This is a genomic window from Collinsella sp. AM23-17 (assembly GCF_003470945.1).
GTDB lineage: Bacteria > Actinomycetota > Coriobacteriia > Coriobacteriales > Coriobacteriaceae > Collinsella > Collinsella aerofaciens_O.
In genome coordinates, this window is the sequence record NZ_QRHU01000005.1 from 1 (window position 1) to 115,343 (window position 115,343).

Genomic DNA, 115,343 nt, shown 5'->3' on the forward strand with positions numbered 1-115,343 from the left:
GGGCAGAGGCGGGGCATGCCCCGCCTCTTACACCACATCTCTGTGCGCTACCTACTGTTGCAAAAGAGGTGTCATATTTTTCGGCCTGTTCTGAGCAAAAACGGGCTCAAAATCAATTTATATAACCCCCTTTAAAGGGCGTTTGACGGCTTTCAACCTCTTCGAATCGCTCAAAGGAGGCAATTTGCTCTCGATTTTGCTGCTACTAAATTGGTGACAGTACTCATATTTGCCACTTTTTGCCCACGAGGTGTTCAGAGGAGCTCTCGACATGCATCTAACGCTACAATAACTACCACGTGGCTGGGTTTGCCAGCGAATGAGCGATGCCGCGGGAGGGGACATGGTCGAGTTTACGAAGACGATTAAAGATCCGTTGGGACTGCACGCCCGCCCGGTCGCGCTGCTCTACGATATCATTGCCAAGCATCGTAGCGACGTGTCGGTCAGCATCGGCGACCGCCATACCGATGGCCGTGACGTGATGGGCCTCATGGCACTCTACGGCGAATGTGGCGAGGACATCGTCTTTCGCGTTTCGGGCGTAGACGAGGCCTCGTGCGTCACGTCGATCAGAAACCTATCCCTCTAAGCGCAACAATGTGACAAAGGGACAGTCCCTTTGTCACATCTGTTTCATACGGGAAACTTTTTCGAAAACTGAATAGGAACCCTTTCCAAAAAGTTAACCACGTGCTAGTTTACTATAGCGAACATAGACGTGGTTAACTTTTGCTGCGTCGATGTTGAGGACGAACTGACGTTAGGAGCTCACTCATGTCTTGCGGACCGCAGATGCCGGCAATGCCGCTTTCGATGGTAAAAGCGGGCGAAACCGTGCGTGTGTCTCGTGTAAAGGGCAATGAGGATATGAAGCACCACCTTAAGGACCTCGGATTTGTCGAGGGAAGCGAAATCCACGTAGTGAGCTCGAGTGGCGCCAACATCATCGTCACGGTGCTGGGCGCTCGCTTTGGCATCGATTCCAAGGTTGCCATGCACATCATGACCGTCGGTTAGTTCGCAGCATTTCATAAAAGCTGAAAGGGGGAAAAGAATATGAAGACGTTGGGTGACGTTAAGGTGGGCGAGAGCTCTACCATCGTCAAACTTCACGGCGAGGGCGCGCTGCGCCGTCACCTTATGGACCTGGGCCTCATCAAGGGCACTTCGTTCAAGGTCGTTAAGGTTGCACCGCTCGGAGATCCGGTCGAGATCAACGTGCGCGGCTACGAGCTTTCCATCCGCAAGGAGGAGGCTGCCGTCGTCGAGGTCCAGTAAGGGCCCGCGGCAACTATTTATGCAGATAAAGTTAGGTTTTTCTAACTTAAAATTGCAATGTTGAAGCACATTATCCAGCCCGTGCGGAGAAAGCAGCGCGGGCACACAAGGAAGAAGGATTGAATGGCGGATTCTCAGATCCATGTCGCGCTGGCGGGTAACCCCAACTGCGGCAAGACCACGCTTTTCAACCTGATCACCGGCGCCAACGGCTACGTTGGCAATTGGCCCGGTGTCACGGTTGAGAAAAAGGAAGCCAAGCTCCTGAGTGACAAGAACGTCACGATTACGGACCTCCCCGGCATCTACTCGCTTTCCCCCTACAGCCCCGAGGAGCAGTGCTCGCGCGATTACCTCATGAGCGGCGAGCCCGATGTGGTCGTCCAGGTTGTCGACGCGACCAACCTTGAGCGCAATCTGTACCTGGCACTTCAGGTCATCGAGACCGGCCTGCCCGTGGTCGTGGCCCTCAACATGGCCGACCTCGTGGAGAAGAACGGCGACAAGATCGACACGGACAAGCTTTCCAAGAAGCTTGGCTGCCCGGTCATGATGATCTCGGCCCTTAAAAACAAGGGTATCAAGGAGCTGTTCGAGCAGGTCAAGAAGTCTGCTGCTTCCAAGGGCCAGGTGCCGGAGCACAAGTTCGATTCCTCCATCGAGGACGTTCTGGACCACATCGAGAACAACCTGCCGGCGAGCGTTCCCGCCAACAAGCGTCGCTACTACGCTGTCAAGCTGTTTGAGCGCGACGCGGACGCCTGCAAGCTCATCAACCTCACCAAGGAGAAGGCCGCTCGCGTCGAGCAGCTGGTCGCCCAGTGCGAGCAGGATTGCGACGACGACGCCGAGTCCATCATCACCGGCGAGCGCTATGGCGTGATTGCCCACATTATCGACGAGTGCATGACCAAGGCTCCGGCCAAGATGAGCACCTCCGAGAAGATCGACCGCGTGGTTACCAACCGTATCCTGGGCCTGCCGATCTTTGTGGTCATCATGTTCTGCGTGTACTACATCGCCGTTTCCACCCTGGGCGGCACGGTGACCGACTTCACCAACGACCAGCTCTTCGGCACCGACGGCTGGTACGTGCTCGGTCAGGGTCGCGACGCCTATGACGCAGCTGTTGGGGCTGCGGGCGACAACGCCGACTCGGTCGACCCAGCACAGTACGGCCCCTATGTCCCGGGTATCACCACCGCGGTGCATGACGCTCTCGTGGCGGGCGGTACCGAGGACGGTGGCCTCGTCGATTCGCTGGTCTGCGACGGCATCGTGGCTGGCATCGGCGCCATCATGGGCTTCGTCCCGCAGATGTTCCTGCTCTTTGTGATGCTGTCTTTCTTGGAGGACTGCGGCTACATGGCCCGCGTCGCCTTCATCATGGACCGCGTGTTCCGCCGCTTTGGCCTGTCCGGTAAGTCCTTTATCCCCATGCTCGTGTCCTCGGGCTGCGGCGTCCCCGGCGTCATGGCTACCAAGACCATCGAGAACGAGAAGGACCGCCGCATGACGGTCATGACCACCACGTTCATCCCTTGCGGCGCCAAGCTGCCGATCATCGCCCTGCTTATGGGTTCCATCATTGGCGACTCTTCTACCACCGCTGCGTGGATCAGCCCGCTCTTCTACTTCCTGGGCGTCTTTGCCGTCATTGCCTCGGGCCTTATGCTCAAGAAGACCAAGCTCTTCGCCGGCCGCCCGACGCCGTTTGTTATGGAGCTTCCTGCCTACCACTTCCCGGCGATCCGCTCTTGGGCGCTGCACGTGTGGGAGCGCTGCTTCGCATTTATCAAGAAGGCCGGCACGGTCATCTTTGCGTCCACCGTCGTCGTTTGGTTCCTCTCCAACTTTGGTAGCTACAACGGCGCCTTTGGCTACCTGCCTTCCATGGAGGGCATCCCCGAGGAGTTCATGGATTACTCCGTGCTTGCCATGTTCGGCAACCTGGTCGCTTGGATCTTCGCCCCGCTCGGCTTTAGCACCTGGCAGGCCACCGCACTGACCGTCTCTGGCCTCGTCGCCAAGGAGAACGTTGTCGCCACCGCCGGCTCGCTGCTGTCCGTTGCCGACGCCGGCGAGACCGACCCGAGCCTGTGGACCGCGTTTGCGGCTATGTTCCCGACCATGGGCGCTTGCGTCGCCTTTGGCGCTTTCAACCTGCTGTGCGCTCCGTGCTTTGCCGCTATCGGCACCATCCGTAACCAGATGAACTCCGGTAAGTGGACCGCGATTGCCATCGGCTACGAGTGTGCCTTTGCTTGGGTCATCGGCCTGTTCATCAACCAGTTCTATAACCTGCTTGTGTTGGGCCAGTTTGGTATTTGGACGGTTGTAGCCATTGTGCTGCTGGTTGCGATGCTCTTCCAGATCTTCCGTCCCATGCCTAAGCACGCTTGGACCGACGAGGACGAGACCAACACCGCTTCCGCCGCAGTTTCCGCTTAAGTCCGAATAAGGATTAGCCCCTTTCCACGAGCCCGGGTGTCCCAGCGACACTCGGGCTTTTTGGTGGGGGAGATGTGGCGTTTCCGCAGATAAAACCGACCAAAATAAACCTGTCCCTTTTTGGTAGGTGGAGAATGGGGTAAAGTAAGTGGTGGCTAACTAGAGGAGGCTTGCTATGGCACCTATCGATATTGTTGTACTGGCTGTTATCGGTATTGCGTTTGTCGCCGTGTGCGTACGCATCTACCGCAAGGGAACCTGCGCCGACTGCGCTCAGGGCGGCGTTTGCACGGGACATTGCTCCAACAAAAAGACTTGCGCCGCACTTAAGGGCGTGGACAAAATTGCCGAAGACTTGGGCCGCGGTATCAAGTAAGGTCCGTCATCCAAGCGCCTCGCGAGCATCCGTTCGCGGGGCGCTTTGCACATTTGGGGGAGAGCGCGGCGAGTTGAAGAGTGATTTTGGGGTATCGTTACCTGTACTGTTAATTGGCAACTTATCTATAACGGAGTAACCCCATGAGCGCTCGCGTAACCATGAAGGACATAGCCGCTGAGCTTGGCGTTTCCATCAATACCGTGCACAAGGCCCTGACGGGTAAGGCCGGCGTGAGCGAATCCGTGCGCTCCAAGGTGAATGCTAAGGCCGAGGCCATGGGCTACCATCGCAACACAAGTGCCTCGAGCCTGCGACGCAAGGATGTCAACCTGGTGTTTTGCCTGCCCCGCGCATCGCGCGAGGGGGCGTACTTTTTCCGTTACCTTTGGGAAGGCTGCAACCGCTTTGAGCAGGAGGTCATCGATCAGGGCATTACGGTTGAGCGCGTAGAATTTGGCGTGGGCGGCTACGCCGATGCGCTCGAGCAGATTGATGAGCGTCTGCAGGTAGGCGAGAAGATTGACGGCCTGCTTGCCTATGTTCCGGGCGATGACCGCGCGACCGAGCTTTTGAGGCAGATTGCCGAGGCGGGCGTGGCGATTGAGCTCGTCGACGGCGACCGACCGCACCTCGATCGCCTGGGTGCCAGTCTGGCGGACTATTCCGCGGCGGGCAGCCTTATGGCAGAGCAGGCGGCTAACCTGGTCCACGCTTCTGGGGTTGACGCCCGCGTGCTCCTGTTGGCGGGCGATCCCTATACCGACTCACACTACCTGACCGCCCGCGCCTTTCATAATTACCTGCGCGAACACGATATTCCATGGCAGGTTGAGGACCTTGCCGGCGCCCATGCGCAAGTCAAACAGCTCGAGCGCGAGCTTGAGCAGCGCTTGAGTGCGCCGGATGCTCCCGAGCTCATCTGTAGCGTTTTTGCCGTTGGTTCCGAGGTGGTCGCCGACGCGCTTGTTTCAAGCGGCAAGGCCGGCAAGGTCATGGTAATCGGCAACGACCTGTTCCCCGAGAGCGCCTTGGCCTTGCGCCGTGGCATCTTTACCAATATTGTCTATAAGGACCCGGTGAGCCTGGCCTACCGTGGCGCTAAGACTTTGGGCGAGTATTTGCTGTGGGGTAAAACTCCGGCGGAGCCCGTGCAGAAGGGTGCTGTGGAGATGGTGTTTGCCAGCAACGTCGACCGCTACTGCGAGCTTGCGGGAATTTAGCCGTTTGGTCAGGTACCCCCTCTTGCGACGTGCATTTTTTGGAGTATTCAGCAATGGCGTGTCCCGAAAGAGGTTAGGACGACTGTTTTAAGTGCCCCCGATGGCGTAATTCGCCATCGGGGGCACTTATTTATGCCGATTGGGCGCAATATGAGCATCAGATAGGGCTTCGAAGACGGTGCGCGGTGCGCTCCGATGCTGAATACTCCCAAAAATGCACGGCGGAACATGACCCACCTGGCCAAAGCGCTCAAGTTCGGTATTCGGGGACGCCTGCCAATTCGCAATACATACAAGTCACGGCTCCAGTAACCGTTGAACGGGCAAAATCGACCGTTCACCCCATGGTGGTTAGGTGAACGTTCACCTTTTAAGTCGCAATGAACTAGTATAGTGAACGTTCACATAGAGGATAACGAGCGTATCGTGCGCCCGCTCCGCCAACAAAGGGGTTGTTTGATGAAAAACTTCATGGACGATCAGGATTTCCTGCTGAGCACCAAAACCGGTGAGGAGCTGTTCCACAACTTTGCCGAGGGCATGCCCATCGTTGACTACCACTGCCACATTTCTCCCAAGGAGATCTGGGACGACAAGCGTTTTGAGAACATCACCGAGGTTTGGCTGGGCGGTGACCACTACAAGTGGCGCCTGATGCGTGCCAACGGCGTCGACGAGCGCTTCATTACCGGCGATGCCCCTGCTCGCGAGAAGTTCCAGAAGTGGGCCGAGACCCTGGGCCGTTGCGTGGGCAACCCCGTCTTTGAGTGGAGCCACCTGGAGCTTAAGCGTTACTTTGGCTACGAGGGCGTCCTGAACGGCAAAACCGCTCAGGAGGTCTGGGACCTTGCCAACGCCAAGCTCGCCGAGGCCAGCTTTACCTGCCGCAACCTCATCAAGCAGTCCAACGTCCGCATGATCTGCACTACCGACGACCCCGCCGACAGCTTTGAGTGGCACAAGAAGATTGCCGCCGACGACAGTTTTGACGTTCAGGTCGTTCCCGCCATGCGCCCCGATGCCGCCCTGCGCATCGAGCGTGGCCAGGAGTTCGCCGACTACTGCAAGCATCTCTCCGAGGTTGCTGGCGTTGAGATCAGCGACTTCGAGGGCATGAAGGCCGCCATCTCCAAGCGCTACGAGGTCGCCCACGAGCTGGGCTGCCGCGCTTCCGACCACGCGCTCGACTACGTTATGTACGTTCCGGCTACCGCCGACGAGATCGAGACTATCTTTGCCAAGGGCCTTGCCGCCGAGCCGCTTACCGAGGACGAGGTCCTCAAGTACAAGACGGCCTTTATGCAGTTCGTCGCCGGCGAGTATGTCCGCCTTGGCTGGGCCATGCAGCTGCACTTTGGCTGCAAGCGTGACAACAACCGCGCTATGTTCGCCAAGCTCGGTCCCGACACCGGCTACGACTGCATCTCCAACTACACGCCGTCCGACCAGCTGGCCGATTTCCTCAACTCCATCCAGGAGTCCACGGGTCTGCCCAAGACCATCCTGTACAGCCTGAACCCCATCGACAACACCATGATCGATACCGTGATGGGCTGCTTCCAGGAGGCTCCGACCGCCGGCAAGATCCAGAACGGCTCTGCCTGGTGGTTCAACGACAACGAGGTTGGTATGCGCGAGCAGCTCACGGCTCTGGCCAACGAGGGCGTGCTGGGCAACTTTGTGGGCATGCTTACCGATTCCCGCTCCTTCCTGTCCTACCCGCGTCATGAGTACTTCCGTCGCGTGCTGTGCGGCGTGATCGGCGAGTGGGTCGAGCAGGGCAAGTATCCGGCCGACATGGAGCTGCTGGGAGCCATCGTGCGCGACATTAGCTACAACAACGCGGTCCGCTACTTTGGCTTTGACCTGGATACCGTCGAGGCCTAAACCCGCATCGAATCACACCGAACTCGGGAGCGCCGTTGCCACACGCGGCGCCCCCGTTTTGCCTGCACGCTAACAGCAATCTAAGGAGAGACATCGATGGAGAACATCAGCTACGAGACGCTCGAGAAGATCGGCTACAAGGGCTACCTGCTGCCCAAGGACGCGCCCGAGAAGGTTCTGCAGTTTGGCGAGGGCAATTTCCTGCGCGCCTTCGTCGACCGCTTCTTTGACATGGGCAACGAGGCAACCGGCTGGAACGGCAAGGTTGTCATGGTCCAGCCCATCAGCGGTGCCTTTGGCTTTGCCGACGGCATTAACGCTCAGGATGACCTGTACACCGTGCTGGTGCGCGGCAAGGAGAGCGGCAACACGGTCGACGAGTCCCGTGTGATCAGCGCCTGCAGCCGCTGCCTCAATCCGTATCGCGAGGACGACTACCGCGCCATGATGGAGGTCGCCGTCTCCGACGATTTGGAGATTATCGTCTCCAACACCACCGAGGCCGGTATCGCCTACGATCCGTCCTGCAAGGCCGACGACATGCCGCCCGCGAGCTTCCCCGCCAAGCTTGCCCAGGTGCTCCACACCCGCTGGGCCGCCGGCAAGCCGGGCGTCATCGTGCTCGCCTGTGAGCTCATCGATCACAACGGCGAGGAGCTGCTGCGCATCATGAACCAGTACGTGAGCGACTGGGGCTGGGAGGACGAGTTTGCGCAGTGGATGGCCAACGACTGCACCGTCTGCACCACGCTCGTCGACACTATCGTCCCCGGCCGTATCCGCGACCCTAAGGAGGCCGCTGCCGTGGCCGAGCGCCTGGGCTACGAGGATCCCTTCCTGGCCGTGCGCGAGCCCTTCCAGATGTGGGGTATCCAGGGCGATGAGTCGCTCAAGGAGCGTCTGCCCTTCGTGAAGGCCGGCCTGCCGGGCGTCTTTGTGACCCCCGATGTCACCCCGTACAAGAAGCGCAAGGTCCGCATCCTCAACGGCGCCCACACTGCCTTTGTTCCGGGTTCCTGGGTTGCCGGCTTTGACATCGTGCGCGATTGCATGCACGACGAGACCGTTCGCGGCTTCATGAACACCATGCTCTACGACGAGGTCATCCCGACGCTTGCCGCCGACCTGGACGTCGAGGACTGCAAGGCCTTTGCTGCCGCCGTCGAGAACCGCTTCGACAACCCGTTTATCGACCACGCGCTGCTCTCCATTTGCCTCAACTCAACCGCCAAATGGCGTGCTCGCGACCTGCCCACGCTCAAGGACTATGTTGCCGAGACCGGCAACCTGCCCAAGTGCCTGGCGACGAGCCTCGCTACGCTCATTGCCTTCTATACGCAGGAACTCGTTGCTCGCGAGGGTGACGGCCTGCACCTGCGCCGCGCCGACGGCACCGAGTACACCGCTCAGGACGATGCCTTCGTGCTCGACTTCTACGCCGCCCACGCCGGTGCAGACGATGCCGAGCTGGTGCACGACGTGCTCAGCAACGAGCAGATGTGGGGCGAGGACCTTACGCAGATCGCCGGCCTTGAGGAGTTTGTCGTCAACGCGCTTGCCGTTGTGCGCGCCGAGGGCGCCAAGCAGGCCTTCGCCAACGCCCAGGCCTAAATCCTTCTGTGCGCGCGCCGGGCAACTGGCGGGCGCCCGCTGACTTCTGCTCAACCTGTAGGGTTAGGACCATTTGTAATGAACACTATCCAGATCAATCCGGCCGATAACGTGATCGTCGCGCTGTCGCCGCTTGCCAAGGGCACCGCCGTCGCGGTTCCCGGGGTGGGCGAGGTCGTTGCCGCGGAGGATATTCCGCAGGGCCACAAGATGGCCGTGCGTGCCATTGCGGCGGGGGAAGACGTCGTCAAGTACGGTCTTCCTATCGGTCACGTGACGGGCGACATCCAGCCCGGTCAGTGGCTTCATACGCATAACGTCAAGACCAACCTTTCGGGCGAGGTCGAGTACGCTTACAACCCGACGCATCCGGTCGTTGAGCCGGTTGAGCCCGAGACCTTTATGGGCTTCCGCCGCGCTGACGGCCGCGCCGCCACGCGCAACGAGCTGTGGATCATCCCCACGGTCGGCTGCGTCAACGAGGTCGCACGTGCCATGTGCGAGCAGGCTCAGGATCTGGTCGAGGGCTCGCTGGAGGGCGTTTACTACTTCCCGCATCCCTTTGGCTGCTCACAGACCGGTGCCGACCATGCCCAGACGCGCCGCTTGTTGGTGGCGCTCTCGCGTCACGCAAACGCTGCGGGTGTGCTGTTCCTGTCCCTCGGTTGCGAAAACTGCACGCACCAGCAGGTACTCGACGAGCTCGGTGACTTCGATCGCGAGCGCGTTCGATTCCTCGCCTGCCAGGATGTAGCCGACGAGCAGGTCGAGGGTCACAAGATCCTGTCCGAGCTTGCCGACCTGGCCAAGCAGGCCAAGCGTGAGCCCATTCCTGCCTCCGAGCTGGTCATTGGCCTTAAGTGCGGCGGCTCTGACGGTCTTTCGGGCATTACCGCCAACCCCACGATCGGTCGCGTGAGCGATATGGTTGTCGCCCGCGGCGGCACGTCGGTGCTCACCGAGGTGCCCGAGATGTTTGGCGCGGAGAGCATTCTGCTCGATCGCTGTGAGAGCCAGGACGTCTTTAACGCAGCTGCCGACATGCTCAACGGCTTTAAGGACTACTTTATCAGCCACGGCGAGGTCGTCTATGAGAACCCGAGCCCCGGCAACAAGGACGGCGGCATTACCACGCTCGAGGACAAGAGCTGCGGCTGCGTGCAAAAGGGCGGATCTGCCCCCATCGTCGACGTGCTGCCGTATGCCGGTCAGGCTACCAAGCATGGCCTGAACATGCTGTGCGGTCCGGGCAACGACATGGTATCCACCACGGCCCTGACGGCTGCCGGCTGCCACGTGATCCTGTTCTCGACCGGCCGCGGCACGCCGTTTGGCGCACCGGCGCCTACACTCAAGGTGTTCACCAACCAGCGTCTGTGCGACCACAAGGCCAACTGGATGGACTTTAACGCCGGCGTGGTGGCTACGGGCGAGCGCACGCTCGATGAGGCTGCCGACGACCTGTATCAGATGGTGCTGGACACGGCGAGCGGCAAGCTTACGAGTGCCGAGCGTCGCGGCTGCCACGAGATCAGCATTTGGAAGGATGGCGTCTGCCTGTAGCGGTAAATGGGTTCGCATAGGGCGCTATTGACCATGGCCCCGTCGGGAGTGTTCCCGGCGGGGCCATGTTTGTTCTGTCTGTTCGGGCGTGTCTTCCTGAGGGTACGGGAGCGGCGAAAACAATAAACGTTCACCTAATCGACCTCAAATTTAAACCCACTCAATACCCATGTAATCGTGATTTTTTTCAAGTCAGATATCCGTTTAACGGCAAAAAACGACCGTTCAAGGATAATATACAAGTGAACGTTCACCTATCATAAGCAATCGCGCATAATCTAGCTAAACGTTCACCCTGCGAGTGGACGACATGCAGACAGACGTCGGTATGGACTCCAATGTCTTGTTACAAGACAATCGAGAAAAGAGAGGGAGCTCGATGACTAATAAGATCGGAAAAAAGCGCAAGATCACATTCTGGACGCGCTTGGGCTTTGGTATGGGCGGTATGCTCAACTCCGGCGCCCTGAGCTTTACGCACAGCTACATGGTGCTGTTCCTGTCCACGGAGTGCGGCCTGTCCGCAGGCGAGGCTGCGCTGATCAGCTCGTTCGCCATCTACCTCAACGCCATTCTGTGCCCGCTGATGGGTTTTGTGGCCGATAACTTCTATGCCACTAAGATCGGCCGCATCTTTGGCCGCCGCCGTTTCTGGATCTTGCTGGCTATCCCGATGATGGTCGCCGAGCCGCTCATCTTTGTGGCTACGCCGTTCGGTTTCCCGTACTACTTTGCGCTGTACCTGATCTACAACGTCGCGTACACGTTCTGCACCGCCAACCTGTCGCCGCTGACCATCGAGATGACCGACGACTTCAAGGAGCGTACGTACCTCACCGGCTACAAGCACCTCTTTGGTAACGCCGCCGGCTTCCTGATGGCAGCACTCGTCGGCTTTGGCTTTGGCACCTTCGGCGAGACCAACCCGTTCAGCTACTTCATCATCGCTACGATCAACGCTTCGGTCATGGCAATCTCGCTGCTGTGCGTGTACCTGTCTACGTGGGAGCACACCCCCGAGGAGGTCGCTCAGGAGAAGATCGAGAGCGTCGGCGAGGGTATCAAGAAGTTCTTCATCGACGTTGTCTCCACCTTCCGCAACAAGTCCTTCCGCAAGGTCCTGTATGCGCAGGTCTCCACGAAGCTCGCTGCTGCCTGCTGGTCTGCCTGCCTGTCCTTCTTCATCGTCTACTGCTTGCAGATTCCTAAGTCCTACGAGTCCGTGATGGAGATGCCCGGCAAGGTCGTCGCTATCGTCTGCACTGCCATCTGGGTCGCCCTCATGGCCAAGAAGGGCTTCCACAAGTCTTGGTACCTGGCAAACGTCGGTTGCGCCGCGTGCATCATCGCCTACAACTACTTCGCCTTTGGTCAGATCAACGGCACCTCCACGGTCGCCATCGTCATGATCGCCTACCCCATCATCTTCGCCATCTGGAAGTTCTTCTACGTTGGCTTCCAGTATCTGCCCGATGTTCTGCTCAACTACATCCCCGATGTCGATGAGCTCATCACCCTGCGTCGTCGCGAGGGCATCTACAGCTCCGCACAGCAGCTCTGCCAGCAGATCGCCCAGGCTGTTGCCGTCAACGTATGGGCTATCGTCCTTGCTGCCTCCGGCTTCATTCAGACCGCCGGCAACAGCGACGCCGTGACCCAGCCCGCCACCGTGCCTCTGTACATCTGCGGCTACATGCTCATCGGCTGCGCCGGCTTCTTCCTGCTCGCGGCCGTCCTTGCCCGCGGCATCAAGATCGACAAGGAGCAGTGCGACATCCTTTGCGACGAGATCCACCGTGTCAAGGAGGGTGGCAAGATGGCTGACGTCAAGCCCGAGGTCAAGGCGCTTTGCGAGGAGCTCTCCGGCTTTAAGTACGAGGACTGCTTCGCCCACAACAATGTTGGCTTCCAGGACGGCAGCGTAATTCCCGCCGAGTAGGGCAGGCGCATCGTCCAAACCAAAGGGCCGTGCCACCGGAGACCCACCGGCGGGTGCGGCCCTTTTTTAAAAACGAGTAGTATGAACTTCTGATTACATTTGAGGGAGAGACCCATGGAGACGAACGTTATCTGGCGCAATGCCCGCGCGGCCGTTATCGAGCTTGACGATGGCGGCTACTTTACCTGTGCCGATACGTGGGAGATCTTTGTCAACGATGAGCCCGCCGGTACCACGAATACGGTCGAGACCTATGTCGATGGCCTGACCCCCGGCAAGCGCAACCTGATCCGCTTTGTCTGCGACGAGCGCGAGTTGAGCGTAGGCGTCACCACGCCGGCGGAGCCCTTTACCATCAACGTTCGCGACTGCGGAGCCAAGGGCGATGCCGAGCACGATGACACCACCAACATTCAGGCTGCCATCATGGCCTGCCCCAAGGGCGGGCGCGTGCTGATCCCCGCCGGCAACTACCGCATCAAGTCCCTCTTCCTTAAGAGCAATATCAACATCGAGCTTGCCGAGGGCGCGGTGCTGCTGGCCCGCCACGACCGCGCCGCGCTTGCCTACATTCCGGGTACGGTCGCGGGCGACGAGGGCGCCGGGTATGCCGGCACCGACATGCTGCCCCTGGGCCGCTGGGAGGGCGAGAGCTTCTCGACCTACTGTTCGACCTTTACGGGCCTGAGCGTGCACGACGTGTGCATCTATGGCCGCGGCGCCATCGACGGTCAGACCGATTTTGCCGAGGACAACTGGTGGAATAAGGACTTTAAGAACATCTTCCGTCCCGAGGAGGGCCGCGAGGTCGCCCGCCCGCGCATGATCTTCCTGTCCGAGTGCGAAAACGTGAGTCTTGCCGGCTTTACCGTGCGCAACAGCCCGGCGTGGAATATCCATCCCATTCTGTGCGAGCACGTCGATGCCCTGTGCCTGTCCATCGAGGGTCCCAAGAACTCCCACAACACCGACGGTTTTGATCCCGAGAGCTGCGGTTTTGTCCGCATCCTTGGCTGTCAGTTCTCGGTGGGGGACGACTGCATCGCCATCAAGAGCGGCAAACTGGGCATTGAACCCGAGCTCCGTCCCGCCACGCACGACGTGCTGATCTCGCACTGCTACATGCACGACGGCCACGGCGCCGTGGTGCTGGGATCCGAGGCCGCCGGCGGCATCAAGGACCTCACCGTGAGCAAGTGCCTCTTTGAGCGCACCGACCGCGGCCTGCGCGTCAAGACACGCCGCGGACGCGGCAAGGACGCCGTCAACGAGGGCATCACCTTCGAGCACATTCGCATGGATAAGGTGCTCACGCCCTTCGTGGTCAACTCGTTCTACTTCTGCGACAAGGACGGCAAGACCGACTACGTGCAGTCTCGTGAGGCGCTGCCCGTCGACGACCGTACGCCCGGCTTTGGCGCCACGACGTTTTGCGATATCGAGGCCACCAACTGCCATGCGGCCGCGGCCTATATCACGGGCCTTCCCGAGAGCAAGGTGACGCGCCTGACGTTCCAAGATGTCCATGTGACCTTTGCCGCCGATGCCGAGCCCTTTGTGCCGGCCATGGCCTGCGGCGTGGAGCCCATGGTGCGCCAGGGCATCATCGCGCAGAACGTGAAAGTCCTCGACCTGCAGAACGTGCGCATCGAGGGTCAGGATGGCGACGAGCTGCAGCTGCAAAACGTCGACAAGGTTATCCGCGCGTAGGGTAGTGCTCCTGCACAAGTGAATACGGCATGTTGAGGCGTGCGACGGTTGGGTCTGCCCGGCTGTCGCACGCAATCTATAGGTGCCGGTATTGCATGGTGGGTGTTCTGTGACAGAAAGCGTAAAGACAGATGAGTGGTAAAGAACAGCTCTTTGAGGTATCGCTCGAACGCGAAGGCGCGTATCGCAGCATTTCGGCGGCGCTCGAGGCGGCGGAGCGGTGTGTGCCCGATGCGACCGTGCCGGTGCGCGTGCTGGTGGCGCCGGGTGAGTACCGCGAGCAGGTCGAAATTCGTCGTCCGCATGTGACGCTCGAGGGCGAGACGGCCGACAGCGTGCGTATCGTGGGAGGCCTGGGTGCCAAGATGCCTTCGGAAGATGGTAGCGGCCAGGATGGAAGACTCGGCACCTTCCGTACGTACACGGTGCTGGTCGATGCCGACGACGTGACGCTTGCGGGTCTAACAATCGAAAACAACGCTGGTGATGGGCGCGAGGTCGGCCAGGCGATTGCCCTGTATGCCGATGGTGACCGCCTGGTTGTCGATGCCTGCTGCATTAAGGGACACCAGGACACGCTCTTTTTGGGGCCGCTGCCGCCGCGCGAGGCCAAGCCGGGCGGCTTTATAGGCCCCAAGCAGTTCGCCCCGCGCCGCGTGGGGCGGCAGTATTTTCGACGTTGCCGGATCGAGGGCGATGTCGACTTTATCTTTGGCGGCGCGCGTGCCTACTTTGAGGGGTGTGAGATTCGCTCGCTCAACCGCGATATGGATGTCAACGGGTATGTAACGGCAGCCTCCACGCCTCAGGGCGAGCCGTACGGATTTGTGTTTCATGGCTGTTCGTTTACAGCCGATGAGGGCATTGCCCCCGGATCGGTCTATCTGGGTCGTCCATGGCGCGAGTGGGCCCAGACCGTTTTGCTCGAATGCTGGCTGGGCCCCCATATTTCACTCGAGGGTTGGTGGGATTGGAATAAGCCAGCGGCACATGACGGCACCCTGTATGCCGGTGGTACCCTGTTTGGCCCGGCGGGCGATACTGTCGCTTGGGTGCCGTGGGCGCATTGCCTGACTGGTCAGGATTCCGAACGCTATGCGCGTGACCGAGTGCTTGCCGGCACGGATGGTTGGGATCCCGAGGGCGGCGACGGTGATGCGGTAGAGACGGTCGGGCTATCTGCCAATGGCCGCACCGTGCACATCGAGACGTACTACGAGGACGAGCCTGCGCTGCGCGCCCGACTGAAGCGCGAAGGGCGCTCGGCCGCATTTACGGGCAAGACTCCCACAGACTTTGAGGCATGGAAGGCTGCGACCAGGACTCGTCTGTACGATATTTTGGGTCTTTCGCTTATGGACCGCGCCCCGATTGAGATTCGTGAGCTCAATCGCGTGCGGGTTGCCGGCGGCATCGTGCGTACTCATGCGCTGTTGCAGGTTGAGCACGATGTGTGGATGCCGTTTTACCTGTTGGAGCCGTCCCGCCCCAAGCTTGACGAGCGGGGACTCAAGCGCTGCTATATCTGCCCGCATGGTCACCAGGGGGCGGGTGCTGCAAGCATAGCCGGCGTTGCGGGCGTGCCGGCGGTCGACGATGCCGTGCGTAAGTTCAATTACGACTACGGTCTGCGTTTGGCGCGCATGGGTTACGTGACCGTCTGCCCCGATGCGCGTGGTTGGGGATACCGTCGTGACTGGAAGGGTCAGGGCGACGACGAGAACAGCTACCTGCGCGGTACGTGTCTGAATCAAGCACGTATGGCCGAGCCGCTGGGTCTTACGGTCGCGGGCCTCAACGCCTGGGACAACATGCGCTTGATTGATTACTTGGAGACACGCGGTGACATTGCCATGGACGACCTGGGCTGCTTTGGTTTTTCGGGCGGCGGTTACATGACGTTGTACCTGTCCGCGCTCGACCCACGCGTGCGCAAGGCGTTTGTCTCGGGCTATCTGTACGGCGTTGATGATTCGCTACTGCACCTCAACGGTAATTGCAGCTGCAATTACACGCCTGGACTCTGGCGTCTGCTCGACATGGGCGACATTGCATCGCTTGTCGCGCCACGGCCGCTCTTGGTTCAGAGCTGCGAGAAAGACCATCTCAACGGCGCCCGCGGGCTTGCGAACGTAGACGAGCAGCTCGATATCGTTCGCGACGCCTACGCGCTGCTGGGCAAGGACGAAAACCTTCTGCACGAGGTCTGCCCGGGTGGACACCACCTGGGCGTGGCGCATCTTGCCGAGGATATCGAATGGCTCGATTCGCAAGTTGCGGAATACGCCCACGCATAGTCCTTCGGTATGTTGCAAATGAACGGTATGTACCTGTATGACCGCCGGTGTGCGGGTGAGGAGAAGAATATGGAACCGAAAAACTTGAGCGAATCGACCATCTGCTGCTTTGGCGACTCGACCACCTGGGGCGATAACGGATGCGGTGGGGGAGGCAACGATATCTCCTGGACTTCGCATCTAGGAGCGCTGCTGGGCGGCGCTACGGTCGAGAATTTTGGTATTAAGGGTTCGCGTATTGCCGTCAAGGCCGACCGTACCGATTCGTTTGTCGAGCGTTTGGACGGCATCGATCACGCGGCAGACGTCTGCATCGTCTTTGGCGGCGTTAACGACTTTAGCCGTAACGTGCCGCTAGGCGAGCCGGGCAGCACCGACGTACACGAGTTCTATGGCGCGCTCGATTATCTCATCCGTACCATCACGGCTCGCTCGCCCCGGTTGAGGCTCGTGCTTATGACGCCGTGCAAGACGAGCGGAAAGCACGAGAAGGATATCCCGGCAAGCAACGAGGCCAACCATCTGGGCCTGACGCAAGACGCCTATGTGCAGGCGATGCTGGAGGTTTGCGACCGCTACTCGGTGCCGGTGATCGACCTCTATGCGCAAAGCGGTATCAGCCCGTTTTTGCCGGAGCACCGCGAGCTCTACATGCCGGACGGTCTGCATTACAGCCCTGCCGGCTATGAGCGCCTGGCGCATCGCATCGCTGCGGGCCTCACCGCCGTTTGCCGTTAAAAGTTTGCCGTTCACGGGGATTATAGGGTTAACGTTCACCCTATAATCCCCGTTCGCGTTACACTAGGGGAAACGTTCACCCATCAATAACGTCAGAGGGGACAGCAATGGGTTGCAATCAGATTCTGGACCGTTATATCGAGCAGTTGATCGAGACCTCTACGCCTCAGGCGCCGGCCTGGAATATCGAAAAGCTTCGCGCCGGCAAGGAGAACACCTGGAATTACATTGACGGCTGCATGATCAAGGCACTCATCGAGCTGTACGAGATCACCGGCGAGCAGCGTTACCTGACCTTCGCCGACGACTATATCGACTTCTTTGTCCAGGATGACGGCACCATCAAGCATTACGATCCCCAGGAGTACAACCTCGACAACGTCAACGCGGGCAAAACCCTCTACAAACTCTATGACCTGGTGGGCAAGCCCAAGTACCGTGCCGCCATGGATACCATCTATCGTCAGCTCGAAACCCAGCCGCGTACCAAAGAGGGTGTGTTTTGGCACAAGGCCGTCTACCCCAACCAGATCTGGCTCGACGGCATGTACATGGCGCAGCCGTTCTACATGCAGTACGAGCTGAGCTTCCACAACCGCCGTGCCTGCTCGGATAGCTTCCATATGTTCCAAGTGGTGCACGATTTGATGCGCAACCCCCTCAACGGCCTGTACTATCACGCCTACGACGCGAGCCGCAAGCAGTTCTGGTGCGATCCCGTCACCGGCCTTTCGGCCAACTTCTGGCTGCGCGCCGAGGGCTGGTTCGCCATGGCGCTCATCGATACCTGGGAGCTCATGCCGCCCTCGATGTCGGCCGAGAAGGACGAGATCCGCAAGATGTTCCACGACCTGATCGACGCCATGCTGCCGTATCAGGACGAGAAGACCGGCATGTGGCACCAGGTCATCAACCTGCCCAATATCGCCCCCAACTATCTGGAGGAGTCGGGCAGCGCCATCTTTGCCAACGCCATCATGAAGGGCGTGCGCCTGGGCGTGCTGGGCGAGCGCTACTACCAGTACGGCCGCCGTGCGTTTGACGGCATCTGCGACACGTGCCTGTCCGAGCGCGAAGGACAGCTGGCGCTCGACAACATCTGCCTGGTGGCGGGTCTTGGCAACACCGCGCACCGCGAGGGCACGTTTGGCTACTACATGAGCGAGCCCGTCGTCAAAAACGACGCGAAGGGCGTGGCGCCGCTGGTGCTCGCCTATATCGAGACCATGCATCATGACAAGTTGGCCGGTAAGCGCGATCCGCTCGCCCCTTCGGGCGTGTGCTCCATCGATGACCCGTTTGGCGGCTACACGCCGGGCATCAATGCGTGCAAGGAGGTCTAGGCATGGCGCAGTCAAAAGGCGCACTGAGCGTCGGCGTGCGCCTGCACGACCTGCCCGAGGGTACGGTCGAGGAGCGCATTCGCATGGCGGGCAAACTGGGTTTCTCATGCATTCAGCTGCCGAGCAAAGTACTCTACAAGTCCTTTGGCATTAACCGTTCCGGCCTTACGCACGAACTCGCCGACCATCTGCGCGAGGTGCTCGACACCAACGGCGTGCAGGTGGCGGTGCTCGGCTGCTATAAAAACCTGGCAACGCCCGATCAGAATCAACTGGTGGATACCTATGCCGAGTACGAGGCGTGCCTGAGGTTCGCGCGCTGGCTTGGGGGCTGTCCGGTGGGGACCGAGACGGGGCGCCCTAACGCGCAGAACAAGATGGCCGATGACCGTTTTTCGGCCGCTGCGCTCGATGCGTTTTGCAAAGGACTCGCACGCGTGTGCTCGATGGCCGAAAAAGAGGGCGGCGAGCTTCTGATCGAGCCCGGTTGGAATGAGATCGTCAATACGCCCGAGCGCTGCCGCGAGGTTCTGGAGCGCGTTTCGAGCACCGCACTCGGCGTGATCTACGATCCGGTGTCGCTACTGCATCCCACGATTGTCGGTGAGGCTTCCGAGCAGGTGTCGCGCATGTTGCACTTGTGCGGCAGCAAGATTCGCGTGCTGCATGCCAAGGACTACGAGATCGTAGACAACGAGGACCAGGATGGCTGGTGTGATGGCTCGGGCTCTCGTTTGGTATGCCACGGCGCCTGTACGTGCGGAAACTTTGATTTTGAGGCTATTGCCGCTTGGGCCGCGGCCGCGCGACCGGGCATTATGACCGTTATCGAGAACAGCACACCGTCCACGGTCGAGCGTTCGCGCGACGAGCTGCTGCGCATGGGGCACAGCGTGATGTGCGAGCACGTGATTCTGTAACAAAGCAGGCTGGGCGAAAGAGATTGCCGCAGAGGTCAAAGAGGGGTACCGATGGCTATTCATATTGTTGAGGAAGCGAACCGCTGCCTAGGTTGCAAAAAGGCGTTCTGTCAGCTTAAAGGCTGCCCGGTTCAGACGCCTATCCCGCAGATCATTGATCTGTTCAAGCAGCGCCGGCTTCAGGAGGCGGGTGAGCTGCTGTTCCAGAACAACCCCATGAGCGCGGTCTGTTCCATGATCTGCAACCATTCGGGCCAGTGCGAGGGCGCGTGCATCCAGGGCCGCAAGGGCGCGCCGGTGCATTTCTCGAGCATCGAGAACTATATCTCGACAGCGTATTTGGATCGCAAGGAGTGGAAGCCGGCGCCGTCGTGCGGCAAGCAGGTTGCCGTGGTCGGTTCCGGTCCTGCCGGCATTACCGTGGCCATTAAGATGGCCCAGCTGGGCTGTGCCGTCACGGTGTTTGAGCAGCGCCCCGAGATCGGCGGCGTGCTGGAGTACGGCATCCCCGAGTTTCGCCTGCCCCGTGCTCTCGTGCAAAAGTACCGCCACGTGATGTGCTCGCTTGGCGTACGCGTCCGTCCCTCGACCACCATTGGCGGCGCGCTGCATATCGACGACCTGCTGCGCGACGGCTACGATGCGGTCTTTGTCGGTACCGGTACCTGGCGCGCCCGCAAGCTGGGTATTCCCGGCGAGTCGCGTGGCAACGTACTGTTTGGTATCGATTACCTGGTCGATCCCACGAGCGTGGCGATCGGTCAGAACGTGGCGGTTATCGGCGCCGGCAACGTGGCCATGGATGTTGCCCGCACGGCCCTGCGCTCGGGTGCTCGCAAGGTTACCGTGTATGCCCGATCGCGCCATATCTCGGCCATCGATGACGAGGTGGAGCTGACCGAGCTTGACGGTGCCGAGATCGTGCGCGGCAAGGCGATCTGCGCCATCGACGATAACGGTCCGGTGTTCGAGACGGCTATCTTTGACGAGGACGACAACGTGGTGGGCTACGAGGAAGAGCTCGACCATGTGTCTGCCGACACCGTGGTGATCGCGGCCTCGCAGGTGCCCAAGGACAAGCTGGTGCTTACGACGGGCGGTCTGGAGACCGACCATCGCGGCCTTCTTTCGGTCGATGAGCACGGCATGACCACCGTGCCGGGCGTCTTTGCCGCCGGCGACGTGGTCAACGGCCCGCTCACCGTGGTTCATGCCGTAGCCGGCGCCAAGCTCGCCGTCGAAGGCATGACCAGCTACCTGGGCCTCTAATACATACCAACCATCAGTTGCGGTGGAATACGGACTGTTTTGGCTGTCAGAAGCCTCATCTACTCCGTATTCCACCGCAGCTTTTTTAGGGTCGGGATTGAAGATGAAGAGTGCGAGCGAGTGCGGATACGGCAGTTGCTGATACGATAAGTAAGTTAGCAACTGCCGCCGAGCGGCTCAAACGAAAGGAACCCTGTATGGAGTCCTCCGCCTATCCAATGCTCTTTAGCCCGATCAAGGTCGGTACGACCGAGGTCAAGAACCGCGTCTTTATGCCGCCGGTGTCCACCAACCTGGCCGATCATGGCTATGTGACTGACGACTTGGTCGATCACTACCGTGCCCGCGCCAAGGGCGGTGTGGGCCTGATCATCACCGAGGTCGTGACGGTCGAGCCCACCTATACCTATCTGCCGGGCGACATGTGCTGCTACGATGACACGTTCATCTCTGGCTGGGAAAAGCTCGCCGCGGCCGTCCACGAGTATGGCTGCAAGATCATGCCGCAGCTCTTCCACCCCGCCTACATGGCCTTTAACATTCCGGGCACGCCGCGCCTGATCGCTCCGTCCTTTGTGGGTCCGTCCTATGCCCGCGAGGCGCCGCGCCCTATCACGGTCGGTGAGATCCACGAGCTCACGCATCAGTTTGGTGACGCTGCTGTGCGCATGCAGAAGGCCGGTGTCGACGGCGTCGAGGTCCATGCGGCACACGCCCACGGCATGCTCGGCGGCTTTTTGACCCCGCTCTATAACAAGCGCACCGACGAGTACGGTGGCTCGCTCGACGCCCGCATGCGCTTCCTGCTCGAGGTCATCGCCGAGATTCGCGAGCGCTGTGGCAAGGACTTCATTATCGACGTCCGTATCTCGGGCGACGAGTACACCGATGGCGGCTTGACCCTCAACGACATGATCTACGTCTCGCGCCGCCTGGAGAAGGCCGGCGTCGACATGATCCATGTGTCGGGCGGCACCACCATCAAGCGCGGCTCTGCAATTCCCGCTGCTGGCACGCAGCAGGCCTCGCACGCCGCCTGCTCGCGCGAGATCAAAAAGCATGTGAACATTCCCGTTGCCACGGTCGGCCGCATCAACGAGGCATGGATTGCCGAGGAGCTGATCGAGGACGGCGCCGCCGACATCTGCATGATGGGCCGCGCCAACCTGTGCGATGCCGAGTTCTGCAACAAAGCGGCTGCCGGCAACGCCGACGAGATCCGTCCCTGCATCGGCTGCCTGCGCTGCCTGAACGGCATCATGTTTGGCAAGCGCATCTCCTGCACCGTCAACCCGGACGTGGAGCGCGACGAGGCCGGCTACGAGCCTGCCGCCGAGGCGAAGAACGTGCTCGTCGTGGGCGCCGGTCCCGCGGGCATGGAGGCGGCCTACATTGCCGCCAAGCGCGGCCATAACGTGGTGCTCGTGGACAAGCAGGACGAGCCGGGTGGCGAGATGCGCATCGCGGCAGTTCCGCCGGCAAAGCAGGAGCTCACGCGCGTGATCAAGTATCAGTACCGTCGCCTGGCCGAGGCCGGTGTCACGTGTGTCTTTGGTACCGAGCTTTCGGCCGAGGACATCCAGCGCGATTACGCGGGCTACGAGGTTGTCCTGGCTTATGGCGCCGAGCCCATCGCTCCGGCTTTTATGCAGGGCTTTAAGCAAGTTATGACGGCTGACGACCTGCTGGGCGGCAAGGCTTTCCCGGGCAAGAAGATCGTCATCGTGGGCGGCGGCACCGTCGGCTGCGAGACGGCCGATTACCTGGCCCCGTTGGTCAACGACCTGTCGCCGGCCAATCGCGACGTCACCGTCATCGAGATGACCAAGACGCTTGCCGCTAACGAGGGCGGCGCCGGTCGCGCGGTGCTCATCACGCGCATGCTCTCCAAGGGCGTTCACGTGCTGACCGAGGCCAAGGTGACCGAGATTACCGAGGACGCCATCAGCTACGAGAAGGACGGCGAAGTCCATACCATCGCCGACGCCGATACGCTGGTGCTTGCCATGGGTTACCGTCCCAATACCAAGCTTGCCGACGACCTTGCCGCTGCCGGTGTCTCCACCCACGTGCTGGGCGATGCCCAGAAGTGCGGCAACATCCGCGACGCCATCGGCGACGGCTACAAGGTCGCCTGCGAGCTGTAGGCTCTTGGCAAATAGGGGAGCGGCCGCCTTGCGGTGGCTCAAGCGATAGCCAATCAAATAAGGCGCCGCGACACATAGATTGTCGCGGCGCCTTTTGTCTGGCGGCTTGTTGGGGGGGGGCGGTGCGCCCCGTGGGCCTTACTACAGCCCCAAGAGCTCCTTGACCTTGGCGATGATGGCCTCGTCGGTGGCGTTGGCAAAGAAGTACTCCTGGAAGTGCTCGCCGGCAAGTGCGCCCTTCACCAGGTCCTGATCGATCTCGCCCAGGACGTCGACGAGCGGACGCATGGTCACAGCGCGCACGCCATCGAGGATCTTCTTGTTGCGCTGCTCGGGCTCAACGCGCTCGGCGGGGTAGCCGTTACCCGAACCAAAGCCAAAGAGCTTCTCGAAGGTGTACTCGAGGTTGAGCTCCTGGCCCCAGCCGTTCTTGAGCGCGAAGGGCATGGCGACGGCGTTGCCATCGTTGACCTGGGCAAAGGTGTAGGCATCCAGCGGGTCGGCAACGTGGCCGCACAGCACGCCGGGGAAGGAGTTGCAGGCGAGCATGGCGCCCTCGCCGGTGCCGCAACCGGTCACGACGTAGTCGGCAGCGCCGGAGTTGAGCAGCACGGCGGCAAGAATGCCGTTCTGCACGTAGGTGAGAGGCTTGGAGTCGGCGTCGGCATACATGCCATAGTTAAAGACGGTGTGCCCCATGGGCTCGACAACCTTCTTAAGGGCAGCCTCGATCATGGGGTTCTTGGAGTTCTGAGAATTCTCATTAATCAGAGCGATCTTCATTTGAGTTAACCTTTCAGTTTTTCAGTTTTCTTACTGCGGTTGCTTGCCGATGTAGGCCAGGATGCCGCCATCGACGTACAGAATGTGCCCGTTGACAAAGTTCGAAGCGTCGGAAGCCAGGAACACGGCGGGACCCTTAAGGTCCTCGGGCGTGCCCCAACGGGCTGCCGGCGTCTTGGCAATGATGAACTGGTCAAACGGGTGACGGCTGCCGTCGGGCTGCGTCTCGCGCAGCGGTGCGGTCTGCGGCGTGGCGATATAGCCGGGCCCAATGCCGTTGCACTGGATATTGGCCTCGCCAAACTCGGAGCAGATGTTCTTGGTGAGCATCTTGAGTCCGCCCTTGGCGGCGGCATAGCCAGCGATGGTCTCGCGACCCAGCTCGCTCATCATCGAGCAGATATTGATGATCTTGCCGTGGCCCTTGGCGATCATGCCGGGCAGGCAGGCCTTGGACACGATAAACGGTGCGTTGAGGTCGATATCGATGACGCGGCGGAAGTCCTCGGCGCTCATGTCGAGCATCGGGGTGCGCTGGATCACGCCGGCGTTGTTGGCCAGGATGTCGGGCGTGGTGCCAAAATCGGCCTCGATCTTGGCGATGAGCTCGGCGACGACAGTCTCGTCGGTGACGTCGGCAACATAGCCGTGCGCATCAAAGCCCAGCTCGCGGTAGTGCTTCTCGGCCTCGGCGACCTTGTCGGCGTGACGGGCGTTAAAGGCAATCTTGGCCCCGGCCTCACCGAGCGCCTCGGCAATGGCCATGCCAATACCGTAGGTGGCACCGGTCACGAGCGCGACTTTGCCATCTAGGCGGAAGCTGTCCATTAGATCAGACATAGCAATCCTTCCTAAAGAAACGTTCATCTTTATGAGTCCTACTTCTAATACAAGCTCAGTATAGGAGAAGCAGAGGAATTTACTCGCAGCTTTTCCTAGAATCAGGTGAACGTTCACTTTTAAAAGGCGAACGGTTGTGGCCGATTGTCGCGATGCCCGCCATTCGCTCTGTGCCTGTGCACTCTCCGCAATCATGTTGCGGTTGTAGGGCAGGTGCAAACACATCGCATCGTGTGCCGCGGTGGGCTTGCGCGCTTTGTGCCATGCTTGCCATCTGCGGATCGAAGGGGAGGCGACATGCTCATAACCTGTGCGGGGAGCGCCGCAGGATGCGATAGTATTACGTGGAGAGATATTCGACAAACCGTGGGCTTCATCCGAGGGCTTTATGGAACAACACCAGCATTATCAGAGCCTGCAAGACCAGGCATACAACGCATTGCGCTCCAAGATCATCTATGCCGAGCTCAGGCCCGGCACGCGCCTTTCGGCGATTGGTCTGGAAAAGGAGACGGGAATCGGGCGCACGCCCATTCGCGAGTCCTTTGTGCGCCTGCGTGAGCAGGAGCTGGTGGAAACGCGTCCCAAGAGCGGCACCTACGTCTCTAAGATCAGCATGGAACACGCCGAGAATGCCTGTTTCTTGCGCGAGAAACTCGAAAGAAGCGTACTCATAAAATGCTGTTCGGCCGCTTCGTCCGAGCAAAAGCATCGGCTCGAGCAGATTCTTGCCGAGTCCGAGTCGCTCGACCATAGCGAAACGCGTCGTTTCTTTGACCTGGACAACCTGTTCCATGAGACGTGTTTTGAGATCGCCGGCCGCCATATGTTGTGGGATTGGATGAAGAGCGTCAATACGCACTTTGAGCGATACAACTGGTTGCGTATGGTGTCGCAGGACCTAGATTGGGAGCCAATTCGTCGACAGCATCGCCGGATTCTCGAGGCCATTAAGAGGGGCGATACCGACACGGCGAGCTATCTGGCGGAGACGCACTTGCACCTGATGCCCGAGGAGCAGGGCCCGGTTATCGCCCTGCATCCCGACTATTTTGAGCTGTCCAAAGACTCGGCCATCTAATCGTCTCCCCCATAAGTCGCGATGAAATAGGGGTTGTTGTGCTGCCCAGGTGGTGCAGACGCCCCTCCCAGTTCACTCACGAGCTCGGGGCCTTTTTCGTCCGGATTGTTGACGTATTGCCGAACGAAAATAGTTTGCGTTTGGTAATAAGCGTACGAAAGCGCAGTTTCCATTCTCATTTCGGACGCAAATCAAGACGCAAACCATTTGCGTCGTGGATAAATCAGTACGCAAACGGTTTTCGTCTTATAATACGGTCATGAATGGTACGAAACGAAGAGGTTGGGCGTATGGTTGTTAGAGAGAGCCCTACAGTCGAATACAAGGAAAGCGTTACGCCGACGTTTCTTAAAACGGTTAGCGCTTATGCAAACTACGGGACGGGCAAGATTGAGTTTGGCGTTGATGACGAGGGCGTGGCTGTCGGCCTTGCAGATCCGGTCGCAGAGTGTCTCCGCATTGAGAACATGATTAATGACAGCTTGGATCCCGCTCCCCGTTACACGCTCGACCCCGATGAGAAACACGGGACCGTAATCCTTACGGTTTATGAGGGACAGGACAAACCCTATCGAAGCAAGGGAAAGGCCTACAGGCGAAACGATTCGGCAACGGTGGAGGTCGACCGGTTTGAGTATGGCAGGTTGACGCTCGAAGGCAGCAACGTAACGTTCGACGCGCTCACGTCGACTCGCCAGGGCTTGAGTTTTTGCACGCTCGAGCAAAAGTGTGTTGAACATCTCGGCATTTCCGAGCTAACGCCGGATATTATGCGCACGCTTCGCTTGCTCGGCAAGGACGGCTATACCAACGCTGCGGCGATTTTGGCGGATAAGAATGATTTTCCTGGCATCGACTGCGTCCGTTTTGGTGATACCGAGGATGTGATCTTGGATCGTGAGTCGGCGACAAATGTATCCGCAATTGAACAGGTGGACAGGGCGGTGGCTATGTTTGCACGCTACTACCGTTATGAACGTATCGAAGGGATGGAACGCGTCCAAACCGATCGAATTCCTCTCGAGGCGTTTCGCGAAGCCGTTGCAAACGCTTTGGTGCATCGGACGTGGGACGTTCGAGCGAATGTTCAAATTGCCCTGTACGACGATCGCGTCGTTGTCACTTCGCCCGGATCGCTGCCTGCCGGTTTGACGACGGAACAATACCTGTATGGGCAGATATCCGTGCCCAGAAACCCAATTGTCGCCGAGGTCTTTTTAAAGCTGGATTACATCGAGAAATTTGGCACGGGAATCGCGCGAATCAGGCGTGCGTATCGAGATTCTTTAAGCCGACCGGTATTTGATGTTCGCGGCGGCATGGTGACCGTCACATTGCCCGTTATCGATGCCTTTGAGGGGTCTGAGGAAGAGGCCCAGGTTCTCAAGGCTTTGTCGGTCGGACGAATAATGTCGCGGGGCGAGATTGAGCAGCAGACGGGGTTGAGCCGCGCGCGTGCGTTGACGGCGCTTGAATCACTGATTGGGCGGAACGTGGTTGTAAAGCGGGGAACTGGGCGTTCCACGAAATACGAGCGCGCATAGGCCAAAAGAACCATATTGCAAGACAGGCCCCAAGCCTTTGCCCGCTTGAGGCCTGTTGTATGTTGGCTGGCAGCGGTCGATTTATAGCAAGATATAGCAACGTTAGTGAGATATAGCAACGTATAGCGCTGTTCGCGGGTTCTTACGGTGGTGCTATTATCCGAATGCCGCGCGGATAAAGTGCTGGGCGAAGAGCTTGTTGGCGACGTTGATGACGTGGCCCAAGAACAGCGCCGAGATGGCTGTGGTCACGCCAAAGCCGCCTAGGTTGTGCATGAGCGCGAGCGACAGAATGAGGGACACGGCGACATGTGAGCAGTCGAACACGACTTTTACGTCGCCAAAGCGGCGTTTAAGCTTTTCGGCAATGACCTGCACCAAGCCGTCGGGCGCGTTGGGGACAACGCCCATGTTGACGACGAGACTTACGCCAAATGCGGTGACAGCGAGGGAGAGCAGCATGGTCGCAACCTGTGCGGGGAGTGCCGTGGGATGCAGTTGGTTGACCGCCATGAAGAAATCGGTGAAGCCGCCGATGAGCGTCGAGAAAAAGATTTCGAGAAGAATGCGAAGTTGAAACTCGCGGCGGAGGATAACAACCTGCGCGGCGATGTAAGCAACGTAGGTCGCAATGATCCAAAAACCGAGTGTTTTGCCGGTGAGCATGGACAGAGTTGTGGCGAAGCAGGTGAGCGCTGCCACCCCAAGCCCCGATGCTGTCTGGATGCTCATGCCGAGTGCCAAAATGGCAACGCCGGCAAGATACATGAGCATCCTGATGACTGTGTGGAACCAATCTATATTCTCGCCATTCATTACGATGAGCGGCCGCATGTCGTGACCTTCCTTTCGGAATTTGGGAGATGCAGTAAAGGCTGCGGCGCCGCTTGGAAGAAAAGACCGGAAGCAAGGGTCCATTCCCCCAGACGGCGCCGCAGCTGTTTAGGTGACATGGTTTTTGTCGCAGCGGCCTAGTCGGGCGCGGCTGCCAGCCGCGTAAACAAAGCGGCTCGGGGGCGTGTCGCTTCCGTCACGTTCTATCAGCATACAAGACGGTTTCGGTTCTTGTTCGTGACGGAAACGGCGCGCTTCCGAGCCGTTTTAAAGGGGCGCGGCCTCGGTCGCGCCCCCACGATAGAGAGCGAGTCAAGCGGGGAAGTCAAGCAGAAAATCCACCATTTCACCCCGTCTCAGGCGGCAGGGTTAGCCGCGGACCTTCTTGACGACGTCCATGGCCTTGCGGGCGATCTGCTCGACCTTGGAGAAGTCGCCGTCGGCGAACAGGGTGGGCTTGACCATCCAGGTGCCACCGCAGGCGATGATGGCGGAGGAGCTCAGGTACTCCTCGACGTTGGCAGTGTTCACGCCGCCGGTGGGCATAAAGCGATGGCCGACAAACGGAGCAGCGAGGGCCTTGATGGTGTTGAGGCCGCCATACTGAGCCGCGGGGAAGAATTTGGTGACCTTGAGGCCCAGGTTCTCGGCGGCGGTGACCTCGGAGGGGGTCACGGTGCCGGGCAGCACGGGCAGGTCGATGTCGATGCAGTGTTTCACGACGTCCTCGTTGTAACCCGGGGAGACGATGAACTTGGCACCGGCGGCGCGGGCCTGCTCAACCTGCTCGACGGTCAGGACAGTGCCGGCGCCAACGCACATCTCGGGCTCGGCCTCGGCCATGGCGGCGATGCACTCGGCGGCGCAAGCGGTGCGGAAGGTGACCTCGGCGGACTTCATGCCGGCTGCCATAAGGGCGTGAGCGAGGAGGGCGGCATCCTCGACCTTGTCGAGCACGACGACCGGGACGATGCCCAGGGATTCAAGCGTGGTGTAGAACTGATCGAACATGATGTTCCTTTCGATGTGCGGCGTATGCGGGCGCATGATTGCTAAATGTGCTGGTCAAGAGCCGGTTTTGGATTGGTTATCGGAGGCACTGCTTGGGGTTCAAGCAATTCCAAAACCGGCTGCGCGACCAGTCGTATAGGGAATGCCGGGCAAAACCGGAATGGGACTGGTGGTTTTGCCCGACCGGAAAGATCGGGGAGCGGGCCGCAGGGGTATGGGTATGGAAAGCTGCGGCCCGCGGAATGGAGACGGCTTAGCGCGCAACGCGAGTGCCACCGTCGGCGGCGTTGGCGACGGTGGCGATCTCGTCTGCGGTCACCAAGTTGGAATCGCCCTTGATGGTGAGCTTGAGGATCGAGGCCGCAATGGCGTAGTTGACGGCAGCCTGCGGGTCAAAGTCGTTGATGAGGGCATGGACGAGTCCGGCGTTGAAAGCATCGCCGGCGGCAACGCCCTCGAGCACGTGCACGTCGTGAGCAGGGGAGAACCAGTGCTCGCCGCTCTCGGCGTCAAAGAGCATGCCCATCCAGATGGAGCGCTCGACGCAGGAGATGTTGCGGACGACCGAGGCGACCTTCTTGCAACCGTACTCGGCGCAGATCTGACGGGCCATCTCGACGTAGGTGTCGCGTTCCTCGATGCCGTGGGCAAGTGAACCGGAGACGCAGGTCATGCCGAGACCGGCGGGTGCGTCCTCGTCGTTGGCGATGCAGATGTCGACGAGTGGCAGGAGCTCCTTCATGGTTGCCTGCGACTTCTCGGGCGACCACATCTTGCCGCGATAGTTCACGTCGCACACAGTGGTGATGCCCTTGGCGCGGCAAGCGGTGAGGGCATCCTTGCAGGCAGCGGCCATCTCGTCGGACACGGCGGGAGTCACGCCAGAGAAGTAGAAGACATCGACACCCTTGAGGATTTCGTCCCAATCAAAGACGTCGCGCTTGGCCATGTTGATGGCGGAATACTTGCGGTCGTAGACGCAGCCGTTGCCGCGCTGCGAGGCGCCAACCTCAAACACATAGGAGCCAAGACGGTCGCCCTGACGCACAACGCGCGTGGTGTCAACGTCGTAAACCTTGAGCGAACGCAGGGCGCACTCGCCCAGACGGTTGGCCGGGACAACGGAGACGTAAGCGGCTTTGTCGCCCTGATAGGCCAGGGAAAGCGCGGTGTTGGCCTCGGCGCCGCCGTAGCGGACATCAAACTCGGTCGCCTGCTCAATGCGCAGATGGTCTTTGGGCGAGAGCCTCATCATGATCTCGCCGAAGGTAAGAACCGTTTTACCCATGGTCGCGCAGCTCCTTCTTGCTCGTGCGTACACCTTTGATATGGCGTTGGCACGGAGGTGCCAAGACGGTAGGGTGCATCTTTGCACCTCCGTGCCAACGCTTGCCGAAATCGGTTTACGAAATCGGTTTCGTTTCGAGTTGTAGTATACTCACCTACAGCGTTTTGCAACCGAGATTTTTAAAAAATGCCTAAAATGGCTCAGACCGCCGACAATTGGGAAACGGGGTGCGCTATGGCGCAGATGAGAATCAAGGACATTGCCGCCGAGGCGGGCGTGAGCCCGGCCACGGTCTCGCGCTATCTCAACAACCGCCCCGGACAGATGACCGAGGAAACCCGTGCTCGCATCGCTGAGGTCATTGAGCGCACCGGCTATCGTCCGCGTGCCGCCGCGCGCAATCTGCGCAGCTCGCGCACCAACCTCATCGGCGTGATCCTGGCCGACATCGCCAATCCGTTCTCCAGCGCCATGCTCGAGGGCCTTTCCGCCAGCGCCGCCGCGCGCGGCTGCTCGCTCATGACGGCCATTAGCGGCAACGACCCTGCCAAGGAAGCAGAGTCGCTCACCAGGCTTATCGATGCCGGCGTGGACGGTCTGGTCGTCAATACCTGCGGCGGCAACGACGAGGCGATCGCCGCAGCCGCGGGGCGCCTGCCCGTCGTGCTGCTCGACCGCGACGTTGCCGCTGGTGGCATTGATCTGGTGACCTCCAACAACCGTGAGCTGGTCGCTGGCCTGGTAGACGCCTTGGCCGCTGCGGGCAGCGAACGTCTGTGCCTGCTCACCGAGGCAAGCGACGACAGCCCCGTGCGTCGCGAGCGCGCCGAGGCCTTTGCCGACGAGCTCTCGCGTCGCGGCCTGGCCGGCGAGGTCGTCACCCTGGCCGACGGCGGTGCCACGGGCGTTGGTCGCTTAGACGAGACTATTCGCGACAACGCAGGTAAAAAGCTCGGCCTTATCGCCGTCAACGGCTTGGTCTTCCTACGTCTGACCGAGGCGCTGGCACAGCTGGGACCTTCGTTGCCGGCTGGGCTCAAGATCGCGACATTTGACGATTACCCTTGGAACCATGTGCTCTTTGGCGGCGTGACCACGGCCGCGCAGGACACCCTCGCCATCGCCGAGCGCGTGGTCGAGCGTCTGTCCGAGCGCATCGATGTGGTCACCACCACGGTGGGCGAGGCCGCAAGGCTGGCTCCCAAGCGCATAGAGATCCCCGGCCGCATCGAACACCGCGCTTCGACCTCGCGCTAGCCGCTCGTTCGCAACGGCCTGCTCAAGCACGTTTTTTGAGCGCTTGATACGCTTTAACCCTGCGGAAACATTTTTCTGCGATAGTATCTGCGATATAGACCAGTCGAAACCCGCCCGAAAGAAAGGGGAGCGACATGAACCAGCAGAACATCGATTACGTACTCCGCTCCGTAGAGCAACGTGACATCCGCTTTGTTCGTCTGTGGTTTGTCGACATTCTCGGCCGCCTCAAGAACTTTGCCATTAGCCCCGAGGACCTCGAGGTCGCTTTTGAGGAGGGTATTGGCTTTGACGGCTCCGCCATCGAGGGCTTTGCCACGCCCGAGGAGGCCGACATGCTGGCGTTCCCCGATGCGTCGACCTTCCAGATCCTGCCGTGGCGCCCGAGCCACAACGGCGTCGCCCGCGTGTTCTGCGATGTGTGCACTCCCGATCGCAAGCCGTTTGCCGGCGACCCGCGCGATGCCCTGCGCCGCATGTTCCGCAAGGCTGAGAAGGCTGGCTATCTGCTCAACGTGGGCGCCGAGCTGGAGTACTACTACTTCCCCGACGAGCACACCCCCGAGCCGCTCGACAACGTGGGCTACTTCGATCTTTCGGTGAGCGATGCCGCTCGCGACCTGCGTCGCAACACGGTCCTCACGCTCGAGAAGATGTCCGTGCCCGTGGAGTACACCTTCCACGCCGCCGGCCGCTCGCAGCATGGCATGAGCCTGCGCCACGCCGAGGCCCTGAGCATGTCTGACGCCATCACCACGGCCAAACTCATCATTAAGCAGCAGGCCTACGAGAGCGGTTGCCACGCCTCCTTTATGCCCAAGCCGTTGGCGGGCGAGGACGGCAGTGCCATGTTCCTGTGCCAGTCGCTATTCGACCACGACGGCAACAACGTGTTTTGGGGCGAGGACGACGAGAAGTACCATCTCTCCGACGTCGCCAAGCACTATATGGCTGGCATCCTGGCGCATGCCCGCGAGATCAGCGCCATCACCAACCCCACGGTCAACTCGTACAAGCGCATCACGACGGGCGGCGACTCCGTGCCACAGTACGCCACGTGGGGCCTGCGCAACCGCGCGAGTATGGTCCGCATTCCGGTCTACAAGCCCGGCAAGCAGCTGTCCACGCGCATCGAGCTTCGCAGCCCCGACCCCATGGCCAATCCGTACCTGGTCAACGCCGTCACGCTGGCGGCTGGTCTGGACGGCATCGAGCGCAAGCTGGAGCTCCCGCCCGAGGCAACGGCCGAGACGCTCAAGCTTACCGACCGTCAGATGGTCGAGGCCGGCTACGCGCCGCTGCCGCGTTCGCTCAAAGAGGCGCTCGACGTGTTTGAGGACTCGCGGTTTATGAAGGATGCCCTCGGCGAGCACATCCACAGCTTCTTCCTCAAAAAGAAGCGCGACGAGTGGCATAAGTTTGAGTCTACGATCACCGAGTGGGAGATCAAGCACTACCTGGCGAACTCCTAATCGCGCTGGCTTGTTCCAGTACGATTGAGCTCATTTCTTTGGAGGCCGATATGTCCGAAAAGAGTGCCCTGTTCATGGCGCGCACGACGCGCTTCCACGAGTTTGCCCGCAGCTTGACGACTACCCTGGGTGTCGAGGTGAGCCTGGCAACCCCCGATTCGCCAACTGCGGCGCACGACTTTGACCTGCTGATTCTCGATTCAGATGGCATCCGCAGCGACCGCATCGATCAGATTGCCAAGTGGCTTGACGATCGTGGTGGCGTCCCCATGTTGGTGATCGTTGACGACGAGGCGCTCGGTACCTTGCGCCTGCCCAATCACGCGCATACCGACTTTGTATGCCCCACGGCGACACCCAACGAGCTCAAGGCTCGCGCGCAGCGCCTGATGGGCGAGGAGGAGACCGTCACCGCCGACGATGTACTCAATATCGATAACCTCGAGATTAACCTGGCTACCTACCAGGTGACACTCGATAACGAGCCCATCGACCTGACGCTGATGGAGTACTCGCTGCTGAGCTTTTTGGCGACGCACCCCAACCGCGCCTACAGCCGCGAGGTGCTGCTGCACCGCGTGTGGGGCTTTGAGTACTGCGGCGGCACGCGCACCGTCGACGTGCACATTCGACGCATCCGCTCCAAGGTGGGCCCGCAGATCGCGGCGCACATCACCACCGTTCGCGGCGTGGGCTATCTGTTTAAGGACTAGCAAGTAAATAGAGGAATGTGAGGGTACCGGAGATTTCTCCAGTACCCTTTTCTCGTTTAGGGCGAAAAAGAAGACCTTTCACCGATTTAAAGTGTGTCAGTAAAAACAATATCAAACGTATAGCACTATCTCACGAATATCATTTAGTTACCGTATCTCCCTACTGCACGGATGGAGGAAGAAATGCGTTATTCGAGAAAGGTGATTGTCGGATTCATAGTATTGCTTGCCGCCCTGATGTCTCCAAGGTTGGTTTTTGGAGACGACGACTTGGTTCGTGTCACACCGCAAATAGCTGTGGAGCAAGCGCAAGCTTTCTTTGATGACGTATCGGATGAGCCGGTGACCGCTTGTGACCCAGTAAAAATGGTGAATTCCGATGGGGAATCAATCGGGTATATCGTTCGCGCGAAGTGGGATGACGTTAACTATGGCTACGTCGTATTTGATTCAGAGCGATCTTGGTGGATCAGCGAATACTGCTTGGCTCCGAACGCCCCTATGCCCATTGAGAATACAAGCGATGAAATAGCCCTTCTCGCATCCCAAGATGACATCGTTGCTTTGAAATTTGACGAGCTGTCTTTTGGTATTGCAGATCTGGATAATAACGTTGTTTTAGATGAGAAGGGATGCCGGTCAACAGCGGTGTTTTCTGTGGGAAATAGCCGCAGCGGATCTCCAGGCAGGTTCGAGGATGTTTTCGTATTGCCCAAAGACCTGTATAAACAAGGATATGTCATTGACGCAAGTAAAACTATTTCAGGGATGATAATGCCTACACAATCAGAGGTTATTAAAGAAACGGGGACCTATGCTTGCGATGTGTCTGCGATGTTTGCGGTAAGCAGCCATTATGTAACGCTAAACCGGCTCAAATTGCCAGACTTATATCATGAGCTTTGGCAGTTATCGGGAACATCCGGCAAACCAAATAAGTCATTCGATCAAGCTACGGGCCTTTACTTTACCCAAGGAGAGACTCCATCTCCAAATGCTGCCCCGGCTATTAAGGAGTTCTGTGCTAGGCGCGGGAAAAGGCTTGAGACATCATTTGCCTGGTATCCATCTTGGGATTCTTTCAGGGCAACTGCAGATTCTGGAAATCTCAGTATCTTTTCTGGGACTCTCAGTTCAAGCCATGACGCTCATGCGATGGCTGTTGCGGGATATGTGGCTATGCATAATTCATATTCAAATGATAAGAAATATATGCTTGTTGTCTGGGATGGTTGGTTCAATCAGCTGCGTTTTCTTCCATATGACACAACGATTTATATATCGCATGAAGGGACGTATTGTGGAGAGTGACGGCGAAGATAATAGAAAGCGCATACGTAAAACGCTGGGGCTTCTTTGCGCATTTCTTGGGATATTGGTTGTCGCGGCCTATCAACCGAGCCCCTCGGTCGTCGGTGGAAAAGATGACGAACATATTTCAGTTGAAGTACAGACGCTGTCGGATATTCATAACGGACAATTTGAGGCTCTCGTGTCAAGCGGAGGGCGGAAAGAGATTGATATCCGTAGTTACTTTAATACCGGAACTGCTTCAGGGCTGAAGGCGGGAGAGAAATGGATTCTATTCTTCGCAAGTGATGCCAATTTAGAAGAGGAAACTTTGCATCCCTACTATATGGAAAAAGTTAACTAAATCGGTGAGGAGCGAGAGGAATGATCAACAGAAGACAGCTATTCGTCTTGGCATCAGGAGCTGTTATGTTTGCTGGGGCGAGAGGGGCCAACGCTGCGCAGCTTACGAATGCGCAAAAACGATTGACGCTTGTGACCGACATGATAGTTCGGAATGAGGCTGGGGTTATTGTGTCCTCGGCGCGAAGCAAAGATGTCTTGGGTGCCGGAAATAGAAAAATGGCTGTTGGCAGCATAAACAGGAATAATGACGGTGCAGCGTCCCTGACAAGAGCGGCAACTAAGAATTTGGTGACGGTTCATAGGGAGTCAGATGATTCACTGCCGGTGTTGGCAAAGATTGAGATTGTTGTTGAATATTCTGAAGATGGGCAAAGCATTGCAATTCGGTCAGGAAAATATTCGATAATTCAAACCGATCCGCTTGTGATGTATGCAAACGCTTGGTATGCGCTCATGCAGAAAGATAAATATGTGATGAACTACTTCACAGAAAGCGAAGCATCATATGAAACGGGGTGGGGGCCAACGCCATACGATGCGGAGAAGGATAAGTGGACGTGCGGATCGGGTATGGGCGCGACGATTACAGACTTTATTAACGATTCAACATATAGTTTTGCTATCGACTGCTATATCGAATAGACATGACGGCATAAAACGAATTGGCCTATAAGCATGTCATTACTTAAGCAAAGCTGAAATCTTGGCATCTAGTGCTCGGGACTGCCCAGCTTGGGGTACAACTCAACGTGAACAATGATGGCCCGCCACATGTTTGGCGGGCCTTTGGTTATTTGACGAAAGGATCGCAGCTATGAGCGAGAACGATTCCCAGCGTCCCCAGGATGCGGGCAACGCCGGCGAGACCCAACAGCAGCCGCGCGTGCAGGTGGAGTCGACGCCTGCCGACAGCAACATTCCCTACGTGCAGGCCTACGACACGCAGACCGGAAAGCCGCTGGGCAGCCAGCAGGTTGTAAACAAGCACACAGTGGTCAAGACTAAGACCAAAAAGCTGCCGATCTTTATTACGGCACTCGCCGGCTGTGCCTGCGGCGCCCTGCTGGTCATTGCGCTCATTATGAGTGGCACGCTCAACATTGGCGGCGGAAAGAATGCCGTGACGGCGGGTGCTTCGGGTTCGTCGACGCAAAAGATCACGATCGACTCCGAGGACACCACGCTGGCCGAGGCCGTTTCTGCCAAGGCGTTGCCCTCCGTGGTTTCCATTACCGCCACTTCGAGCGGCAGCCAGAATGGCTCGCTTTCGCAGTCTGCCGACGAGTCGGACAGCTCGGGCAGCGTCGGCTCGGGCGTGGTGCTCGATACCGAGGGCCACATCCTCACCAACAACCACGTGGTCGATGGCTATGACCAGTACGTGGTGACCATGGATGACGGCACCACCTACGAGGCCGAGTTCGTGGGCAACGACGCTTCGAGCGACCTGGCCGTCATCAAGCTCAAGGACGCAGACGCCTCCAAGCTCACGCCGATTGAGATCGGTGATTCCTCCAAGCTCAACGTGGGCGAGTGGGTTATGGCGATCGGCTCGCCGTTCGGAAACGAGCAGTCTGTCTCCACGGGTATCGTCTCGGCGCTCTACCGCTCCACGGCCATGAGCTCTACCAGCGGTAATACCATCTATGCCAACATGATCCAGACCGATGCCGCCATCAACCCGGGCAACTCCGGTGGCGCGCTCGTCAACGACAACGGTGAGCTCGTGGGCATCAACTCGCTCATCGAGAGCTACTCGGGCTCCAGCTCGGGCGTGGGCTTTGCTATTCCCGTTAACTACGCCAAGAACATTGCCGACCAGATTATCGACGGCAAGACGCCGGTGCATCCGTACATGGGCGCCACGCTTTCGAGCGTCAATGCGCTTAACGCCCGCACCAACAAGCTGAGCACCGATAGCGGCGCGTACGTGGCGAGCGTCGTCGAGGACGGTCCTGCCGCCAAGGCCGGCATTCAGGAGGGCGACGTCATCACCAAGCTGGGCGACGATGAGATTTCGAGCGCCGATGGCCTGATCATCGCACTGCGCAGCCACGAGGTGGGCGAGAAGGTCGAGATCACGCTCATGCGCGGCAAGGAAGAGAAGAAGGTCACCGTCGAGCTGGGCTCCGATGAGGAGCTGCAGAACCAGCAGCAGGATGACAGCGCGACCGACACCGGCAACGGTGGTATTACCGATGAACAGCTGCGCCAGTACCTGGAGGAGCTGCTGGGCCAGCAGGGCCAGGGCCAGGGCCAAGGCTACGGCCAGGGTTACTAACGAGCCGTATCGCACATACCGATGCCAGAGGGGCTGTTCCGCCAACGCGGGACAACCCCTCTTTTCGTAGTGATCCATTGGGGATGGAGGAAAACGGATCATTTAGAACTGGCAAGGGCATGGTTTGATCGCGCGATCCACCCCAGTCTGGCGGCTGCCGATTCGGTGCGGTTCGAAAGGGTTATTCGGCGCCATGGTGACCGGTGGTACTCTAGTATCCGTTTGAAATCGAGCGAAGGAGTGCCGCTATGGAGCAATCGAGCCTGTTTGGTGACGGCGTGGACATCGATACCGAAACGCCCGCGGGCGCGGATGCCGCTGCACCGGCCGACGCCCATGCCCAGGCCGCCGCGCGCGCGGCCGAGCTGCGCCACGAGCTCGATTACCACGCGTACCGCTACTACATGCTCGATGCGCCCGAGATCACGGACGCCGCCTTCGACAAAATGCTCGTTGAGCTGCAGGAAATCGAGGCGACCTATCCCGATTTGGTGACGCCCGACAGCTATACCCAGCGCGTGGGCGGATACGTGAGCGAGCAGTTTACGCCGGTCACGCACATGGCCCGCATGTATTCCATGGACGATGCCATGGACCTGGACGAACTTGACGCGTGGCTCCAGCGCACCGAGGATGCGCTCGGCGCCGGTAGCGTCACCTATACCTGCGAGCTCAAGATCGACGGCTTGGGCGTCGCGCTTACCTACCAAAACGGCACCTTCGTACGCGCCGCCACGCGCGGCGATGGCACCACGGGCGAGGACGTGTCGCTCAACGTCCGTACCATCAAGGACGTGCCCATGCACCTGTCCGAGCCGGCGCTCGCCCACATGGGCGCCGATCGCGAGCGTACCATCGAAGTGCGTGGTGAGGTCTACATGCCCAAGGGCAGCTTTGTCCGTCTAAACGAAGAGGCCGATGCCGAGGGCCGCGACCCCTTTGCCAACCCGCGCAACGCTGCTGCAGGATCCCTGCGCCAAAAGGACCCCAAGGTCACGGCGCGCCGCGACCTGGCCACCTTTATCTATGCCATCGCCGATACCGATCCGCTGCACGTCCACAGCCAGCGCGAGTTTCTCGACTGGCTGCGTAGCGCCGGCTTCAGCGTCAACCCCAACGTGGCTCGTTGCGCCACGCCGTCCGAGGTCCACGAGTTCTGTGCCCAGGCGCTCGAGCACCGCGGCGACCTGGATTACGACATCGACGGCGTGGTCGTAAAGGTCGACAGCTTCCAGCAGCAGCTCGACCTGGGCTTTACCGCTCGTGCACCGCGCTGGGCCATCGCCTTTAAGTTCCCGCCCGAGGAAAAGCAGACCGTCCTGCGCGAAATTCGCATCCAGGTGGGCCGCACCGGTGTGCTCACGCCGGTCGCCGAGTTCGACCCGGTGACGGTCGCCGGCTCCACCATCGCGCGCGCCACGCTGCACAACATCGATGAGATCCGCCGCAAAAACGTGCGCGAGGGCGACACCATCATCGTGCACAAGGCGGGCGACGTGATCCCCGAGGTCGTGGGTCCCGTGCTCGACAAGCGTCCGGCCGACAGCGTTGACTGGCAGATGCCCGAGGTCTGTCCCGTGTGCGGTAGCCCCGTGGTTCACGAGGATGGCGAGGTGGCCTACCGCTGCGTGTCCATCGACTGCCCCGCACAGCTCAAGGAGCGCCTGCTCCACTGGGTGAGCCGCGGCTGCATGGACGTGGACGGCCTGGGCGATGAGATTGTCGACAAGATGATCGCCGCCGGCCTGATTCATGATGTCGCGGACTTCTACCAGCTCACGGTCGACGACATCGCCGGCCTGGACACGGGCCGCACCTATGCTAGCTCCAACAGCAAAAAGGGTGTCAAGAAGGGCGACCCCATCCCGGTGGGCCTCAAGACGGCCGAGAAAATCATCGCCGAGCTCAACAAGTCCAAGAGCCAGCCGCTCGGTCGCGTGCTGTTTGCCCTGGGCATCCGCCACGTGGGCAAGAGCGTGGGCGAGGTCATCGCCGAGCGATTCCTGTCGATCGACAAGCTCATCTTGGCGAGCGAAGAGGATATCGCCGAGTGCGAGGGCATCGGTCCCAAGATTGCGGCGAGCGTCAAGCAGTTCCTGGCCGTGCCCGAGAACCTCGCCGTGCTGGAACGTCTGCGCCAAGCGGGCCTTTCGCTCGAGGTCGACTTGGGCGCCGCTCATGCGCAAGCCGCGGCCGAAGCTGGCGTGGCGGGCGAGCTCGCCGACGCACAGCCGCTTGCGGGTCTGACCTTCGTGCTCACCGGCACGCTCGTCAACCGCACGCGCGACGAGGCAGGCGCGGCGCTCAAGGTGCTCGGCGCCAAGGTTTCGGGCAGCGTGTCGAAGAAGACGAGCTATCTGGTCGCCGGCCCCAAAGCGGGCTCCAAGCTCACCAAAGCCGAGCAGCTGGGCGTGCCTGTATTGGATGAGGACGCACTCGAGCAGATTTTGGCTACTGGCGAGGTGCCTGAGGCGTAAGGCATCGATAGCCAAATTGAAGAACCGCCCGGAAGCACGATGCCTTCCGGGCGGTTCTTACTTTGCTGGGGCAACCGGCACCGTGATCTGCGTTACGTAGGTTGCCGGGTCGTCGCTGATGATGTCGTCGATCAAGGCGATCTCGCGCGAGGGGCCGGCGGGCGTCAGGTTGTGTTCGCGCATATAGCTGAGCAGCCGCTCGTAGCGCGGGGCTGCTTGTCCGTGCGTGCCGCGGAAGCTTATGGTTAGGCAGCGCGCGGCGGGCCGCACCTCGACGTCGCCCAAGTAATCATCGGTGTCATCGAGCAGCAGGAAGACCTCGTCGTAGCCATCAAAGTCGCCGGCGGCAAGGCGTTCGGGCGCGATCCCGACGCCCAAGTTGCCCAGAAAGACAAAGGTCTCGTGCTGACCCTTCTGCAGCTGACGAATCTGCCATTCCAGCGCATATGCGTCGGTAGGGTTGACGCGTTCGCTCAGCACGGCGCAGTGAAGCTCGGGCGCATCGATTGTGCAAATGGTATCGAGCTCGGTGTTTAGGGCATCGTGCAGCAGGGCAAGTCGGTTATCGATCTTGCGCGACACGCGCTCCAGCTCGCTGCGCTTGCGCTCGATGAGCTCCTGCTGCTGAGCCAGCTGCCGCTGCATGAGGTTCACATCGCGCGTTGTCACAAACTCGCGGATTTGTGCGAGCGGCAAGTTGAGAACACGCAGGTGGCTGATGGTGTTGAGGGTGGAGAGCTGCCGCGATCCGTAGTAGCGGTACCCACTCGTCGGATCGACATATGCCGGTTCCAATAGCCCCATCTGTTCGTAATGGCGCAGTGTGCCCACGCTCAAATTGAGCAAGCGCGCCACCTCGCCAATGCGGAGCAGGCCCTCGGTGTGTTCGCTTGGCATGTCGGTCACAGGACCGCTCCTTTCGGTAAAACAGGGGAGAGGCGCTAGGCCTGCGTTGCCCCGCTACGCCATCAGCTTGTCAAAAGTTCCGCGGCGGTTGAGCACGGTAAATGCAATCACGCAGATGGCCGCCGACAGAATCGACCCGCACGGCGAGGCGATACCCATGGGGAACAGCGTGTCGGAATAGGCGTTCGACAGCAGCCATGCGCCGGGTACGCGAATGAGCGCCACGGCCAGCACGTTGTGCGCAAAGCCGATGTAGCTCTTGCCGTATGCAGCGAAAAAGCCGCTAAAGCAAATGTGGATGCCGGCAAAAATCGCGTCGAAAATATAGCTGCGCATATAGCCGGTGCCGGCGGCGACCACCGCGGGGTCCTTGGCAAAAAAGCCGATAAACGCCGGCGCCACCAGCCACATCAGCACCGTGATCAGGCAGCCGTACACCACCGAGATGGTCATGGCATCCTTGAGCACCTGGCGCGCGCGGTCGCCCTTGCCTGCGCCGGCGTTTTGCGCCGTGAGCGCGCTGACGGTAGCGCCCATGGAACTCGGCACGATAAACAAAAAGCTGATCATCTTTTCGACCAAGCCTACGGCGGCGGCATCAACCAGGCCGCGGTGGTTGGCGATGACGGTGATGAACATAAACGCCACCTGGATGCAGCCGTCCTGCACGGCTACGGGCACGCCGATCTTAAGGATGCTGCCGAGCACCTCGGGCTGGGGGCGTAGGTCGCTGCGCTTGAGGTGAATGTGCGTACGGCGGCTCTTGAGCCACACGAGCGCGAGAGCCACGCTCGCCGTCTGCGCGATGACTGTGCCGAGTGCCGCGCCTACGGGGTCGAGCCCCATGTGGCCGATAAACAGAAAGTCGAGCGCGATGTTGATGATGCATGCCACGCCAATCACGTACATGGGCGAGCGCGAATCGCCTAGGCCGCGAAAGATGGCCGAGAGGATGTTGTACGCGGCGATAAAGGGAATGCCCATAAAGCAGATACGCAGGTAGGCGGCGGTTCCTTCGACCGCCTCGGCCGGCGTGCCAATGAGTGCCACAATCTGCGGACACAGTGCGAGCAGGACAGCGGCCAGCACCACCGAGACACCCATAAAGAGCGTGATGGTGTTGCCGATGGCGGTCTCGGCGCGGTCAAACCGACGCGAACCCACGGCGTGGCCGACGATAACCGTCGTTCCCATGGCCAGGCCCACGAGCGTCACGGTAATGATATAGAGCGTCTGCGCGCCGTTGCCCACGGCGGTGATGCCGGCGGCGCCGCTAAACTGCCCCATCATGTACAGGTCGGCCATGCCGTAGAGCATCTGCAAAAAGTACGAGAGCATATATGGCAGGGCAAAGACCGCGATGGTCTTAAGGACATTGCCGCGTGTGAGGTCGTGTTCCATGGGCGGGGCTTTCTGGCTTGGTCTGTTTACGTACCAGTGTAGTGAAAACCCTACAACGATTATAGAGTCAAGGTTTATGTTGGCAGTGGGGCGAAAAAGTCACGCTCGCGTTCATTTCTAATTGAATACAGGGGCGCGTCCTGCGAGCTTGGTGCCTGCACTAGCCTTGCAGAAATCGATTTCGGAACACTTGACACCGCCGCACGGCGCGCCATAATACGTGGGTTTGCGAACAACGTTTGATGGGGGATGAACCTGCGTGCGCAATCTCAAGATTCTGTTTTCCTATCTGGGGGCATACCGCCGCGATGCCATGCTCGGCGTGCTCTTTGTGACGGCCGAGACGGCGCTCGAGCTGTTTATCCCGGTCATCATGGCAAATATCATCGATGTAGGCGTGCCCGCGGGCGACATCGACTACATGCTGTTGCAGGGCACGTATATGTTGGTATGTGCCGCATTTTCGCTGGTACTTGGCTTGGGCTATGCGCGCACGTCTGCTCGCGTCGCCTCGGGGCTGGGCGCTAACCTGCGCGAGGCCGAGTATCGCAAGATCCAGACGCTCGCCTTTGGCAATCTGGACAACTACGACGCCAGCTCGCTCGTCACTCGCATGACCACCGACATCACCGTGATTCAAAACGCCATCGGCAACGGCTTTCGCCCCATGGTGCGCGGCCCCGTGACGCTCATCGTCGGCTTGGTCTATGCGCTGGTGCTGTCGCGCCCGCTCGCTACGGTATTCGCGATTATTCTGCCAGTGCTGGCGATTGTACTGGGCGTTATCACCTATCGCGTCAGCCCGCTCTACCGCCAGCTGCAGACCTCGATGGACCATCTCAACGGTGTGGTGCAGGAGGACCTCACCGCCGTGCGCGCCGTCAAGGCGTACGTGCGTGCCGAGCACGAGGAGGCCAAGTTCGATGCCGTCAATACCGAGCTTGCGCATACGGCGACGAAGACCTTTGGCAACGCCGTGCTCAACCTGCCGGTGTTTCAGCTGTCGATGTACGTGGCTGCGCTCTCGATTCTATGGATTGGCGGCCGCATGATCATCGAAGGTCGCTTGGGCGTGGGCTCGCTCACGGGCTTTATGAGCTATGTGCTGCTGATCATGAACTCGCTCATGATGATTTCCAACGTGTTTTTGCTGCTCACGCGCGCACTTGCCAGCGTGGAACGCATCTCGCGGGTGCTCGACGAGCGTTCACTTATCCAGGCGCCCGACGCTGCCGCTGCCGTGCGCGAGGTGGCCGACGGAAGCATCGAGTTTCGCGACGTGTCGTTTAAGTACCGCGCGGATGCTGCCGAGGATGTGCTCGAGCATATTGACCTTTGCATTGAGGCGGGCTCCACGGTGGGCGTGCTCGGCGGCACGGGCTCGGGCAAGAGTTCGCTTGTGCAGCTGATCGCGCGCCTGTACGACGCCACCGAAGGCGCCGTACTCGTGGGCGGGCGCGATGTGCGCGATTACGACCTGGTTGCCCTGCGCGACGCCGTGGGTATCGTGCTGCAAAAGAACGTGTTGTTTACGGGTACCGTGCGCGAGAACCTGCAGTGGGGCAATCCGCAGGCGTCGGACGATGAGCTCCTCGCGGCCTGCCGGGCGGCATGCGTGGACGAGTTTCTGGATCGCATCGGCGGCCTTGACGGCTATCTGGGCCAGGGCGGTGCCGGTGTCTCGGGCGGGCAGAAGCAGCGCCTGTGCATCGCGCGTACGTTGCTCAAGCATCCGCGTGTGCTCATCTTTGACGATTCGACCAGCGCGGTCGATATGGCGACCGACGCCAAGATCCGCGAGCATATCGCTCAGATTCCCAACACGACGGTGATTGTCATTGCACAGCGCATTGCGAGCGTCATGGATGCCGACCGCATTATTGTGCTGGACGACGGCCGTGTCCACGGTGTGGGCACGCACGAGGAGCTGCTGGCGGGCGACGCCATTTATCAGGAGATCTATGCCTCGCAGATGGAGTTTGCGGGGGATGTGGACGTCGCAGACGGCGCAAATGCCCCGTCTTCGTCTGGCCCCAACGAATCAATTCAAGCCACGGAAGGGGGTGAGCGCCATGCCTAAGACATCCGCTCAGGCCCGTCCCACCAATCTGACGCAGACGCTTCGCCGCTTGCTCTCCTACATGGGTCACGCCAAGTTCTCGCTGCTCGCAGTTGGCGTGCTTGCCTCTGTGGCCGCCATCGCAAGCCTTGCCGGCACCTACATGGTACGTCCCATCGTCAACGGTTTGGCAACGGGCGGCGAGGAACTGCTCGCTAGGCAGGTTATCTTTACCGCTGCCATCTACGCCGCGGGCGTGCTCTCGGCTCTGGGCTACTCGCAGATTATGGTGCGCGCGGCCCAGCGCGTGGTGTCCGATATCCGCCGCGACCTGTTTGCCCACATTCAGACGCTGCCGCTGAGCTACTTCGACAGCACGCGCTCGGGTGACATCATGAGCTTCTTTACCAACGACGTCGACACCGTCTCCGAGGCGCTCAACAACAGCTTTGCCAACGTGATTCAGGCGATCATCCAGGTGGTCGGCACCACGGCCATGCTCATCATCCTCAACTGGCAGCTCACGATTATCACGCTCGTGTGCGATGCGGCCATTGTGCTGTATGCGCGCTACTCGGGCACGCGCTCTAAGCGTTTCTTTGCCGCCCAGCAGGCATCGCTTGGCGACCTGGACGGATATACCGAAGAGATGGTCTCGGGTCAAAAGGTCATCAAGGTCTTTAATCACGAGCAAGCCAACGTGGCTGGTTTTGACGCGCGCAACCAAGAGCTGCGCCGCACCGGTGGTGCCGCGCAGGCCTACGCCAACTCGATGGTGCCCATGACCGTGGTGATCGGCTATGCCAACTACGCCATCGTCGCCGTGGCGGGCGGCATGCTCTGCATCAAGGGGCTCGCCGACGTGGGCGCGCTTGCAAGTTACCTGGTCTTTGTACGCCAGGCCGCCATGCCCATCAACCAGTTTACGCAGCTGGGCAACTTTTTGCTCAACGCGCTGGCCGGTGCCGAGCGCCTGTTTGCCGCCATGGATCTTGAGCCCGAGGTGGACGAGGGCTGCGTGGAGCTGGTGCAGACGGGCGGCGCCGCGTGGGCATGGAAGATTCCCGAGAGCCAGGGCGTGGGCGCGTACGGGCACCTGCATGATGTGGCTGCCGTTGATGAGTCGGGCCGTGCGGTGGCTGCCGACGGCACCGAGCTCACGTGCGGCTTGGTCCCACTTGCCGGCGACGTGCGCTTCCATGCCGTGGACTTTTCCTACGTGCCAGGCACCCGTGTGCTCACGGATCTCAACCTGTTTGCCAAGCCGGGGCAAAAGATCGCGTTTGTGGGCTCCACAGGCGCCGGTAAGACGACCATCACCAACCTCATCAACCGCTTCTACGAGGTCGATGACGGCGAGATCACGTACGACGGCATTGACGTCAAGCACATTGCCAAGGCCAGCCTGCGCGGGTCGCTCGGCATTGTGCTGCAGGACACGCACCTGTTTAGCGGCACCATCGCACAGAACATCCGCTTTGGCAAGCTCGACGCGACCGACGAGGAAGTGCGCGCCGCTGCCGAGGCTGCCTGCGCGGATTCGTTTATCCGCCGCCTGCCTAGAGGCTACGACACACCGGTCACGGCCGACGGCGCCAACCTGTCGCAGGGCCAGCGCCAGCTGCTCGCCATCGCGCGCGTGGCCGTTGCCGACCCGCCGGTGCTCATCTTGGACGAGGCCACGAGCTCTATCGACACGCGCACCGAAAAGCTCATCGAGCGCGGCATGGACCGCATCATGCGCGGACGCACCACGTTTATGATCGCGCACCGCCTGTCCACCGTCCGCGACGCCGACGCCATCATGGTCCTCGAACACGGTCGCATCATCGAGCGCGGCACGCACGAAGAGCTGCTCGCTCAGCACGGCGAGTACTGGCAGCTGGCGCATGGCTTAAAAGAGTTGGATTAACCCGTTCGAGCACGATGCTTTGACCCCTCCATGCTCCTCACCTCGCCTCAAACCATCACAACATTCGACGTTTTTTGCCAAAATTGGGAAAAGCATCGAATGTTGTGATGGTCTGTGTGTTGAGGATGGGCTTGGGAAGTCCGTTTTGCTCGAAGCGACCTGTCCTGTCGTACGGGTGTCGGCATGATTCTCCCGTGGGGTATTATGTTTTCCGAAGAATAAAACGCCGCGTGAGGGGAGGGCTGCGTGGACGGGCACGTGCAACATGACGGCTTTGGCCGCGACATCAACTACCTGCGCATTGCCGTTACCGACAAGTGCAATTTTCGCTGCATCTATTGCATGCCGGCCGATGGCGTGGCGCCCCGCGCGCACGACGAGCTGCTCAGCGCCGAGGAAATCGCCCGCTTTGTGCGCTTGGTGGCGGGGGAGGGCATTCGCCGCGTACGCCTGACGGGCGGCGAGCCGCTGGTCAGCCGCCGTATTATTCCGCTCATTCGCGACATCCGCGCGATTCCGCAGATCGAGGACATCTCGCTTACCACCAACGGCGCCCTGCTGCTCAAGCTGGCACCGCAGCTCAAAGATGCCGGGCTTAACCGCGTCAACATCTCGCTCGACACGCTCGACCCTACGCTGTTTGGAAAGATCACGCGCCTGGGTCGACTCGAGCAGACCATGGCTGGCATCGACGCGGCGCTGGCTTGGGGCTTTGAGCCCGTTAAGGTCAACTGCGTTGTGGTGCGCCGGCTCAACCAGGATGTGGCGGCCCTCGCGCGGCTCACGCTCGACCGCCCCATCCACCTGCGCTTTATCGAATACATGCCCATCGGCGACGAACACACGAGCTCGCATTGTGCTGTGGACCCGCATGCGCCCGCGCTCAATCCCGAGCTGTGGGACGCGAGCGACACCGTGCCGAGCGACGAGCTGCGGGCACGCATCAATGCCGGGGCCGCCGCGGCGGGACTGGGCGAGCTCGAGCCGCTCGACATCAACGACGCTCCTGCCGGCGCGGGCCCTGCGCGCTATTGGCGCTTTCCAGGCGCGGCGGGAACGGTCGGCTTCATCAGCGCCATGTCCAATCATTTTTGCGCGAATTGCAACCGTCTGCGCCTGACGGCCGACGGTAACGTGCGTCCGTGCCTGTTCAGCGATGCCGAGTATTCGGTGCGTGAGGCGCTGCGCCGTGGTGATGATATGCAGGTACTTTCGATTTGGCGCGATGCCGTCGCCCACAAACCGCAGGAACACGCGATAATTGAGGGCACACAACGATTTATGTCCCAAATCGGAGGATGATCATATGGCCAAGAGCAGGTACGCCGATGCCACCAAGGCCGCTCGCAGGGCCGCGATGTCTGCCCACAAAGTCACGGCTGCGGCGAATGCTGGCAACGCCGACGCGTCCGTGCAGCCGACTGCCAGTGCTGCCACCGAGCCCGCCCGTGACGCCCGTCGTGACGAGCTGACGCATGTGGACGCCAAGGGCGAGGTACGCATGGTCGATGTGTCCGACAAGGCCGAGACCCATCGCATCGCCATCGCCGAGGGCACCATCCTCATGCATCCCGAGACGCAGGCCATGGTGCTGCAGGACCGCGCCAAAAAGGGCGACGTGCTTGCCTGCGCGCGCGTGGCGGGCATTATGGCCATCAAACGCACGAGCGACATCATTCCCATGTGCCATCCGCTGCTCATTACCAAGAGTAAATGCGACATTGCGCCCATCGCTCCGGCGGGGACGCCTGTCGAGGACGTGCCCGAGGGCTGGGTGCCGGCGCGCACGGACGGGCAGGTTGGCTTTCACGTGCTGGTCACGGCGGGCGTGACGGGCAAGACGGGTATTGAGATGGAGGCTCTGACTGGAGCGAGTGCCGCGTGCCTAACGATCTATGACATGTGCAAGGCGGTCGATCGCGGCATGGAGATCGTCGACGTGCGCCTGCTGCACAAGGAGGGCGGCCGCTCGGGTGTGTGGGATCGCGCAGAGCGTCAGGCCGCTGCTGTTGAGGCTGTGGGGGCCGCGGGCGACGCACCCGCGAGCGCACCCGTCGCCGTCGCACCCGCAGCTCCCACTCCAGCCGTCCCTGCGATCGCGTTTATCGGCTACCAAAACTCGGGCAAGACCACGCTCGTCGAGAAGGTTATCGCCGAGCTCACCCGCCGCGGCCTGCGCGTGGGCTCGCTCAAGCATCATGGGCATCACGGCTTTGATATCGATGTGCCCGCTAAGGACACCTGGCGCCATCACCAGGCCGGATCCAAGCACGTGGGCCTCATCTGCGCCACGCGCTGGGCGGAGTACGCCGACACACGCGAGGAGGACGAGATGCCCGCGCGCGAGCTGCTGTCGCGCTACAACGATGTCGACGTGGTGATCATTGAGGGCTACAAGACCGAGGGTTTCGACAACATCGTGGTCGCGCGCTCCGGTGTCGACCGTCTGCGTGGCAAGAGCTCGCTCGACCTGGTCGACGGTCACACGCTGGCCCTTGCCTGCAACGAAGCCCTGGCGCGTCAGGCCTTCGACGCCGGCTTCGCGACCCGAACCATCAACATCAATGACGCCCGAGCCATCTGCGATCTCATCCAAGACCACCTTTAAGGCTTGACGCTGCGCCGGCCCCAAGCACCCCATCTCGCCCCTCAAGCCGTCGCTCGCGTACCAAAGTACGCGTCGCTCCTCTTTCGGGGCGACCTGGGGCACTTGGAACCGGCTCGCTGCGCTGCCATAACATGCCAAAAAGGGACAGGCATCTTTGTGGTGGTTTTTGCAAAAAAGCTTTGACTTAAAGTTAGCTCAAGGTGTCATAATCGCTGACAAACGATTGCGATCACGGAGGCCTCATGTCAAAACTGTACTTTATGCGTCACGGTCAAACGCTCTTTAACTTGCTTCGTCGCAAGCAGGGCTGGTGTGACTCGCCGCTCACCGAGCTGGGAATCGAGCAGGCTAAAACTGTCGGTGCGACCCTGCGAGGGCGTGGCCTTACGTTTGACCATGCGTACAGTTCGACGTCCGAGCGTGCGTGCGACACGCTTGAGCTTGCGTTCCCCGGTCAGCCTTACGAGCGCGTCAAGGGCCTTAAGGAGTGGAACTTTGGCAAATTTGAGGGCGCGAGCGAGGATTTGAATCCGCGCCTGCCGTACGGCGATTTTTACAAGCAGTATGACGGCGAGGGCGAAGTCGAGTTTCGCGAGCGTATGATGGCGACCATCACCGAGTTCATGCAGCGCCCTGGACATGAGAGCGTGTTGTGCGTGAGCCATGGCGCCGCAGCGGCTCAGGTCATGCGCGGCGTGGGCGTGGAGCCGCTCAAGATGAAGCACCGCATTGGCAACTGCTGTGTGCTCGAACTCGACTTTGATGCTACTACCGGCACATTTGCTCTTGCAGATTTGTACAACCCCTACGGCACCCCGCGCGAGTAACATCGGGGCATCAGCCAAAACCACCACAAAGGGGCCAGGCACCTTTGTGGTGGTTTTGCCGTTTACAGGCGATTTCCTACCGTTCAGCGGACTTTCGCACCAATGGGGCTTACGCTGCATGCAAGTTTCATCCTACAATCGCCCACGTGCTCACAAGTTTGTTACTCCTCGGGAGGCATCACTTGCGCATAATAGAAGACGAGGAATATCGCCCCGTCGTCTAGCGCCGATGTCCGAGGAGTTTTTTCATGCTCATTTTAAAGAAGATCAACAATAACGTTGCTCTCGCCGCCAGCGATGACGGCCGAGAGGTTGTTGTCTTTGGCAAGGGCATCGGTTTTCACGAGATGCCCTACGAGCTTGTCGATGAGTCGCTCATCCAGCGCAAATTCTATAACGTTCCCGAGAGCCTGCAGGATATGGTCGGCACACTTCCCGACGACGTTCTGCTCGCGGCAAGCGACATTGCCTGCTTCGCATCCCAGCAGCTTGGTTGCAAGCTGTCCGGTGGCCTGCCCTTTATCCTGGCAGATCACCTGCAGTTTGCCGTTCAGCGCGACGACGACCAGATCAGCGCTCCCAACCCGCTCGAGCATGAGGTGGCTTTCATCTACCCGCGTGAGCTCGAAATCGGTCAGGCCGCGCTCGCCATCGTGCAAAAGCACACCGGCGCCAAGCTGGGTCAGAACGAGGCCACGAGCATCGCGCTCCACATCGTTAACGCCGAGGTCGACGGCATGGGCCGCGCCAAGGACATGGACTTCATCATGAAGAGCACCCGCGTGCTTGACGAGGTAACCCATTCCGTGGAAAAGCAGCTCGGCTGCTCGCTCGACACGGCGTCGTACTGCTACATTCGCTTTCTTGCGCACCTGCGCTTTTTGGTTCGCCGCCTTGTTAAGGGCAGCTGCACGCAGACCGAGAACTCCTCACTGTTTATGCAGGCCGCCCGCGATTTTCCCGAGGCCTACCAGTGTGCGTACGCCATCAACCGCGTGTTCGAGAAAGAGTTCAAGCAGAGCTGCTCGGACGAGGAGCTCTTGTATCTGATGATGCATATCAACCGTCTGCGATCGGCTTCGCAGACCGAGTGAGTAAAGCCGCCAGCCCGGCGGCAATCGCAACAATTCTTTTTGGTTTCTAACTGCGGGCAAGGTACCGGCTCGCGGTAGGGGATATTTTTGTCGAAATTTGGAAAAGAGAGGACAGATCATGGCAGGTAAATACGACGATCTTGCTGCCCAGATCGTAGAGCTGGTTGGCGGCAAGTCCAACGTCAAATGCGTCGCACACTGCATTACCCGTGTTCGTTTTAAGCTCAAGGACGAGTCGAAGGCCAATGACGAGGCAATCTCCGAGCTGCCCAACGTCATCAAGGTCATGCACGCCAACGGCCAGTACCAGGTTGTTGTGGGCAACATCGTCGAGGACGTCTACGACGCCGTTCTCAAGGCCGGCGGTTTTAGCGACGGCGGCGCCGTCGACGCCGATGACGACGATGCCGCTCCCAAGGGCGTTACCGATGTGATCATCGACCTCATCTCGGGCATCTTCGCCCCCATGCTCGGCACCTTCGCCGCTGCCGGTATCATGAAGGGCCTGCTGGCGCTCGCTACCTTCCTGGTCCCGAGCTTTGCCAACGACGGCGCCTACACGCTGCTCTACACCGTCGCTGACGGCATGTTCTACTTCCTGCCCGTGGTGCTTGGCTTTACCGCGGCCAAGAAGTTCAAGATGAGCGAGTTCAACGGCATGGCCATCGCCTTTGCCCTGGTGTATCCCACCATGGTTGCCCTGACCTCGGGCGAGGTTGTCGGCTCCGTCGAGCTCGGCTTTGCTGGCACCTTCTCTTGGTACACCACGTTCCTGGGCCTGCCGCTCATCATGCCTGCCTCGGGTTACACCAGCTCCGTTATCCCCATCCTGCTCATGGTCTGGTTTGGCTCCACCCTCGAGCACTGGGTTAAGAAGTGGATGCCCGCTTCTATGAAGATGTTCTTCACCCCGCTGATCGTCGTCACCGTTACCGTCACCCTTGGCTATCTGGTCATTGGCCCCATCGCCACGCTCATCACCAACCTGCTTGGTGAGTTCTTCGCGCTGCTGTTTGGCCTGCCCATGATCGGCTCCCTCCTGGGCTGCACCCTCGTCGGTGCCTTCTGGATGTGCCTGGTCATCTTTGGCTTCCACTGGTCGCTCGTGCCCATCGCGCTGGTCAACCTGTCCACTCTGGGCCACGACTACATCCTGGGCTCCGTTATCGCCCACTCCTTCTCGCTGGGCGCCGTGCTCTTCGCCATGTATCTCAAGAACAAGGACGAGAAGTTCCGCGGTATCGCGCTGCCGGCCATGATCTCCGCCTTCTTCTTTGGTGTCACCGAGCCCGCTATCTACGGTGTCGCCCTGCCCGATAAGAAGGCCTTCATCAACGCCAGCATCGGTTCTGCTGTGGGCGGCCTCATCATTGGTCTCTCCGGCGCCGTGGTGTACATGTCCGGTGGTCTGGGCGTCTTCAACTGGCTGTCCTTCATCGACCCCTCCGGTGTTAACGGCATCAGCCACATGATCTGGGCTATCGTTGCCTCTTTCGTGGGTGCCGCCGTGGGCTTTGCGATCGAGTTTGCCACCTACAAGCCCGAGGCTGCCAAGTAGCCCAAACGACAAAGACTCGGTACCAAGCCGGCGGGGGGGAGCGCCCCGCCGGTTTTTTTCAAAGGGGCTAGATGCCATGCGCTCGTCCGAGCGACTGCCCAAAATCAAAACCATGCCGGATTACGGGGCTGAAACGGTGAGTGCTGACCATACCCCGTTTTTCCGTAAACTGACAAGCCTCCTACCTGCGGTTTTGTCCTTGCCGTTTCTGGCATGCTCAAGGGGCACTGGTTCTGCCCCGTAAACCGGCATGGTTTTGAACCTGCCAATAAGGGACAGGTTTATTTTGGTCGGTTTTATCTGGGCAAACGTCGTCTCCGTCAGCTCCGTCCGCATATCTTAAGCCGGCATAGTTTCGATGGGTCGGTCCGTGCGCGTCCCGCAACATGCCTCGCCACGAAACCGGCCTATCTACTACGTTTAAGTGGTAGGGGCCAACCACACGGTGGTTTTTCGAAAACCGCCAAGCCGTCTACCTGCGGTTTTATTTTTGACAATTGCGGCGTGGTCGGGGGTTCACGACTAAACGTAGTAGATGGGCCGGTTTCGTGGCGGCCGACTCAACGCGAACTCCGATCGGGACGCAAATTACCTCGTGGACGCCGCTTCGGCGTCCACGCAACATCCCAACACGTACGAAAGGAGCCAACATGGCTTTTCCCGATGGATTTCTGTGGGGCGGTGCCACTGCCGCCAATCAGTGCGAAGGCGGATACAACGAGGACGGCAAGGGCCTCGGCGTTCCCGACATCATGACCGGCGGCACGGTCTCCGAGCCGCGCCACATTACCGACGGCATTCTGCCCCAGTACCACTATCCCAGCCACGAGGCCGTGGACATGTACCATCACTATCTCGACGACATCAAGCTTTTTGGCGAGATGGGCTTTAAGTGCTACCGCATGTCCATCAACTGGAGCCGTATCTTCCCCAACGGCGACGAGGCCGAGCCCAACCAGGCCGGCATCGAGTTCTACCGCCGTGTGTTCCAGGCCTGTCAGGAGCAGGGCATCGAGCCCATGGTCACCCTTAGCCACTATGAGCTGCCTTATGGTCTGTCCAAAAACTACGGAGGCTGGAAGAACCCCAAGCTCATCGATTTCTACCTCAACTACGCCCGCACCGTCATGACCGAGTACAAGGGCCTGGTGCGCTACTGGCTCACCTTTAACGAAATCAATTGCCTGCTCATGGGCGGCTTTGGCGGCGTGATGGGCGGCGGCATGGTGCCCGAGGCAACCGACACGCCCATGGCCTTTGGCGACTGCGACTGGGACGACCCGCAGGCGCGCTTCGATGCCCTGCACCATCAGTTCCTGGCGAGCGCCAAGTGCGTCACCATGGGCCATCAGATCGATCCCCAGAACAAGATCGGCTGCATGATCGCCGGCAACGCCTGCTACCCGCACACGTGCAATCCGGCAGACGTTCTGGCCGCACAAAAGCAGCAGCGCGAGATGAACTTCTACTGCGGCGACGTGCAGGTGCGCGGTGCGTATCCCTCGTGGGCGCCCAGCGTGTGGCGCCGCGAAGGCGTGCACGTGGAGGTTTCGCCCGAGGACGCCGCCACGCTGGCCGCCGGCAAGGTCGACTTCTACAGCTTTAGCTACTACATGAGCGCCACGGCCACGGCTGACCCGGTGCTGCTGGAGCAGGGCAACATCTTTGGTGGCGCCGGCAACGAGTACCTCAAGAAGAGCGATTGGGGTTGGGCGATCGACCCCGAGGGCCTGCGTTACTACCTGGAGGAGGTCTACGACCGCTACCAGGTGCCGCTGATGATCGTCGAGAACGGCCTGGGCGCGGTGGACGAGGTCGAGGCGGACGGTGCGATTCACGACGGCTACCGCATCGATTACCTGCGCGAGCATATCAAGCAGATGGAGATTGCCATCGAGGACGGCGTGGACCTGATGGGCTACACCATGTGGGGCTGCATCGATTTGGTGAGCGCCTCGACCGGCGAGATGAAGAAGCGCTACGGCTTCATCTACGTCGACAAGGACAACGACGGCAACGGCACGCTCGCCCGCAGCCGCAAGGACAGCTTCTTCTGGTACAAGAAGGTCATCGCCACCAACGGCGCCGACCTGGCCTAGCCAAGTCTCAACCAGCGTAAACGTCGCAACCACCACAAAGGGGCCAGGCACCTTTGTGGTGGTTTTTGCTTTGGTAGATGTGTGGGACATGCCTTACAATCTACCAAGTAGTTCATGACGGGCGAAAAACGGAGAGAAGGGTCCTGATGTGTCCTTAATGTTTCATGCGGATAGATTGATTTGACAGACGGTGGCGAATGCCCACCGCCCGTATTCGTATGAAACAAGGAGTCTCCATGCTCGCATCTCTTTTCTCAAAGCCTCAATCATCGCTGTCCGTGCAGGCTAAACGCCTGGTGGCAATGCGCTTCCTCATCTACACCGGGTTTCAGACCAGTTATTTTATCGGCGTCATCGGAACGCTTACCTATGCGGACGATGCCTCGGTCGTCGCGACGTCGCTGGCCGTCCTGTTCATGAACGTTTTCGTGATCCTGGGTTCCTTTGCGGGTGGCGCTGCGCTCGACGCATGGGGTCCGCGCCGCCATTTCTTGCTGAGCATCGTCGGAGCTCTCGCAACTGGCACGGCAATCATCGCCTTTGGTAGCGCGACCGGCGTCGTCCTACTCGGCGCGGTGTTCCTGGGTTTTGTGATGGGATTTGCCCAGCCCATCGCCACGTCCTATCCGGCCTACCTCACCGACGATCCTGTCGAGCTCAAAGACATCAACTCCGCCATCGCCATGTTTTCAAACGTGAGTATCATCGTTGGCCCCACGCTGGGCGGCTTTGTCGCGGCGGCTGCATCGTCGCGCGCGGTGTTCGTGCTCATGATGCTCTTTACCGTGCTGGCGTTCGTTGTCGGTTGGGGTTTTAGGCCGCAGACCAGCCATGTCGCCGGGCATGCGGATGCCGATTCGGCAGAGGAAGGGGAGCGTGCGGGACAAAGCTCCAACCCCAGCACGTCCGCCCGCGCCACCTTCGCAGCCAGCATCAAGACAGTCTTCACCAACAGCGTCCTCGCCCTGCTGTTCTGCATCATTTTTCTTTCGAACTTTGGCTACGGAGCCTTCGATCCGCTGGAGTCGTTCTTCTACCGCGATGTCCTGCACGTCGGCGTTGAGTGGATGGGCTGGCTCTCGTCTGCCTGCGGTGTCGGCGCGGTGCTGGGTGCCGTGCTCGCGCTCCGCTTGCCGCCGCACCTGGTCAACCTTAAAACGCTGCTCGTGGCACTTATGTCCGTGGGCCTGGGAAGCCTGCTCTATGTGGGGACGCCGTACGTGGGTGTGGCCCTCGTCGGTCAGGTCGCCCTGGGCATAGCTTGGGGCATCGTCAACCCGCTCCACAACACGATCGTGCAAACGACGGCGCCGCTCGAGCAGCTCGGTCGCGTGAACTCGGTCATGGGCTTTGGCAATATGTTCGCCGGCGTGGCCCCGCTGGCGATTGCCCCGTGGCTGGCGGCGACATTTGGCGTACAACGGACACTCGTGGGGGCAGGCATGGTCGTGACGGCGGTTCCCGCGGCGCTGCTGCTGTTTGGACGCCGGCATCTGGATCGTGCCGTAAAGCGGTAAGAAACAGGTAAGAAACCATCACAACATTCGATGAAAATTGCGATTTTGCCGAAAAACGTCGAATGTTGTGATGGTTTGGCCCGCAAACGTCGCAACCACCACAAAGGGGCCAGGCACCTTTGTGGCGGTATTTTCTTTGACAGACCGCGCCCGAGCCTTGGTATACGATGTACGCCGTTCACGAATACACCCCACACCGCCGCGCCACCCAGAAAGGCCCCCATGGACACCACCTTTAGCCGCATCAAAGCCGTGTTCTGTGATATCGACGGCACGCTGCTCACGAGCCAGCACACGGTGTCCCCGCGCACCGTGGCGGCGATCCGCGCCCTGCGCGAGCGCGGTGTGCTCTTTGGCCTGTGCACCGGGCGCGACGCCCACGCGACCGAGGCCATGTACGAGCTCTGGGGCATCGAAGGCCTGGTGGACGTGCTCGTGGGCTGCGGTGGTGCCGAGGTCATCGACCGCGCGCACGACATCAACGAGCTGAGCTATCCGCTGCCGGGCGAGACCATCGCACGCATCTGCAAGCACATGGCGGGCCTGCCGGCAACGCCCGTCTGCCCCCGAGACGGCGTGTTCTACGTGCCCGAGAGCAACGCGTGCGTCGAGCACCTGTCGCGCGTCGACGGCGTGCCCTACCAGGTGGTCGATTTTGCCGAGTTTTTGCGCGAGCCGCAGCCCAAGGTGATGTTTACCATGGCGCCCGAGGTAATGCCGCGGGTGATTGAGCGAGCATTGACGTTTGCCGATGATACTGTTAAGGCGGCCGCCCTGCAAACCACGCAGCGCCTCTACGAGTTCATGGACCCGCGCGTATCCAAGACGCGCGGCCTTGTGCGCGTGGCGGAGCTCAACGGCATGGAGCTCCAGAACATCTGCGTGTTTGGCGATGCCGATAACGATACCTGCATGGTGGCCGACGCCGGCGTGGGCGTGGCTATGGCAAACGGCAGCGACGCCACCCGTGCCGCCGCGGACTTTGTAACCGCGAGCAACGACGAGGACGGCATCGCGGCCTTTATCGAGGAACACCTGCTGTAGCACCGGGGAAGAACCACCACAAAGGGGCCAGGCACCTTTGTGGTGGTTGCCTGATTGCGATTAGACGTTCAGGCGATTTGGATGAATAGACGACTATAGTCTGCGCTCACATTCAAATTATATTGTCTAAACATTACACCCCTAAGGACCGTTGGCTTAGAGATATTTCACCCGTCTGGTAGGTTATTCTCACAGGTGAAAGGCATACAGTTCATGGGCGATTTTCGACCGTTCACAGACTGTTTGTATTTGAGTAATTTGTTGTGCAAATAATTCTCAGGCGAATAAAAAGTAATTAACAGCTAAATTACCTGCAATTTAGCTACAATTAAAGCTAATAAAAGCTAGCAAATCTGAACAAATGTCAAGCGAATTGAGAATTCGTTACAAAACTGCTGACATTCTTAACACAGACATTTAAACAACAGCTACAATATGCATTGCTTAGCGCGCGCAAGTATCGGTTGCGCGCCCAAGTTTGATAGTGAAAGAGCAAGATCGCGGTCTCTTGGGGAGGAGGCATCGATGACAGCAAATTCAGACAAATCTAAGCAGCATAATAAAGCGACACATCGTGTATTAGCAGGTGTTTTGTGCGGAGCTTCCGTTTTGAGCCTGGTGCTGTCGCTCGTTATGCCTCCGATCTCGCAGGCCATTGCCAATGACGCCCAGACGGTTTCTGCCGAGGAAACTGTGATGGGGGGGGGTTCCTCAAGTGAGTCTACTGGTGTAGGCAACGCTACTAACGGGGATGTCGAAAACCAGAATAGTGATGATGCCGAGAATGGCGAGACCGATCCTTCAAATGGCCTTGAGCAGAATCAGGTTGAGGATCAGCCTGAGGACGAGCTACTGGGTGAAGACGGCAAGTCGTCGGATGACAATGCTGCAATGGCGGTCGCGGAAGGCGAGCAGGCCGAAGCGGCATCCGGTGAGATAGATAGCGCGGAAAAGCTGAAAACTGAGCTGGAGAAGGCGAGCGACGCTGCCAACTTTAAGCTTACGAAAGATATTGTTACCAGCGAGACAATTCAGCTCAATAAAAGCGGCAGTATTATCACGTTGGATCTAAATGGCTGCAAGATTAAGCATGAGAGTCCCAATCAGCCTCTCTTCAATATCACCGCTGGAGCAACGTTGACCGTCAAGGACAGCCAGCAAGCTGCCCCGACAGAGACCATGGTTAATGGAGTAAAAAACGGCAATCTCGCTTCAATGGAATACGACGGTTCCAGCATCCCGACCAAGCTTACCTACTACGTAACCGAATCGGTCGCAAAGGGAACCGGTACAACCGAGACCCTTAAAGCGCATAAGGCTGATATCAAGGGCGCCATCGTGGCGTGCCGTAACGCCGACACTACTGGTTTAAAGCTCGTCAACCTTTATAATGGCGGCAACTTCAATCTTGAAAGTGGCGTACTCACACAAAAGAAGGATGACCGTATCGGCAACCTCATCTATGCCGAGAACGGCTCTACCGTCAACATGAGCGGCGGCTATGTGTGCGGCGCTTCTGGCTCGGGTACTGGCGCGGGCATTATGGTATCCAACGCGAACGGTGGCGCCTCGACTCTTAAGCTGACTGGTGGCGTAATCGCTGGCAATTATGCCCCCAATGGCGGCGGCGTGTACGCTAACGGATCCACAGTTAATATGACCGGCGGCACGATTTCCGGTAACGGTACGTCCAAAGATCGATCGGGATACGGCGCTGGTGTTTGTGCTGTTAGTTCAACTGTAGTCATTTCAGGTGGTTACATCACCAACAACAACTATCAGTTCTACAGCGACAATGAAGGCTCCACGAAGCATATTGGTAACGGATGTCACGGCGGCGGTGGTATTGCTGCCTTCAATAGCGGCAGTCTCACAATTAACGGTGGCTTCATCACCGGTAACTATTCTGCCGAGGCCGGTGGCGGTATTTATGCTGGCGCTTGGAATCAGGCTCTCTCCTTGTTTTCGTTCTCTGGTGGAAGCATCGCCAGCAATGTGGCGCAAAACTCTGAGGGCGGCGGCATCCGTATCGCTGCGCCTACAGTTGGCGAATTTAATGTGATCGGCAAGAAAGCCTACATAACTAACAATACGACTAATACCCCCAATGACTGGGGCGGCGGCGGCGTGTTTGTCCAGGGAGGCAACAGTGCCGAAGGCGTTAATTCGGCGTGTCTCAAGATATCCAACGCCCTGATTACCAAAAACTCGGCCAAGGGCTATGGTGGTGGCTTCGCGGCCTGCCCGAGCGGCAAGACGGCGATTACAGATGCCAATGGTATTGCGATTTTCGGAAACACCGATGCAAACGGTGAGAATCTATCAGGCGGCACCAATGGTAAGAATGAAGACCAGCCTTCAAGTGTTGATGGCGGTGAGATTACTGATGACTTCAAGAGGCGTGGCCATGAGGACCTCTTCCTTATCCGCAAGTCGGATAACGCTGACTATATCGCAGCCGTAACGGGCCAGATGCTCGGCGGTGGTGCTGCAAATTGGTCGGGCACGATTGACGGTCAGCTTGCGACCATCGGTAAGTATGACGGAGCCCAAGCCAAGTACATGATTGGCCTAAAGTCCAAACCGTCCGCTGAAGATCAAAATGCTGCTATAGGGCTGGCTACGTTATATATCACAGGCAACAGCTCCAATATCCACGGTGGCGGAATCATGACCAACGGAGACGTTGTCGCCGGTTCCACTCGAGAGGTCAAGGTTTACCCCAAGATGAAGCTCAACGGCACCAAGGTGCTTGAGGGCGGCAAGCTTAAAGGAAATGATTTCGATTTCCAGCTTCTCAGGCAGAACAAGATTATTAACGAACTAGGCGAGATCTCATATACGATTCCGAGCTTTGACTCCAATGGTGATCTTCAGCTCAATCGCTGCTCGGTGGTCGATACGGTGAAAAACGATGAGAACGGAAATCTCACCTTTGATCTGGGTGAAGTTTATGCCGATGACGATCTTGTTTACTACTTGGTAGAGGTTCCGGGCACGGACAAGGACAAGGGCGTGACTTACGACAAAACGATCTACAAAATTGATCCTGAGGTTGTGAAGGATGAGGGCAAGTCGCACAATGTGCTTGACATTAAATACACGTATTACAAAGTCAAGAGCGTTTCGGTAACAAAGGTAAAAAATGACGGCGCTGGCGCAAGAACGCCAGAAACAGAACCAGCAGCCGTCACAGAAGCTGAAGGCGAAAACGCTGTTATCGCTGCGCTTACTAGTGGTGCAACTTTCACCAACAAGTACACTCCGTACACCTCCAGCGGTTCTTGGACTCCCAAGGCGACTAAGGTCGTTGAGGGTGGCGAGATGAAGGAGTTTACGCTTCAGCTTGCGACCGATGGCAGTTTTCAGCACATTATTCGTGAGGCCAATACTACTGGCGATAACAAGAAGCAGACGCTTTCGTTCTTAGATGACTCTGATAAGGGGATTGAGTACTCGCTCTCTGATATCACGAAGGAGCCTGACTCCACGGGCCGTGGCGCTTCCAAGACCTTCACGTACTATGTGCGCGAGAAAGACAACAGTTCGCTGTTCTCGCACTACAAGTTCGATAATTCGGTCTACAAGTTCACAGTTGTTGCAACGGACAATACCAGTGGGACCATCAGCTGTAAGGTGACCTACAGGAGGGGGACCGTTGACCCCGGCGGTACGTGGGTAAACGCCGATACTGCGGACCACGAACTCACCGACAGTTCCAACCCCACCTTCACCAACACCTACTCTACCTCTTTGCCCCTTTCCGGTATGTCGGGCGTTACGCTGACCTACCTTGCCGGCGCGGCGATGCTTTGCGTCGCTGCAGCCTGGATGCACGTTCGTCGCAAGGCGAGCGCGAAGGGAGGTGAGCGTCGTGAATAAGAAAGTTTGCTCCTTCCCGATCTTGTTTGCGCTGCTCGCCCTCTTGATCGGCACCTGCGCGGTTGTGTTCCCCGCATCCGCGCAGGCCGCGCCGAGCGCGACCGGATCCATCACGGTGACAGGCACCGTGGCGCGCAGCTACGACGCCTACCAGATCTTTGACGCCAACGTCGTCGATGACGACAACGACGCCAAGATCGCCACCGACCTTGTCTGGGCAAGCGATGCCGTGCGCGACGCCGCGCTGCCTGTGTTGCACAGCGCCGGCATGCCCAATTCCCAGACCACCGCACAGGAAACTGCCGAGTGGCTAAACACCGATTCCCGCCTTACGAGCGCGCTGAGCGCACAGCTCGCTCGTTCCCTCCAGAGCTCTGGCGCCGTGTCCGTGGCCCTTAACGCGGGCACGACGGCCGAGCTGCCCTGTGGCTACTGGCTCATCGTCGCCAAAGACGACGCCATCTCCCAAAACGAGGCCGGCACCGCGCCGATCATGGCCCTGGTCGGCGGCAGCGCCGTCATCGTCAAGCCCAAGGCCGCCACTCCCAAGGTGGCCAAGCACGTGCTGGAGGACAGCACCGCCGCCTGGCAGAAGGCCGCCGACGCCACAGTCGCCGACGACCTGTACTGGCGCCTCTCGGCCACGGTCCCGGCGGGTCTTACCGCTTACGACGCCTATACGGTGCAGTTCGTCGACACCATGAGCGCGGGGCTCGACCCCTCCAAGGTGGCCGCGAGCATGCGCGTGTACGCGGCGGTGGGCGCGAACGGCGGCTTCGACGCCGTTTCGGCCGGCAAGGGCGGCCGCGCCGGCACTAAGGCCGCGAAGGGCTGGACCGACATCACGGCCCAGTGCGCCACCAAGGTGGCCGCGGACGGGATCTTCACCGTGCGCACCGGCGACCTGATTGCCGCGCTCGGCGGGGCCGACGCCTTTACCGCGGGCGCCCGCGTGGTCGCCGTGTACAATGCGCCGCTCAACAGCGCGTGCAACCACGGCATCGCGAAGGGCAACCCCAACGAGGTCTACCTGCGCTACCCGCGCTCTCCTCTTGCCGACCAGTCCGGCGACGCCGGCTTCACCCGCACGCCGAGCGACGACGCGTGCGCCTACACCTGGGATCTCGCGCTCACCAAGCGCGGCAGCGACGGCGACAAGCCGCTGTCCGGGGCGGTCCTGAGCATCGCCGACGACCGCGGTCGCACGCTGGCGGCCGACGGCACGTGGGATGCGCAAGGCAAGGCCACCGTCACCACGGGCGAGGACGGCCGCGTGACCGTCTCGGGCGTGGACTCGGGCAAGCTGGAGGTCCGCGAGCTCAAGGCGCCCAAGGGCTACACCGCCTTTGAGGGCATGCGCGGCGTGACGGTCAAGGCCGAGGGCCTGGACGTCGACCAGGTGGCGGCCGCCAAGCCCAAGCTCACCGTCACGGCCGAGTCGCCCCTGCGCGCCGACAGCGCGGACGGGTCGACGGGCAGCCTGGAGGCGTCGATCATCAACACGCCCGCCAACGTTTCCCCTCGAGGCTTTATGCCCTCGACGGGAGATATGGCAATGTTCGCCGCGGCCGCCGTGGCGGTCGCCGGAGCCGCGCTCATCGTGGTCGCGCTCCTGGTCAAGCGGGGAGGTGGCAGCCATAAAAAGTAGCTGGCAGCCCCACCGAGAGCGGGGCGAGACACAACGAAGCAGATGCACAGACACAGACAGACGATGACCGATCGAATGAGAATCAAACGGAAAACGGAGGAAAAGAAGATGAGCATGAGCAAGAACATCGCACGCCTGGCAGTAACCGCCGGCCTCACCGCAGCGCTGAGCTTCGGCGGCGTCATGGCCCCGGTCACGATGGCGTTTGCTGCGGAGGGCTCGACTGTGACGTTCAACGATCCTGATTATGGAGCGTCCACGACCTATAAGGGCATTCAAATCTTTACGGCTACGGTTACGACGACCGCCGAGGGCACGACTGTGAGCAACATCGCGTGGGCCAGCGACGACGTCCAAACTGCTGTCGTAAACGCCATCAAGACAAAGGATGAATCCTACACTAGCAATAACGCGCAGGATGCCGCTGATTGGCTGAACAAACACAACGCAGGCACCGAGAAGACCGATGCAAGTACTAGAATCAGCAGCGGCCACGTTCTGAACAAGATTGCTGCCAATCTGAAGGACAGCGATGGCTGGGAGACGACGGCTGCGGGTAGCGCGTCCCTTTCTGGTCTTACCGCTGGTTACTGGCTTTTCCTGACCAATAGCGTTGCGGAAGGTTCGAATACCAAATCGAAGGACGTTTTTACCTCGCCTGTATATGCGGTCGTTGATGGCACGAATGATAAAGTGGTGACTCCCAAGAAGAGCGTCCCTGCCGTCGATAAGAAAATCGTGAGCGCCAAGGGCGATAAAGAGCTCGATGCGAGCGACTCCCATGTTGGGCAGGACGTAACGTTCAACCTCTACGGTACTATCGCTGACAACTATGACACGTACGATACGTATTACTATCGGTTCTCCGATCAAATTTCCAAGGGCCTGACGCTGCAGGATGGTGCTCAGGTGTATTTGTATGCAAGCAAGGATGCTGCGCAGAAAGATCTTAAGCACGAGAATCCGATATTGAACATCACGGGCTCGTTTACGTCGGATAGCGGTGATGCGGATGCGAACGGCAACAAGACGACGACTTGGACCTGCAGCAATCTTAAGAGTGTGGCGGGTGTTACCTCGGAATCCTGCATTGTCGTCTCCTATAAGGCACAGATCAACAGCGAGGCCGCCATTGGAGGCAACGCAGGCAACACCAACACCGCTACGCTTACGTACTCAAACAACCCTACGATCAACGACACCGGCACGACGGTGCCCGATGAGGTCAAGACCTACACCTATGGTCTCAAGCTTAATAAGGTTGACCTTGGCACCGAGGAGGCGCTTAAGGATTCGAATATTAAATTTACTATCAGGGTGAAGTCGGCGGCAGATTCCAACTTGGAGGGGAAATACGTTCAGTCCGATGGAACCCTCGTAGACGCTGAGTGCAAGTTTTCCGTCACCAACGGTGCTATTACTATCAAGGGCCTTGGTGCGGGAACCTATACGGTTGAGGAGACGGACGCTCCCGCTAATTACGATAAAGTGCAGCCCTTCGATTTCACGATTACGCCAAACAGGGACAGCGAGGCTTCAGGCGAAAGCCCGGTTGGAGCCAAGTATGAGATTAGTACCAGTCAGAAAGACCAGGTCATCATCGGCACGCCGAACGATACGAAGGACGACAACAAGCTCGAAGCCAAGACTGGCACAGCTACAAACGAAGACGGCACCTTCAACATCACCGTTGGCGATACCAAGCATGTCGGCCTCCCGCTGACCGGCCTTAACGGTGTGACCTTCACTTGGATTGCTGGTGGCGCGGTGCTGTGCATCGGTGTGGCGCACCTCATCCGCAGCCGTAAGCAGGCTGAGGAGTCCGAGCAGGAGTAGCGCTCACCCACCCATCCCTTTGGCAGGCGAGAAGTGATGGCCATGAGACTTGCGGACACTTTTCTCGTCTATCTACGTTCTTGCTTCGCCATCCTCTTTTCGGGGCAGACTCCGCGCTGGAGTTTGCCCCGTTTTTTGGATACAGCAGCCAGGCTCCAGCGTTCGATGAGGAGGCTGTTTTTCGTGGGACACCGTAGCCCGGCCTCCATTGCTCGAAAACCACTTACTCGATTTGAAGAGGAAAACTCAGACAAAGATCGAACACATAGCTATCGAACAGATGTTTGCTAATATTGCGTTTACCAGCTGTAAATGCGAGCATGCGCGCTAAAATGGCTTTGCGACGCATCCCGTGCGCGGGCGGCCGACGACTCGATCGGAGGTCCCCAAATGCTGAAATTCCTTAACGCGCTCGCCGCCCTCGCGACGGTGGGCACGTTCGTCATCGCGTTTCTTGACTCGTATGAGGTTCGGTTTAAGGTCCGTAGGCGCACGCGCGGTGCGGACGGTGGACGGCATTTGCGCCGAAAGCGCAAATAAGAATGCCCGGGGGTCGGATCCCGGGCATTTAACTAAAGCTGAAAACTAGGCCGCCCGCGCTCTCGTACACTTACGCGGGATGCGTCGTTTTCTATTGACATTGTATCCCGAATCGCCCCGCCGATTCAGGACATTTTGAAAACTCAAATGCTGGCTTATCCTCGACTGGACGGTGCGGTCTAGCTGTGTTGTCCGGCGCGGAAGCTCGCTAATCGGCTATTATTTGTTTAGACAACTTGAGTTGTAGAGGAGTGACCGGCGATGGTGCAGGGCGCCAAACATATGAAGGGCAATAACGCCGCGGACAACGGCGGCTCAAGCCCTCAGCCCAAACCTCAACCAAAGCCCAAGCGCCGTCGCAAGCGGCTGCCGCGCTGGGCCGATCGGCTCATCACCATCGTCATCATTTTTATTGGCGTGGGCCTTATGACCTGGCCGTGGATCTTGGACCGGCTCGAGGCCTCGGGCGTGTTCAACCAGATCAGCACCGTGTCCAGCACCGTGGACGCGCTGTCTGCCGAGGAGCGCGAGCGCATCCTGCTCCAGGCGCGCTCCTATAACGAGCAACTTGCCGGCGAGGCCACCGAGCTTCCCGCCGACCAGATCGAGCCCTACGCTCAGCAGCTCATCTTTGACCGCGACCCCATGATGAGCTGGGTCGAAATCCCCTCCATCGACGTGAGCATGCCCATCTACCACGGCACGAGCGAAGAAGTCCTTATGGCGGGCGTCGGCCACCTGGAGGGCACGAGCCTGCCGGTGGGCGGCACCTCGACGCATTGCGTGCTCACCGCGCACTCGGGCATGCGCAACCTGAGCATGTTCGACGACATTCACTCGCTGGAACCCGGCGACCTGGTGCTGCTGCACACCATGAACAAGACGCTCGCCTACAAGATGGTGGACTCCGAGGTGGTGCTGCCCGAGGAGATGGAGTCGCTGACCATCGAGCCCGGCGCCGACAAGGTGACGCTCGTCACCTGCACGCCCTACGGCGTGAACGACCATCGCCTGCTGGTGCATTGCGTGCGCACCAAGTACAACAAGAAGGACGTCGACAAGCAAAAGTCGCTGGCCGGCCGTCACTGGGGCAAGCGCGAGTTTGCCGTGCTCATCGTGGTCGTGGCCATTGTGCTGTTGCTGCTGGACATCGTGATCCACGCGGTCCGCAAGCGCCGCAAGGCCAAGGCCTCGGCATAGGACATTCTTCAGAACCACCACAATGGGGACAGGCACCTTTGTGGTGGTCGGGACTTCCAAACCATCACAACATTCGATGAAAATTGCGATTTTGACGAAAAGCGTCGAATGTTGTGATGGTTTTCGTTGTGGACGGCGCGGTTTTCGTTATGGGCGAGACGGTTTTCGCTACGGACAGTGCGGTTTCGCTGCAGAATCGCCAGCCCGCCGCCTGCCAGCCCGCCGCCCTCGTTACGTTTTCGCTGCATTTGGGTAAAGCACCTGCTCCAAGCGGCGTTGCCTTGTATACTAGAACGGTTTATCTGTTATGCGGAAGGGAGCGCCTATGGCACTCAGCGAGAAAGACGTGCGCGGCATCGCCGAGTACGCAAAGATCGCACTGACCGATGACGAGCTCACCCAGATGACGTCCTACATGAACGACGCCGTCCAGATGCTCGAGCCCGTCCTGCAATATGACTTACCCGACGTGGAGCCCACGTTCCATCCCATCGGAAGCCTGTCCAACGTGATGGGCGACGACCTGCGCGAGCCCGAGCGCGACCTGCCGCTCGACGTCGCGCTCGAAAACGCCGGCAGCGCGCGTGAGCGCTACTTCCGCGTGCCGTCCATTTTGGGAGAGGGGGAGAGCGAATAATGGCGCTAAGCTTCGATTCCCTTACCGCCGCCCAGATCGCCGCGGGCGTTGCCGCCGGCGACTTTACCGCTACCGAGGTGGCCCAGGCCTCCCTTGCCGCCATCGAGGCGCGCGAGGGCGGGGTCCAGGCATTCCTGCAGGTGGCGCCCGAGCTTGCGCTCGAGGCCGCCGCGCGTGTGGATGCCGACCGTGCCGCCGGAAAGCCGCTGCCCCCGCTCGCGGGCGTGCCGCTGGCCATTAAGGACAACATGAACCTCGTGGGCACGCGCACCACCTGCGCTTCCCGCATGCTCGAGGACTACCAGAGCGTCTACACCGCCACCTGTGTCCAGCGCATGCTCGACGCCGGCTGCCTGCCCATGGGCAAGGCCAACATGGATGAGTTTGCCTTTGGCAGCTCCACCGAGAGCTCGGCGTTCCACCGCACCAACAACCCCTGGGATACCGAACGCGTGCCCGGCGGCTCCTCGGGCGGCTCCGCTGCCGCCGTCGCCGCGGGCGAGGTCGCGCTCTCGCTGGGCTCGGACACCGGCGGCTCCATTCGCCAGCCGGCGTCGCTGTGCGGCGTGGTGGGCTTTAAGCCCACGTATGGCGCCGTGAGCCGTTACGGCGTGGTTGCCTTTGGCTCGTCGCTCGACCAGGTGGGGCCCTTTGGCCGCACGGTCGAGGATGTCGCGCTGGCCATGAACGCGCTTACCGGCGCGGGCCACGATCCGTACGACTGCACGAGCCAGGATTGCGCCGTCGACTTTACCGAGCATCTCAACGACAGCATCGAGGGCAAGCGCGTGGGCATCATCCCCGCGTTTATGGAGGCCGAGGGTATGACGCCCGAGGTCAAGGCCGCTGTTCAGCGCGCCGCCCAGGAGCTGCAGAACCAGGGCGCCGAGCTGGTCGAGGTCGACCTGCCGCACCTGGATGCCGCCATCGCCGCCTACTACGTCATCGGCCCGGCCGAGGCGTTCTCCAACCTGGCCCGCTTCGACGGCATTCGCTACGGCTACCAGGAGGAGGGCTGCGCCAACCTGTCCGACCAGAGCTCGCTGTCGCGTGCCCACGGCTTTGGTGCCGAGGCCAAGCGCCGTCAGATGCTCGGCGCCTACCTCCTCTCCTCGGGCGTGTACGACAAGTACTACTATGCCGCGCAAAAGGCCCGCACGCTCATCACGCAGGACTACGACGCCGCGTATGCCAAGGTGGACACCATCCTCATGCCCGCCTCGCCGCGCACGGCCTTTAAGTTTGGCGAGATCAGCGACCCCACGCAGATGTACCTCTCCGACCTGTACACCATTTCGCTCAACATCTGCGGCAACGGCGGTATCTCGGTGCCGCTGGGCCTGGGCGAGGACACTCAGCTGCCCGTTTCTGCCCAGCTGGTGGGACCTGCCTTTAAGGATCGTCAGCTGCTCACGTTTGCCCGCGCCCTGGAGCGCGGCTTTGCCGATGCCGCCACGGGTGCGCCCGCGCTTTCCGTCGCGCCCGATTTTGCCGGGAAGGGAGGCGAGCTGTAATGAAGGAGCTTTCCGAGGTCCTGCAGGATTGGGAGGCCGTGATCGGCCTGGAGATCCATACCGAGCTTACCGCACTCGATACCAAGATGTTCTGCAACTGCAAGCTCAGCCACGATGACGAGCCCAACGCCAACGTGTGCCCGGTGTGCCTGGGCCTGCCCGGCGCCCTGCCGGTGCCCAATAAGCGCGCCATCGAGAGCATCGTCAAGGCCGGTCTCGCCACCAACTGCGAGATCCAGCGCCACTCGATGTTTTACCGCAAGCACTACTTCTATCCCGATATGGCCAAGAACTTCCAGACTACGCAGGGTCCGGTCGCCTTTGCCATGTACGGCCACCTGGACCTGGACGTGACCGGTCGCGGTGCCGCCGAGCGCCCCGACTGCGCGTTTGGTGAGGCCGAGGCTCAGAGCCTGGCGAGCGCCTCGGCCAACGCCGAGGGCCTGTCCACGTCTATGACGTCGACCATGCGCGAGGGCAACCAGCGCGCCGGTCACCTGGCCAGCTACGATGCCTCCAACCTGCAGATGCCCGAGCGCCGCGAGGACGGTTCCTACACGGTGCCCATCCGCATCCTGCGCATCCACATGGAGGAGGACGCCGCCAAGATGGTCCACGTGGGCGGTGCCGAGGGCCGCATTACCGCTGCGGCCGAGTCGCTCGTCGACTACAACCGCTGCGGCACGCCTTTGATTGAGCTCGTGACTGAGCCCGATCTGCGCACGCCCGAGGAGGCTCGCCTGTTTATGGAGAAGCTCCGTCGCATCTTTGTGACGCTGGGCATTTCGGACTGCTCCATGGAGAAGGGTTCCATGCGCTGCGACGGCAACGTGTCGCTGCGCCGCCGCGGCGAGACCAAGCTGGGCACCAAGACCGAGCTCAAGAACCTCAACTCGTTTAAGAGCCTGCACGACGGCCTTGCCTACGAGATTTGCCGTCAGGCCGAGGTGCTCGAGGAGGGCGGAATCATCTATCAGGAGACCCGCCACTGGGAGCCCAGCCGTAAGCGCACCGTGGTCATGCGTGTGAAGGAGACGGCCGACGACTATCGCCTGTTCCCCGATCCCGATCTGGCGCCGTTCGATCTGGACGACGAGTTCATCGACCGCTGCCGTGGCGAGATTCCCGAGCTGCCCGATGCCAAGCGCGCCCGTTTTGAGACCGACTTTGGTATTAAGGCGGCCGATGCCGAGCAGATCGCGGGCGACCCCGAGTTTGCCGAGTTCTTTGAGGCTGCCGCTGCCGGTATGGCTGGCAAGGAGGCCCAGACGGTCGCAAACCTGCTGGTCAACGAGATGATCGCCTACCTTAAGAGCGCAGGCGTGTCGCTCGCCGAGTCCGGCATCGCGCCGGCTCAGGTAGCAGCGCTGGCCAAGCTGCTGGTGACCGATGCCATCAGCTCCAACCAGGCGCACGAGGTCTTTGAGGCCATGGCCCAGACCGGTGACGACCCCAACAAGATCGTCGACGAGCGTGGTATGCGTCAGGTGAGCGATGCCGGTGCGTTGCAGCCGATCGTGGACGAGGTGCTGGCTAACTGTGCCGATCAGGCGCAGCAGTATCGTGACGGCAACCAGAAGGTTATCGGCTTTTTGGTGGGCCAGTGCATGAAGGCGAGCCGCGGCAAGGGCAACCCGAAGCTCTTCAACGAGTTGCTGAGAACGTCGCTCTCGTAAACGGGAACCGAGGGGCCGGGCGCAGGGCCTTGCTTCTCAATTTCGGACAGTCCTGACTCACGACGGAGGCGCCACTGGCGCCTCCTGTTCGTGCGGAACTCATTGAGAGGCAAGGCCCTGCGCCCGGCCCCTCGGTTCCGTGACGACTCGGCCGTTCGGGTCAGGCGGGGCTGAATGGAATAGAGTGAATGAGGGTGCCGTTGGCGCCTTCATTCTTTATATATGTTGGGAGCGCCAAGCGGTGGGGGTGGTGCCGCTGTGTTGCTTGAAGGCTTGGGTGAAGGCGGCCTGCTGAGGGTAGCCTAGACGCTCTGCCACCTGCGCTATCGTGAGCGCGCTATCGGCCAAAAGGTCCTGTGCTCGCTCCATACGGCGTCTGCGAATGTAGGCGCCCAGGGACTCGCCAGTTTGGGCCTTAAAGGTGGCGCATAGTTTGGAGCGGCTTGTGTAGAGCCTCTCGGCCACCTCGTTGATACCCACGCGTCTGCCTTTGTCGAGCTCGCACTCAATCATCGCCGTTGCTTCTTCGGCAATGGTCACGCTGGCGCGTGTGTCTGCCGCCTGCTGCGCCTGCTTGTGGGCCGCGCGCGAACAGGCGAGCTCCGCGACCATGGTCTCCACGATGCCTTGCATATAGACGTGTCCGCCTACGGTGCGGGCGCGGTCCTCGTTAATCCGGTGCAGTGTGTGGCAGATGGCGGACGTCGCTTCCTCGTGCCATGGCTCGGCAAACGCCTCAAAGACCCCTGCGAACTCGGTGGGATAGCGGTGCTCCAGTTCGTCAAAATATCCAGGCAAAAAGAGCACCGAGCGCGAGTGATAGAGCCGCCCTGCAAATAGCGGGCTTAACTCCTCGCCACAGTTATCTTGGGTAAAACTGCACACGGCATTGTTTGGCCACGGTCCATGCAGGGGTTTAAGGTTCGCAGGCGTTATGCCGGCTTCGGGCATGCACATGAGCGTGGGCGCGCTGACCTCGCTCACGCACGCGTACGGTTCGGGTGTGTATTCGGCCAGGTACATATCGTGCATCGGGGTAATGAAATGCTCCATAACGATGCAGGCGGGGGAGAGAGGCATGATCCATGCGCGTCCGTGCGCCCGATCGTTTGCCACCTCGCCGGTAAAGACGGCGCCCTTGCCGGTAAGCTCCAGGCCAAACTGCTCAAACTGCGGTGCGTAGAGCTCGGTTATGTCGGTCGCTGCCCGCCGTATTTGCAAAAGCGTCCCTTTCCTTTGCAGAAACGTCCACGCCTGGCTCGATTGTGAGCCATGGCTAACACATCAATGATAAGTTCATTACGGTTAACTCTCAAGCCGTTAGAAGGGAATCTCATGGCAAAGGGGTCAAAAAGGGAAGGCGGCGGTATCGGCGAGCTGCTTGCATATGCCGGCGACCGCAAATTCCTAACGTATTTGGGCATGGCTCTCTCGGCGCTCTCGCAGCTGCTGAGCTTTGGCCCGTACGTGTGCATTTGGCTTGTCGCGCGCGATCTGATCGCCGTGGCACCTAACTGGAGCGAAGCCTGCGACATCGCGACGTATGGCTGGTGGGCCGTGGGGTTTGCGCTGGCAAGCATCGTGGTCTATTTCGTGGGGCTCATGTGCACGCACCTGTCTGCGTTTCGCTGCGCGTCCAATATCCGCAAGACTACGAGCGAGCACCTGCTTAAGCTGCCGCTTGGCTACTTTGACACACACGCCACCGGTGAGCTGCGCCGTATCGTAGACGGATGCGCCGCCTCCACCGAGACCCTGCTCGCGCACATGCTACCCGATATCGCCGGCGCCACCGCCATGGTCGCAGGTCTGCTCGTGCTGCTTTTCGCCCTCGATTGGCGCTTGGGCGCGGCATGCCTTATCTCGGTCGCCGTTTCGCTTGGCGCCATGGCCACCATGATGAGCGGCAAGGGCGCCGAGTTCATGAAGGCCTACATGGGCGCGCTGGTCAAGATGAACAAGACCGGTACCGAATACGTACGCGGCATTCCCGTGGTCAAGGTGTTTCAGCAGACGGTCTATTCCTTTAAGGCGTTCCACGACGCGATCGCCGAATACGCCGACATGGCACAAAGCTATGCGGGCACGTTTTGCCGAGGTCCGCAGGTACTCAACCTTACCGCGCTCAATGGTCTTGTGACATTCCTGTTGCCCGTGGCGTTGCTGTTGGCGCCGGGCGAGAAGGACTTCGCGCATTTTATGGCCAACTTCACGTTTTACGCGATATTTTCGGCCGTGGTACCGACGGCCATGACCAAGCTCATGTTTGTGGGCGAGGCCTCTCAGATGAGTGCCGATTCGCTGGCTCGAATTCGAAGCGTCATGGATTCCAAGCGGCTCTCCGTGCCCGCGCAACCCAAGCACCCTGCCGGCGGCGACGTGCGATTTGAGGACGTGAGCTTTACGTACGAGGGTGCCGAAGCACCTGCCGTTAGCCATGTGAGCTTTAACGTTTCCGCGGGTAGCACCCTCGCCCTGGTGGGTCCCTCGGGCGGCGGTAAGTCAACCTGCGCCAGCCTGATCCCGCGTTTTTGGGATGTTTCTTCGGGTCGAGTGCTCGTAGGCGGTGTGGACGTTCGCGACATGGACCCGCACGAGCTTATGGACCAGGTTGCCTTCGTGTTCCAGACCAACCAGCTGTTCCGGCAAACACTTGCCGATAACGTGCGTGCCTCCAAGCCCACGGCCACTGACGACGAAGTGCGTGCGGCCCTCTCCGCAGCTCAGTGCGACGACATTGTGGCCAAGCTCCCGCAGGGTATTAACACCATGCTCGGTGCTGGAGGGGCATATCTTTCGGGCGGCGAGGTGCAGCGCGTAGCACTCGCCCGCGCGATCCTTAAAGACGCGCCTATCGTGGTGCTCGATGAGGCCACGGCGTTTGCCGACCCCGAGAACGAGGCGCTCATCCAGCGCGCCTTTAGCAAGCTGGCGGCGGGTCGCACGGTCATTATGATTGCGCACCGACTCTCGACTGTAGTGGGGGCCGACAAGATCGTGGTGCTCAATCAAGGTAGCGTGCAGGAGGCCGGCACCCATGCCGAGTTGCTGTCCCAAGAGGGTCTGTATGCCAAGATGTGGGCCGAATACGAACAGGCCGCGAGCTGGAAGATCACTGCCGCCGCAGATGCCGCCGTCACGAAGGGAGGCGAGGCCTAAATGATCGCCTCATTCCAAAAGAAGTATTTCCTATCCGATAAAGGCGTCGCCGGCGTAAAACGCGGCATTTTCTGGACCGCGCTCACCAATCTCATTACCATGGCCGGCATGGGCTTATTGTCCCTGGTCATGGCCGGTTTTGTCGAACATCTCGCCACCGGTGCCGACCTGCCGGATGCCCTGCCGATTGTGGGCGGCCTCCTGGTCTTTTTCGTGTTGCTCTTTGCCTCTAACTGGCAGCAGTATTACTACACCTACTGCATCTTTTACGAGGAGTGCGGCAAGCAGCGTATGGAGATTGCCGAGCGCTTGCGCAAGCTGCCGCTGTCGTTTTTTGGCCGTCGTGATCTGGCCGATTTAACCGAGACCATCATGGGCGACGTCCAGGCCATGGAGCACGCCTACAGCCACGTGCTGGGAGAGCTTTGGGGTGCCATCATCGCAAGCGCCATTGTGTTCGTGGCGTCGCTGTTCTTTTGCTGGCAGCTGGCGATCGCGGCGTTTTGGAGCGTGCCCGTGGCCTTTGCCATGCTGTATCTGACACGCGGCCCCATGACCCCGGTGTTCGACCATGTGCGCGCCGAGAAGGTCAAGGTTACCGAGGCGATCCAGGAGACGCTCGACTGCGTGTGCGAGATCCGCGCCACCAACCAGGAGGCTCATTATCTTGAGGGGCTCAACGCCGTGATCGATGCCGAGGAGCGCGAGACCACCAAAGGCGAGCTCGCCAATGGGCTTTTGGTCAACTCCGCCTTTGCCATCCTGCGCCTGGGGATTGCCACCACGTTGGTCACGGGCGCTGCGATGGTCGCCTCCGGCCAGGTCGACTTTTTGGTGATGTTTGCCTTCCTGCTTATGGTGAGCCGCATCTATGCGCCTTTTGACCAGGCGTTAATGTTAATGTCTGAGCTGTTTGCTGCCGAGTCGTCTGCCAAGCGCATACGTTCCATCATGGAGGAGCCCGTGGCGCGGGGCAGCGAGCAGTTTGAGCCCGTGGGCCATGACGTGGTGTTCGATCACGTGGCATTTGGCTATGGTGCGGGCGAGGACGGCCGCGCCGGCGAGAAAGTTCTTACCGACGTGAGCTTTACCGCCAAGGAAGGCGAGGTCACGGCACTGGTCGGTCCTTCGGGCTCCGGTAAGTCCACGGTGAGCCGCCTGGCCGCGCGCTTTTGGGACGCCACCGAAGGCACGGTCACCGTGGGCGGCGTGGACGTTGCGAGCGTGGACCCCGAGGTGCTGCTGCGCGACTACGCCATTGTGTTCCAAGACGTGCTGCTCTTTGACGACACGGTGATGGGAAACATCCGTCTTGGTCGTCGCGATGCCACCGATGAGGAAGTGCTTGCTGCCGCGCGTGCCGCCAACTGCGACGAGTTTGTAAGCCGCATGCCGCAGGGCTACGACACCATGATCGGCGAGAACGGCTCCAAGCTGTCCGGTGGCGAGCGTCAGCGCATCTCCATCGCCCGCGCGCTGCTCAAAGACGCGCCGATCGTGTTGCTGGATGAGGCGACGGCGAGCTTGGACGTAGAGAACGAGACCGTGGTGCAGCAGGCGCTCTCCCGCCTGCTCGCGGGCAAGACGGTTATCGTGATCGCCCACCGTATGCGTACGGTGGAAAATGCCGACAAAATCGTTGTACTCAAGGATGGTGTGGTTGCCGAGCAGGGCGCTCCGGCGCAACTCAAAGCGGCAGGCGGAGAATTCGCCCGCATGGTTGCGCTGCAAAAGGAAGCAGCTACCTGGCAGTTGTAAGAAGGGACAAAGGGACAGTCCCTTTGTCACATTGACAATCGGTTGCTCCGCATCGTTAATTTTCAAAAGGTTAGCCATGGCTGACCTAGATAGTTAGATAAAATTGAGATATTTCAAAAGTGTGCTCGAGCAAACTTGTTTACTCGGGTGCTGAGGCACCGTGCCGCGTCCGATGCGGCAAAAGGGAGAAGCAACATGAAGAAGTCGACGTTCAATACCCTGCTTGTCGGTGGCGGTTTTCTGCTTGGCACGGCCGGCATCAAGCTGCTTACCAGCGCTCCGGTCAAGAATGCCTGCGTGCAGGGTATTGCGTGCGGTATGCGCATCAAGAACGGCTACCAGGACATGGTCGAGCAGGCCAAGGCTAATGTCGACGACATGGTTGCCGAGGCTGCTTACATCACCCAGAGCGAGGCCGCTGCTGACGAGGCAGCCGAGTAACGCTCCCAGGCACAAACTATGAGATTCTCGATTATTAGCGAGATCCCCGGCAGGACCCGTCTTCAATTGGCGGGTCCTGTGCCAGAGAGCGATCTCGATGCACTTCTTAAGCTCAGCGGCGATATCGACGGCGTGCACAAGGTGCGCGTATATGGCCGTATCGGCCAGATGGCACTCGAATATGACGAGCGGTGTCGTGCGGGCGTGCTCGACGCCTTGGGCGCACTCGATGCCCAGGCCATTTCCGACGCAAAGACGGGTTACGTGATGCAGCTTGAGCCACGCAAGCACAAGCTCGTCATGGATCTTGCCACACTTATCGGCGCCCACTACGCGCGCCGCTGGTTCTTGCCGACGCCTCTGCGTGCGGTGTTTGTCGTGGTCGGTTACATGGCCTTTTTGCGTGCCGCCCTCCACGAGCTCGCGCAGCCGCGCCTGACCGTTCCCGTGCTCGACGCTTCGGCCATCGGCATTTCGTTCGTCAAACGTGATGTCGACACCGCTGGCCAGACGATGTTCCTGCTCAACGTGGGCGAGCTGCTCGAGGACTACACGCGCGCCATGAGCGAAAACGAGCTCATCAACTCGCTGCTCGATGTGCCCGACAAGGCGCAAAAGGTCGTCGGCGACACCGAGGTAAGCGTTGCCGCGACCGAGCTTGAGCCCGGCGATCTGGTCGTCGTGCGCACTGGCATGTCCATTTGCATCGACGGTGTTGTCGAGCAGGGGAGTGCTATGGTCAACCAGGCGACCCTGACCGGCGAGCCGCTGGCCGTCGAGCGCAGCGCAGGGGACGACGTGTTCGCCGGCACCGTCGTGGAAGACGGCAGCATCTTGGTTCGCGTGCGCGCCAACACGGCTCAGACCAAGCTTCGCTCGATCGTCTCGCTCGTGCAGACGGCCGACTCGCTCAAGTCCGAGGGCCAGTCGCACATGGAAGACCTCGCTAACAAGATCGTCCCGTGGAACTTCCTGCTCGCGGGCCTGGTCGCGCTTACCACCCGCAGCCTCATCAAGACCTCAGCGGCGCTGATGGTCGACTACTCGTGCGCACTCAAGCTCACGGGTTCCGTCGCCGTCATGACCGCTATGAGCGATGCTGCCAAGATGGGCGTCATGGTCAAGGGCGCAAAATACTTTGAGTCGTTTGCCAAGGCCGACACCATTGTGTTTGATAAGACTGGCACGCTCACCGAGGCGCAGCCGCGCCTGGCTTGCGTGCTGACGACCGACGGCTGGAGCGAGGACGAGGTCCTGCGCCTTTCTGCCTGCCTGGAGGAGCATTTCCCGCATCCGGTGGCGCGTGCCGTGGTCAACGCCGCCCGCGAGCGCGGGCTCGAGCACCGCGAGCGCCATGCTGCGGTCGAGTACATCGTGGCGCATGGTATTGCTTCGTCCATCGAAGGGCGTCGCGCGATTATCGGCTCGGCACACTTTGTGTTTGAGGACGAGAGCGCGCAGCTCGATTCCGACATTAAGGAGCGCATTGAGTCCCAGATGCAGGGCCTGTCGCCGCTGTATCTGGCGGTCGATGGAAAGGTCGTCGGCGTGCTCGGCATCGAGGATCCGCTCAAGGCCGGGGTCCGTGAGGCCATCGCCGACCTGCACGCGTTGGGCGTTAAGCATGTCGTTATGCTCACGGGCGACTCGGAGCGCACGGCCGAGCGCATTGCTCGCGAGGCGGGGGTCGACGAGTTTAAGGCCGAGCTGCTGCCCGAGGACAAGTACGCGTATGTGGAGCGCATTAAGGGCGAGGGGCGCCACGTTGCCATGGTGGGCGACGGTGTCAACGATTCGCCGGCGCTCGGTTTGGCCGACGTGGGCTTGGCGATGGGTGGCGGAAGCGACATCGCCAAGGAGGTTGCCGACATCATCCTGACCGATACGGATCTTGCCGCGATCGTGCGCCTGCGCCGCATGAGTCAGGGCCTCGTTGATCGTCTGACGAGCTCCTACTCTAAGGTGATGCTCACCAACTCAGCGCTCCTGGCGCTGGGCATTACCGGCGCGATTACCCCGCAAGCGTCGTCGCTGCTGCACAACGGCTCGACGATTGCCTACAGCCTGGGCAACGCAAAGGCGTACCTGCGTTAGCAGACGTGTTCGCCCACGTTATCTGGCCTGCCCAGACGGCATCGGTGTCGTCTGGGCGCAGGCCTTTTGCGTTTGACCATGTGCTAGCTTCTCTATATAGTGTGGCTAGCAGAGCTAGCAATTGAAGGGAGCGGGATCGACGTGGGTGCTGTTAGCGGCATGGCGCAGGTGAATGTTCGCGTAGATCGCCAGGTCAAGAATCGTGCCGAGGAGGTACTGCGGCTTTCGGGCGGGTCACTGCCCGAGCTCATCAAAAAGGTGGTGGCCAAGGTCGCGCAGGGTGGCGGGCAGTGCGAGGAAGTGCTTGCGGCCGTCGACGACCGGCAGCAGACCGTCGCGCACGATACTCCGTTCGCCGCGTCGTGGGCAGCGGCAGACCGGCTTTATGCAGATTTGGGCATCGTTGCGCCGCCCGCATCCGACGATCGCGGTTGGGACGCAATCTATTCCGAAGCCATGGATGAGCATTATCGCCAAAAGGGGATGATCCTGTGAGCGAGGTTCCCCTCAAAATAATGGTGGATGCCAACGTATGGGTTGATTCGTTTTGCGCCGACCATGCCGAGTCGCTTGCCGCACGTGCGTTTATTGGACAGGCGACGGAGACGGGGGCATTGCTGTTCTTTCCGGTGCATATCGCCAAGGACGTGCTGTACGTTGTCCAACACGAGCTGAAGCGTAGCGTTCTTGCCAGCGGGGGAGCGCTCGACGAGGCTTCTGCCCGCGCGATTGGCGATGCGGCGCTGGCGTTTGTTCGGAATATGACCGAAAACGCCACAGCCGTGGGTGCAGATGCGTCGGACCTTTGGCTGGCCGACAAATACTTAGCGCTCCATCGCGATTACGAGGACAACTTGGTACTCGCCGCATGCAAACGCGCGCAGGTCGATTACTTGGTGACCAACGATCGCAAGCTGCTCGAACATGCCGATCTTGCAGCAAAGACCCCGCGCCAAATGATGCCGATTCTTGCTTTGGCCAAACGCGGCAGCGCGGTTATCGGTTGACGCGAACTGTTTGCGGGCCCCTTGGACGACGATGCGCCAAGGGGCCCGCGTCTGCTATTTACAAAAGCTCGGCCTTAATGGCGGGACTTTCTGCGAGCTGCTCGGCTGCCTTTTCGTCGGAATCGTTTAGTGCTGCCAGGCTGCGGTAGACCCACTCGTTGACCTGGGTGTTCTTGACGCCTGCGGTCTGCATCAGGGCGTCTACCTCGCGGATTGCTGCGAGCAGATCGGCTTTGGGACCCGCGAGCTCGACCTCGATGCCGTGGTAGGCGGTCACGCCGCGGTTCTCGCTCACGTGGTCGATAAAGCCCTCGACGGTCTCAAGCTGCTGGGCGAGAGCCGCATCATCGTCAGCGTCCAGCGCGACGAGTGCGTTCGATACCGTGAGGGCGGGATGTCCGCAGGGGACAAAGCCTTCGATGACGTCCATAGCTTCGGTAATGGTCGAGCCCAGGCCTGCGAGGGCATTGACGAGTTGCTGTTTGGTATCCATAACGGTCCTTTCGACGGGTCAATTGTGCTTGGCGAAAATATACGTGACGCGTTCGGTAGCAAAAGTGCGAAGTGCGGCGCACATTGGGGTCTTCACAGCTCGTGCATAGAGCACTTGTCTGCCTTTAGAACGTGGTAAGATAGCTATCCACGAGCGGGGTTCACCTCGCGTGTTCCTTGAAAAGTCGACGGTTATCGGGTGTTTGCAGGCCCGATACCATCCAGACTTTCCCAACATTCGGGGGCGACTGGTTTCGACACGATAGCTCTGAGAGAGGAAGCAAGCCGAGGTCTCCTCGCCTCGTTAAACAGGGGTACCGTCAAATTGAATTGACAACAACTCTTCTTTTGAGCCTATGGCTCTCGCTGCTTAGTTTATAGCGGCGCGTCAACCCGGTGATTTCCCCGACACCGGCGCGACGTCATGTTAGGGGAATGCTCCCGCACACGTAATCGGTATGGCGCGGGCTAAGACCGAACCGGTTGGGATGCCGCGAGCGTGTCGCTGCGCGCAAAGCGTCCGAGACTAAACCAGCGACTGAGCTTGGAGATGCCAATCAGGGGGCTTTCGTGGACCGGAGTTCGATTCTCCGCGCCTCCACCAATAGTTACAAGCAGGTAGAGAAGTGTTTCTACCTGCTTTTTTATTACATATAGATACCGCGGAGGATCGAACTCTGCGCAGGGCGCGAGCGTTAAGCAAACGCGAAGCGTTTGTAGCGAGCGGGCGAGGACGCCGGCAGGCGGCCGAAGCCGGTGCGTATTTGCGAAGCAAATACGCGGATTCTCCGCGCAAAGCCTCAGCCCTATGCAGATGCGATGCCGATCGGACTGCAGCCTGCCATGCCCCGCATCAACGTCGCCCCAGGCGGAAAATCCATCCCAGAATTCCGGTTCAGACTGGGATGCGGTTTCCGGATGACGTTTCAAGCGGAAACTGCATCCCGGAATCGACGCTCGGAATGGGATTCATTTTCCGGAAGACGCCTCAAGCGGAAACTGCATCCCGGAATCCGCGCTCAGAACGGGACGCGCTTTCCCAACGGCGGTCCAAACGGAAAGTTCATCCCGGAATCCCGCCTCAAACTGGGACGCACTTTCCGCTTCACCTGCCGCCTCGAAAAACCTGCGCGCCCTCCATTCCAAAACTGGGTAGAAGAAAGCCAAAACGCAATCGCAGGAGGTCAATATGACTGCAGAAGATAAGGCAAAGAACGCCGGCAAGGTCGCGCTCGTCTTGGAGGGTGGCAGTTTTCGTGGGCAGTTTACCGCCGGCGTGCTCGACGTTCTCATGGAGGCCGGTGTCGAAATTCCGGCGGTATATGGCGTATCGGCCGGTGCGCTCAACGGCGTCAACTACAAGTCACACCAGATCGGTCGCGTCAATCGCATCAACCTGACCTTCTGCAATGACAACCGCTACATGGGTGCCGCATCCTTCGCATCCACGGGCTCCATCGTGGGTTACGACTTTATCTTCAACGATATCCAGGACCGCCTGGATCCCTTTGACAACGAGGCGTTCGACGCGAGCCCCATCGAGATGTACGCCGTCGCGACGGACATGCTGTTTGGAACCGCTGCCTACCTGCCGGTCAAAAGCGCCGTGCTCGACCTCGATGCTGTGCGCGCCTCCACCTCGCTGCCGCTGGTGACGCCGCCGGTCGAGATCGACGGGCACAAATACGTCGACGGCGGCGTGGCCGATTCGGTTCCTATCGAGCATGTGCTCGAGGAGGCGGGCTTCGACCGTGCGGTCGTCATCGTCACCCAGGACCGCTCGTACGAGAAAAAGCCCTACGAGTTTATGCCTGCCGCGCGCGCCCGCTATGCCGACTACCCCTACCTGCTCGAGGCTATCGAGACGCGCCACGACCGCTATAACCTCCAGCGCATGCACCTGTGGAAGTATGAGCGCGAGGGCCGCGCGCTGGTCATCGCTCCGCAAAAGCCGGTCGAGGTCGGCCATGTCGAGCACGATCCGGCAAAGCTTTTGGACCTGTATATCCAGGGCCGTCAGGAGGCAAAGCGCCTGCTCGCGGAAATCCAAGAGTTCGTTGAGCGCTAGCGACGGCGAACCCTCAAAAAATGACAACAGCTAAAGAGTTGGAAAAATCACGGCTCGTGGATGACATATGCAGAAACTCTGGTCGGAGCCAAAATACCTGTTGACTCGTACGGCGAGCGGGGTAATATGGACGGGTTACTTGCAGAGCCCCGTGAATCTCTGTAACAACACGTACTGTACATGGAGGAGTCTAAGTGATTTCGAAATCGACTCACTACGCCAAGCAGGGCGAGGTCCAGCGCAACTGGGTTCTCGTCGACGCCGATGGTGCTGTCCTGGGCCGTCTTGCCACCCAGATCGCAATGATCCTGCGCGGTAAGAACAAGCCCCAGTTCACGCCCAACAGCGACTGCGGCGACTTCGTTGTCGTCATCAACGCCGATAAGGTCCAGCTTACCGGTAACAAGGCCGACACGAAGACCTATTATCGCCACAGCGGCTACAACGGCGGCCTCAAGGCTGAGAGCTTCCGCCAGGCTATGGAGAAGCACCCGGAGAAGGTCATCGAGCGCGCCGTTCGCGGTATGCTGCCCAAGACCACCCTCGGCCGTGCCCAGATGACCAAGCTTAAGGTCTACGCTGGTGCCGAGCATCCGCATGTTGCCCAGAACCCCACGAAGATTGAGCTGGAGGCTTAAAGATGGCTGAGAACACCGTTGTCTACCAGGGTACCGGCCGTCGTAAGAACGCCGTCGCCCGCGTCCGTCTCGTCCCCGGCACCGGCAAGGTGACCATCAACAAGCGTGACGCCGAGCAGTATTTCGGCCGTCATCAGCTCGTTGAGAACGCCCTTGCTCCCTTCAAGGTGACCGACACCGCCGGTCAGTTCGACGTTATCGCTCTGTGCGATGGCGGCGGCATCTCCGGTCAGTCCGGCGCTCTGCGCCTGGGCATCGCTCGCGCTCTTCTGAACGCTGGCGACTACCGTGCTGACCTCAAGAAGGCCGGTTTCCTTACGCGCGATGCTCGCGTGGTTGAGCGCAAGAAGTACGGCCTCAAGAAGGCCCGCCGCGCTCCCCAGTTCTCCAAGCGCTAAGGTTTTATCTCCTTACGAGATACAATGTACAAGCGGGGCCTGCCGATTCCTCGGCGGGTCCCGCTTTTCTTTTTCGACTAGGGTGGGCGGTTGCATATCGCCTGCTAGGGAAGGAGCGATCCTATGCCCCAGAACATCTTCGGTACCGACGGCGTCCGTGGCGTCGCCAATGCCGACCTCTCGTGCGACCTCGCGTTTCGCCTGGGCCGCGCGGCGACCAAGTTCCTTGGTCCGGATATCTGCGTCGGCCGCGACACGCGTCTTTCGGGCACCATGCTCGAGAGCGCTCTGACCGCCGGCATTATGGCCGAGGGCGGCCGTCCGCACTGCTGCGGCGTTATCCCTACGCCGGCCGTGGCGCTGCTCACCGTCCAAAATGAGCTCGACGGTGGCATCGTCATCTCCGCTTCGCACAATCCGCCGGAGTTCAACGGCATCAAGTTCTTTAGCCGCAAGGGCATGAAGCTTCCCGATGCTGTCGAGGAAGAGATCAGCGCCTGGGTCATGTCCGAGGAGGCCATGGCTGCCGACACGCTGCCGACCGGCGCCGGTGTGGGTCACATCATCAAGATGAAAGACGCCCGCAAGGCCTATGTCGATCATGCCATCAGCACGCTCGACGGCCTTAAGCTCGATGGCCTGGTTGTTGCCGTCGACTGCGGCCACGGTGCTTCCTGCCAGACCACGCCCGCTGCGCTGCAGCGCCTGGGCGCCACGGTCCATGCCATCAACACCGATTACTGCGGCACCGACATTAACGTTGAGTGCGGCTCCACTCACCTTGAGCCCCTGCGCGAGCTCGTGCTGCGCACCCACGCCGATATCGGCTTGGCCCACGACGGCGACGCCGATCGCGTGCTGTTCGTGGACAGCGAGGGCAATGAGATCGACGGTGACTACATCCTGGCTATCTGCGGTTCCGACCTGGCCGCTCGCGGCAAGCTCGCCAACTCCGAGATCGTCTCGACCGTCATGTGCAACCTGGGCTTCTCCATCGCTATGAAGGAGCAGGGCTTCGAAATGGTTCAGACCGCCGTGGGCGATCGCTACGTTCTGGAGCGTATGCTCGCGGATGGCGCCGTCATCGGCGGCGAACAGTCCGGCCACATCATCTTCCTGGAGCACAACACCACCGGTGACGGCCTGGTGACGGCTCTTCAGCTGCTGGCCGTGCTCAAGCGCACCGGTCGTACCCTCACCGATCTTGCCGGCATCATGAAGAAGTACCCGCAGGTACTCGTCAACGTGCATTCCGACAACAAGGCTGGTCTGGACGATTGCCAGCCCATCTGGGATGCTGTCGCTGCTGCCGAGAAGGAACTTGACGGCCGCGGTCGCATTCTGGTGCGTCCGAGCGGTACCGAGCCGCTGGTCCGCGTTATGGCCGAGGCCGAGACGCACGAGCTGACCCAGCGCGTTGTTGACGACATCGTCGAGGTTGTCAAGCGCGAACTTCCCTAATGGTCAAAAACGAGTGCCAAGTGGTAAACTGTTAAGGCTATTTTGGTCGATTGGTATGTCCGAGGGGGAGCATGTTCACTAAAGTCCTAAGGTCTTTTGGTATGCGTGGTCGAGTCCTTACGCTGGATGCTCCCATCTCGGGCGACGTCATTCCGCTTTCCGAGGTAAACGACCAGACATTTACCACCGGCCTTTTGGGCCAGGGCGTGGCGATTCAGCCTACCGGCACGCGTGTGATTGCACCGGCTGATGCCAAGGTCGAGGCCATTTTTCCCACGGGACACGCTGTTGCGCTTAACACGGTCGATGGCTTGGACGTGCTCATCCACGTTGGTTTGGACACTGTTCAGCTTGAGGGCAAGCACTTTACCGTACATGCGCAAGTGGGCGACATCGTCCATAAGGGCGATGTGCTCATTGAGTTCGATCGCGAGGCAATTGCTGCCGAGGGCTACGATGTGACGGTTCCCATCTTGGTGTGCAACTCTGTTGAGTTCTCGAGCATCAAGGGCTCCGTTGGCGTGCATGTCGAAGAGATGGACCAGCTCATCGTTGCTCGCGAGCGCTAGCAAGTGCACGTGGCCATTAGCCTACAATTCAAACACGTTTACGGAGGGCGCCCTTGAAAGAGGACGCCTTCCGTGGCAAGATGGGATTTGTCCGAAGCTAAAAGGCTTCGGGTCACCGTGGACGGGCAGGGGCCTCGACGCGGCTAGACACGAGACACATACATTACGCGACCTCGCCCTGGTGGCCGCACACGTTGGTTGCGGCCGACGCGGGCCGCGGGCAAGTGCTTGTAAGGGGAGCCTTGCCTCTCTTGTACGAGAAAGGACGCGTAATGAAGATCATTAAAGCTAAAGACTACGAGGATATGAGCCGCAAGGCCGCCAATATCATCTCGGCGCAGGTTATCCTCAAGCCCGACTGTGTGCTGGGCCTTGCCACCGGCTCCACCCCGATCGGTGCCTACAAGCAGCTCGCTGCTTGGTACGAGAAGGGCGACGTCGACTTTGCCGAGGTCAGCACATACAACCTGGACGAGTATCGCGGCCTTTCGCACGACGATCCCCAGAGCTATCACTACTTTATGCGTGAGAACTTCTTCGATCACATCAACATCGACCTGAACAACACGCATGTGCCCGACGGTTCCAACCCCGACGCCGCCGCTGCCTGCTCTGAGTACGACAAGATCGTCGCCGCCGCCGGTTACCCGGATCTGCAGCTGCTCGGCATTGGCAACAACGGCCACATCGGCTTCAACGAGCCCGATGACCACTTCTCCAAGGGTACGCACTGCGTCGACCTCACCGAGAGCACCATTCAGGCCAACAGCCGCCTGTTCGACAGCATCGACGACGTTCCCCGTCAGGCCTACACCATGGGCACCCAGACCATCATGTATGCCCGCATGATCCTGGTCGTCGCCAACGGCGAGGCCAAGGCTCAGGCCGTGCATGACATGTGCTACGGTCCGGTTACGCCTGCGTGCCCGGCTTCGATCCTGCAGCTGCACACCAACTGCGTTGTCGTTGCCGACGAGGCCGCCCTTTCGCTCTGCGAGTAGCGCGAATCCTGCACCTCGACATAGCCTTGCCTAAGGCCTCCGCTTTGCGGGGGCCTTTTTGCTATCCCTTTCCGCCCGCTTGACCAAAATCTTGCCGCAAGCTTGACGAATGCCGGATGTCAAACAGCTTGATTCATTCCATACCAGATTCTATGCAAAAATGCCACTAAAAGGTCGTAGACGGTAGCGGGTGCTAGGCGAGTTGAATGACATGGCTGAACCTTGTTCATTTGCGTTACACTGCCGCTTGGATGGGACAAGCTGACAAGCTCATTTACCTGCTTAAAGACCGATTAGTCGGGGGATTAATAACAATCGGCCCTCGCTGTACAAAAACTTGCCGCTTGCGTACCAAAAGACAACCTCAAACACAAGGTCGCTCTATTCATAGCGCGGCTTGTATGGTCTTGCGGTTACAGTGTCCATACGGTCGAGTTGAGGAGCGGGCATGGTAAACGATTTGAGCAGTATAGACGACCTCGAGCTGATGCCGCTGGGCGGAGGCTATATGGTGCGACGCGAACGCTTGATGAATGAGCTTCTCGCCAAGGGCCGAAAGGCCGGCATCGTGGTTCTCTATGCGCCCGACGGGTTTGGGAAGACCTCGGTGCTGCTGCAGTACACCCATGAGGTTAAATGCGACCCGACGCGAGGCCCTGTGCGGATTATCGAGGCCGATCGCGCCACTGGGCGCGAGGTGTTTATGCAGCTCGAGGTGGTTACCGAAGAACTCAAAGACAAACCGCACTCCCTTATCGCGATTGATAATGTGCCAAACCTCGATCAGCACGATACCGAAGACCTCATCGACAGGATTCGCGGCCTGCGCGCTATGGGGGTAGGGGTCTTTATCTCCTGCCGTCCTTCAAATCGTCAACTGATTCATGGGCTGGGCGATTCGGTTAAGATCAATGCGCAGATGCTCAAGGTGCATGCCTATGAGTATTCGGCGTGGGCATCGGCGTTTTCGATCAGCACATCGCTCGACTTTTATCAGCTCACGCAGGGCGTGCCCGAGCTCGTTTCGGCATTGCAGACGGGTCTGTATAGCCAAGGCGACGTAGCCGGTCTGCTCGAAAACGAGATTGTCAACGTATATGGCGCGGCACTTGTCGATCTGGCTTCGCTCGACAATAATGCGCTGTTTTGCGTGGCATGTCTCATGATTTTGATGGGCGAGGGCAATATCGCAGAACTCGAGGCTTGCGGGGTGAGGCTGTCGATGGTCGACCAGTCCTACTTTGTACGCGACTACCCGATCTTTGGCTTGGACCCCGCCGAGCGGAGTTTTACGTGTCTGGGCACGGAGGATAACGGACGCTTGCGCTTGCGTAAGTTGGTGGCCGAGGTTCGCCCCGAACTTGTTCCGAGGGCGGCCCGGATTTTGCTTAAGGCGGGTAGATGCGATGCGGCGATGGGCCTGGCGGACGCCTTTTTGGACCGTGATGCGGTCCTTGAACTTGCTGGGCAGTATGGGGTCGATCTGGCTCTGACGGGGCACGGGGCCGATATCTGCCGAGCAGCGCTGGGCACGATCGATGCCGAGGATCCGGCTCCAGAGCCAACGCCTGCCGAGGCGCTTGGCGTATATCTGGCAGCGGTCAGCGTGTCCAATACAAAGCTCGCTCGCTATATGGCATCGGTCATCGAGCGCGGGGGCGAACGGGCGGCCTGCGAAATAGACCCTGTTTCATGGAGGGTGGCCCAGACACTGACGGCTGTTTGCTATGGGGACAACGGGCTTGGGCTTCCTACGAACCTGGCCGTGCCAGAAATCGAGACATCCCATACCGCACTCGATATGTTGTCCGCACATATCGAGGTCAAGCGCTGCCTGACCGAGCGGGGAGATGACGGCGGCGTTCTACAGCAGCTCAAAACGAGCAAGGCCTACGACTGTGAGCTCGACATCGCGGGGATTGTTATACGGGCCGATAGCATGCTGGTGGAGCTTTTTGACGGGTCGTTTGCGGGAACCGACGAGCGCGACGACGAGATGACGGTGGTGCGGGAGGCGCTCGACGTACGTGGGCTTAAGGCGATGGCTATCTGGGTGCGCATGGTGTTGGCGGCACGGCGGCTCCTTTCCGGCCTGCCGGTAACCGACGACGCGGCATTCAACGAGCTCGATCGTTTTGCCGTGCGCATGCGCGACAACCAGATTCAGCTGTTTGGCCTGTTGCTAGAAGGCTGGCAGTCGCTGGCAGAGGGACGGCCGGTTAATGCAAAGTTTCGTGCGGTCCAAGTGCTCAAACTTGCCGAGGAGTCGATTGCGTACATGCGCGATAACGCATTGCTGCTGGAGCGCGCGGCGTATCTGCGTAACACCTCGATGGTTTCGGTGCGCGAGGAAGCGGAGTTGCTCGATATAAGCCAGACGCAGGTTGGTGGAGCGGAGGCCTGGATGGTGGCGCTGCATTTGGCCTGTGCGGGCCGAGACAGCGATCTTGCGGCCTGGATGTCCATGAATCGTGCGGGGATTCTGGAGCCATCGTATCGGCTCTTTGCGCGCCTTGCCATGCATTGTCTGGGCGAGCCGGCGACCAGGATTCGCAAGAAGCTTCCCGTGCGCGAGTTATCGCGGTATTCGCTGCGCGACGATCTGGAAGGGGAGGGCGAGCGCCTGTTCCAGGCCGGCGAGGTTGAAGCCGTTGATACCATCGACCATATCGAGATTCGCATGTTTGGTGCGTTTCGCGCCGAGCGCGATGGGTTTCCCATCACGGACAAAATGTGGCGGCGCAAGAAGGCGGCGACACTTGCCGAGCGGCTTGCGCTGGGCATGGATGCGCTCGTCGATCGTGAGACGCTGGCCATGGAGCTGTGGCCCCATGCCGAGTTCAATAGCGCCCGCAACAACCTGTACTCGACTATATCGCGCTTGCGGTCGGCTTTGGGACCGACGCCGGATGGCAAGTCGTGTGTGCTCATCCAAAATGAATGCATCGGACTCAACGGCGACTACGTCAAGACCGATGTACGGCTGTTTGACCAGATAAGCCGCGAGGTTTTGGGAAATCGCACGGGTGCGCGCGGGCCCCATTTAGTTGAACTGTGCCTTAAGATTGAGCAGCTTTATGCCGGACCGCTGTATGTTCCCAATGGCTGTAACCCCACCTACTTTTTGCGTATGCGACGCATTATGCAGTCAAAGTACATCGATTGCATGATTAAGGGAGCAAATGCCGCTCTAGAAGAAAACGATCTGCAGTCGGCGATTTGGCTGGCGGAGTCGGGGCTTCGGCAGGAAACAGCGCGTGAGGATATGGTGCGCTGCGCCATGCGCGTCTACAGTGCGGCGGGGCGGCGGCGCGATATCGTCGAGCTGTACAGCGGGCATATGCACCATCTAAGGGAGCAGGTCAATGGCGTGCCCGAGCCCGAGACGCGGCGTCTGTACGAGCGCTTGGTAGAGGGCAGGCTTAACCGCGTGCTCGTCGAGCGATAAAAAATGAGCGCCCGAATTGCTCGGACGCTCGCAAGCTTGATGTATGTTGGCTCGCCGGATCGTCGGCTCTTAGACGAGCTTAATCTTCTCGATGTCCTTGCGCGAGGACTCGCGATACAGCGAGAACTTGCGGCCGATGACCTGGACGACCTCGGCGTGGCAGCGATCGGCGAGATCTTCGGCGGCCTCGCGGGCAGAAAGGCTGGAACCATCGAGTACGGAGCACTTAACGAGCTCGTGCTTCTCCAGGTAGGCGACCGTCTGCTCGACGGTGCCCTCGTTGATGTCGGACTTGCCGATGATGATGGCGGGGTTGAGGTGATGGGCCATGCTGCGAAGCTGCTTGACCTGGGCTCCTGTCAGTGCCATGGGTTCTCGCTTTCTATGTTATGGGGCGCCCCGCGATGGGGCCTTAATCTACGTGAGCTGTCCCACGATAGCGCAGGAACGGCGCGGTGTGGGGCGTGTTTGCCCAGTTCAAAAAGAATGCGGATGCCGAGCGGGAGAACGGCGCGGGTTACAGGCGGACGTGTACGACGGCCGAAAGCGGTCTATGGACGGCTCGAAGAGACCGGCTCCCATGCAATAAACGCCCAACGGACCTTGCGGATATGGTCGAGCATATAGCGTCCCTGCGGCACTCCTTTGGACCCCGGCTCGCCAGCACGGGGATTCTCAATCATATGCTGAGCGACGTAGTCGCGCAGACGGTCGATCTTATCCTCGTTACCGTGCTCGAGCATGCGGGAGAAGTCCGCCACGCCCGCCTCAAGGCTATCGAAAGTATCGCGACGGGGCGATTCGAAGTATGTAACCTGCGGCAGCGCCCCCATCTGAATGAGGATATTAAAGGCATACACAAAGCCATTACTGCAGGTAACCGAGGCACCGATGGCGTTCATCAGGTGCAGGTCATAGCGCGGGCTGGAGTTGGCGACCATCGTGACAGCACAACGCCGACGAGCCGTTCGATCAAGCTTGGCAAGCGCGCCTTTTAGGTTGGTCGTGGTGACAGAACGACTGGCAAAGGCAACATCTACCGCTTTCGCGACCGGTCCAACCAAATCCCAGTCATCATCCCAAGCAAGTTCAAGCGGTGTAATGCGATCCTCGAGTCCATAGTACTCAATGCCAGCATCAAGCGTGCCCAACATAGCAGGGGAAAAGTCAGCAGCAATCACAGGATGCCCAGCCTGAGCAAGCGGAATGGCAATCGACCCAGCCCCACACCCCATATCAAGCACCGACTCGCCAGGCTTTAACGCCAACAGCTTTATAAAATCCCAGGCATACGGAGCAGTCTCAAGCGGCCGAAAATGCCGAGCCCGCTTATCCCACTCAAAAGAATCATCAGCCCGCCGCCGACCAGCCTGCAGGCGCATCCATTCGCCATTCCAATCAGCAGAAAGAAGCTCAGAGCGAATCAAATCATCAGCCACGGGCCATCCCCCTCACAACAAAAAAGCGACTCCTCCCAAAAGAAGAGCCGCAACCAGCATATATCAGAAAGAACCGATCCAACGCCAAACCGCCGTATCAACCATGTGGTGCAGGAGCGAAGCAACTGCAACATGGGACAGAACTCAGCCAAGGTTGAGATGTGCGGGAACCCCGGGAAGGGCAAATATATAAGGTCGATCGCGAGTTCCGCACGAGCCGGAGAGCACTTAATGTGCTCTCCGTGCGAGTCAGGACTGTCCGAGCAGGCGACCTTATATATTTGCCCTTCCCGGGGTTCCTCGCCTCGTATCCCTGGGCTAGTTCTTGAGCGAGTTCAGCGGTGCCGGGAAGCGTCCACCACGGTGGGCAAGCACGGTGCCGGCGTTGGGGTTCACCGGCATGATGGGCGCACGGCCGAACAGGCCGCCGTACTCGACGCAGTCGCCCACGCCCTTGCCGATGGCGGGAATCACGCGGACGGCCGTGGTCTTGTTGTTGATGACGCCGATAGCCATCTCGTCGGCGATGATGCCGGCGATGGTCTCGACCGGGGTGTCGCCGGGGATGGCGATCATGTCCAGGCCAACGGAGCACACGCAGGTCATGGCCTCGAGCTTCTCGAGCGAAAGTGCACCGGCCTCGACGGCGGCGATCATGCCGGCGTCCTCGGATACGGGGATAAAGGCGCCGGAGAGACCGCCCACGCTGGAGCTGGCCATGACGCCGCCCTTCTTGACGGCATCGTTGAGCATGGCGAGCGCGCAGGTCGTGCCCGGGCCACCACAGGTGCCCACGCCGATGATCTCGAGGATGCGTGCGACGGAGTCGCCGATGGCAGGCGTGGGAGCCAGCGACAGGTCGACAATGCCCTTCTCGACACCCAGGCGATGGGCGGCCTCGCGGCTCATGAGCTCACCGGCACGGGTGATCTTAAAGGCGGTCTGCTTAATCTTCTCGGCGACTTCCATCATCGATGCGGAATCGGGCAGCGTCTCCAGGGCTGCGGCCATAACGCCGGGGCCCGAGACGCCTACGTTGATGACGGCGTCGGCCTCGCCACCGCCGTGGACGGCGCCCGCCATAAACGGGGAGTCCTCGACCATGTTGGCAAAGCAGACAAACTTGGAAGCGCCGACGGAATCCTGGTCGGCCGTGAGTTTAGCGGCATCGATGATGGTCTGGGCGGCCATAAGCACGGCGTCCATGTTGATGCCGGCGCGCAGGCTAGCGACGTTGACACTGGAGCAGACTCGGCTCGTGGTAGCGAGCGCCTGGGGGATGGACTGGATGACGCGGCGATCGGCGTCGCCGATGCCCTTCTGGACGAGTGCGGAGAAGCCACCCAGGTAATCGATGCCGAGCGTCTCTGCCGCGCGGTCGAGGGCATGCGCGATGGGGGTGAGGTCCTCATCCTTGCAGCACGCGGCGATCTGCGCCACCGGGGTGACGGAGACGCGCTTGTTGACGATGGGGATACCGTACTCGCGCTCGAGGTTCTCGGCGGTCTCGACCAGATGCTCAGCCGTGTGCGTCACGTGGTCGTAGATCTTCGTGCACATGCGGTCGAGGTTCTCGTCACCGCAACCCATGAGCGAAACACCCATGGTGATGGTCCTGATGTCGAGGTTCTGCTCCTCAACCATGCCGCGGGTTTCCGCGATTTCTGCGGGCGTGATCGCCATCCTTGCGCTCCTATCTGCCAAAACGAGCATAGTCTTTTCTATTCTAACGTGCCGCACGTGCCAAGTGGCGAGTGCGGCACGTTTTGGTGCTTGGTTGTTTCCGTTGTGTTACTGCCCAAAGACCTCTTCGGCGATACGAGCGCTCTCGGCGGCGTCCTTGGCGTAGTAGTCCGCGCCGATCTGCTTGGCGTATTCGGGGGTGAGTACGGCGCCGCCTACGATGATCTTGACGCCCGGCACCTCGGCATGAAGCAGCTTGATGGTCTCTTCCATGGCCACGACGGTGGTAGTCATAAGCGCCGAGAGGCCGACGAGCTTGATGTCACGCTCCCGTACGGTCTTGAGCACCTCTTGCGGATCGACGTCGCGGCCAAGGTCAAAGACGGTGTAGCCGTAGTTATCGAGCAGCATCTTGACGATGTTCTTACCGATGTCGTGGATATCGCCCTTGACGGTGGCCACGCAGATCTTGCCCTTGTCGGCAATCTCGTCGGCGGGCATCAGGCGCTTGATGGTGTCAAAACCCATGCGTGCCGCCTCTGCCGATGCCATAAGCTGCGGCAAGAAGAACTTTCCCTGGTCAAAGAGGACGCCGACCTCGTCGAGGGCGGGGATAAAGTGGTTATTGATGAGGTCCATGGCGTCGTGGTCGGCCAGCAGGCGCTCGGTCTCGGCCGCGATCTCGCCCTTGCGGCCCGAGACGACCATGCGACGGATGGGGTCGTCGTTGCCGTCGGTGCCGGAGGCGCCGGCAGCGGGCGCGGCGTCGCTCGAGGCGGCCTGGGCGGCTGCCGGGTTTGCGGCGATCTTATAGGGATCGGTCCAGCCGGCGTAGCGCTCGATGTATCCGGTCGAGCCCTCGTCCTCAACGCTCAGCACGCGATAGCTGTAGACGGTGTCCATAAAGCGCTTGGAACCCGGGTTCATGATGGGGGCGTCCAGGCCCGCGCCGAAGGCGGCGGCCAAAAAGACCGAGCCCAGCAGCGGGCGGGCGGGCAAGCCAAAGCTGATATTCGACACGCCAAGCGCGCATTTGACGCCCAGATGCTCCTTGCACAGGGACATGGCGCGCAGGATCTGTTCGGCTTGGCGTTGATTGGTCGAGGCGGTCATGACCAGGCAGTCGATGAGGATGCGGTCCGGGCCGATGCCGTAGCGGGCGGCCTCGGCCACGATGCGCTCGGCGATGGCGAAGCGAGCCTCGGCGGTATCGGGGATGCCGCCTTCGTCGAGCGTGAGGCCGACGACGTTGGTTCCATAGTGGGCGACCAGCGGAAAGATCTCATCCATGATCTGCTGCTTGCCGTTGACCGAGTTGATGATGGGCTTGCCGGCGTAGCGGCGTACGGCGGCCTCGACAGCGGCGGGATCGGTGGAGTCGATCTGCAGCGGCAGGAGCGTGGAGCCCTGGAGCTGCTCGGTGGCCTGCTGGATAATCTTGACCTCGTCGATCTCGGGCAGGCCCACGTTAACGTCCAGGATATCGGCGCCCTGTTCTTGCTGGCTGATGCCCTGACTTACGACGTAGTCCAGATCGCCGTCGCGCAGGGCCTGCTGCAGGCGCTTTTTGCCGGTGGGATTGATGCGCTCGCCGATGACGGCGATCTTGTGGCCGTCGCAGGGAAGGTCCACGACCGTCTGGGCGCTTGTGACCGACATGCTGGGCTTGCGGTGGCGCGGGCTGGGCGTGTGGTTGACGATGAGGGTGCGAAGTGCCGCCATGTGCGTCGGCGTGGTGCCGCAGCAGCCGCCCACGACGCTCACGCCGTCCTCAATCATGCCGGCGACGGCCTCGGCGTATTCGGGTGCCTGGATATCAAAGACGGTATTGCCGTCATCGTCCACGCGGGGCAGTCCCGCATTGGCCTGCACCATAACGGGCTTGTCCGTAACGGTGAGCATACGCGCGGCGAGTTCTCGGAGCTCGGCCGGGCCCTGGCTGCAGTTGATGCCCAGGACATCGGCGCCGATGGCATCGAGCGTGATGGCGGCAACCTCGGGACTCGTGCCCAGGAAGGTGCGACCGTCTTCCTCAAAGGTCATGGTGGCAAAGACGGGCAGGTCGGAGTTCTCGCGGCAGGCGAGGACGGCCGCCTTGATCTCGGCAAGGTCGGTCATGGTCTCTATAATAAAGAGGTCCACACCCGCGGCGACGCCGGCGCGCACTTCCTCGGCAAAGAGGTCATAGGCCTCGTCGAAGCTGAGGGTACCCAAGGGGCGAAGCAGCGCGCCGATGGGGCCGATATCGCCGGCGACGTAGTGGGCGCCGGCCGCGCGGGCGCAGGTGACTGCCGCGGCAAAGACGTCTGCCACGGTGGCGGCGCCGTCGAGCTTGTGGGCGTTGGCGCCAAAGGTGTTGGCGGTGATCACGTCACAGCCAGCCTCGACGTACTGACGCTGAATATCGGTGATGACCTGGGGCTCCTCAAAGTTGAGCAGTTCGGGCAGGGCGCCGGCCTTCATGCCGGCCGCCTGCAGCATGGTGCCCATGCCGCCGTCGAACAGCAGGTGTCCCGTGCCCTCGATGGCGGCGCGCAGGCGGTCATCCTTAATGCGAAGGTCGTCGATCGTGCGCGTCTTGTATGCATCGCCGCTGCGGCGGGCAGCATCAACGGGTGCCGCCAGCGCGGCACCGTCCAGATCATGAGTGATAAGCGGAGTAAACATCGGGGGCTCCTAATGGCTGGAATAGCAGGTGGTGTGGGCGGCGCGGAAGCGGCAGTGCTCGCGCATGCGGCAGATATTGCAGGTGGGGCGGCTCTGGGCGTCGTGGACTTCGCCGTCAAACAGGCCGATCACCGCGGTCACGCTCTTGGTGGGCATGAGCAGGCTGGTGGGGGTGACGGTAAGTCCAATGAGGCGCGTGGCGTTGAGTGCAGCCACGATCGAGCGCTGGGCCGAGAGCGGACAGTCGCCATAGCCGGGACTGAAGCGCCAGTTACCGGCGAGTCCGTGTGCAGCGGCCGCAGCCTTGACTTGCTGGTCCATCTGCTCGACGGCGGCCTCCACGTAGGCGGAGCATGCGGCGTCGAGCACGGCTCCCTCTAGGGGCTGCTGAGCTCCCGTGGTGCGCAGACGGCGTTCGGCGTCCATGCCGAGGGTGCATGCCATGAGTGCGGCAAAGCGGGCGTCTTTGAGGTGGCGATAGATATCGCGACCGCGCAGTTCAACGTTGGTGCCGACTAAGCGAATGCAGGGCTCGCCCTGTTCATCGACGCCCGTGGCATCGATGGCAAATATGCGGCGCACGCCACGGGGCTCAATGTCCAGCTCCAGACGCTCAACGACAAGCTCAATACGCTGCGCTAGCTCGGGCTCAATCTGCTGGCCGCCGTAGCCCAGATACCGCAGCATCTCGGCACGGTCGACACGAGGATGGTGGGCAGCGTCGATACGGTAAAGCGCCGGCGACGCAAGGTCGGCCGGCACTTTAACAACGGTTGTATCGATGTGCGGTTTTTCCATTACCCCAGACGCTCCATAATGGTCGCGGCGATTGCAGGACGGTTCATAGTGTACAGGTGCAGACCGTCGGCGCCGTGCTCCTTGAGGTCGCAAAGCTGGCGGGCGGCATAATCTACACCGGCTGCCTGCAGGCTCTCGGGGTCGTTCTCGTATTTGGCGAGGATCTTGATGACGGGGGAGGGCAGCGACGCGCCGCACATAAAGACCATGCGGCTGATCTGCGACTTGCCCATAAACGGCATGATGCCCGCGGTAATAGGCACGGTGATGCCGGCCTTGTCGGCAAGCTCGCGGAAGCGATAGAAGCACTCGTTATCAAAGAAGAGCTGCGTCACAAAGAAGCTCGCGCCGGCGTCTTGCTTTTGCTTGAGGTGCTCGACCGAGAGGTTGAGATCCTCGCAGGCAATGTGGCCCTCGGGGTAGGCTGCGGCGCCCACGCAAAAGCCGGCGTCGACGAGCTCGGGGATGAGGTCACGGGCGTAGGCGTAGTCGGAGGCGGGCTTGTCGTCCTCGGTCGCGCCAGCGGGCAGGTCGCCGCGCAGGGCCAGGATGTTTTCAACGCCGGCCGAGCGATACTCGTCAATCTTGGCGGCGATATCGGCATGTGTGCGGCCAACGCAGGTGAGGTGCGCTACCGAGGGCGTATCGAATTCGCTCGTAATCATATGTGCGATGGGGGCGGTGGTGGCACCGTTACCCGAGCCGCCAGCGGAACAAGTGACCGAGACAAAGCTCGGTGAAAGCTTGCACAGGTTGCCTGCCACCTCGCGAGCCGTATCGAGGGTAAGCTCACCCTTGGGCGGGAACATCTCAAACGAAACGGACGTGGTGCCCTGGGATGCTGCCTGCTTAAAAACCTCGTCGACGCGCATATCGTGCTCCTTTAGATGCCTGGGTGCGATGTGTTGTAAGGATTCTACAGCACCGCTGTGCCACGGTGGAGTTTTACTCGCGATTTAGGGATACCAATCAAAGATGCCTTGCTATCGGCATTGCCTATAGCAGAGCGGTCAATGTAGGAAAGGGCTATATTGAATGGTATCTGATGCGAAATACCAGTTAAGAAAGCCCTGTCCCAAATTGACTGCCCTTAAATCATGGGGAGAGGTCTGCAATTTATACAGTTGATTGGCCATTAAGGGCGGCAGTGCCGCTGTGATGCGGTAACCTCATTGATTGGTTTCGCGACAGCAACATAACGGTAATGTCGCGGAAACACGGCGAGTCTAAGCTATGACTCGTTCGTTAGTAATCAACACCGCATCTCACGCGGTGCCGATACGAAGGGAGTTCCGTATGGCCGATCTTACTGACCGCTTCGGGACCATGGTGTTCTCTGAGGAAGTCATGAAGGACTACCTCCCCAAGGACATTTGGAAGCGCCTTGCTGCAACCCTCGAGGACGGTGAGCCGCTCGACCTGGATGTGGCCAACGCCGTTGCCCACGCCATGAAGGTCTGGGCCATCTCCAAGGGCGCCACGCACTACGCGCACTGGTTCCAGCCGCTTTCGGGCATTACTTCCGAGAAGCACGACAGCTTCCTCGAGCCCAACCACGACGGCACCGCCATTACCAAGTTTACGGGCAAGAACCTCATCCAGGGCGAGCCCGATGCCTCCAGCTTCCCCAACGGCGGTCTGCGTGCCACCTTCGAGGCCCGTGGCTACACCGCCTGGGATCCCACCAGCCCTGCTTTTATCAAGGACGACGTCCTGTGCATCCCCACGGCTTTCTGCTCCTACACGGGCGAGGCCCTGGACAAGAAGACCCCGCTGCTGCGCTCCATGACCGCGCTCTCGCGTGAGTCCAAGCGTGTACTGGCACTCTTTGGCAAGACCCCCAAGAAGGTCGTTCCTTCCGTGGGTGACGAGCAGGAGTACTTCCTGATCAAGAAGGATGCCTACCGCAAGCGCAAGGACCTGGTCATCACCGGCCGCACGCTCTTTGGCGCCGCTCCCTGCAAGGGCCAGGAGCTCGAGGAGCACTACTTTGGCGCAATCCGCCCCACCGTCTCGTCCTATATGAAGGACCTGGACAACGAGCTGTGGGCGCTCGGCATCCCCGCCAAGACTAAGCACAACGAGGTTGCCCCCTGCCAGCATGAGCTCGCCCCCGTCTATGGCGAGGTCAACGAGGCCATCGACCAGAACCTGGTCATGATGGAGAAGATGAAGCTCATCGCCTCCCGCCACGATCTGGTCTGCCTGCTGCATGAGAAGCCGTTCGAGGGCATCAACGGTTCGGGCAAGCACAACAACTGGTCGCTCGGCACCGAGTCCGAGAACCTGCTCGATCCGGGCGACACCCCGCTCGACAACCTGCAGTTCATCGTCTTCCTCACCGCGGTGATCGAGGCCGTCGACAACTATCAGGAGCTCCTGCGCGCTTCCGTCGCTTCGGCCGGCAATGACCACCGTCTGGGCGCCAACGAGGCTCCTCCGGCGATTATGTCCATCTTCCTGGGTGACCAGCTTACCGAGGTCGTCGAGAAGATCATCGACGGCAAGGCTTCCGTCCACGCCACGCGCGGCGTGCTCGACCTGGGCGCCGACACCCTGCCCAAGCTGATGCAGGACAACACCGACCGCAACCGCACCTCCCCGTTCGCTTTCACCGGCAACAAGTTTGAGTTCCGTGCCTGCGGCTCCGAGCAGAACGTCTCCGACTCCAACCTGGTGCTCGATGCTGCCGTGGCCAAGTCGCTCAAGTCCTTTGCCGATGCACTTGAGGGCACGCCCGAGGACAAATTCCAGGACGCTGCGCTCGAGTACTGCAAGAAGGTCCTGACCGATCACCAGCGCATCCTGTTCTCCGGCGACGGCTACTCCGACGAGTGGCCCGTCGAGGCCGAGAAGCGCGGCCTTGCCAACAACAAGACCACGGCCGACGCACTGCCTGCCTTTGTTTCCGATAAGGCCATCGCGCTCTTTGAGGAGACGGGCGTTCTGACCCGCGCCGAGGCCCAGTGCCGCTACGACTGCAAGCTCGAGAAGTACAACAAGCTCATGAACATCGAGGCTACCACGATGATTCGCGAGGCACGTCGTACCTATCGCCCGGTCATCACCGCCTATGCCACCAAGGTCGCTAAGGGCCTGGAGACAATCCGCGCCGCCGGTGCCGACGCTGCCATGCAGTGCGAGCAGAACACGCTCAACAAGCTCTGCAACGGCATCACCGCCATCAACGATTCCATCAAGGCTCTCGACGCCGTGCACCAGAAGGCCGAGACCCTCGATGGCCAGGAGCAGGCCAACGTGTACGCGCACGAGGTTGTTCCCGCTATGGATACGCTGCGCGCCGCCGTGGATGCCATGGAGGAGATCGTGGCAGCCGACTACTGGCCGGTCCCGACTTACGACGACATCCTGTTCTATGTGTAGAACGTAACTGACATATCGTCACGGTATTGAGCCGGGGTCCGCATCGCGCGGGCCCCGGTTTTTGTTTGCGAAGGACGCTTTGAAGCCCGTTTTACCGCCGATTTGCCGGGATCCGCACCCTGTCGGGTTCGAATCCCGGCGTATGGGTAGCAAAAAGCCCGCTACCGAATTGGTAACGGGCTTCTCAGATTCTGTGGTGCCCCCAGCGGGATTCGAACCCGCGATATCCACCTTGAAAGGGTGGCGTCCTTGGCCGCTAGACGATGGGGACAGCGGGAAAGAGTATAGCAGACTTTTTTGCCGGCGCGTATATCGTTGGCAAACTGGAAAACCACCACAAAGGTACCTGTCCCCTTTGTGGTGGTTGGGGCGTTAGGGGAGGAGCTTCATGGCGGCGTCGTGGGCGGCGTGCTCGTAGGTGTCGTCGAGGGGTTTGAGCGGCAGCAGGGCGGCGGCCTGTGTGTCGCCACGGCGCTCGAGGGCGTGCGCGATGAGCCAGTCGGCGAGTTCGGGGTTCTTGGGCAGCGCCGGGCCATGCAGGTACGTGCCGATGACACCCTTGTAGATGAGACCCTCAAAGCCATCGTCGCCGTTGTTGCCGGTGCCCGTGACGACGGACGTTCCGAGCGGCGTGGCATCGGCGTCCAAAAGCGTGCGGCCACCGTGGTTCTCGAATCCCACAAAGGGCTCGGGTGCCAGGTCGGTCTTGACGGCGACGTTGCCGATCAGGCGGTCGGAGCCGCGTACGGTCTCGGCGGCAATGACGCCCAGGCCCTCGATGCGATTTTCGCCCATATAGTACGAACGGCCGAGCAGCTGATAGCTGCCGCAGATGGCGAGCAGCGAACCGCCGTCCTCAACATAGGCTGCGACCTTGTCTTTTTGGGCGAGCAGCTCGTGTGCCACGGCTAGCTGGTCGCGATCGGATCCGCCGCCCATCATGACGATATCGGCATCATGCAGATCGAGCACCTCGCCCATGCGGACCTCATCCACGCGAACGGGGATGCCGCGCCAGGCGCAGCGGCGCTCGAGGGCGATGACGTTGCCGCCGTCGCCATAGAGGTTGAGGGCATCGGGATACAGGTAGACGATGCGCAGCGGGCGCGAGAGCTCGACTGGCGCGATACCGACAGGAAGAGCGCTGCCGTCGGCACGGACTGCGGCGCGGGCGGCAACCGTGGCTGCATCGGCACCCTTCAGCCCGTCGAGTTCTTTGACCAGCGGCGGGAAGGCCGTGTAGTTGGCGACGGCGTAGAAGGTGTCATCGGCGGCCTCGTCTGCCATGGCGCCAATTGCCTGCGCGACGTCCGAGATAATGGCGGCGTCGATGCCGGCGTACTTGAGGCGTACCTGCATGTCGTGCGCACGCGTGCCTCCGGCAAAGGCGACAAGATCCGGCGTGTCGGCGATGCGCTCGAAGTCGACATCGTAGATCCACGAGACATCGTGGCCGTCGGCATCGTTATCGTTTAGGAAGAAGGCGCAGAGCCTGCCACCTGCCGTTTTAATGGACTGGATCTGGCGATCGAAGCCCACGGGATTCTTGGCCAGGTTGGCCTCGACGGTGCGGCCGGCAATATCCCAGCGGCCCATGCGTCCGCCGGCGGGCACGTAGGCATTAAGCGTGGGCTGCAGGTGCGCCGCGTCCACGCCCAGCTCGTGCGCCGCAAAGAAGGCGGCGGCGACGTTATAGACCATGTACAGGCCGTTGTAGCGCGTGGCGATGTGCACGGCGGGCGCGTTGGCCTCGGGTCCAAAGGCCAGGTCAAAGCCGTAGCCGTCGCAGCCGAGCTCAACGCCCGTCACGCGGCGGAGCAGCGCGGGGCGACCCCAGCCGCACGAAGGGCAATGATAGGCGCCCAGCTGTCCGTACTGCACATAGTCGTATTCCAGCGGGGCGTTGCACTGCGAGCAAAAACGCGAGTCGCTAATGCGGTCGGACTCGGTGCCCGTGGCGCCGTCGATGCCAAAGGCGATGCTCGTGTTGGGGACGCGCGCGGCGATCGAGGCGCACAGCGGATCGTCGGCGTTGTAGATGAGCGTTGTCGTCGGAGAGAGCTCCAACGCATGGGCGATGACGTCTTGGGTATGGTCGATCTCGCCGTAGCGGTCTAGCTGGTCGCGGAACAGGTTGAGCAGCACAAAGTACGTCGGTTTGAGCTTGGGCAGAACGCGTACGGTGTAGAGCTCGTCGCACTCAAAAACGCCCACGCGCTTGCCGCTGCTGGTGTGCTTAAGGCTGCCGCGGGCCTCGAGCAGAGCACCCACCACACCAGGCTCCATATTGTTGCCGGCACGGTTGCACACCACGGTAGCGCCGCTGGCAGCAACGGCGTCAGCGATGAGGTTGGAGGTGGTGGTCTTGCCATTAGTACCGGTAATCACCACGCTGCGGTCGACCAGGCTCGCGAGGTCGCTTAGCAGCTCGGGGTCGATCTTCATGGCGATGCGGCCGGGAAGCACGCCACCCTGGCGTTTGAGGACAGAGCGCAGTCCCCAGCGGGCGATATCGCTCGAGGTGCAGGCGAGAGATGAGCGGAGGTTCATGAAGCCGTTCCTAACATAGATGACATGGTCGGGGCGATCGCGTCGCTAAAAGCCGTAGCGGCGCGCAAATTCCTGGGCGAGCTGCGATACATCTTCGCAGGCGTTGGCCCAGGGGGCAAAGTCGGGGGTGTCCGAGATAATGCCGTCGGCTTCCCAAACTGCCTGATGCGAAAGGTCCCAGGGGTCGTGCGGTTCGGGCCGGCAGGGAAGGTACGGTGTCTGATACATGGGGTTCAGCAAAAAGAACGCGCCGCCCTCGCAACGGTTAGCGAACTCACGCAGCGCACGCACCGCCGGGCGCATCTTGTTTGTTTTGAACAGCAAGATCGTGCGGGCGAGCAGGTACCAAGGAGAGTTTTCGAGTGCGTCTGCCCCCATCTGTTCCTCGAGCTGATGCGCCAGGGCAAAAAAGCCGTCCTGGTCTTCCAAGCGGGCGAGGGCAAGCAATACGGTGCCGGCGGCCCGGGTGGGATAGCCCTCCGCCTTAAGGACACGGCGAGCATAGTTGGCGGCGGCGCGGTAACGAGCGCTCGCCATGCACAGCTGCGAGATGGCCTCGAGTGTGTGAAGCCACCCGATAAGGGCCGGCTCGCTCACGGTAAGGTCCGCTGCGGTGACACCGTCGGCCAAAACATTATTGGCCCAATAGTGCGGGGCCTCCATATCAAACCCGGGCACGCTCTGTTGCAGGTAGTCGGCCGTGCTCGTCTCGAGCTTCATCAGGTCGCCCAGGCAGGCGTCGACGGGCGTGTCCGCCAAAATGATGGCGAGCAGCTGGGCATCGACGGCCAGCGCATCGACGCGGACGATCTTGAGCAGCTCATCACGCATGTCGTCGAACAGGCGGTTGCGCGTCTGCTCAAACTCCTCGTCGCTGCCCATGTCCTCGATGCGATGGAGCTCGTCGAGCAGGTGGCGATGAACGCCGGCATAGGACAGCAGTGCCTGGGCATGCTCGGCCTGCGCATACTTTTGAGGATTCGCGCTAATGTCGTTATGGACAAGCTCGCGTGCTGCATCGGTGAGCTCGGGGTGCGACGCCAGATAGGTGCGCTCCAGGTAGGCGGGGATGTAGACGCTCGGATCCATTAGAGGTCCCCTCCCTTAAATGGAAGCCCCTGCTCGGCCGCGCGCAGGATGCGCTCGTCGATCTGGGAGCGCACGATGTCGTTGGTGGCGATCCAGGCGGCAAAGCTGGCGTTGTCGGGGGCGCCCAGGCCCTCCTGCAGTACCGGCGTCGCCTCGGACAGCGCAAGGACAAGCTCGTCGGTGGAGCCTGCACCCACGTTGACGCGGGCATAGACGCCATCGGGAAACTCGGTTTGGAAGTAGAGCGCCTCGGCTGCGTGCGGGCACGAGCGCGCAAGGATGCGCAGGTAGTGTTCGGCGCCCTCGTAATCCAGCTCGCGCCAGGCAGCGCTCATCAGCGCGATGAGCGTCCACGGGTCCAAGTCGCGTTCTGCATCCTTGGGACGACGGCGCAGCGGCGTGTTGGCGAGATAGGGGACGGAGTGGGCAGAGCGAAAGCGCCTGAGCTCCTCAGCGGGGTATTCGAGCTTTGCCATGGCGAGCATTGCGGTGTGGCGGACGCCGGCAGGATCGTTGGGGGCAAAGTCGAGGCTGCGGTTTGCGGCTTCGAGCGACATGCGGTAGCGGCCGCTAATGAGCGCGCGCGATGCCAAGGCGGCAAGCCAGCGCAGGTAGGGACGGCGGGTCAGGTCGCCTGCGGCCTCGCGCTCGTAGGGGTCCTGCGCCGAGGCAATCTTGAGCGCCAGATCGTGCTCCACCTCGTCGCACTTGGACACCAGATATTGCACGTATTCCTCGTTGGAGTCAGCGGTGAGGGCGCACAACATGCGCTGCGCATCCCAGTTGGCCGGATCGAGTGCGGCGGCCTCGCGAAGCATGTTCTCGGCAGCGGCCTCTTCCTGCTCGGCTTGGGCATCGTCGGGGATAAAGGGAATGCGGTAGTCGACGGCCTCGACCACCTTGGCAATCAGATGCCCGGCGCGGTCGCGGTCGTGCACGATGAGCGGCGCGGGGTTGCGGGTGAATTGCTCCATCAGACGCTCGACGGCGGGGCCGTCGGTGAGCGGGATATTGTCGCGGCGCAAGGCCTCAAGAACGAGGCGATGGCAATCCTCTTGAATGGGATCGAATGCCATGGGGCCTCCTTTGCTGCGGTTAGGGTTCAAATGTCTCTATATAAGGTTCTAGTTTACCCGCATGTGGCACACCGGGGGTGCCGCACTTGGACATGCACCTTTGCACCACGAAGACGGATGTCGCACAAATGTCGGCGCCTTGGACGACTGAGTGGTATCACGGTGCCGCAAACGGTCGATTTTTGGCGGCGAACGGGGCGCATTTTGGAGGGGCACCGTCCTGCCCGGGATATGTGGTCAACCTTGATAAAACGTTTGCCCAGCTTGGGAGTATGAATGCCCCACAAGGGTCTTCAGGGATAGAAAAAACGTTTCATCATTGTTGGCTTTAGGTGAATAACTGACCAACCAGAACGGTAAAATAGTGTTTGTCTGAGCGTTGAGACGTTTAGACATCGTGCGTTGTCATCGCCGGCAACGCGCAAAACGGTCCTAACGGAGCCAATCGGGTGCTCCGTTATATACACAAGTCTAAGAGGGGCTTGTTTAGGAGGCACAGTATGGGACGTTTTACCAATCCTCGCGATCTGTACTTTGGTGAGGGCGCTCGCCACGAGGTGAAGAACCTCAAGGGCAAGAAGGCCATCATCGTTTCTGGCGGCAGCTCTATGCGCCGCGGCGGGTTCCTGCAGGACGTCGAGGCCGACCTCAAAGAGGCCGGCATGGAGGTCAAGCTGTTCGAGGGCGTCGAGTCCGACCCGTCCATCGAGACGGTCATGAAGGGCGCCGAGGCCATGCGCGAGTTCGAGCCCGACTGGATTATCGCCATCGGCGGCGGCTCGCCCATCGATGCCGCTAAGGCCATGTGGGTCTTCTACGAGTATCCCGAGGAGTCCTTCGACAACATCATCCAGCCGTTCAGCTTCCCCGAGCTGCGTCAGAAGGCTCATTTCTGCGCCATCTCCTCTACCTCCGGCACCGCTACCGAGGTCACCGCGTTCTCCGTTATTACCGACTACGCCAAGGGCATCAAGTACCCGCTGGCCGACTTCAACATCACCCCTGATGTCGCCATCGTCGACCCCGAGCTCACCTACACCATGCCCGCCAAGCTGTGCGCTCACACCGGCATGGATGCTCTGACCCACTGCATGGAGGCCTACGTTTCCACCTGCGCCTCTATGTTCACCGACGCCAACGCCCTGCACGGCATCCGCGAGATCGTCGAGTGGCTGCCCAAGTCCTATGCTGGCGACCATGAGGCCCGTCAGCACATGCACGAGGCTCAGTGCATCGCCGGTATCGCCTTCTCCTCGGGCCTGCTCGGCATCGTTCACTCCATGGCTCACAAGACCGGTGCTGCCTTCGAGAACGGCCACATCATCCACGGTGCCGCTAACGCCATGTACCTGGGCAAGGTTATCCAGTGGAACTCCAAGGACCCGCGTGCTGCTGAGCGTTACGCTTACGTGGCCAAGGAGATCCTGCACCTTCCCGGCGAGACCAACGAGGAGCTCATCGCTGCGCTCGTCCAGAAGATTCGCGACCTCAATGACCAGCTCAACATTCCGCAGTCCATCAAGGATTACGCGAATGGTGGCGTGAAGGTCGACGCCGAGAACCCGCAGATGGTTTCCGAGGAGGAGTTCCTCGCCAAGCTCCCCGAGATCGCCGCGAACGCCGAGCAGGACGCCTGCACGCCCGAGAACCCGCGTGAGACCAAGGCTGCCGACTTCGAGAAGATTCTCAAGGCCTGCTACTACGACACCGACATCGATTTCTAATCGACTCTTGTTATCGTAACGAGGGGCTCCGCACGTATCTGTACGGAGCCCCTTTCTTTTTTCTTTTAGAGAATGGGATAGTTATGGCTGCAATTTTCAATAGCCCCAGCAAGTACATCCAGGGTCCGGACGAGCTCGCCAAGCTCGGCTCCTATGTCGAGCCGCTCGGCGCTAAGGCCCTCGTCATCGTGACGCCTTCGGGCAAGAAGCGCGTCGGTGCCAAGATCGAGGGCGGTTTTGCCGAGGCTAAGGCCGAGCTGCTGTTTGAGGACTTTAACGGCGAGTGCTCCAAGGGCGAGGTCGATCGCCTGGTTGCGCTCGCTCGCGACAACGGTTGCGACATCATCGTCGGCGTCGGTGGCGGCAAGATCCTCGACACCGCGAAGGCCGTCGCCTATTACCTGGAGTCCCCGGTTATCATTTGCCCCACCATTGCTTCGACCGATGCCCCGTGTTCGGCACTTTCGGTGCTCTACACCGACGATGGCCAGTTCGATAAATATCTCTTCCTTAAGGCAAACCCCAACATTGTCCTGATGGATACGACGGTTATCGCGGCGAGCCCGGTGCGCCTGACGGTTTCCGGTATGGGCGATGCGCTCGCAACCTACTTTGAGGCCCAGGCGACGCATGATGCCGACGGTGGCACCTGCGCTGGCGGCAAGGGCGGCATGGCCGGTCTGGCGCTCGCCAAGCTCTGCTACGAGACGCTTATGGCCGATGGCGTCAAGGCCAAGGTCGCGCTGGAGAAGGGTGCGCTCACGCCTGCCGTCGAGCATATCATCGAGGCCAATACGCTGCTTTCGGGCATTGGCTTTGAGAGCTCGGGCCTTGCTGCTGCTCATGCCATCCACAATGGCCTGACGATGCTGCCCGAGTGCCACGGCATGTATCACGGCGAGAAGGTCGCCTTTGGCACCATCGTTCAGCTGGTACTCGAGGATGCTCCGACTGAGAAACTCGAGGAAGTCTTGGGCTTCTGCATTGAGCTGGGCCTGCCGGTCACGATGAAGGAACTTGGCGTTGCCGAGCTTACGCGCGAACAGGCCATGATTGTTGCCGAGGCCGCCTGCGCGCCCGATGACACCATGTGCAATATGCCGTTTGAGGTGACGCCCGAGATGGTCGCAAACGCCATCCTGGGTGCCGACGCGCTGGGACACTACTATCTCATGGATGAGTAAATCAAGCTAAGGAAGGGGCAAAGCCAGCAGACGGCTTTGCCCCTTTTTGCTATGGTGCAAACTAACCTGACCCCATCGCACCAAGTTGGTGCAAAGGGGTCAGGTTACTTTGCACCAATCGTTGTTTGATGAAGGGCGGATTCTCGTATGGCGCTTCCTATGGTTTACGGCGGTCCCGGCCGGTATGTTCAGGGGCCGGGCGAACTTTCGCGTCAGGGCAGGTATTTGTCATGGTTGGGCTGCGCTGCCTATGTCTTGTTTGACCAGGGCGCCGAGGATCGGCTGTGCAGGCAGATCGTCGATGGATTTCTGGATGAAGATCTAAGCGAGCCGTTCTTTAAGATTTACAACGGTCCGTGTACGGAAGATGCCGTTGTCGAAATGGCCAAGGAAGCCCAGGCCGAGTATTGCGACATGGTGGTGGGCATTGGCGGCGGCAAGATGCTCGATATCGCAAAGGCCGTTGCGTTTTATGCTGAGCTGCCGTTGTGCGTATGCCCCACGGCGACTTCGATGGACGGTCCGTGCAGTGCGATTTCGGTGCTGTATCACGAGGATGGGTCGTTCGACCGCTACCTGATGCTCGAGAAGAATCCAGATCTGGTCGTGGTCGATACCAACGTGGTCGCGGCGGCCCCACTGCGTATGACGGTCGCTGGCATGGGCGATGCGCTGGCAACGTACTTCGAGGCGCGTTCGTGCGCCGCGGCGCACGGCGCCAACGAGCACGGTGGCACGCCGGGGCACTTGGCCCTGGTTGCGGCTCGTGCCTGCTATGACACACTCATGGAGTGCGGCGTCGCTGCCAAGCGCGATCTCAAAAAGGGCCGTATATCGCCGGCGGTTGAGCGCCTGATCGAGTGCAATATTCTGCTCTCGGGTGTTGGCTTTGAGAGCGGTGGCCTAGCGCTTGCCCATGCCATCGCCAACGGCCTGACGATTCTGCCCGAGTGCAAGGCCATGCATGGTGAGGCCGTGGCATTTGGCCTGGTGGTGCAGCTGCGCCTGGAGCGTGCGCCCGAGCTTGATCAGGTGCTCGAGTTTTGCCGGCGCGTCGGTCTGCCGACGACGCTCGAGGAGCTGGGCCTTGGCGAGATTTCCGATGCCGATCTGCTGAGCGTTGCGGACGCAACTTTTAAGAACGAGCGTAACATGGCCAACGAGCAGGCCAAGGTGACCAAACAAAAGCTCGTGCAGCTCATGCGCGAGGCATAGTTTGGCGCTTGATTGGCCTTGTGCAATCGAGGCGGCGATAGGCCATGGGCTATTTGCCGCAAAGATGCTCCGCGTGTAATTTGCCCGAGGCGTGGGCCGATAGCGTATCATTATCTCTTGCTTGTTTGCACTGCTCAGGGAGGGGCCGCGCATGGCGCAGGAACACGATCTGTTTGATGACATTATCGAGATCAGCAAGGGTTTCGACTTTCTTAAAAACCCGCTTGGCGGTGTGACCGATGCGCTCGATCCGTCGGCGCCGCAGTGGAATCCTGCTGACTACAAGGAGCGTCCGCGCGGCAACACCATTCCGTGCTTGACCTGCAAAAACGAAAAGAGTGGCTGCACCGCGTGCATGGACGTGTGCCCGGTCAACGCCATCGAGGTCGAGGAAGATGCCATCGAGATCCTCGATTCCTGTCGCAAGTGTGGCCTGTGCGCCGCTGCCTGTCCGACTGAGGCGATCATCTCGCCGCGCCTGGCGCCCAAAAACCTGTATGACGACATTGTCTCGGCAGCTACGAGCCACGAGACCGCCTACGTTACCTGCACGCGTGCCCTTAAGCGCATGCCGCGCGAGAACGAGGTCGTCGTAGCCTGCGTGGGCGATATTACAGCCGAGACCTGGTTCTCGGTACTGGCCGACTATCCCAACGTGAGTGTGTATCTGCCGCTGGGCGTGTGCGATAAATGCCGCAACACCGGTGGCGAGGACATGCTGGGCGAGGCGATTGCGAAGGCCGAGGAATGGGCTGGTACGGGTATGGGCCTGGAGGTCGACCCCAAGAGCCTCAAATGCCATAAGCGCCGCGAGTACGAGCGCAAGGAATACATGGAAAAGATCGCCCGTACCACGGGCCTTACCGTGACAAAGCTCAACCCGGCGACGGCGGCACTGGCTTCGGTGACGCAGAAGCTCAAAGCCCATCGCCATCAGATTACCCAGCTGGAGCGCACACTCAACACCATGTGCGGTACCACGACGACCAAGCGTCGCCGCTCGCTCACCCATGGGCGCCAGCTGGTACTCTCGACGCTGCAAAACCACCCCGAGCTTGCCCAGAACATGCAGGTGAGCACGCCGGAGTGCGATTTTGACAAGTGCACGTCGTGCGGCGAGTGCGTCAATGTATGCCCCACGTTCGCCTGCGATTTGGTGGGAAGCGGCCGCTTTGCGTTGGAGTCCACGTATTGTTTGGGTTGCGGAGCCTGCGTCAAGGTTTGTCCCGAACATGCGCTCAAGCTGGTCGAACACGATGCGTCCAACTTGGTTGTCGTCGACCCCGAAGCCGAGGAAAAGGCCGCCCAGAAGGCGAAGGCTCACGAAGAAGCTGAGAAGGTCAAGGCCGAGGCAAAGGAAAAGCTCAACAAGGTGCTCGACCAGGTGGAAAAGCTCGCAGACTAGTCGGCGACCCCAATCTCTGCTTCATTTGCGCCGCCGTGGCGCCCGGGTTCGCCTGGATGCTGCGGCGGCGCTATACTTATGCAGTTTGAAGTACCTGTATCAAAAGGAGCTGTCGTGTCCCTTTCCATCGGTATCGTGGGCCTGCCCAACGTGGGCAAGTCGACGCTGTTCACCGCGCTTACCAAAAAGACCGGCCTTGCCGCCAACTACCCGTTTGCCACGATCGACCCCAACGTGGGTATCGTCGATGTGCCCGATAGCCGCCTGCAAAAGCTCGCCGACATCGTCAACCCGGGTCGCATTGTGCCGGCTACGGTCGAGTTCGTCGACATCGCAGGTCTGGTGAAGGGCGCTAACGAGGGCGAGGGTCTGGGCAACCAGTTCTTGGCAAACATCCGCGAGACCGACGCCATCTGCGAGGTCGTGCGCTACTTTAAGGACCCCAACGTCATGCGTGAGGTGGGCCGCACCGGCGAGTTCGTCGATCCCGCCGGCGATGCCGACACCATCATGACCGAGCTCATCCTGGCCGACATGGGCACGCTCGAGAAGCAGCTGCCCAAGCTCGAGAAGGAGGCCAAGCGCGACAAGGAGCTCATGCCCAAGTTTGAGGTCGCCAAGCGTCTGCTTGCCTGGCTCAACGAGGGCAAGCGCGCCGCATCCATGGAGATGACTGACGAGGAGCGCGCCGCCGCCAAGGGCCTGTTCCTGCTCACCATGAAGCCCATCCTGTATGTGGCCAACGTGGACGAGGATATGCTCAACGAGGACCTGGCGCCCATCGATGGCGTCAAGCCGCTGCCGATCTGCGCCAAGATTGAGGCCGAGCTTTCCGAGCTCGATCCCGAGGACGCTGCCGACTACCTGGAGAGCCTGGGCCTGGAGCAGCCCGGCCTGGACGTGCTCGCGCAGGCCGCCTACAAGCTGCTTGGCCTGCAGTCGTTCTTTACGGCTGGTGAGATGGAGGTCAAGGCCTGGACGGTTCGTCAGGGCGCAACCGCTCCGCAGGCCGCCGGCGTCATCCACACCGACTTTGAGCGCGGCTTTATTAAGGCCGAGGTCATTGGCTACGACGATTACATCGAGCTCGGTGGCGAGCAGGGCGCCAAGGCCGCCGGTAAGCTGCGTATCGAGGGCAAAGAGTATGTCATGGCCGATGGCGACGTCGTGCACTTCCGCTTTAACGTGTAAGGACGACGCATATGTTTAAATATGGCAAAAAAGCTGGCTACATGGGTATTGCGTTGCTCGTACTTGCGGTGATTCCGCTGGTGGTCGCAGCGTGTGTTATCCCCAACATTGGTCCCGAGGTGGCAACGAAGTTTAACGCGGCCGGTGAGGTGACGCGCTGGGGCAAGAGCTACGAGCTGCTGGCACTGCCGGTGCTCAACCTGCTGCTGAGCGTGGCGACGTACTTTACGGCAGGACGCCAGGCTAAAAACAATGATGACTCCGCCGCCATGGCGCGCATCGTGTGCGAGCGCTACCTGCGAAACGGCTGCATCACGGGCGTGTTCCTCAACGTAATCAACGTCTACTTTATGTATTCGGCGATAACCGGCACGGGCTTTGGCTTTGGTTTCTAGCTAGTCCTTTTAGGCAACGAGCCTGCACGCATATTCAATGGCTGCTGCGAGGCCGCCGCTCGATCGTGGTTTAAAGACCATGTCGGCGGCGGCCTCGTTTTCGTATCCGGCGCCGCGAAGGGCGAGCGCGATACCGGCTTCTAAAAGGAGCGGCAGGCCGCGTTGGCTGGTTGCGATTACGGCAGCCTGATTGAGCGAGCAGCTGTGCGCTTGGCATTGGATGGCAAGTTCGCCTTGCGCCGGGCAAGGGACCAGAACGGCGGCGACGCGACTTGATAGTAATGCAAATGCTGTGCGCTCATCGGGCGAAAGGCATTCGGCTTCAACGACGACGAGCTTGGGCGGTGCGCTGTTTGTGCGAAGCGTGGCTCGGTACATGCGGACCGAAGAACCCGACATAGAAAACTCCTGTGTATTCGGCAAAACGTAAACTATAGTTTACGTTTTTGTTCAGCTCCATTTCAAACTCGGCTGCATGGACGAACGTGCGAAACAGATTCTTGGCAGGCGGGTCGAAGAGACACGCAGGGACCTTGGTATCTCCAAGGTTGATTTTTGTGTGGCGACAGGAATCAGCCGACCCTACCTCGACCGAATCGAAGATGGGACGGCAAATTTCACGCTCAAGGTTCTATTTAAGATCGCGCCCGCACTCGGCATGACGGTGTCAGAGCTTCTCGAGGGGATCGAATAGGGGATACCCGTCGACAACTGAATTACGCCATCGGGATGCGGTCGTGGTTGACTTGGCTGTAGAACAGGCGCTGGATCTCGGCGGCATCGCGTGACTGGCCGAGTGCCCACATGGTTTTGGCCACGAGTGTCTCGGTGGTCATATCATCGCCGCGCAAAATACCCGGATGGTCGGCGTAAGCACGGCCGACCTCATAAACACCCAGATCGAGGCCCTCTTCGGGGACCTGTGTGGTCATAACGACGGTGCGGCCCGAATCGACCCAGCGGAAAATTGCCTCTTGGAACGATTCGCCCGATTCACCAAACTCGGGGATACCGCCAATGCCAAAGGTCTCCAGAATCACGGCGTCGTAGCTATCGGCAAGGGCGTCGAGGATGCCCGGGTTTACGCCGGGCGTAAGCTTGAGTACAAATACGCGCGGGTCGATGCTGTCGTAGAAGCGCACCGGGTTTTCGCCCTGATGCGTGCCGTGAAGCCCGTTGCGCACGATGCGGTCGTTGCGGATATAGGCGATGGGCGGATAGTTGACGCTAATGAACGCGTTAAAGCTCATAGTGCGCTGTTTGCGGGCGCGCGTGCCGGCAATGGCGACGCCGCCAAACACGATCGAGACGTCGTGCGAATGCTCGTCGAGCGCATAGAGCAGGCTCTGGTACAGGTTGAGCTTGGCATCGGTAAAGGGATTGCCCATGGGCTTTTGCGAGCCGGTGAGTACGATGGGCTTGGGGCTGTCCTGAATCAGATAGGAAAGCGCCGCCGCTGTGTAGCTCATGGTGTCCGTGCCGTGCAGGATCACAAAGCCGTCGTGGTCGGCATAGCCTTCGACGATGACGTCGCGGATACGCATCCAGTCACTGGGGCGCATATTGGTGCTGTCGATGTTCATGGGCTGCACCACGTCGAGCTCGCAGAGGCCCGAGATCTCGGGGACGCTCTGGGCGAGCTCCTCACCGGTCAGGGCGGGGGAGAGGCCGTTGCCGTCCTCGGTCGATGCGATGGTGCCGCCCGTGGCGATGAGAAGGATGCGCTTCATGCTGGTATTCCTATCGTATTTGCCGCCGCAAAGGCGGAGTCGTTCGGCAGTATTGTGGCACAGGGCGTCCAATGTTCAAACGTATTACATCATCTGTAACGTTTGGTAACACTTCAATCGCCGTCAAATAGGGCCCCGGTCGTGCGTTTGCCGTGCGCTGATGGCTGCGAGGGACGAGAAACCCCATATAACGTGTACACTATGAAAGTTATTTTCGTTCATTCACGCGGGTGGGCACCGGCTCCCCGCCAACAAGAGGGGGAAACCATGGATCAAAAGGCTTCCGCAAAGGTCCTCGTACTCGACTTTGGTGCGCAGTACGGTCAGCTCATTGCCCGTCGCGTCCGCGACCTCAACGTGTATTCCGAGATCGTTCCCTGCGACATCTCGGCCGATGAGATTCGCGAGATGAACGCCTCCGCGCTCATCCTTTCTGGCGGCCCGGCCTCCGTGTACGCCGAGGACGCTCCGTCCATCGATCCCGCCATCTTCGACCTTGGCCTTCCCGTCCTTGGCTTTTGCTACGGCCATCAGATCACGGCCGTGACGCTCGGCGGCAAGGTCGGCCATTCCGAGGTGGGCGAGTACGGCCGCGCCACCATCACGCGCACGGCCGGCGCCAAGCTCTTTAACTCCACGCCTATGGAGCAGACCGTGTGGATGAGCCATCGCGACGCCGTTTCCGAGGTGCCCGAGGGCTTTACCGTTACCGCCAGCACCGACGTGTGCCCGGTTGCCGCCATGGAGTGCGTCGAGCGCAAGATTTTCACCACGCAGTTCCACCCCGAGGTCAAGCACTCCGAGTACGGTCAGCAGCTGCTGAGCAACTTCCTGTTTGAGATCTGCGGCCTGGAGCCCAACTGGAGCATGGACAACCTGGTCGAGACCATGACGGCAGACTTCCGCGAGAAGGTCGGCGACGACCGCGTGATCCTGGCCCTGTCCGGCGGCGTCGACTCCTCTGTCGTGGCCGCTCTGGGCGCTCGCGCCGTAGGCAAGCAGATGACCTGTGTGTTCATCAACCACGGCCTGCTGCGTAAGAGCGAGCCCGAGCAGGTGGAGGAGGTCTTCACCAAGCAGTTCGATGTCGACTTTATCCACGTCCACGCCGAGGACCGTTATGCCGAGCTTCTGGCCGGCGTGACCGAGCCCGAGGAGAAGCGCCGCATCATCGGCACGCAGTTCTGGAAAGAGTTCTTCGCCGTGGCGCAGCAGCTCGAGACCGATGGCAAGCCGGTCAAGTACCTGGCTCAGGGCACCATCTACCCCGACATCATCGAGTCTGGCGCTCGCAAGACGGGCGGCAAGACGGCCACCATCAAGAGTCATCACAACCTGATCCCGTTCCCCGAGGGTGTGCACTTCGACCTTATTGAGCCGCTCGATCACTTCTTTAAGGACGAGGTCCGCGCGCTTGGTTTGGCACTTGGCCTGCCGGGTCATATCGTGTTCCGCCAGCCTTTCCCGGGCCCGGGTCTGGCCATCCGCATCATCGGCGCGGTCGACAAGGAGAAGCTCGAGATCCTCAAGAATGCCGACGCCATCGTGCGCGAGGAGCTCGATGCCTACAACCAGCGCCTGTTTGAGCAGACCGGCGAGCGCAACTCCGAGCACAGCTGCTGGCAGTATTTTGCGGTCCTGCCCGACATCAAGTCCGTTGGCGTTATGGGCGACGAGCGCACCTATCAGCGCCCGATCATCTTGCGCGCCGTGGAGTCCAGCGACGCCATGACCGCCGACTGGGCCAAGCTGCCCTACGACGTTCTGGCCCGCATCTCCGGCCGCATCGTTGCCGAGGTCCCTGGCGCCAACCGCGTATGCTACGACATTACGTCCAAGCCGCCCGCGACCATCGAGTGGGAATAGGCCGATAGGGTTCTGACCTGCACTTTTGAGTGCCGCACTGTGCTGCTGAGTTTCGTTTCGTATGAGAGTCACGGCAAAGCCACCAGCGACATTGGTGAGTAAATCCGATTATCGAGCCTCCGTTCCCATGTTGGGACGGAGGCTTTTACTTTGCCGTTTTACTCCCTTTCACCTGCGATTTCGCTATTTACTCCCCGTGTTTCAAGACGACAAGGCACGGGGCGGTATTCGGAGGAATGGGAGTAAGGATTCATCCCAAGTGAGTGGACGCGCGGTTTTTGTCCCCGAGGGCGAAACGAGGCCGTTTCGGGGTCCGCGAAACTCAAATCAAACTCAACAGGCTTTTTGGCGGTCTCTGCACAGCGTTTTCCCAGGTCGTTAATAGGGAGTAAAGAATCTCGCCGTCCCAATGAGGGGAGTATCCAGGGGAAATGCCGCCGTATGCCGTCATATTCTATTTTTGATACTGATAAACTGGAATTTTCAAATTAATCTTTGCAAATAACCTTTGAATCTTCACCATCAAATACAATTCCCTGACGGTTGTTAATTGGGCATAGATTCAAATCCGAAAACTCAGTCATTATTTTCTCGGTAGCTTTCTTAAATGGTGCTGTAAGATAATGCGGAAGAACATGGAAATCAATCAAATCAAGCCCTGCATCATCTTCTTGTGAGTAGTCCTCTGGCTTTTCATCCATTTGCTCGATATATTGGATGCTTGGGGCGCATATAATTGCGCCTGCCGACTCGCCGATCATCAATTTTCCATTTGCCAATTCCTTTTTCAGTAGCCCATCAGTTCCCGTTTTACGGAGCTGGTCCATAAGAAAGAAAGAATTTCCGCCGGTAAAATATATAACATCTGCTTCTTCAAAAACAGACTGTATCGTTGAATAAGCCTCCGTTGAAATATCAATTTCAGTTACGATTGCTCCCAACTTTTTGAATAATTTTCGAGCCGAGCCGACATAGCCGGTGTAGCCTTCACGCAGTGAAGCTGTTGGAATAAATGCGACTTTCTTATTTTCAATTTCTTCCTTTATCAGACTTCCCACACTTGAAAAGTGCGAACATAATAATAGTTTCATCAATATTCTCCTTTATAAATTCCATTTGTCGCTCAAAGGGTCTGCAAATTTAATCCCGTTGTACTGTTCTGGGTGATATTCCTTTGCATATGCGGCAGGAATTAAAACCTTTTCTTCGGTCAGTATTTCCGCTATGGCTCGTGGACTTTTCCCTCATTGGCAAGCAGAAAGATACGCTTTACCACCTCAGAAGCCACAGGATCAACCACAAGCGTTTGTTTGTCGGTCGGTAATCGGTTACATCTCTGGTGCCCGCATTGTAGCACGCGCGGATTTACGATGTTGATCGCCGGCGCCTAGACGGAGATGAAGGCGGTTCGATCTAGGTCAAGCCGGTCGCTCAATCATGAAACGGCCGATGGCCGCGTTCAT

87 protein-coding genes, 1 tRNA gene and 1 other RNA gene are annotated in these 115,343 nt (G+C 60.0%); 67 read left to right on the forward strand and 22 right to left on the reverse strand.

The window, feature by feature from the left end; translation table 11 throughout:
* Positions 1–343 precede the first annotated feature (343 nt).
* The 17 genes from DW645_RS02780 to DW645_RS02860 all read left to right on the forward strand — a co-directional run bounded on the left by DW645_RS02780 (position 344) and on the right by DW645_RS02860 (position 22,755).
* A complete protein-coding gene (locus tag DW645_RS02780; RefSeq protein ID WP_035136856.1) occupies positions 344–592 on the forward strand; it encodes an HPr family phosphocarrier protein in 249 nt (82 codons plus the stop codon).
* A gap of 185 nt (positions 593–777) precedes the next feature.
* Positions 778–1,020, forward strand: coding sequence for a FeoA family protein (locus DW645_RS02785; RefSeq protein ID WP_040358815.1), 243 nt, complete (start codon positions 778–780; stop codon positions 1,018–1,020).
* Positions 1,021–1,059: 39 nt separating this feature from the next.
* Positions 1,060–1,281 carry a FeoA family protein gene (locus tag DW645_RS02790; RefSeq protein WP_006234774.1) on the forward strand — a complete coding sequence of 74 codons (222 nt, stop codon included), beginning with the start codon at positions 1,060–1,062 and terminating at the stop codon, positions 1,279–1,281.
* A gap of 123 nt (positions 1,282–1,404) precedes the next feature.
* Positions 1,405–3,732, forward strand: a complete 2,328-nt coding sequence (locus tag DW645_RS02795; RefSeq protein ID WP_118226178.1) for a ferrous iron transporter B — start codon at positions 1,405–1,407, stop codon at positions 3,730–3,732.
* Between the two features lie 175 nt (positions 3,733–3,907).
* Complete coding sequence (locus DW645_RS02800; RefSeq protein WP_035136858.1) at positions 3,908–4,108, forward strand: hypothetical protein; 201 nt, start codon at positions 3,908–3,910, stop codon at positions 4,106–4,108.
* Between the two features lie 143 nt (positions 4,109–4,251).
* Positions 4,252–5,331, forward strand: a complete 1,080-nt coding sequence (locus DW645_RS02805; protein ID WP_118226180.1) for a substrate-binding domain-containing protein — start codon at positions 4,252–4,254, stop codon at positions 5,329–5,331.
* A gap of 459 nt (positions 5,332–5,790) precedes the next feature.
* Positions 5,791–7,218, forward strand: a complete 1,428-nt coding sequence (gene uxaC, locus DW645_RS02810; protein WP_118226182.1) for a glucuronate isomerase — start codon at positions 5,791–5,793, stop codon at positions 7,216–7,218.
* A 96-nt stretch (positions 7,219–7,314) separates the two neighbouring features.
* Positions 7,315–8,829: a tagaturonate reductase gene (locus DW645_RS02815; RefSeq protein WP_117803648.1), complete on the forward strand. Its 1,515-nt coding sequence runs from the start codon at positions 7,315–7,317 to the stop codon at positions 8,827–8,829.
* Between the two features lie 78 nt (positions 8,830–8,907).
* Positions 8,908–10,392 (forward strand): UxaA family hydrolase, encoded by a 1,485-nt coding sequence (locus tag DW645_RS02820; protein WP_117563663.1) that lies wholly within the window; start codon positions 8,908–8,910, stop codon positions 10,390–10,392.
* Positions 10,393–10,771: 379 nt separating this feature from the next.
* Positions 10,772–12,331, forward strand: a complete 1,560-nt coding sequence (locus DW645_RS02825) for an MFS transporter (RefSeq protein WP_158568660.1) — start codon at positions 10,772–10,774, stop codon at positions 12,329–12,331.
* 114 nt (positions 12,332–12,445) lie between these two features.
* Entirely contained in the window at positions 12,446–14,041 is a 1,596-nt protein-coding gene (locus tag DW645_RS02830; protein WP_118226186.1) for a glycoside hydrolase family 28 protein, read from the forward strand.
* 131 nt (positions 14,042–14,172) lie between these two features.
* Positions 14,173–16,338 (forward strand): pectinesterase family protein, encoded by a 2,166-nt coding sequence (locus tag DW645_RS02835; protein ID WP_118226188.1) that lies wholly within the window; start codon positions 14,173–14,175, stop codon positions 16,336–16,338.
* A gap of 69 nt (positions 16,339–16,407) precedes the next feature.
* Positions 16,408–17,076 (forward strand): SGNH/GDSL hydrolase family protein, encoded by a 669-nt coding sequence (locus DW645_RS02840; RefSeq protein WP_233540699.1) that lies wholly within the window; start codon positions 16,408–16,410, stop codon positions 17,074–17,076.
* A 107-nt stretch (positions 17,077–17,183) separates the two neighbouring features.
* Complete coding sequence (locus DW645_RS02845) at positions 17,184–18,419, forward strand: glycoside hydrolase family 105 protein (RefSeq protein WP_118226192.1); 1,236 nt, start codon at positions 17,184–17,186, stop codon at positions 18,417–18,419.
* A gap of 2 nt (positions 18,420–18,421) precedes the next feature.
* Positions 18,422–19,339, forward strand: coding sequence for a sugar phosphate isomerase/epimerase (locus DW645_RS02850; protein WP_118226194.1), 918 nt, complete (start codon positions 18,422–18,424; stop codon positions 19,337–19,339).
* 51 nt (positions 19,340–19,390) lie between these two features.
* On the forward strand, positions 19,391–20,608 hold the full coding sequence (locus tag DW645_RS02855) for an FAD-dependent oxidoreductase (RefSeq protein ID WP_118226196.1): 1,218 nt from the start codon (positions 19,391–19,393) through the stop codon (positions 20,606–20,608).
* Between the two features lie 197 nt (positions 20,609–20,805).
* Complete coding sequence (locus DW645_RS02860) at positions 20,806–22,755, forward strand: NAD(P)/FAD-dependent oxidoreductase (RefSeq protein ID WP_118226198.1); 1,950 nt, start codon at positions 20,806–20,808, stop codon at positions 22,753–22,755.
* Between the two features lie 141 nt (positions 22,756–22,896).
* On the opposite strand, the gene DW645_RS02865 is transcribed toward DW645_RS02860, so the two are convergent.
* Complete coding sequence (locus DW645_RS02865) at positions 22,897–23,538, reverse strand: RpiB/LacA/LacB family sugar-phosphate isomerase (RefSeq protein WP_117563655.1); 642 nt, start codon at positions 23,536–23,538, stop codon at positions 22,897–22,899.
* Between the two features lie 30 nt (positions 23,539–23,568).
* The gene (locus DW645_RS02870; protein WP_118226200.1) at positions 23,569–24,378 is read right to left on the reverse strand and encodes a gluconate 5-dehydrogenase; all 810 of its coding nucleotides are present in this window, start codon (positions 24,376–24,378) and stop codon (positions 23,569–23,571) included.
* Between the two features lie 388 nt (positions 24,379–24,766).
* On the opposite strand from DW645_RS02870, the gene DW645_RS02875 reads away from it, so the two are divergent.
* Both DW645_RS02875 and DW645_RS02880 read left to right on the forward strand, forming a co-directional pair.
* Complete coding sequence (locus tag DW645_RS02875) at positions 24,767–25,459, forward strand: GntR family transcriptional regulator (RefSeq protein ID WP_118226202.1); 693 nt, start codon at positions 24,767–24,769, stop codon at positions 25,457–25,459.
* 290 nt (positions 25,460–25,749) lie between these two features.
* Positions 25,750–27,003 carry an ATP-binding protein gene (locus DW645_RS02880; RefSeq protein ID WP_158568662.1) on the forward strand — a complete coding sequence of 418 codons (1,254 nt, stop codon included), beginning with the start codon at positions 25,750–25,752 and terminating at the stop codon, positions 27,001–27,003.
* Between the two features lie 156 nt (positions 27,004–27,159).
* Here DW645_RS02880 and DW645_RS02885 read toward each other — a convergent pair whose 3' ends face one another.
* From DW645_RS02885 to DW645_RS02895, 3 genes are all read right to left on the reverse strand, one after another.
* Entirely contained in the window at positions 27,160–27,837 is a 678-nt protein-coding gene (locus tag DW645_RS02885; RefSeq protein WP_118226206.1) for a YitT family protein, read from the reverse strand.
* Positions 27,838–28,206: 369 nt separating this feature from the next.
* Positions 28,207–28,848 carry a bifunctional 4-hydroxy-2-oxoglutarate aldolase/2-dehydro-3-deoxy-phosphogluconate aldolase gene (gene eda, locus DW645_RS02890; RefSeq protein ID WP_118226208.1) on the reverse strand — a complete coding sequence of 214 codons (642 nt, stop codon included), beginning with the start codon at positions 28,846–28,848 and terminating at the stop codon, positions 28,207–28,209.
* Positions 28,849–29,101: 253 nt separating this feature from the next.
* Positions 29,102–30,136 carry a sugar kinase gene (locus tag DW645_RS02895; protein ID WP_118226210.1) on the reverse strand — a complete coding sequence of 345 codons (1,035 nt, stop codon included), beginning with the start codon at positions 30,134–30,136 and terminating at the stop codon, positions 29,102–29,104.
* 234 nt (positions 30,137–30,370) lie between these two features.
* Between DW645_RS02895 and DW645_RS02900 the strand changes: the two genes are divergently transcribed.
* The 8 genes from DW645_RS02900 (at position 30,371) to ligA (ending at position 39,992) form a co-directional block, all read left to right on the forward strand.
* On the forward strand, positions 30,371–31,393 hold the full coding sequence (locus DW645_RS02900) for a LacI family DNA-binding transcriptional regulator (protein WP_158568663.1): 1,023 nt from the start codon (positions 30,371–30,373) through the stop codon (positions 31,391–31,393).
* A 134-nt stretch (positions 31,394–31,527) separates the two neighbouring features.
* A complete protein-coding gene (locus DW645_RS02905) occupies positions 31,528–32,865 on the forward strand; it encodes a glutamine synthetase family protein (protein WP_118226214.1) in 1,338 nt (445 codons plus the stop codon).
* Positions 32,866–32,915: 50 nt separating this feature from the next.
* Positions 32,916–33,578 (forward strand): response regulator transcription factor, encoded by a 663-nt coding sequence (locus DW645_RS02910; protein ID WP_118226216.1) that lies wholly within the window; start codon positions 32,916–32,918, stop codon positions 33,576–33,578.
* A 183-nt stretch (positions 33,579–33,761) separates the two neighbouring features.
* Positions 33,762–34,889, forward strand: coding sequence for a hypothetical protein (locus DW645_RS02915; protein WP_118226217.1), 1,128 nt, complete (start codon positions 33,762–33,764; stop codon positions 34,887–34,889).
* Entirely contained in the window at positions 34,879–35,232 is a 354-nt protein-coding gene (locus DW645_RS02920) for a hypothetical protein (protein ID WP_118226219.1), read from the forward strand. The genes DW645_RS02915 and DW645_RS02920 overlap by 11 nt, the downstream gene beginning before the upstream one ends.
* 20 nt (positions 35,233–35,252) lie before the next feature.
* Entirely contained in the window at positions 35,253–35,876 is a 624-nt protein-coding gene (locus DW645_RS02925; RefSeq protein ID WP_089573198.1) for a hypothetical protein, read from the forward strand.
* A 172-nt stretch (positions 35,877–36,048) separates the two neighbouring features.
* A complete protein-coding gene (locus DW645_RS02930) occupies positions 36,049–37,515 on the forward strand; it encodes a S1C family serine protease (protein WP_118226221.1) in 1,467 nt (488 codons plus the stop codon).
* 248 nt (positions 37,516–37,763) lie between these two features.
* The gene (gene ligA, locus DW645_RS02935) at positions 37,764–39,992 is read left to right on the forward strand and encodes an NAD-dependent DNA ligase LigA (protein ID WP_118226223.1); all 2,229 of its coding nucleotides are present in this window, start codon (positions 37,764–37,766) and stop codon (positions 39,990–39,992) included.
* 57 nt (positions 39,993–40,049) lie between these two features.
* Here ligA and DW645_RS02940 read toward each other — a convergent pair whose 3' ends face one another.
* Both DW645_RS02940 and DW645_RS02945 read right to left on the reverse strand, forming a co-directional pair.
* A complete protein-coding gene (locus tag DW645_RS02940; protein ID WP_118226261.1) occupies positions 40,050–40,889 on the reverse strand; it encodes a MerR family transcriptional regulator in 840 nt (279 codons plus the stop codon).
* Between the two features lie 63 nt (positions 40,890–40,952).
* Positions 40,953–42,299 carry an MATE family efflux transporter gene (locus DW645_RS02945; RefSeq protein ID WP_118226225.1) on the reverse strand — a complete coding sequence of 449 codons (1,347 nt, stop codon included), beginning with the start codon at positions 42,297–42,299 and terminating at the stop codon, positions 40,953–40,955.
* Positions 42,300–42,558: 259 nt separating this feature from the next.
* Between DW645_RS02945 and DW645_RS02950 the strand changes: the two genes are divergently transcribed.
* The 17 genes from DW645_RS02950 to gatB all read left to right on the forward strand — a co-directional run bounded on the left by DW645_RS02950 (position 42,559) and on the right by gatB (position 69,950).
* Positions 42,559–44,379 carry an ABC transporter ATP-binding protein gene (locus DW645_RS02950; RefSeq protein ID WP_118226227.1) on the forward strand — a complete coding sequence of 607 codons (1,821 nt, stop codon included), beginning with the start codon at positions 42,559–42,561 and terminating at the stop codon, positions 44,377–44,379.
* Positions 44,372–46,270 (forward strand): ABC transporter ATP-binding protein, encoded by a 1,899-nt coding sequence (locus DW645_RS02955; RefSeq protein WP_118226229.1) that lies wholly within the window; start codon positions 44,372–44,374, stop codon positions 46,268–46,270. The genes DW645_RS02950 and DW645_RS02955 overlap by 8 nt, the downstream gene beginning before the upstream one ends.
* Positions 46,271–46,516: 246 nt before the next feature.
* A complete protein-coding gene (moaA, locus tag DW645_RS02960; RefSeq protein ID WP_233540700.1) occupies positions 46,517–47,572 on the forward strand; it encodes a GTP 3',8-cyclase MoaA in 1,056 nt (351 codons plus the stop codon).
* Positions 47,573–47,576: 4 nt separating this feature from the next.
* Positions 47,577–48,878 (forward strand): molybdopterin-guanine dinucleotide biosynthesis protein B, encoded by a 1,302-nt coding sequence (gene mobB / locus DW645_RS10190; RefSeq protein WP_118226231.1) that lies wholly within the window; start codon positions 47,577–47,579, stop codon positions 48,876–48,878.
* A gap of 242 nt (positions 48,879–49,120) precedes the next feature.
* Positions 49,121–49,705, forward strand: coding sequence for a histidine phosphatase family protein (locus DW645_RS02970; protein WP_117563640.1), 585 nt, complete (start codon positions 49,121–49,123; stop codon positions 49,703–49,705).
* A 248-nt stretch (positions 49,706–49,953) separates the two neighbouring features.
* The gene (locus DW645_RS02975; protein ID WP_117765392.1) at positions 49,954–50,799 is read left to right on the forward strand and encodes a PRD domain-containing protein; all 846 of its coding nucleotides are present in this window, start codon (positions 49,954–49,956) and stop codon (positions 50,797–50,799) included.
* Between the two features lie 118 nt (positions 50,800–50,917).
* Positions 50,918–52,357 (forward strand): PTS transporter subunit EIIC, encoded by a 1,440-nt coding sequence (locus tag DW645_RS02980; RefSeq protein ID WP_117628953.1) that lies wholly within the window; start codon positions 50,918–50,920, stop codon positions 52,355–52,357.
* Between the two features lie 650 nt (positions 52,358–53,007).
* On the forward strand, positions 53,008–54,456 hold the full coding sequence (locus DW645_RS02985; protein ID WP_117563637.1) for a glycoside hydrolase family 1 protein: 1,449 nt from the start codon (positions 53,008–53,010) through the stop codon (positions 54,454–54,456).
* A 236-nt stretch (positions 54,457–54,692) separates the two neighbouring features.
* Positions 54,693–55,973, forward strand: coding sequence for an MFS transporter (locus tag DW645_RS02990; protein WP_158551566.1), 1,281 nt, complete (start codon positions 54,693–54,695; stop codon positions 55,971–55,973).
* A gap of 222 nt (positions 55,974–56,195) precedes the next feature.
* A complete protein-coding gene (locus DW645_RS02995; RefSeq protein WP_118226232.1) occupies positions 56,196–57,017 on the forward strand; it encodes an HAD family hydrolase in 822 nt (273 codons plus the stop codon).
* A 525-nt stretch (positions 57,018–57,542) separates the two neighbouring features.
* Positions 57,543–60,899, forward strand: coding sequence for a Spy0128 family protein (locus DW645_RS03000; protein WP_158568665.1), 3,357 nt, complete (start codon positions 57,543–57,545; stop codon positions 60,897–60,899).
* Positions 60,892–62,547, forward strand: a complete 1,656-nt coding sequence (locus tag DW645_RS03005; protein WP_118226235.1) for a SpaA isopeptide-forming pilin-related protein — start codon at positions 60,892–60,894, stop codon at positions 62,545–62,547. The genes DW645_RS03000 and DW645_RS03005 overlap by 8 nt, the downstream gene beginning before the upstream one ends.
* Before the next feature lie 114 nt (positions 62,548–62,661).
* On the forward strand, positions 62,662–64,383 hold the full coding sequence (locus DW645_RS03010) for an isopeptide-forming domain-containing fimbrial protein (RefSeq protein ID WP_158568667.1): 1,722 nt from the start codon (positions 62,662–62,664) through the stop codon (positions 64,381–64,383).
* An 822-nt stretch (positions 64,384–65,205) separates the two neighbouring features.
* Entirely contained in the window at positions 65,206–66,123 is a 918-nt protein-coding gene (locus DW645_RS03015; protein WP_158568669.1) for a class C sortase, read from the forward strand.
* A gap of 325 nt (positions 66,124–66,448) precedes the next feature.
* A complete protein-coding gene (gatC, locus tag DW645_RS03020) occupies positions 66,449–66,760 on the forward strand; it encodes an Asp-tRNA(Asn)/Glu-tRNA(Gln) amidotransferase subunit GatC (protein WP_117716772.1) in 312 nt (103 codons plus the stop codon).
* Positions 66,760–68,274: an Asp-tRNA(Asn)/Glu-tRNA(Gln) amidotransferase subunit GatA gene (gene gatA / locus DW645_RS03025; protein WP_118226240.1), complete on the forward strand. Its 1,515-nt coding sequence runs from the start codon at positions 66,760–66,762 to the stop codon at positions 68,272–68,274. The genes gatC and gatA overlap by 1 nt, the downstream gene beginning before the upstream one ends.
* A complete protein-coding gene (gene gatB / locus DW645_RS03030; protein WP_089573180.1) occupies positions 68,274–69,950 on the forward strand; it encodes an Asp-tRNA(Asn)/Glu-tRNA(Gln) amidotransferase subunit GatB in 1,677 nt (558 codons plus the stop codon). The genes gatA and gatB overlap by 1 nt, the downstream gene beginning before the upstream one ends.
* Before the next feature lie 216 nt (positions 69,951–70,166).
* Here gatB and DW645_RS03035 read toward each other — a convergent pair whose 3' ends face one another.
* Positions 70,167–71,171 carry a helix-turn-helix transcriptional regulator gene (locus DW645_RS03035; RefSeq protein ID WP_118226242.1) on the reverse strand — a complete coding sequence of 335 codons (1,005 nt, stop codon included), beginning with the start codon at positions 71,169–71,171 and terminating at the stop codon, positions 70,167–70,169.
* 114 nt (positions 71,172–71,285) lie between these two features.
* Here DW645_RS03035 and DW645_RS03040 point away from each other — a divergent pair, with 114 nt between their 5' ends.
* The 6 genes from DW645_RS03040 (at position 71,286) to DW645_RS03065 (ending at position 78,409) form a co-directional block, all read left to right on the forward strand.
* On the forward strand, positions 71,286–73,109 hold the full coding sequence (locus DW645_RS03040; RefSeq protein ID WP_199576421.1) for an ABC transporter ATP-binding protein: 1,824 nt from the start codon (positions 71,286–71,288) through the stop codon (positions 73,107–73,109).
* Entirely contained in the window at positions 73,110–74,867 is a 1,758-nt protein-coding gene (locus DW645_RS03045) for an ABC transporter ATP-binding protein (RefSeq protein WP_118226244.1), read from the forward strand.
* A gap of 195 nt (positions 74,868–75,062) precedes the next feature.
* Complete coding sequence (locus tag DW645_RS03050) at positions 75,063–75,308, forward strand: DUF6110 family protein (RefSeq protein ID WP_055250999.1); 246 nt, start codon at positions 75,063–75,065, stop codon at positions 75,306–75,308.
* A 78-nt stretch (positions 75,309–75,386) separates the two neighbouring features.
* Positions 75,387–77,402 carry a heavy metal translocating P-type ATPase gene (locus DW645_RS03055; RefSeq protein ID WP_233540701.1) on the forward strand — a complete coding sequence of 672 codons (2,016 nt, stop codon included), beginning with the start codon at positions 75,387–75,389 and terminating at the stop codon, positions 77,400–77,402.
* Between the two features lie 141 nt (positions 77,403–77,543).
* On the forward strand, positions 77,544–77,897 hold the full coding sequence (locus DW645_RS03060; protein ID WP_147349589.1) for a hypothetical protein: 354 nt from the start codon (positions 77,544–77,546) through the stop codon (positions 77,895–77,897).
* Entirely contained in the window at positions 77,894–78,409 is a 516-nt protein-coding gene (locus DW645_RS03065; protein ID WP_147349588.1) for a PIN domain-containing protein, read from the forward strand. Before DW645_RS03060 ends, DW645_RS03065 begins: the two co-directional genes overlap by 4 nt.
* 58 nt (positions 78,410–78,467) lie before the next feature.
* Here the strand turns inward: DW645_RS03065 and DW645_RS03070 are convergent, their stop codons facing one another.
* Positions 78,468–78,902: a hypothetical protein gene (locus DW645_RS03070; RefSeq protein ID WP_118226247.1), complete on the reverse strand. Its 435-nt coding sequence runs from the start codon at positions 78,900–78,902 to the stop codon at positions 78,468–78,470.
* Between the two features lie 239 nt (positions 78,903–79,141).
* On the opposite strand from DW645_RS03070, the gene ssrA reads away from it, so the two are divergent.
* The 8 genes from ssrA (at position 79,142) to DW645_RS03110 (ending at position 88,484) form a co-directional block, all read left to right on the forward strand.
* Positions 79,142–79,505: a transfer-messenger RNA gene (gene ssrA, locus DW645_RS03075) on the forward strand.
* Positions 79,506–80,090: 585 nt separating this feature from the next.
* Positions 80,091–80,969, forward strand: coding sequence for a patatin family protein (locus DW645_RS03080; RefSeq protein WP_055251009.1), 879 nt, complete (start codon positions 80,091–80,093; stop codon positions 80,967–80,969).
* Between the two features lie 194 nt (positions 80,970–81,163).
* Positions 81,164–81,607, forward strand: a complete 444-nt coding sequence (gene rplM, locus DW645_RS03085; RefSeq protein ID WP_118226249.1) for a 50S ribosomal protein L13 — start codon at positions 81,164–81,166, stop codon at positions 81,605–81,607.
* A 2-nt stretch (positions 81,608–81,609) separates the two neighbouring features.
* Positions 81,610–82,005: a 30S ribosomal protein S9 gene (rpsI, locus tag DW645_RS03090; RefSeq protein ID WP_022094634.1), complete on the forward strand. Its 396-nt coding sequence runs from the start codon at positions 81,610–81,612 to the stop codon at positions 82,003–82,005.
* Between the two features lie 123 nt (positions 82,006–82,128).
* Positions 82,129–83,466, forward strand: a complete 1,338-nt coding sequence (gene glmM, locus DW645_RS03095) for a phosphoglucosamine mutase (protein ID WP_089573173.1) — start codon at positions 82,129–82,131, stop codon at positions 83,464–83,466.
* Between the two features lie 71 nt (positions 83,467–83,537).
* Positions 83,538–84,035, forward strand: coding sequence for a PTS glucose transporter subunit IIA (locus tag DW645_RS03100; protein ID WP_118226251.1), 498 nt, complete (start codon positions 83,538–83,540; stop codon positions 84,033–84,035).
* 272 nt (positions 84,036–84,307) lie between these two features.
* Positions 84,308–85,036 (forward strand): glucosamine-6-phosphate deaminase, encoded by a 729-nt coding sequence (nagB, locus tag DW645_RS03105; protein WP_055251013.1) that lies wholly within the window; start codon positions 84,308–84,310, stop codon positions 85,034–85,036.
* A gap of 448 nt (positions 85,037–85,484) precedes the next feature.
* The gene (locus tag DW645_RS03110; RefSeq protein ID WP_118226253.1) at positions 85,485–88,484 is read left to right on the forward strand and encodes a BTAD domain-containing putative transcriptional regulator; all 3,000 of its coding nucleotides are present in this window, start codon (positions 85,485–85,487) and stop codon (positions 88,482–88,484) included.
* A gap of 69 nt (positions 88,485–88,553) precedes the next feature.
* On the opposite strand, the gene DW645_RS03115 is transcribed toward DW645_RS03110, so the two are convergent.
* The 6 genes from DW645_RS03115 to DW645_RS03140 form a co-directional block, all read right to left on the reverse strand.
* Positions 88,554–88,853, reverse strand: a complete 300-nt coding sequence (locus DW645_RS03115) for a YhbY family RNA-binding protein (RefSeq protein ID WP_117786383.1) — start codon at positions 88,851–88,853, stop codon at positions 88,554–88,556.
* A 182-nt stretch (positions 88,854–89,035) separates the two neighbouring features.
* Positions 89,036–89,923: a methyltransferase domain-containing protein gene (locus DW645_RS03120; protein WP_233540702.1), complete on the reverse strand. Its 888-nt coding sequence runs from the start codon at positions 89,921–89,923 to the stop codon at positions 89,036–89,038.
* A 318-nt stretch (positions 89,924–90,241) separates the two neighbouring features.
* On the reverse strand, positions 90,242–91,606 hold the full coding sequence (locus DW645_RS03125) for a PFL family protein (RefSeq protein ID WP_035136908.1): 1,365 nt from the start codon (positions 91,604–91,606) through the stop codon (positions 90,242–90,244).
* A gap of 108 nt (positions 91,607–91,714) precedes the next feature.
* Positions 91,715–94,273: a homocysteine S-methyltransferase family protein gene (locus DW645_RS03130; protein ID WP_199575546.1), complete on the reverse strand. Its 2,559-nt coding sequence runs from the start codon at positions 94,271–94,273 to the stop codon at positions 91,715–91,717.
* Positions 94,274–94,282: 9 nt separating this feature from the next.
* Positions 94,283–95,071, reverse strand: coding sequence for a hypothetical protein (locus DW645_RS03135; protein ID WP_117786382.1), 789 nt, complete (start codon positions 95,069–95,071; stop codon positions 94,283–94,285).
* A complete protein-coding gene (locus tag DW645_RS03140; protein ID WP_117786381.1) occupies positions 95,071–95,943 on the reverse strand; it encodes a methylenetetrahydrofolate reductase in 873 nt (290 codons plus the stop codon). Before DW645_RS03140 ends, DW645_RS03135 begins: the two co-directional genes overlap by 1 nt.
* A 424-nt stretch (positions 95,944–96,367) precedes the next feature.
* On the opposite strand from DW645_RS03140, the gene DW645_RS03145 reads away from it, so the two are divergent.
* Positions 96,368–98,455: a glutamine synthetase III gene (locus tag DW645_RS03145; protein ID WP_117786380.1), complete on the forward strand. Its 2,088-nt coding sequence runs from the start codon at positions 96,368–96,370 to the stop codon at positions 98,453–98,455.
* Positions 98,456–98,649: 194 nt separating this feature from the next.
* Here DW645_RS03145 and DW645_RS03150 read toward each other — a convergent pair.
* The 4 genes from DW645_RS03150 to DW645_RS03165 form a co-directional block, all read right to left on the reverse strand.
* Positions 98,650–98,726, reverse strand: a tRNA-Glu gene (locus DW645_RS03150).
* 101 nt (positions 98,727–98,827) lie between these two features.
* Entirely contained in the window at positions 98,828–101,005 is a 2,178-nt protein-coding gene (locus DW645_RS10085) for a MurT ligase domain-containing protein (RefSeq protein WP_233540622.1), read from the reverse strand.
* Between the two features lie 45 nt (positions 101,006–101,050).
* Positions 101,051–102,094, reverse strand: a complete 1,044-nt coding sequence (locus DW645_RS03160; protein ID WP_117786457.1) for a hypothetical protein — start codon at positions 102,092–102,094, stop codon at positions 101,051–101,053.
* Positions 102,094–103,170, reverse strand: coding sequence for a hypothetical protein (locus tag DW645_RS03165; protein ID WP_117786456.1), 1,077 nt, complete (start codon positions 103,168–103,170; stop codon positions 102,094–102,096). The genes DW645_RS03160 and DW645_RS03165 overlap by 1 nt, the downstream gene beginning before the upstream one ends.
* A gap of 500 nt (positions 103,171–103,670) precedes the next feature.
* On the opposite strand from DW645_RS03165, the gene DW645_RS03170 reads away from it, so the two are divergent.
* From DW645_RS03170 to DW645_RS03195, 6 genes are all read left to right on the forward strand, one after another.
* The gene (locus DW645_RS03170; RefSeq protein WP_117786455.1) at positions 103,671–104,894 is read left to right on the forward strand and encodes an iron-containing alcohol dehydrogenase; all 1,224 of its coding nucleotides are present in this window, start codon (positions 103,671–103,673) and stop codon (positions 104,892–104,894) included.
* Between the two features lie 83 nt (positions 104,895–104,977).
* A complete protein-coding gene (locus DW645_RS03175; RefSeq protein ID WP_117563611.1) occupies positions 104,978–106,078 on the forward strand; it encodes a glycerol dehydrogenase in 1,101 nt (366 codons plus the stop codon).
* A gap of 147 nt (positions 106,079–106,225) precedes the next feature.
* Complete coding sequence (locus tag DW645_RS03180) at positions 106,226–107,293, forward strand: glycerol dehydrogenase (RefSeq protein ID WP_117786454.1); 1,068 nt, start codon at positions 106,226–106,228, stop codon at positions 107,291–107,293.
* Between the two features lie 151 nt (positions 107,294–107,444).
* Positions 107,445–108,698, forward strand: coding sequence for a 4Fe-4S binding protein (locus tag DW645_RS03185; protein WP_117786453.1), 1,254 nt, complete (start codon positions 107,445–107,447; stop codon positions 108,696–108,698).
* A 114-nt stretch (positions 108,699–108,812) separates the two neighbouring features.
* Positions 108,813–109,889, forward strand: a complete 1,077-nt coding sequence (gene ychF / locus DW645_RS03190) for a redox-regulated ATPase YchF (protein WP_089572784.1) — start codon at positions 108,813–108,815, stop codon at positions 109,887–109,889.
* Between the two features lie 11 nt (positions 109,890–109,900).
* The gene (locus DW645_RS03195) at positions 109,901–110,284 is read left to right on the forward strand and encodes a DUF1648 domain-containing protein (RefSeq protein WP_089572786.1); all 384 of its coding nucleotides are present in this window, start codon (positions 109,901–109,903) and stop codon (positions 110,282–110,284) included.
* Positions 110,285–110,293: 9 nt separating this feature from the next.
* On the opposite strand, the gene DW645_RS03200 is transcribed toward DW645_RS03195, so the two are convergent.
* Positions 110,294–110,683, reverse strand: a complete 390-nt coding sequence (locus DW645_RS03200; RefSeq protein WP_117736152.1) for a hypothetical protein — start codon at positions 110,681–110,683, stop codon at positions 110,294–110,296.
* A gap of 76 nt (positions 110,684–110,759) precedes the next feature.
* On the opposite strand from DW645_RS03200, the gene DW645_RS10225 reads away from it, so the two are divergent.
* On the forward strand, positions 110,760–110,978 hold the full coding sequence (locus DW645_RS10225; protein ID WP_035136926.1) for a helix-turn-helix domain-containing protein: 219 nt from the start codon (positions 110,760–110,762) through the stop codon (positions 110,976–110,978).
* 22 nt (positions 110,979–111,000) lie between these two features.
* Here DW645_RS10225 and DW645_RS03210 read toward each other — a convergent pair whose 3' ends face one another.
* Positions 111,001–112,014 (reverse strand): asparaginase, encoded by a 1,014-nt coding sequence (locus DW645_RS03210; protein WP_055309953.1) that lies wholly within the window; start codon positions 112,012–112,014, stop codon positions 111,001–111,003.
* Between the two features lie 267 nt (positions 112,015–112,281).
* Here DW645_RS03210 and guaA point away from each other — a divergent pair, with 267 nt between their 5' ends.
* Complete coding sequence (gene guaA / locus DW645_RS03215) at positions 112,282–113,880, forward strand: glutamine-hydrolyzing GMP synthase (RefSeq protein WP_118226255.1); 1,599 nt, start codon at positions 112,282–112,284, stop codon at positions 113,878–113,880.
* A gap of 488 nt (positions 113,881–114,368) precedes the next feature.
* Here guaA and DW645_RS03220 read toward each other — a convergent pair whose 3' ends face one another.
* Complete coding sequence (locus DW645_RS03220; protein ID WP_118226257.1) at positions 114,369–114,971, reverse strand: Type 1 glutamine amidotransferase-like domain-containing protein; 603 nt, start codon at positions 114,969–114,971, stop codon at positions 114,369–114,371.
* Between the last annotated feature and the right edge of the window lie 372 nt (positions 114,972–115,343).

Bases quoted from the DNA above. Each gene is read 5' to 3' on its own strand.
- DW645_RS02780 (WP_035136856.1), top strand. From the start codon at position 344: ATGGTCGAGTTTACGAAGACGATTAAAGATCCGTTGGGACTGCACGCC.
- DW645_RS02785 (WP_040358815.1), top strand. From the start codon at position 778: ATGTCTTGCGGACCGCAGATGCCGGCAATGCCGCTTTCGATGGTAAAA.
- DW645_RS02790 (WP_006234774.1), top strand. From the start codon at position 1,060: ATGAAGACGTTGGGTGACGTTAAGGTGGGCGAGAGCTCTACCATCGTC.
- DW645_RS02795 (WP_118226178.1), top strand. From the start codon at position 1,405: ATGGCGGATTCTCAGATCCATGTCGCGCTGGCGGGTAACCCCAACTGC.
- DW645_RS02800 (WP_035136858.1), top strand. From the start codon at position 3,908: ATGGCACCTATCGATATTGTTGTACTGGCTGTTATCGGTATTGCGTTT.
- DW645_RS02805 (WP_118226180.1), top strand. From the start codon at position 4,252: ATGAGCGCTCGCGTAACCATGAAGGACATAGCCGCTGAGCTTGGCGTT.
- uxaC (WP_118226182.1), top strand. From the start codon at position 5,791: ATGAAAAACTTCATGGACGATCAGGATTTCCTGCTGAGCACCAAAACC.
- DW645_RS02815 (WP_117803648.1), top strand. From the start codon at position 7,315: ATGGAGAACATCAGCTACGAGACGCTCGAGAAGATCGGCTACAAGGGC.
- DW645_RS02820 (WP_117563663.1), top strand. From the start codon at position 8,908: ATGAACACTATCCAGATCAATCCGGCCGATAACGTGATCGTCGCGCTG.
- DW645_RS02825 (WP_158568660.1), top strand. From the start codon at position 10,772: ATGACTAATAAGATCGGAAAAAAGCGCAAGATCACATTCTGGACGCGC.
- DW645_RS02830 (WP_118226186.1), top strand. From the start codon at position 12,446: ATGGAGACGAACGTTATCTGGCGCAATGCCCGCGCGGCCGTTATCGAG.
- DW645_RS02835 (WP_118226188.1), top strand. From the start codon at position 14,173: ATGAGTGGTAAAGAACAGCTCTTTGAGGTATCGCTCGAACGCGAAGGC.
- DW645_RS02840 (WP_233540699.1), top strand. From the start codon at position 16,408: ATGGAACCGAAAAACTTGAGCGAATCGACCATCTGCTGCTTTGGCGAC.
- DW645_RS02845 (WP_118226192.1), top strand. From the start codon at position 17,184: ATGGGTTGCAATCAGATTCTGGACCGTTATATCGAGCAGTTGATCGAG.
- DW645_RS02850 (WP_118226194.1), top strand. From the start codon at position 18,422: ATGGCGCAGTCAAAAGGCGCACTGAGCGTCGGCGTGCGCCTGCACGAC.
- DW645_RS02855 (WP_118226196.1), top strand. From the start codon at position 19,391: ATGGCTATTCATATTGTTGAGGAAGCGAACCGCTGCCTAGGTTGCAAA.
- DW645_RS02860 (WP_118226198.1), top strand. From the start codon at position 20,806: ATGGAGTCCTCCGCCTATCCAATGCTCTTTAGCCCGATCAAGGTCGGT.
- DW645_RS02865 (WP_117563655.1), bottom strand. From the start codon at position 23,538: ATGAAGATCGCTCTGATTAATGAGAATTCTCAGAACTCCAAGAACCCC.
- DW645_RS02870 (WP_118226200.1), bottom strand. From the start codon at position 24,378: ATGTCTGATCTAATGGACAGCTTCCGCCTAGATGGCAAAGTCGCGCTC.
- DW645_RS02875 (WP_118226202.1), top strand. From the start codon at position 24,767: ATGGAACAACACCAGCATTATCAGAGCCTGCAAGACCAGGCATACAAC.
- DW645_RS02880 (WP_158568662.1), top strand. From the start codon at position 25,750: ATGGTTGTTAGAGAGAGCCCTACAGTCGAATACAAGGAAAGCGTTACG.
- DW645_RS02885 (WP_118226206.1), bottom strand. From the start codon at position 27,837: ATGCGGCCGCTCATCGTAATGAATGGCGAGAATATAGATTGGTTCCAC.
- eda (WP_118226208.1), bottom strand. From the start codon at position 28,848: ATGTTCGATCAGTTCTACACCACGCTTGAATCCCTGGGCATCGTCCCG.
- DW645_RS02895 (WP_118226210.1), bottom strand. From the start codon at position 30,136: ATGGGTAAAACGGTTCTTACCTTCGGCGAGATCATGATGAGGCTCTCG.
- DW645_RS02900 (WP_158568663.1), top strand. From the start codon at position 30,371: ATGGCGCAGATGAGAATCAAGGACATTGCCGCCGAGGCGGGCGTGAGC.
- DW645_RS02905 (WP_118226214.1), top strand. From the start codon at position 31,528: ATGAACCAGCAGAACATCGATTACGTACTCCGCTCCGTAGAGCAACGT.
- DW645_RS02910 (WP_118226216.1), top strand. From the start codon at position 32,916: ATGTCCGAAAAGAGTGCCCTGTTCATGGCGCGCACGACGCGCTTCCAC.
- DW645_RS02915 (WP_118226217.1), top strand. From the start codon at position 33,762: ATGCGTTATTCGAGAAAGGTGATTGTCGGATTCATAGTATTGCTTGCC.
- DW645_RS02925 (WP_089573198.1), top strand. From the start codon at position 35,253: ATGATCAACAGAAGACAGCTATTCGTCTTGGCATCAGGAGCTGTTATG.
- DW645_RS02930 (WP_118226221.1), top strand. From the start codon at position 36,049: ATGAGCGAGAACGATTCCCAGCGTCCCCAGGATGCGGGCAACGCCGGC.
- ligA (WP_118226223.1), top strand. From the start codon at position 37,764: ATGGAGCAATCGAGCCTGTTTGGTGACGGCGTGGACATCGATACCGAA.
- DW645_RS02940 (WP_118226261.1), bottom strand. From the start codon at position 40,889: ATGCCAAGCGAACACACCGAGGGCCTGCTCCGCATTGGCGAGGTGGCG.
- DW645_RS02945 (WP_118226225.1), bottom strand. From the start codon at position 42,299: ATGGAACACGACCTCACACGCGGCAATGTCCTTAAGACCATCGCGGTC.
- DW645_RS02955 (WP_118226229.1), top strand. From the start codon at position 44,372: ATGCCTAAGACATCCGCTCAGGCCCGTCCCACCAATCTGACGCAGACG.
- mobB (WP_118226231.1), top strand. From the start codon at position 47,577: ATGGCCAAGAGCAGGTACGCCGATGCCACCAAGGCCGCTCGCAGGGCC.
- DW645_RS02970 (WP_117563640.1), top strand. From the start codon at position 49,121: ATGTCAAAACTGTACTTTATGCGTCACGGTCAAACGCTCTTTAACTTG.
- DW645_RS02975 (WP_117765392.1), top strand. From the start codon at position 49,954: ATGCTCATTTTAAAGAAGATCAACAATAACGTTGCTCTCGCCGCCAGC.
- DW645_RS02980 (WP_117628953.1), top strand. From the start codon at position 50,918: ATGGCAGGTAAATACGACGATCTTGCTGCCCAGATCGTAGAGCTGGTT.
- DW645_RS02985 (WP_117563637.1), top strand. From the start codon at position 53,008: ATGGCTTTTCCCGATGGATTTCTGTGGGGCGGTGCCACTGCCGCCAAT.
- DW645_RS02990 (WP_158551566.1), top strand. From the start codon at position 54,693: ATGCTCGCATCTCTTTTCTCAAAGCCTCAATCATCGCTGTCCGTGCAG.
- DW645_RS02995 (WP_118226232.1), top strand. From the start codon at position 56,196: ATGGACACCACCTTTAGCCGCATCAAAGCCGTGTTCTGTGATATCGAC.
- DW645_RS03000 (WP_158568665.1), top strand. From the start codon at position 57,543: ATGACAGCAAATTCAGACAAATCTAAGCAGCATAATAAAGCGACACAT.
- DW645_RS03010 (WP_158568667.1), top strand. From the start codon at position 62,662: ATGAGCAAGAACATCGCACGCCTGGCAGTAACCGCCGGCCTCACCGCA.
- DW645_RS03015 (WP_158568669.1), top strand. From the start codon at position 65,206: ATGAAGGGCAATAACGCCGCGGACAACGGCGGCTCAAGCCCTCAGCCC.
- gatC (WP_117716772.1), top strand. From the start codon at position 66,449: ATGGCACTCAGCGAGAAAGACGTGCGCGGCATCGCCGAGTACGCAAAG.
- gatA (WP_118226240.1), top strand. From the start codon at position 66,760: ATGGCGCTAAGCTTCGATTCCCTTACCGCCGCCCAGATCGCCGCGGGC.
- gatB (WP_089573180.1), top strand. From the start codon at position 68,274: ATGAAGGAGCTTTCCGAGGTCCTGCAGGATTGGGAGGCCGTGATCGGC.
- DW645_RS03040 (WP_199576421.1), top strand. From the start codon at position 71,286: ATGGCAAAGGGGTCAAAAAGGGAAGGCGGCGGTATCGGCGAGCTGCTT.
- DW645_RS03045 (WP_118226244.1), top strand. From the start codon at position 73,110: ATGATCGCCTCATTCCAAAAGAAGTATTTCCTATCCGATAAAGGCGTC.
- DW645_RS03050 (WP_055250999.1), top strand. From the start codon at position 75,063: ATGAAGAAGTCGACGTTCAATACCCTGCTTGTCGGTGGCGGTTTTCTG.
- DW645_RS03070 (WP_118226247.1), bottom strand. From the start codon at position 78,902: ATGGATACCAAACAGCAACTCGTCAATGCCCTCGCAGGCCTGGGCTCG.
- DW645_RS03080 (WP_055251009.1), top strand. From the start codon at position 80,091: ATGACTGCAGAAGATAAGGCAAAGAACGCCGGCAAGGTCGCGCTCGTC.
- rpsI (WP_022094634.1), top strand. From the start codon at position 81,610: ATGGCTGAGAACACCGTTGTCTACCAGGGTACCGGCCGTCGTAAGAAC.
- glmM (WP_089573173.1), top strand. From the start codon at position 82,129: ATGCCCCAGAACATCTTCGGTACCGACGGCGTCCGTGGCGTCGCCAAT.
- DW645_RS03100 (WP_118226251.1), top strand. From the start codon at position 83,538: ATGTTCACTAAAGTCCTAAGGTCTTTTGGTATGCGTGGTCGAGTCCTT.
- nagB (WP_055251013.1), top strand. From the start codon at position 84,308: ATGAAGATCATTAAAGCTAAAGACTACGAGGATATGAGCCGCAAGGCC.
- DW645_RS03110 (WP_118226253.1), top strand. From the start codon at position 85,485: ATGGTAAACGATTTGAGCAGTATAGACGACCTCGAGCTGATGCCGCTG.
- DW645_RS03115 (WP_117786383.1), bottom strand. From the start codon at position 88,853: ATGGCACTGACAGGAGCCCAGGTCAAGCAGCTTCGCAGCATGGCCCAT.
- DW645_RS03125 (WP_035136908.1), bottom strand. From the start codon at position 91,606: ATGGCGATCACGCCCGCAGAAATCGCGGAAACCCGCGGCATGGTTGAG.
- DW645_RS03130 (WP_199575546.1), bottom strand. From the start codon at position 94,273: ATGTTTACTCCGCTTATCACTCATGATCTGGACGGTGCCGCGCTGGCG.
- DW645_RS03135 (WP_117786382.1), bottom strand. From the start codon at position 95,071: ATGGAAAAACCGCACATCGATACAACCGTTGTTAAAGTGCCGGCCGAC.
- DW645_RS03140 (WP_117786381.1), bottom strand. From the start codon at position 95,943: ATGCGCGTCGACGAGGTTTTTAAGCAGGCAGCATCCCAGGGCACCACG.
- DW645_RS03145 (WP_117786380.1), top strand. From the start codon at position 96,368: ATGGCCGATCTTACTGACCGCTTCGGGACCATGGTGTTCTCTGAGGAA.
- DW645_RS10085 (WP_233540622.1), bottom strand. From the start codon at position 101,005: ATGAACCTCCGCTCATCTCTCGCCTGCACCTCGAGCGATATCGCCCGC.
- DW645_RS03160 (WP_117786457.1), bottom strand. From the start codon at position 102,094: ATGGATCCGAGCGTCTACATCCCCGCCTACCTGGAGCGCACCTATCTG.
- DW645_RS03165 (WP_117786456.1), bottom strand. From the start codon at position 103,170: ATGGCATTCGATCCCATTCAAGAGGATTGCCATCGCCTCGTTCTTGAG.
- DW645_RS03170 (WP_117786455.1), top strand. From the start codon at position 103,671: ATGGGACGTTTTACCAATCCTCGCGATCTGTACTTTGGTGAGGGCGCT.
- DW645_RS03175 (WP_117563611.1), top strand. From the start codon at position 104,978: ATGGCTGCAATTTTCAATAGCCCCAGCAAGTACATCCAGGGTCCGGAC.
- DW645_RS03180 (WP_117786454.1), top strand. From the start codon at position 106,226: ATGGCGCTTCCTATGGTTTACGGCGGTCCCGGCCGGTATGTTCAGGGG.
- DW645_RS03185 (WP_117786453.1), top strand. From the start codon at position 107,445: ATGGCGCAGGAACACGATCTGTTTGATGACATTATCGAGATCAGCAAG.
- DW645_RS03195 (WP_089572786.1), top strand. From the start codon at position 109,901: ATGTTTAAATATGGCAAAAAAGCTGGCTACATGGGTATTGCGTTGCTC.
- DW645_RS03200 (WP_117736152.1), bottom strand. From the start codon at position 110,683: ATGTCGGGTTCTTCGGTCCGCATGTACCGAGCCACGCTTCGCACAAAC.
- DW645_RS10225 (WP_035136926.1), top strand. From the start codon at position 110,760: ATGGACGAACGTGCGAAACAGATTCTTGGCAGGCGGGTCGAAGAGACA.
- DW645_RS03210 (WP_055309953.1), bottom strand. From the start codon at position 112,014: ATGAAGCGCATCCTTCTCATCGCCACGGGCGGCACCATCGCATCGACC.
- guaA (WP_118226255.1), top strand. From the start codon at position 112,282: ATGGATCAAAAGGCTTCCGCAAAGGTCCTCGTACTCGACTTTGGTGCG.
- DW645_RS03220 (WP_118226257.1), bottom strand. From the start codon at position 114,971: ATGAAACTATTATTATGTTCGCACTTTTCAAGTGTGGGAAGTCTGATA.